A 115,343-nucleotide genomic window follows, 5' to 3' on the forward strand; every position below is an offset into this window, starting at 1 on the left:
GGGGGTTTTTAAACCCCCCGGGGGTTTTAAAGGGGGCCCCCTTTTTGGGGGTTTTTAAACCCCCCAAATTTTTCCCCCCGGGGGGAAATTTTTCCCCCCGGGGGGAAAATTTTTGGGGGGCCCCTGCAAATACTTTGACAATGAAGAAATATGTATACGCATACTGTACTCATCCAGATGGCCGACCGGCTTCCGTTGCCCACGCTGCGACCACGCCCACGCCTATACCATTCGTACTCGCCGACTGCCCCTGTATGAATGCGGATCGTGCCGCCTTCAGACTTCCCTCATTGCCGGTACGATTTTTGAAGGCAGCAGGACACCGCTTAGGCTGTGGTTCCAAGCCATTTTTCTGCACGCCTTGCCTGGCGGAATCTCCGCAATCCGCTTAGCATCGATCATCGGTACGACCTACAAAACCGCGTGGCTTATTTGTCACAAAATTCGTCATGCCATGACTGAAGCGGATAACCATAAGAAGCTCACCGGCTTAGTCCATATCAATTGGGGACAGTACGGCGCAAAAAAGGTGGTGCCCCTGACGGAGCGGGATAGTGGACATAAGGCGCTGAGAGGACAGATATATTGTGTGTGATTGACCGTACATTTTTCCGGCCTGGCTCATATAGTTAATGTAGGGTACAAATGCCCGGTCGACGGGGGAGCGAAGGAGCATGAAAATATCCGATTTCCAGACCAAAGACGTGATCAACATTGTCGACGGAAAGAAGCTGGGCCAGGTTAGCGATTTGGAGCTCGACTTGCGCCAAGGGCGGATCGACTCCATTGTCGTGCCTACGGCGACCCGACTGTTCGGTATGTTCGGCGGAGGAAACGATGTGGTTATTCCTTGGCGCAACATCGTGAAAATCGGCGCAGACGTCGTGCTGGTCCGGCTTGACGACGCCAAAGTTTATAGGCTGGAAGACGGGGAACACACAGCAAGATAGGCAGGGTAACTGCGCGGTTCGGGGTGCCTATGGTACACTGGGGTCGGAGGTGTGAATTCATGGAACCTTTTCTGCTTGAGGCGGATGAAAGAAAAGACGCCCTGCTCATGCTCCAGCCTTGGTGCGATTGGGAGGGTGTAACCGCCGGCTTTACTACCAGACACGCTAAGAACACCGCACTCCATGTGGGAGACGACCCCGACATTGTACTTGAAAACAGAACAAAGATTGCGCAACATTTGGGCTGGGATTTCGCGGCCTGGACATGTGCCGAACAGGTGCATGGCAATGAGGTACACGTTGTTACGCGAGAGGATGCCGGCCGCGGCCGCCTCAATCGCTCAACCGCTTTTGCGGATACAGATGCACTCATCACGAATGAACCCGACATCCTGTTGGTCATGTTTTTTGCGGACTGTGTTCCTCTTTATTTTTACGATCCGGTAACTGGAAGTACGGGGCTTGCGCATGCGGGGTGGAAAGGAACGGTTGCCGAAATCGCGGTAAAAACAGTGGAGAAAATGACGGAAGTTTTCGGTGTGAAACCGGAAAATTTGTACGCTGCAATCGGGCCATCCATCGGTAGCTGCTGTTATGAAGTCGATGATGCGGTGCTGAAACACGTCCGACCATTGTTAAAACAACTGCAAGAGGGTAATCATTCAATAGAGGATGAAATTATAATTCCTTCGGAAGCCGCCGATCGAGCCCGGCTTGACTTGAAACATTTAAACCGACATCTTATGATAAAAGCAGGAATTTTGCCGAGCCGCATCGAAATGTCATCATGGTGCACCGGCTGTCGAACGGACGTACTGTTCTCGCACCGCACAGAGAATGGTCATACGGGACGAATGATGAGCTGGCTCGGTAGAAAAAAGAGGTGAACGTTTCGTGACGTTACAAGACCGGTTACGGGACGTGAAGGACCGGCTGCAGGAAGCTTGCCGTCGAAGCGGCAGACAGTGCAAGGACGTTCAGGTGATCGCCGTGACCAAATACGTTTCGGTAGATACCGCCAGAACCGTAGTAGAAGCAGGAAATATCCATATTGGAGAAAATCGTTGGCCCGATGCCAGAGACAAATGGGAAGCCTTGAAGGGACAAGCCGTTTTTCATTACATAGGTTCTCTTCAGACGAACAAAGTGAAGGATATCGTGGGCAGGTTTGATTTCATTCACTCGCTTGACCGGCTTTCACTGGCGGAGGCCATCCAGAAGCATGCCCAAACTTTGGGCATAACGGTGCCGTGTTTTCTGCAGGTGAACGTGTCGGGAGAGCAGTCCAAGCATGGCCTTGATCCGGAACAATTGGGGCCATTTGTGCGCGGTCTGCAGGCCTTTGACCGAATCGCACCGATCGGGCTAATGACGATGGCACCTTATGAAAGCGAACCGGAAGATACTCGCCCGATTTTTCGCTCTTTACGCAAGCTGAGGGACGAGTTGAATCAATCCGGAACTTTGAAAAAGCCGATGCTGGAGCTGTCGATGGGCATGTCGAATGATTTTGAGATTGCGGTGGAAGAGGGAGCGACCCGGGTGCGTTTGGGAACGGTCTTGGTCGGGAATGAAATAGAGGAGGAGAAACCATGAGCGTCATGAACAAGTTTCTGAATTATTTCGGCTTGCAGGAAGAAGAGTTGGAACGGGAACGTGAGCGGACCAGCTCCGATGAAGAGCAAGAAATTGAAACCCCGGTCTTCGAAGCGCGTAAACAATCGGGAAAGAATAATGTTGTCAGCATACATTCCTCGCAGAAAAACGCTAGAGTGGTGCTGATTGAACCCCACAGCTATGACGAAGCCCAGGAGATTGCGGACCAACTCAAGTCCCGCCGCTCCGTGGTCGTAAATCTGCAGCGTATGAGAAGAGACCAAGCGATCCGGGTCGTTGACTTTTTGAGCGGAACTGTCTATGCGCTGGGGGGTCACATTTCCAAGCTTGGTTCCGACATTTTCCTTTGCACTCCGGACACGGTAGAAGTAATGGGTACGATTACGGAGATGATGTCGGAGGAAGCCGACTACCCAAAAATGAGGTGACTCCAGTTTGAATGAAATTGAAAGATATATAGACCTGCTTTACTCGATTTATTTTTACATGATACTGATTTATGTCCTGATGTCTTGGCTGCCCTCTGTTCGCGAAAGCTTCGTGGGGGAATTTCTCGGCCGGTTGGTTGAACCTTATTTGCGGCCGTTTCGGCGCCTGATCCCTCCGATCGGCGGAATGCTGGATATTTCTCCGATCGTTGCCTTGTTTGCGCTAAAATTTGTTGCCGAAGGGATAAGAGTCGTGATCAAGTTTTTAGTGCAGGGATGGGGATAAGGGGATCTTATGGCTCACCGAGAAATTTACGAACATTTTCACCCGGATGAAAAACCATTCGTGGACCGCGCCTGGGAATGGGTCGAGAGAGCCGCCGAACGTCACGAGACGAAGCGGACGGACTTTCTTGATCCCCGCCAGGCTTATATTTTATTCTCGCTGGCCAACCGGCATCCTGATGCTCAGGTGAGACTGGACGGCGGTAGCGCTGACGCGGAACGCCAAAGAGCAATTATCGCCCCGGATTATCGGAACATAGAAGTTGAAGATATGGGCATCGCGGTGCTGGATATTTCTTCGGATGACCGCCGCATTTCCGAGCTCGATCACGGAGACTATCTCGGTGCCTTGCTCGGACTGGGCATCAAGCGCGACAAAATCGGCGATCTGCATGTCAGGGAAGACGGCTGCCACGCCCTGATCGCGGAAGAGATCGGCGATTTCCTTATCGGGCATATGAAGCAGGCGCATCGTGTCGATGTCATGGTTTCGATGCTGCCGCTGTCCGCGTTACAGGAAGTAAAGATCAAGCTGGACGAGCAGATGTTCTCCGTTGCCTCGCTGCGGTTGGATGGGGTAGCCAGTGATGTGTTTCGTCTTAGCCGCACCAAAATCATGGCGCCTATCCGGGCGGGACGCTGCCGCGTGAATTGGAAATCGGAAGAGGATCCTTCAACGCTTTTGAAAGCCGGCGACGTTGTCTCTATGAAAGGTTTCGGCCGCTTTAAGGTTCTTGATGTCGAGGGTGTATCGAAAAGCGGGAGAATTCGTGTAAGAATCGGTAAATTTGTGTAAAGGGCAGAAGGATTTACGCAGATTTCGTCGAATTGAGACAGTGAATGAAACTGTCGAAATTATGAAGTAGGAGGTGCGCCAATGCCATTAACTCCATTGGACATCCATAACAAAGAATTCGGCCGCCGACTGCGCGGATACGATGAAGATGAAGTGAATGAGTTTCTCGATCAGATCATCAAAGATTACGAGGCTATGATCCGCGAGAACAAAGAACTGCAAAATCAGGTAGCGTCGTCACAAGAGAAGCTCGGACATTTCACCAACATTGAAGAAACACTGAGCAAAACGATTATCGTCGCGCAAGAAGCAGCGGATGAAGTGAGAAACAACGCCAAGAAAGAAGCGCAGCTGATCATCAAAGAAGCTGAGAAGAATGCAGACCGCATTATTAACGATTCTTTATCCAAGTCCCGCAAAGTAGCGCTTGAAGTGGAAGAGCTGAAGAAGCAAGCCGCCATCTATCGCGCACGCTTCCGCGCATTGGTGGAGACGCAGCTGGAAATCCTCATGCAAGACGGCTGGGACTCACTTGAGAGCAGAGAGCCCAAAGGCATTGAAGCGTGATCTAGCTAGGAATAGCGTGACAGGAAGATCCCTCGCCCGGGGGTCTTTTTTTATTTGGGCGTACGTAAATTTGACAAAAGCACCTGCAGAAAGTATAACAGGAATATAGGAATACGTTTTGAATGTCGAAGACGGGAAGCAGTAAGCATGTAAGGAGATCCAGAGAATTGGCGGCCGGTGCGAGCCAATATCCTCGAACATGCCGAATATCATCCCTGAGATGCCGTACTGAACACCGCGGACTGACGCGGACAGTAAGCTCGGCCGGCCGTCCTCCGTTACAGGGAACGCGAACGGACTATCCGCGCTGAGGCGCGAAATCAGCCGTTCGTTGCGAGTTGCCGGTCATTGTCTATGGATAATCAGGTCGGAACAAGGGTGGTAACGCGAGTAGACCTCGTCCCTTTTTGGGGACGGGGTTTTTATATTTTCAGGGCGAAAGGAAGAAAAATGATGCGTCGTGTAGATGTGAAAGAACGGGCGAGAGCCCGGGAACAGCGCGTATTGGAGCTGTGGAACAAAGAGGATACGTTTCGCAAATCGATCACGAACCGGGAGGGCCGCCCGAACTTCGTGTTTTATGAGGGGCCGCCTACCGCGAACGGAAAGCCGCACATCGGGCACGTGCTTGGACGGGTCATCAAAGACTTCGTAAGCCGCTATAAAACAATGTCCGGCTACCGTGTCGTGCGTAAAGCCGGCTGGGACACGCACGGCTTGCCGGTCGAGCTCGGTGTCGAGAAGCAGCTGGGCATTTCCGGCAAACAAGAGATCGAGAACTACGGCGTAGAGCCGTTCATTAAAAAGTGTAAGGAAAGCGTCTTTGAATATGAGCGCCAGTGGCGCGAGCTGACGGAAGCGATCGCGTATTGGACGGATCTGGACGATCCGTACATCACGCTGAAAAATGAGTATATCGAGAGTGTGTGGAACATTCTTGCCACCATTCATGACAAAGGCTTGCTGTACCGTGGACACCGCGTCAGCCCTTATTGCCCGGATTGCCAGACGACCCTGAGCTCGCATGAAGTGGCGCAGGGCTACGAAGACGTGAAAGATTTGACGCTACCGCCAAGTTCAAGGTGAAGGATACAGGAGAGTATATCCTGGCCTGGACGACCACGCCTTGGACGCTTCCCGCCAACGTCGGGCTGGCCGTGAATCCGGACCTTGACTATGTTCGGGTACGCCAAGACGGCGAGGTTTATATCGTTGCGGCAGCTTTGGCCGACAAGGTCATCAAAGGGGAATATGAAACACTGGGATCCGTCAAAGGACGCGAACTCGTCGGCTTGAACTATGAGCCGCCGTTCTCTTACGTTCCGTTGGACAACGCTCACCGGGTCGTGGACGCTGACTTTGTCAGCGATACAAGCGGAACAGGGATCGTGCACATCGCCCCGGCGCATGGCGAAGACGATTACCGCGTTTGCCGCGAGCACGGCCTCCCTATGCTGATGGTCGTGAACAACGCCGGCCGCTATATCGACGCGGTAACGGATCTTGCAGGCCGTTTCGTAAAAGATTGCGATGTCGATATCGTCAAAATGCTGTCCGAACGCGGACTTCTGTACTACAAAGAAAGACACGAGCACAGTTACCCGTTCTGCTGGCGCTGCAAAACACCGCTCCTTTACTACGCAACGGAGAGCTGGTTCATCAAGACGACCGCCGTTAAAGATCAGCTGATCGCCAACAATAAGACAATTAAATGGTATCCGGAGCATCTTCGCGACGGCCGGTTCGGCAAGTTCCTCGAAGACCTGGTCGATTGGAACATCAGCCGCAACCGTTACTGGGGCACACCTCTTAACGTCTGGACTTGCGAATCCTGCGGAAAAGAAAAATCGCCGCACAGCATCGCCGAGCTGCGTTCCCTAGCTGTCGGTTCCGTGCCGGATGACCTTGAGCTTCATAAGCCGTATGTGGATGCCGTTAAACTTAAGTGTACCTGCGGCGGCGAGATGGAGCGGACTCCTGAAGTGATCGACGTGTGGTTCGACAGCGGTTCGATGCCGTTCGCGCAATACCACCACCCGTTCGAGAACCAAGAGAAGTGGGAGCAGCAGTATCCTGCGGATTTCATTTGCGAAGGGATCGACCAGACTCGCGGATGGTTCTTCAGCTTGCTGGCTGTGTCGACGTTGTACAACGGTAAGCCGTCATATAAATCCGTTATCTCCACCGGCCACGTCCTGGATGAAAACGGCCAAAAAATGAGTAAATCCAAAGGAAATGTCATCGATCCGTGGGAAATCATCAACGAGTTCGGTACGGACCCCTTCCGGTGGGCTCTTCTGGCAGACAGCGCGCCGTGGAACAGCAAACGTTTCTCCAAAGGAATCGTGGCGGAAGCCAAGTCCAAAGTGGTGGACACACTCGTTAACACGCATGCTTTTTATGCGTTGTATGCCACCATCGACGGGTACGTGCCTTCGGAGCATAAGAAACTGCGTTCCGGCAACAAGCTGGACCGGTGGATTTTGTCCCGGTTGAATTCACTGGTTGCGGTCGTACGCCGCGGTCTGGACGACAACGATTTCTTGAATCCTGCCAAGGAAATCGAGCAATTCATCGATGAGCTGTCCAACTGGTACGTCCGCCGTTCTCGGGACCGTTTTTGGGGCAGCGGCCTGAGCGAGGACAAAATCAACGCCTACCAGACGCTGGGTGAAGTCCTGCTCACGCTGTCCAAGGTGATTGCGCCGTACGTGCCTTTTGTAGCGGAAGATATCTACGGCAACGTCGGCGGAGAAGGCAGCGTGCACCTCGCGGACTATCCGCAAGCGGATGAATCTGCGATCGACCTGCAACTGGAGCGGGATATGGCTACCGCACGGAACATGGTTGAACTAGCGCGGAATATCCGAAACGAAGCAAACATCAAGACACGTCAACCGTTGTCGGAGCTGCTTGTGTCGTTAAGCGGCGAGTTCGATTTTGCCGGCTACGAAGACATCATCAAGGACGAAATTAACGTCAAGACCATCACACTTGCGGGTGACGACAGCGGCTTTGTCAATTTTAATTTGAAACTGAACCTTAAAGTGGCTGGGAAAAAATACGGCAAAAACGTCGGTCCGATCCAGGCGGCTTTAAAAGGATTGGCTGCAGACGAGGCACAGAATGTCGTGGAAAAGGGTGAGTTCGTATTCGTGTCACCGGAAGGTGAGACGTTGGTAATCACTCTGGATGAGCTGCTTGTGGAGAAGGAAGCCAAATCCGGCTTTGCTTCGGCATCGGGCGGCGGGTTGACGGTTGCGCTCAACACAGAGATCACGCCTGAACTGGAACAGGAAGGCTGGGTGCGGGAGGTTGTCCGGGCTGTACAGGATACCCGCAAAAAGCTCGACCTGCCAATCGAGCAGCGAATCGATCTCGTGCTGGATGTGGATCCCGAGCTGGAAGCCGCACTTCAGGCATTCGACAACGTACTTCGGGAGAACGTATTGGTCAATGAAGTGATGTTCGGGAAGACTGACGATATGGAACAAGTGCAAGCGGGGGAGAAGTTAATCGGGCTTGCTATCGTCCGGGGAGCATAACTTTAGCTTACAAGCTAAACATAATAAGGAACACCAAAAGACGAGTTCTTCCGCCTGCGGCCGTATGGCCGGGGCGAGGGCTCGTTTTTCATTCGGCGGACGTCGAGAGGAGCATAGAAAGATGAGCGACGGTTCCAAGAATGGAAGAACGGATCGGATCAAAATGAAAATCTCCCCGAGCGCGACGAGAGAACTGGCTGAAGAGGCGAAAGAACTGCGCGGACACTGGGTTTTGTAACCGAACGGCTTGAGCGTTTGGCTGCGGAAATGGAGAAAGCGGAGCTCCGTGAATACGTGGATTTGATGAGCAAACCTTGGCAATTAATCTGGCGCAACGTCCTGTCCGGCACATTCCGAGGCGTCGGCATCGCGCTCGGCTTTACGTTCTTTGCCGCCACCATCGTCTGGCTGCTCCAGCTTCTCGGCGCGCTCAACCTCCCAATTGTCGGTGACTACATCGCCAATATCGTTCGAATCGTACAGCGGCAGCTGCAGATTAATCCCTATTGATGTTGGTTTAACACCCTTATGTTCGCTATCCCGGTCGTTCAGGGTGTCGTGGGTCGTGTGTCCCTTATGTGCACTATCCCGTTCGTTCAGGGAGCGGTGCGTCGTCGGATCTCTGATGTGCGCTATCCCGTTCATTCAGAGTGTGGTGCGTCGTCGTCCTTATGTGCACTATCCCGTTCGTTCAGGGTCTGGGTGGTAGTGCGCCTATGTCCGATCATCCCCTTCCATCAGGTGGGCTACGTAGCTCATACGGCACTTGGCGTGCTTATGTCCACTATTCCAGTCGTTCAGGGTGGCAGTGTGCTTATGCCCGCTATCCCCGTCCATCAGGCGGGCGGGATAGTAATATGGCACTTGATAGGCTTATGTCCACTATCCCAGTCGCTCAGGTCGTTGTATGGCACTTGGCATGCTTATGCCCACTATCCCGGTGGTTCAGGCTGGTGCGCATCGGCAGCCGGGGCTGCTCACTTTCAACCTTTCAAAGGAAGTATTGGACATTAGGCTGCTAAACCGTGCTGGTTGGGCCAACCTGATGGAAAGGGATACTGGACATAGGGTCTCGAAACAGTGGTACAATCGACAACCTGACGCAAGGGGATAGTGGACATAAGGGTCAAACACTGCTGGTTCCGCCTCCTGATGGAAAGGGATAGTGGGCGTAAGCCTGCTAAACATAGGTCGTGCGCGCCCCTGATGCAACGGGATAGTTGGGCATAAGCGTGCTAAAGAGCGCGCGCCTGACGCAACAGGATAGTGGACGTAGGGCCGTGAAACAGTGGTGGTTACGCCTATCCTGATGGAAAGGGATAGAGGACATAAGAAGGGTGAGAGTCAAACTGGTGCTTGCGCCCTCCTGATGCAAAGGGATAGTGGACATAAGGGCGGCAACCCCTAATCGCCGCAAATGGTCAGCGGGAAGTGTCCGCCCAGTCGCCGGGGCCGTCGGGCCATTCGGCCATGGCGTCGTCGGACTCGAGGAAATGCTCGCCTTCGCCGCGGTCGAGATAGTTCCAGTACGCTTGGTTGCGGACGACGATCGTGTTGCGGCCGGTGATGTCGGTGGCGAGGAAGCTCTCGATCGGCTCGACGAAGCCTTCGTTTTCGTCGTTCTCGGCATGGACTTCGTCATAGTCCTCGATCTGACGGTCGTAGACGAGGGCAGGGCTGTTTGAGGTTCCGTATGAGGCGACAATCTGCCACGTGTCTTCTCCGTCGAAACCTGTCCACTCATCAGACTGTCGTCACGGCTGGTCCGCCCGTAAGGCGGGTTGCGCACAGCCTCCTCCGCAGGCCGCTCGTTGGAGACACCTTGACGAGGCTCGTGCTCAATGCAGTAAATCGCTGTAGGCAAAGCCTCCAGACGCTCCATCGGAATAAACTTGCCGCACTCAGCGCAGTGCCCGTACTCTCCGGTACCGATCCGTTCAAGCGCATCCTGCACACGTTCCATCCGAAGCACATCGGCACGCAATAGGGCCAAGTCTTTGCCCCGCTCGAACGTCTCCGTGCCGATATCGCCGGGATGGTTATCGTACATAGACAGCTCGTTCGTATATTCAAGTTGGGATGCGGCGAATCCGTAGTGGTCGTTATGCTCGCGCTTTTCCAAGTCGTGCTTTTCCTGCATCAACCTGCGGCGAAAATATTGCAACCGCTCTTTGTCCATCGGAGATTTCATGGCGTCCGCTCCCTTCATTTTTTCACTGCATGTAGTTTTCACCGGAGCGGTTGGTTTTACGAGCGCAGCAGCTCGGACATGACTGGAGCGTCTGTCGATTTTTGCTTGCGGTTCATGGACTCACTGTTCGGCATTGTGATAAAATCAACACGTTGGACAAACGATGAAAGGGCGGTACCCCTCGCATGCAGCAACAACGTGTTTGGCCGGTTTGGTCTTATTATGCAATCGCTGTAATCGTATTTATTATTGATTATGTCAGCAAAAAAATTATCAATTCCACGGTGGCCCTCGATACGGAGCGGATCCCGGTTATCGGAGATTTTTTCGTGATTTCGCACATTCGTAACAGAGGGGCAGCCTTCGGGATGCTTCAGGAGCAGCGTTGGTTTTTTATACTGATAACAGTCGCCGTCGTGGCCGGTATTGTATGGTATGTTCAGCGTTCTTACCGGACAGGCAGCCGTCTGCTGCTAATTGCGCTTGGAATGATTCTCGGCGGAGCGGCGGGAAATTTCCTGGATCGCGCGCTGTATGGAGAAGTCGTCGACTTTTTGCAATTCAATTTTGGCAGCTATACGTTTCCTATTTTTAACTTGGCGGATTCCGCGATTGTCGTGGGAGTGGGCTTGGTGATTGTGGACACGCTTCTGACCATGAAAGAGGAGAATAAACCGCATGACAATGGAGAACAACCCCGAGAACAGTCAACCGTCTGAAGAATGGGAAAATGAAGAGGAAATCGCAGGCCGGCATGAGTGGACGGTAGAGGAAACCCAGGCAGGCGAACGGATAGACAAGTATATTACCGAGCAATTGTCGGAACAGTCGGTGTCGCGTTCACAAGTGCAGGACTGGATCCGCATCGGCGCGATTACGGTCAACGGCGGCACGGTTAAGCCTAACTCCAAAGTCACCGCCGCAGACCGCATTGTCGTTAATATACCGGCACCTGAACCTTTGCAAGCTGTGCCCGAGAACATTCCGATTGAAATCGTGTATGAGGACAGCGATGTCGTCGTCATCAACAAACCTCGGGGCATGGTCGTCCACCCGGCACTCGGGCATCCCAACGGCACGGTCGTCAACGCGCTGCTGTATCACTGCAAGGATCTGTCCGGCATTAACGGTGTCATGCGGCCCGGGATCGTCCACCGCATCGACAAAGATACGTCAGGTCTGCTGATGGCAGCGAAGAACGATATGGCTCACGCCTCGCTGGCCGCACAGCTGAAAGCCCACACTGTGACCAGGCGTTACGTCGCACTTGTGCACGGAGTAATGCAGCATGACAAAGGTACCATTGACGCGCCGATCGGGCGCGACACGCAGGACCGCAAGCTGTACAGGGTCACGGATAAAGGCGCGAAGCACGCGGTGACTCATTTTATGGTGCTGGAGCGTTTTGATGAATATACGTTGCTGGATCTGAAGCTCGAGACCGGAAGGACTCACCAGATCCGCGTTCACATGAAATACATAGGGTTTCCGCTGGTCGGCGACCCTGTCTACGGCGGCAAAAGCGGACGCACGCTCGACATGACCGGACAAGCGCTCCACGCCGCAATACTCGGCTTCGAGCATCCGCGCACAGGCGAATACCTGGAGTTTGCCGCGCCGATCCCTGAAGATATGGAGCACTCGCTGACCATTTTGCGAACCCGGTGAACAAGCTAGGCTGCGATTTCTGCAAATGATCGGTGAAAAAATCCATGGCGATCTGCGCCTGTATGAGGCAGCATAGGATGAGAAACCATTCGGACGAAGGAGTGTCGGCAACGTGAGCGTTGAAAAGTACCAATCGACCTTTATTCAAGAACAGTTCGCAAACCGCATTGGCGGAGCCAATTACGGAAAAGATACGAATATCTACAAATTTGAAAAAATCAAAAGAGCGAAAGCCGCTGCCCGCAAAACCCACCCCAACGTGGAATTGATCGACATGGGAGTGGGCGAGCCGGACGAAATGGCGCATGCCGGCATCGTGGCCAAGCTAGCTGAAGAAGCAGCCAAGCCGGAAAACCGCGGATACGCCGACAATGGCATTCCTGAGTTCAAAGCGGCTGCGGCACAGTATTTGAAAAAAGTTTTTGGCGTCGACGGCATCGATCCCGAAACCGAAGTTCTGCATACGATCGGTGCGAAACCAGCACTCGCTATGCTGCCTACAGTGTTCATCAATCCGGGCGATGTCACCATTATGACGGTCCCTGGATATCCTGTGATGGGCACTCACACCAAGTACCTCGGCGGGGAAGTCTACAATGTGCAGCTGACGAAGGAAAACAACTTCCTTCCGGATCTGGACGCCATCCCCGAGACGATCGCACGCCGCGCGAAGCTGCTGTACCTGAACTATCCTAACAATCCGACGGGCGCTGCGGCGACCGTGGAATTTTTCGAAAAAGTCATCTCTTGGGCGAAAAAGTACAACGTCGTCGTCGTACATGACGCGCCATATGCCGCTTTGACCTATGACGGCGCGAAGCCGTTCAGCTTCTTGTCCGTACCGGGCGCGAAGGATGTCGGTGTCGAGCTGCACTCGCTGTCCAAGTCGTATAACATGACCGGCTGGCGGATCGGTTTTATCGCGGGCAACCCGCTGATCGTGAAAGCGTTCGGCGATGTGAAGGATAACAGCGACTCCGGTCAATTCATCGCCATTCAGAAAGCTGCGGCCTACGGCCTGGCTCATCCGGAAATTACGGAAGAAATCTCTGCCAAATATTCCCGCCGCCATAATATGCTGGTAGCCGCACTGAATGAAATCGGCTTCCATGCAGAGAAACCGAAAGGCTCTTTCTTCCTTTATGTGGAAGCGCCGAAGGGAATTGAAGGCGGACAACGTTTTGAATCCGGCGAAGATTTCTCGCAGTATCTGATCCGCGAAAAGATGATTTCCACCGTGCCATGGGACGATGCGGGTCATTTCGTACGCTTCTCGGTCACATTCATCGCCCAAGGCGAAGAGGAAGAGCGACGCGTTATTGACGAGATCAAGCGTCGCTTGACCGATGTAAAATTCGAATTTTAATTCATATCTTTGCATAAATATCCGCTTGACACTTGTTGTCGAACATGTCATACTGCATTTAAACAACAGTACCTTTAACTCAGTCCCGTGAGACTGGCAAGGTGGCGCATATTCGAACGTATCCAGGGTTGTCCCAATTACAGGCGGTACTCTGCCTGCCAATAGGGCACTTAGGTAGGCCCTGCGACGTTCACAAACCTGCAGCTAACACCTCCTTGCGTCTGACGCAAGGAGGTTTTTTTGTGCCATCAACATCAACTCGAGGAGGTCTCGCTGTGCAGGACACACACGTCCTCATGGATGAATCGGCCATCAGGCGGGCACTTACACGGATTGCTCACGAAATGCTTGAAAAGAACAAAGGAATACACGACTGTGTCCTGATCGGCATCCGCACGCGAGGCGTTTACCTGGCCCACCGGCTCGCGGAACGCATACTGGCCATTGAAGGCCAGCCGATCCCTGTCGGAGAGCTCGACATTACCGGTTATCGCGATGACCGGCCGGACGACAAGCAAGCGGATCACTCCGCACACAACGCCGACCTGCCTTTACTGGTGAAAGACAACAGGATTATCCTGGTCGACGACGTACTGTATACCGGCCGCACCATCCGAGCCGCAATGGATGCCGTCATGGATTACGGCAGGCCGCAATCGATTCAGCTTGCGGTGCTGGTCGACCGGGGCCACCGCGAGCTTCCGATCCGGCCCGACTATGTCGGCAAGAACGTACCGACTTCACGATACGAAGAAATTTCAGTGGCGCTCAGCGAGATCGACGACAACGATTCGGTCACCATCCTTCATCCACGGGAAGCAGAAACAGTCACCAGCAGCAAAGAGCAATAGAGGAGGCACAGCGAGATGGCGACATGGATCATTAACGGACAAACAATCAGTGCGGAAACCGGGATACTCGAAAAGAAACACGTCAAGGTGGAAAACGGCAGCATCGCCGAATGGCTCGACGCAGCTTCTCAGCCGGATACAGCCGGCCACGAGGTAATCGATGCGACAGGCAAGCTGATTTCACCGGGTTTTATCGATATGCACGTTCACTTGCGCGAGCCGGGTTTCGAATACAAAGAAACGATCGCAACCGGCACGCAGTCCGCAGCCAAAGGCGGCTTCACAACGATCGCGCCGATGCCGAACACGCGCCCGGTCATGGATACGCCGGACACCATCCGGTACGTGCTGGATAAAGCGGCCACCGAAGGCGTCGTCAGGGTTCTGCCCTATGCAGCGATTACGAAGAACGAGCTGGGCCGGGAGCTGACGGATTTTGCCGCGCTGAAGGAAGCCGGAGCCATCGGCTTTACCGACGACGGTGTAGGCGTGCAGAGCGCACAAATGATGAAAGACGCCATGGCGTTGGCCGCTTCATTCGATATGCCGGTCATTGCACACTGTGAGGACAACACGCTGGTGGAAGGCGCAGCCGTCACCGAGGGAGCATTTTCACGCAAGCATGGGTTGAAAGGCATCCCGAACGAATCCGAAGCGATTCACGTCGGCCGGGACATCCTGCTGTCGGAAGCAACCGGCGTGCACTACCACGTCTGCCACGTCAGCACGGAGCAGTCGGTACGGCTCATCCGCCTCGGCAAATCGGTCGGTGTGAAAGTCACTTCGGAAGTGTGTCCGCACCATCTCCTGCTCTCCGATGAAGATATTCCGGACAGCATGGACGCAAATTGGAAAATGAACCCGCCGCTCCGCACCCCGAAGGATGTCGAAGCCTGCATCCAAGGGCTCGAGGACGGCACGATCGACATCATCGTCACCGACCATGCGCCGCACAGCGAGGAAGAAAAAGCGCGCGGCATGGAAAGAGCGCCTTTCGGCATCGTCGGTTTTGAAACGGCGTTCCCGCTGCTATATACGAAATTCGTCCGCACCGGACGCTGGACTTTGGACTTCCTGCTAAGACGCATGACAAGCGACCCGGCCCGGCTGTTCGGCCTCCCTTACGGGACGCTGCAGCCCGGCGCGCCGGCTGACCTTACACTTGTTGATCTAGAGAATGAACGGGCAGTAGATCCCGATAACTTCCTGACCAAAGGACGCAACACCCCGTTCGCAGGCTGGAAACTGTACGGCTGGCCGGTGCTCACCATGGTTAACGGCCGAGTCGTCTGGACCGAAAAGAACGGCATCAACCGCTGAGGAGTGATTGGGATGCAAGCGAGATTACTATTGGAAGACGGCACATTGTTCACAGGGCAAGGCTTCGGAGCGGAAGGCGGCTCCGTCGGCGAAGTGGTTTTTAACACCGGCATCACCGGTTATCAAGAGGTATTATCCGATCCTTCTTACTGCGGCCAGATCGTAACGATGACTTTCCCGCTGATCGGGAACTACGGCATCAACCGCGATGACTTCGAAAGCATTCGCCCCTACATTCACGGATTTGTGGTCAGACGCCATGAATCGGTGCCGAGCAACTGGCGGGCGCAATATACAGTGGATCAATTGTTAAAAGAGTACGGAATCGTCGGCATCAGCGACATCGACACGCGCATGCTCACAAGGATTCTTCGCCGGCACGGCACAATGAAAGGCATCCTCACCACCGGCAATGAGAGAGTGGAGGAGCTGCAGGAACGCCTCGGCACAACACAGCTGATGCGCAATCAAGTGGCTTTGACTTCTACGAAAAGCGTGTTCTCGAGCCCGGGTGACAAAGAGCGGATCGTGCTGATCGACTACGGCGCAAAAAGCGGCATTCTCCGCGACCTGACCAAACGCGGCTGCGACGTCGTCGTGGTGCCACAAGATACGACGGCTGAAGAAATCCGCCGCTTGCATCCCGACGGCATCCAGCTTTCCAACGGCCCAGGGGATCCGAAAGACGTGCCCCAGTGTGTGGAAACGCTCCGCGAGCTGCTCGGCGAAATTCCGATTTTCGGTATTTGCCTCGGACATCAGCTTTTCGCACTCGCTTGCGGCGCGGATACGGAAAAGCTGAAATTCGGCCACCGCGGCGGCAATCACCCGGTGAAGGAACTGGAAAGCGGACGCTGCTACATCACTTCCCAGAACCACGGCTACACCGTTAAAGAAGAATCGCTCAACGGCACAGACCTGGAAATCACGCACATCAACAACAACGACAAAACGATTGAAGGACTCAAGCATAAGAAGTACCCGGCATTTTCGGTACAATATCACCCTGAGGCGGCTCCGGGACCTTTTGATAGCAGCTATCTGTTCGATCGTTTCCTGGATATGATCCGGGAGCACAAAGGCGCCAACCCCGAACGGCCGCGCCAGGCGCAATTGTCCGAGACGCTGAAAGGAGAGCTGCAGTATGCCCAAAAGTAACGCACTCAAAAAGATTCTCGTCATCGGCTCCGGTCCCATCGTCATTGGGCAAGCGGCAGAATTCGACTATGCGGGCACACAAGCTTGCCAAGCGTTGAAGGAAGAAGGCCTCGAGGTTGTGCTGATCAACAGCAACCCGGCCACGATCATGACGGATACGAATATCGCCGACAAGGTGTATATCGAACCGATCAACCTGGAATTCGTATCCCAGATTATCCGCCAAGAGCGTCCGGACGGCTTGCTGCCGACGCTGGGCGGCCAGACCGGCCTCAACATGGCGGTCGAATTGGCGCGCGCAGGCGTGCTGGAGCAAGAAGGCGTCAAGCTGCTCGGAACACAGCTGGAAGCGATCGAGCGTGCGGAGGACCGGGATCTTTTCCGGGAATTGATGCGCGAGCTGGAGCAGCCGGTTCCTGAAAGTGAAATTGTCACGACCGTACAAGAAGCTGTAGATTTCGCAAATACGATCGGCTACCCGCTGATCGTTCGTCCTGCCTATACGCTTGGCGGAACTGGCGGCGGTATCGTGGCCAATGAAACCGAGCTGCGCGAGACGGTTGCCAACGGAATCCGTTACAGCCCGATCGGACAGTGCCTGATCGAGAAGTCGATCGCCGGCATGAAAGAAGTAGAGTATGAGGTCATGCGCGACGCCAACGACAACTGCATCGTCGTCTGCAACATGGAGAACTTCGACCCCGTCGGCATTCATACCGGGGACAGCATTGTCGTAGCGCCGAGCCAAACGCTGTCGGACCGCGAGTACCAGATGCTCCGTTCCGCATCGCTGAAGATCATCCGCGCCCTCAACATCGAAGGCGGCTGTAACGTCCAGTTCGCGCTGGACCCGCAATCCTACCAATACTATGTGATTGAAGTGAATCCGCGGGTCAGCCGCTCATCGGCGCTCGCTTCCAAGGCGACAGGCTACCCGATCGCCAAGATGGCAGCCAAAATCGCCATCGGATATACGCTCGACGAAATCGTGAACCCGGTTACCGGGCAGACTTATGCTTGTTTTGAACCGACGCTCGACTATATCGTAACGAAAATCCCACGCTGGCCTTTCGACAAATTCACTGCGGCGAACCGCAAGCTCGGCACGCAGATGAAGGCGACAGGTGAAGTAATGGCGATCGGCCGGACTTTTGAGGAATCGATCCAGAAAGCGGTGCGATCCCTCGAAATCGGCGTACATCGGCTTCTGCTGAAAGGCGCGAACGAGCTCGACGATGAAACGTTGAAGCAACGTCTTGTGAAAGCGGACGACGAGCGTCTGTTCCTCATCGCCGAAGCGTTCCGCCGCGGCTGGATGCTGCAGCAGATTCAGGAACTAACCAATGTCGATTGGTGGTTCCTGGACAAAGTCGAACGCATCGTCCGCTTCGAAGATGTCATCCGCAGAGAGCCTGGCCTCACCCCGGAAACCCTGCTCGAAGCCAAACGCAACGGATTCACCGACCGCGCCATCGCCGAGCTGCGGCGTGAAGGTCATCCAAGCGGCACACTGACGGATGAAGCGGAAGTCCGCACTCATCGTATGAACCAAGGCATCAAGCCGGTCTACAAAATGGTTGACACCTGCGCCGCGGAGTTCGAGGCGACAACGCCTTATTACTACTCCACTTACGAGACGGAGAATGAGGTTCTCCCGAGCAAAAAAGAAAAAATTATCGTCCTCGGCTCCGGTCCGATCCGGATCGGCCAAGGCATCGAATTCGACTACTCGACCGTGCACGCCGTCTGGGCGATTCGCAACGCCGGATACGAGGCGGTCATCATCAATAACAACCCGGAAACCGTGTCGACCGACTTCAGCACCTCGGACCGGCTGTACTTCGAGCCGTTGTTTTTCGAGGATGTCATGAATGTCATTGAACAGGAAAACCCGATCGGCGTCATCGTGCAATTCGGCGGCCAAACGGCGATTAACCTGGCGGCTCCGCTGTCCAAAGCGGGTGTCCGCATTCTCGGAACCTCGCTCGAAAGCATCGATGAAGCGGAGGATCGCAAGAAGTTCGAAGCGCTGCTCCGCAAGCTGAACATTCCGCAGCCAAAAGGAAAAACGGTCACTTCCGTCGACCAAGCTGTCGGCACCGCACAGGAACTGGGTTACCCGGTTCTGGTTCGCCCGTCTTATGTGCTCGGCGGACGTGCAATGGAAATCGTCTACTCCGACGATGAGATGCTTGCCTATATGAAGGAAGCCGTGGAAATCAATCCGCTGCATCCGGTTCTGATCGACAGGTATATGCTCGGAAAAGAAATCGAAGTCGACGCGATCTGCGACGGAGAAACGGTGCTCATTCCCGGCATTATGGAGCATGTTGAGCGTGCGGGCGTTCACTCGGGCGACTCGATCGCGGTTTATCCGCCGCAGTCGCTGTCGAATCATGTGAAACAGCAAGCCATCGACATTACGCTGAAAATCGCCAAAGAGCTGAAAACAATCGGCTTGGTCAACATCCAGTTCGTCGTCTGGCAAGAGAAGGTGTATGTCATCGAGGTCAATCCACGTTCTTCGCGGACGGTTCCTTTCCTGAGCAAAGTAACGCGGATACCGATGGCGAACCTGGCAACTCAAGCGATCCTCGGCAAAAAGCTCACAGAGCTGGGTTACCAAGACGGCTTGTGGCCGGAAGACGAGTTCGTGTCGGTGAAAGTGCCGGTGTTCTCTTTTGCCAAGCTGCATCAGGTCGACCCGACGCTTACTCCGGAGATGAAATCGACCGGCGAAGTGATGGGCCGCGATCGCTCTTTCGCGAAAGCACTGTACAAAGGTCTCATCGGCTCCGGCATGAAAATCCCGACTTCGGGATCCATCATCGCCACAATCGCCGATAAGGATAAAGCGGAAGCGATCGAGATTCTGAAAGGCTTCTACCATCTCGGCTACAAGTTGATCGCCACAGGCGGAACAGCGGATGCACTCGAAGCCGCCGGGTTGAAGGTTCGCACGGTGAACAAGCTTCCCGACGGATCGCCGAACATTGTGGATCTCATCCGAAGCGGCGAAGCGCAGTTCGTGGTCAATACGCTGACCAAAGGCAAAGCGCCGGAGCGTGATGGATTCCGCATCCGCCGCGAGGCGGTAGAGAACGGCGTCGTCTGCTTGACTTCACTGGATACGGTCAACGCGCTGCTGAAGATGCTGCAGTCGCTGCGATTCTCCAGCGAATCGATGCCCGCTTTCCAAGCCTAATATGGCATATCGCCCGGTCTTCCCGCATCAGGCGGGGGGGTCGGGCTTCATTATGAATTTTAAGCCGGAAAGGGGCACACATATGGCATCACTAACGATGAAGGAAGCCGCCGATAAAGTGATGGTGGCGTTGGACAAACCCGACGCGGCATTGGCACTGGCGCTTGCGAGCGAACTGTACGGTACGGGCTGCTGGATGAAGGTCGGCATGGAGCTGTTTTACGCTGTGGGTCCTGCTATTGTGCGGGAATTAAAGGCTCGGGGTTTTCGGGTATTCTTGGATTTGAAAATGCATGATATTCCGAATACGGTTCGCGGAGGCGCGCGCAGCATCACCCGGCTTGGAGTGGACATGTTCAATGTACACGCGGCGGGTGGAGCGGCCATGATGAGCGCGGCCGTCGAAGGAATACAGGAGGCTGCGGCTCATACGACGGCGGCGCCGATTGTCATTGCCGTAACCCAATTGACGAGTACAAGCGAGCAGGTGCTCAACGAGGAAATCGGAATTGCCGGCAGCGTGGAAGACGCCGTTGTGCGCTATGCGCGATTTGCCCGGAAAGCGGGGCTTCACGGCGTGGTCGCCTCCCCTTTGGAGGTGGCTGCAATCAAGAGTGCGTGCGGTTCGGATTTCATCACGGTAACTCCGGGAATTCGTCCGAGCGGCGCAGATGCGGGCGATCAAATCCGGATCACAACGCCAAGCGATGCGGTCAGAGGCGGCACGGATTACCTTGTCATCGGCCGACCGATCACCGGGGCACCGAGACCGGCCGAGGCGCTGGAAAATATTTTGAAGGAGATGACCGAAGCATGAGTAAAGTGACATTGGAGCAATTACCGGCAGCGATCGCAGGAAATCTACTGGATATCGGAGCCGTAAGCTTGCGGCCGAACGAGCCTTTTACATGGACTTCCGGCATTATTTCGCCCATCTATTGCGATAACCGCTTGACGATGAGCTTCCCGGCCATCCGCGATTCGATTGCAGAAGGCTTCGCCGCCTTGATCCGCGCTCACTATCCCGACGCAGAAGTCATCGCCGGAACCGCCACAGCGGGAATCCCGCATGCGGCTTGGGTTGCGCAGAAGCTGAATCTGCCCATGGCATACATCCGCGACAAGGCCAAAGGCCATGGCAAACAGAACCAGATCGAAGGTCTGATCAAGCCCGGCCAGAAAGTCGTTGTCATCGAAGACCTCATTTCCACCGGAGGCAGCTCGCTTAAAGCAGCGTTGGCCGTAAGAGAAGCAGGCGCAGAAGTGCAGAGTGTGCTTGCCATTTTCACCTATCAATTCGCGAAAGCCGAGCAAGCATTCGAAGAAGCAGGCATTCCGCTGCGCACTTTGTCGAACTATACCGCATTGGTAGAAGAAGCCCGCCGCCGCGGCACAATCAGCGATCAAGACGTTACTCTTTTGCAAACCTGGAGAGAAAATCCCCAAGCCTTCGGCAAATAATGATCTGCACAAAGCCTGCAATCTGCGGGCTTCAACACCACGAAGGGCCGTTAGCATCAATGCTGGCGGCCTTTTGTAACGACGAGGAAGTATATTGTGGCAAATCCATAAATATAAGGTAAGCCACCTGTTTATAGGTTAGAATGGAACGATGCAAACAAAGTGGGAGTTGTCATATGGCTAACAATGAAGTGATATTGACTCAAGAGGGTTTTGATAAATTACAGTCGGAGCTCGAGGAGCTTAAAACTACAAAACGAAAAGAAATTGCTGAACGGCTTAAAGTTGCAATCAGCTATGGTGATTTAAAGGAAAATAGTGAATATCATTCGGCAAAGAATGATCAGTCGTTCATGGAAACGAGAATTAAGATCCTGCAGAATATGATCAAAAATGCTCGTGTAGTCAAGTCGCAGAGTTTAGACGTTACAACTGTTCAAGTGGGTTCTACAGTAATTCTCCATGATATAGAATTTGCCGAAAATGTGGAGTATACAGTTGTAGGTCCAGCCGAGGCTGATGTGACGAGTAATAAGATATCGTACGAGAGCCCCTTGGGTAAAGTACTCCTGGGAAAAACAAAAGGCAAAAATATCAGTGTAAACGCGCCTTCCGGAATAATTAAATACGAGCTGCTCGAAATAAAAATGCTGTAACAACGCCATTTTGATTCAAGAAATAGTTATACTTGTCTGAGAAGGATTTGAAATTATATCGCGCCTCCGGTCCAGGCTCTTATCTCCTCATCGGTTGCCAGGACGCTATGAGAATCGGAGATTTTCTGCTGAATGCCCTTGGTATAATCGACTCCGCTGGTTGCGTAATCATACGATATGGGTACCCGCTTCTTTTCTTTGATCGGATTGGCATGAGGGATTGCAGATAAAAGGGACTTGGTATACGGATGGACCGGATGATCGAAAATTTCTTGGGTTGTACCCGTTTCAACCAAATTACCCAGATGGAGAACCCCGATACGGTCGGATATGTACTTGACCATAGACAAATCATGCGCGATAAACAAAAAGGCGGTGTTGGTCTCTTCCTGGATATCCTTCATCAGATTGACCACCTGAGCCTGAATGGACACGTCGAGCGCGCTGATTGCTTCATCGGCAATAATCAGTTTAGGCTCCATAATCAGAGCCCGAGCAATGCCGATGCGCTGGCGCTGCCCTCCCGAGAATTGATGGGGGTAGCGGTTGGCGTGCTCCCGAGAAAGACCGACCTTGTTGAGAATCCGGTCAACCTTTTCCTTTCGTTCCTGCTTTGTTTTATATAACTTATGAATATCCAATCCCTGTGCGATGATGTCGATGACCTTTTTCCGTGGATTCAGGCAGGCCATTGGGTCTTGAAAGATCATTTGCATTTTGGTACGAAGCAGAACCTGCTCCTTTGCCTTGAGTGGACCGGATATGTTCACGCCTTGAAAAGTAACTGTGCCTGAGGTTGGCTGGTACAAGCGAATGATCGATCTGCCGATCGTGGACTTTCCACTCCCGGATTCGCCTACAAGCCCGTAGGTTTCTCCCTCGTGTATTTCAAAGGATACGCCGTCCACAGCTTTTACCGTAAATTTATTGCTCATTTTAAAATGCTGCTTTAAATTCGTAACTTTCAAGAGCGGAGTTGTTTCCATGGGCTCCCCGCCTCCTTTACGACCTTGTCAATCCTTCGCCGCAGCGTTTCGGACATCTCCACCTTTGGCGCGTTTTCATGTAGCAGCCAAGTCGCCGCATAATGAGTGTCCGTGACTTTAAACATGGGCGGCTCCTGTTTGAAGTCAATCTTAAGCGCGTGGACATTCCTCGGTGCAAAAGCGTCTCCCTCAATCTTATGGAGCAGATTGGGCGGACTGCCGGGAATGGTATACAGCTTCTCGTTCTCTGAGTCGATGTCCGGCATGGAGGAAAGCAGCCCCCACGTATAGGGATGCTTAGGATCGTAGAATATCTCGTTGACCGTTCCCCGTTCCACAATTTTACCGGCATACATCACGGCAACATAGTCGGCTACCTTGGCCACTACACCCAAATCATGCGTGATATAGATGACGGAAATATGGGTTTTCGCCTGAATTTCCTTAATTAGCTCCAAAATTTTAGCTTGAATGGTCACATCCAGAGCGGTAGTCGGCTCGTCGCATATCAGCACCTCCGGATCGCACGCCAGCATAATGGCAATGACGACTCGCTGCCGCATCCCGCCGGATAGCTGGTGGGGATAATTCTTCATTCGCTTCTCCGGATCGGTGATACCGACCAGCCTCAGCAGCTCCAGGGCACGCTGATAAGCCTCGGTACGCTTTTTCTTCAGTTGGTGGATGATCATACTTTCCATAATTTGTTTGCCTATGGTCATTGTGGGGTTGAGCGATGTCATCGGATCCTGAAAGACCATGGCAATTCGCCTGCCGTTTATCCGGGAACGCATTTCCTTCTTGGATAACTTCAGCAAATCTTCACTGACTTTTTCGCCATCGCGGTCATAGTTAAAGATAATAGAGCCGGAATTGATTTTTTGATTTCCGCTCAGGATTCTCATAATCGCTTTTACGGTAACCGATTTGCCGCTTCCGGATTCCCCAACGATGGCCAGGGTTTTACCCTTATACAAATCCAGATCCAAGCCTCGAATCGCATTCACCATGCCATTGGAAGTCTTAAAGGATATGGATAAATGTTGAATGGAAAGCACAGTTTCGCTCATCTTGAACGCCCTCCTACATTTCCTTCATTTTCGGGTCCAGCGCATCTCTGAGTCCATCGGCCAAGAGGTTGAAGCTAAGCATCAACAGGGCGAGCACAACAACCGGCGCTGCGATCATATAGGGGTATATGGTCATGGATTTGAAGCCTTCGCTGATTAACGACCCTAGGGAAGCCATGGGCTGAGGAATGCCAAGACCGATAAAAGCGAGGAATGCCTCCGTAAAGATGGCGGTCGGGATCGAGAACATCGACATGATGATGATCTGTCCGAAAATATTAGGTAAGATGTCTTTGAAAATAATCGCGAAGTTGCCGGCGCCCAAGGTTTTGGAAGCCAGGACAAACTCTTGTTCCTTCAATTTAAGCATCTGCGCCCGGGCCACCCTGCTCATACCAATCCAGCCGGTTATCATCAAGGCAATCGTAATCGTCACTAGCCCCGGCTTGAGGATAACAATCAGCAAGGTCACAATGACCAGATTGGGAATACCGCTCAAAATTTCGATAAATCGTTGCATTGCGTTGTCTATCGAGTGGCCGTAATATCCGGAAACCAGGCCGTAAATCATACCGATCAGCATATCGATGGCTACTGCGATGGTAGCGATATAAAGAGAAATGCGCGTGCCCATCCAGGTGCGAGTCCACAAATCCCGGCCAAGCGTATCGGTCCCGAAAATATAGTACACATCGTCAAGTCCCTTTTGCTCATAAGAGTTGATTCTATTGGCGACGCCATTGAAAATAAACGAGTTTTCAAAGCCTTCAATCCGAGGAGCCAGGCTTTTGTGCCTAATATTAACCGATTTATAAGTATGATCGCTCATCATCGGACCGACTATGGCAAATAAGGAAATGATCAAGATCATGATGAGACCGACTACAGCCCCTTTGTTGGATTTAAAACGAATAAACGCGTCCTTCCAATAGGATTGGCTAATATAATTGTGGTCGATTTGAACTCGCTCGCTATTGTCTGCCAATTCAAAGTCGCTGCGATCGAACGTCGGAGTCTTGTTACCCATGCTTGTCCCCCTTAGCCAAACGGATTCTCGGATCAATAACCCCATACAGGACATCGACTATTAGTGTGAGCGCAATAAACAAAATGCTGTAGATGAAGGCCACGGCTATAATGACGTTGTAATCGTTGACCTGGATGGCCATAACGAGAAGGCTGCCGATTCCCGGTATGGAGAAGATCTGCTCAATAACCAGACTTCCTGTCATCAAAGCGACCACCAGCGGCGCAAGCACGGTAATAATAGGAATTAACGTGTTGCGCAGCGCATGGACGAGAATCAATCTTGGCCTCTTTACCCCTTTGCTTTCCGACAACAGCATATAATCCGAGCCAAGCACTTCAATCATTTCGGACCTGGCAAAACGAGCAACCGTGGCCAAGGTAAACATGGAGAGCGCTATGGTCGGCAATATTGTGGAGACAAACGGTTGTGAAGAGGCATATAGAATCGGAAACCACCCTAGCTTTGAGGCGAAATAATAAGACAAAGCCAAAGCAAACACGTAGGATGGAAAGCTGACGCCGATAACGGAAATAAAGGTCGTCAGGCTGTCAACGAAGCTGTTGTGTTTTAAGGCAGCCACAATGCCCAGAATGAGTCCGATCAGCGTACCCAGCAGTATAGCCTGGATGCCTACCTGTATCGTAACCGGAAGACGAGCCTCCAGCATGGTGGATATCGGCATGTTCTTCTGGATGACATAAGAAACCCCGAAATCACCGCTCAGCATGGCCTTGATATAAAGGATAAAGCGGCTTAGAACCGGCTGATCCAATCCGTATTTGGCATCCAGTACCGCTCTTTGCGCCTTGGTTATCTTTTCATCGTTAAAAGGCGATCCTGGCATTAACTCAAGCATAAGAAACAGAATCAGCAAAATAACCAGGATGGTAACAGCCGCAAGTCCCAACCTCCTGAGCACATACTTGTTCAATACATTCACCTCTCAAAATACCGGATTACAGCCGCAGAAAGTCCGCGCACTATAATCCGGCTGCAGTGGTATCCGTATAAGCTGCCGATCAATTAATAAAGAGGCCTGCCTGCATTTTACTTTTTGTCGGCATTCTTGTAGAAGATGTTAACTCCTACGGAATGGAACTCAATACCCGTTACCTCAGGCTTGATGAGTACCGCATTCCCTTGCTGATAGATCGGGAAAATGACCGCTTGGTCCATGACGATTTTTTCTGCCTTTTTCAAGGCTTCCCATCTTTCTTCCGGCTTGCTTGCAAGATCACCTTTGCTGGCGCTATTGACCAAATCGTCATACTCTTTGCTTTCCCATAAGCCATAGTTGTTCGGGCTGCCGATCGTCCACATGTCCAGATAAGTCATCGGGTCGGCATAGTCGGGCCCAACGGGTAAGTCCAACTTGGTAATTACCTTCCTGCATCAGCTCGACGCGGTTCTTCTTGGGCTGTGACTTGAGTTCAAAGCTGACACCCGGCAGGGTGCCTTCGATTTCAGATTGAATAAACTGCGCGACATTGGTTGCGGATTCCGTATCTTCGAACAGGAGTTCAAGCTTGATCGAGTCAATGCCAAGTTCTTTCTTTGCCGTTTCCCAATATTTCAGTGCCGCGGCTTTGTCGGTTGAAGGATAGGTACCGGCAGTTTCCCGATAATCTTTACCGTCCGGACCGGTTGCAAGAAGCGTAGGAACGGCGAAATCGGCTACGATCGCGCCATCCTTCAGAATATCGTCAACGATGGCTTTTTTGTCATAGGCCAACGACAATGCCTTGCGCAGGTTCAGATTCTCTAAGCCGGGAACCTTCTGATTGGGAGACAGATACCAAAGGTAACCGGCCATGATATTCTGATAATCCTGGCTTTGCTGATAGTTGACAATCTGTTCCCCGGAGAGCTTCACATAGTCGAGATCGCCTTTCTCATAAGCCAGAATCGATTGCTGGGTGTCTTTGATAACCTGATAGTTCAGGCCATCCACTTTTATTTTGCCGGCGTCGAAATAATCCGGGTTTTTCTCAAGATAGAAGGTAGTTCCACCAACATCCCAGGTTTTCATTTTGAAAGGACCATTGGCCAGCAGCGCGTCGGCTGTCAGAGCGTATTCGGTGCCTTTTTCCTTATAGAAGGCTTCGTTAATAGGATAGAAAGGGGGGAAGGACATCAACGAGTTGAAGAAAGGAATCGGACGGTCGAGCTCGACAACGAGCGTCTTATCATCAGTTGCTTTGACGCCCAATTCATCGATGGTTTTTTCGCCGGCTACGATCGCATCGGCGTTTGTAACCCCGGCCACGCCCATAATGAAACTGTACTCGCTTGCGGTTTCGGGGTTGACCAGACGCTTCCAGGCAAATTCAAAATCCTTGGCTGATACAGGGGTTCCGTTGGACCACTTGGCATCGCGAATGGTAAAAGTGTACTTTAAGCCATCGGCGCTCATATCAACCTTCTCAGCCATGGCCAATTGAGCCACACCAGCGGCGTCAATCGTATACAACCCTTCCATGGTCGCGGCAATGACCTCGAACGACAAGCCGTCGGTTGCAATGGCGGAGTCCATGGAGGCTAGCTCGACATCCTTGCCAAGGTTGATGACCTTCGCTTTGGCGGGACTGGGACTAGCTGACGGCGAATTGGTCGAAGCAGGCGCGGAAGCGGTTTCACTTGGCTTCGAACTGCTGCAGCCGACAAGCAATAAAATGACCGAGAAGATTGCTAAAGTATTCTTTACACTTCTCAAAACTGTTTCCCCCCAGATAATATATTAAAAAGGTTAAAAATCCCGTACAAAAAAGGTTATTAACCATTTCCCATAATTATACAAAGACGTTATTTTAACGTCAATCATACATATTTTATGGTTTAAATGGAAGTCTTTGTGGTTGGAGCGAATTGACTTCTGTTTTACCGTTTTATTAGCACTGTTATAAAACAAAAAATCCCCCGCTAGGCGATGGCACTTCAACCGGGACAAATGCCGGCAGAAACGGCAGCCTGTTCCGAGTAACATCATGATGACAATACACTCTGGAAGCCACGCAGGACTGCCTATTTTTATAAAGCTAACGGGTACGATAAAGGAAATTGGACGTTGTTCAAGAGCGTTGACTTCACTTTTAGGATAAGCCTTTATTTGGTGGTATAATGGAGTGACTCAGCAGCTTATGAATAAATCTGCTGAGCATAGAAAGGTTGAAGACTTATGCCTGTATTGCCCGTATTTCAAGACTGGAACCAGAAAGTGAAGAAAACCTTTAACGCAACCAGTAATGAATTGGTTTTGACGGTTAAAGAGGCGGGAGACTCATTAGGTCTTTCTAAGGATGAAATGAAAATATTTGTGAATAAAAACAGTTTGACCAAAGTCCCCATCATGAGAAGTACGAATAGGTACTTGTTGTTGAAAACTGAAATAGATGATGTCGTGGCCTATACTTCGCAGGCATGAACAAGACACCAAGAGGTGTCTTTTTTTCTATGAAAAAGCTTATAGTGAGCGCTTCTAGGTTTCACTTTATGAGGAGGGAAGATATACATATGAAGCGTATCATCATCATTTTGTGTGTACTCACGATTATTACTGCCTGTTCTGGAAAAGGCGGATTAATATCTAATGGATCTGAGTCCTCCTCTAGTTATCCAAGTGCGGTTGCTTGGAACAATACGCTCTATGGTCTTTCCATAGCAGAAGTACCCGTCAAAGATGTAGGCAAAGAACTCGGAAGGATTGATCGTGTTCAATCTCCAATGCCGCTCAATAACGGAGAGTCAAATGACAAACCAGTGGGAACAACACTATTTGAAATAATAGGGAAAAGCACTCAAGAAGAGATTGCAATTAAAGTTGGAGACGTTTTTTTTAGTGCATCAAAACTTGGTCCGCTGAAATAACTTGCTTATCGTGTCCCTAAACTAAAGTGGGAACGATAGTGGAATAAGCCGCTGATTCAGCGGCCTTTTTGCTTTTGCAGCTACCGGGCAGTTATGAGTAATAAAGGAAAAGGTAAGAGGATTAGCGAAATTAGGGTTTATTATCATTTGGGGAGGGCGCTAGATGAATCCGGGTTGGAGAGACATAATCATTGCTATTATGGACAGAGGAAATCCAGGCCCCTGCCCAGAGTGTGGTGAGAAGTGTGATGATCGGTTGTAAAATCCTCAATATCATCGATTGAAAATTCCCCACCAAAAGCCGACATTCTCTCCGAGAGGAGAGAGTCGAGATTGGTTAAGAACGGGGAGTTTTTTCGTATGAAAGACATGAGGCAAAGAGCAATGAGCATAAGTCAAATCGCAGAGGAACTGGGGCGAGATCGAAAGACTGTGAGGAAGTGGTTGGAGCAAGACCAGCCAAGTAGCTATTCACAGCGTAAAAGTACTGCCGGAAAGCTAGATGGCTACAAGGATTACATTCGGAACCGCATGACAGAGGGTTGTCTAAACGCTATGGTCATTTTGGACGAGATCCGTGAGAGAGGCTACACCGGGAGCAGCACAATCCTTCGTCTCTTCATGCAGCCGCTTCGCCCAACGATGCAATCGAAAGCAACCGAGCGGTTTGAGACTAAGCCGGGGCAACAAACACAAGTGGACTGGGGACATTTCAAAGTCCAGCAAGAAGACAGATTCAAGCGGTTATATGCATTCGTCGCGGTCCTCGGTTACTCGCGGACTATGTATGTTGAGTTTACTGAAGATGAGCGACTCGAAACACTAATGGGCTGTCATACCCGGGCTTTCGGTTACTTCGGCGGAGTTACGCAAACCTGCTTGTATGACAATATGAAAACTGTCGTTGCCGGTCATGACGAAAACGGCGAGGTTCTCTGGAATGAGCGGTTCGCGCGCTTTGCGGATCATTACGGATTTATACTCCGGCGATGTAAACCGTATCGCGCCAGGACACTGGCTGACCTCATAATACGACGGGTACAATAGTTTAATAAAAATGAGCAGCTGGCCGAAACTCGGTGCTGCTCATTTTTTGTGCAAACAGGGAAGGATTGTTCAATATCATTTAGGCTCAACTTGGTTGCACGAGTTTATAAGTTTTCGGAAAGTGCTCATTTAAAGGTACTTACTTCTGTGACAAGCAGCGAAAAATTGTATCCAATATTATCTAAACATGTGCTACGATGATGAAATATCGATTGCTTTATCATCATAGTTGGGAGGATTATACATGAGCGTACGGTTTATTAAGGCGGCCGTCATTTATTTTTTGATCGGAACGATTCTTGGATTAGTCATGGGAAGCACCCAAGCTTTTGAGTATACTTCGGTCCATGCACACATTAACTTGGTGGGTTGGGCTTCGTTAGCCATCATTGGCCTTATCTATAAGGCGTATCCGGAATTAGGAGACGCGAAACTTGCGAGGATCCAGTTCTGGCTGCACAACGTCGGCCTGCCGATGCTGATCGTGAGCATGGTCATCTTCACGACGGACAGTCATGAGGTTGGAATACCTTTTGCAGTGCTTGGCGGTCTGCTCATCATCGTGTCAGTCATACTGATGACAGTTAACGTGTTTAAGCGGTTGAGGTCATAAGATATAAGGCAGAAGAAGCGTATACACTGCTCTGCCTCAACGGGTACGATAGTGGAATACATGGCTGCATCAGCGGCCTTTTTCATTTGTTCAGCTAACGTGATCATCACTGAACGAGGTACCCATTTTGCAGCAATGGAAGCGCCGGATCTTCTGGTTCCGGACATTCAATTCTTCCGCCGTTACCGCTAAGCTAAGTAATGAAGACCGATAAAACAGGGTGGGGGCTGCAAGTATGAATTCAGTGAAAAAGACCCGAAACAAGGGGCCGGCAAACGGAGAAGAACCTGCCAGCGTACTCAGTTCACGCGACTTAAATGGTGCAGAAAGAGGATACTATAATCGTCAAAAAATATGCCTCTGCCTTCGCAGGAACATCTCTAGCTTCACTTTTAACTGCGAGTACTCCCATCGTACAGAGGCGCTCTTTTATTTTCAAATTCCAAATTATTCGTTCCACAGGAATTCTAACGGGTACGAAATAGTTCAATGACACCAGGCTGCCGACATTCAATCGGCGGCATGTTCAGCTATTGGGCAGATTAATTTAGTAATGGTAAGGTGAACCGTATCACCAGTAACGGCAAATTTACGCGTAGCGCCAAAATGGTATAATATAGAAAATCCTGAAGGATTAAACGTCAGACGAACACAAAGACGAGGAGTTGAAGTTATGAAATTTCTACTCACATCTGGAGGCATCAATAACAAAAGCATACACGACGCGCTGGTTGACATGCTGGGCAAGCCGATCGCCGACTCCAACGCCCTGTGCATCCCCACCGCGATGTACGGACACCCCTGGGTCGGCCCCGGCGTCAAAGCCTGGCAGTTCATCAGCGGGAATTCCGAGGATCGCATGGTCGACCTGGGCTGGAAGTCCGTCGGTGTGCTGGAGCTCACAGCGCTGCCAAGCATCGACGAAGACCGCTGGGTGCCGCTGGTCCGGGAGACGGACGTCCTGCTGGTGGCGGGCGGCGACGCCTCTACCTGTGCCACTGGATGCGGAAATCCGGATTGGCAGACCTTTTGCCGTCGCTGCGCGCAGTCTATGTGGGACTGAGCGCCGGGAGCATGGTGATGGCACCTAACATTGGTGAATTCTTCGTTGGCTGGACTCCACCGGGCGGTGGCGATGAAACGCTGAGACTGGTCGATTTTCAATTTTTCCGCACCTGGATCACGAGATGCTGCCGTATAACACGATGGCTGCAGCAGAGAGATGGGCCGCCGGGATGCAGGGGCCAGCGTATGCAATTGATGATCAAACCGCCATCAAAGTAATCGATGGAGCTGTCGAAATTGTATCCGAAGGGCATTGGAAACTGTTTACGCCATGATCTTACTATGCTGCTAGCTTCTTGGTGCAATCTCGAATGCACCGAGTACTTTAAATCGATTAAACTCCCTCGGTTTGATTCGATTTTCTCACTTAAGCTCGTGTATTCGCAGGATTTCATCTTCCATAGAATCGGATAGCGAAAGAAAGAGAGTTCATTTGGTAAGCTTATTCGTTAGAAGGCATGCGGGAACAGTGGTTGAGGTTGCCTCACCCAATTCGTACCATATGCTGCACGTATTCTCCACGATGCCCTTAGCGATTTTCACTCCCATGTCTCAACGGGTCAAACGCCCTTTCATTCCTTCGTCACATCTATCTAAGGGGTGGAGGTCGGTCTTTCTAACGGAACGGGTCGGAGCCCTTTTGCGTAACACAATGTCGACCCAACGGTGGATTTGATTCACTGCACTTACAAGCCGCTTAACAACCGTTTCTCGGTTTGACATCAGGACTCGCAGCTCTTCGTATTCAGCGGAATGGAAACGGACAGGGGAGTAGTAGCCGTTTTTCACCATGTCAGCAATTACAAGCGCATCCTTTTTGTCACTCTTAGATCGTGTATTGTCGCGGTTTTCTTTGTTCTTCTTGACCAGGTGAGGGTTAACAAGGACTGCTTCAATCTTTTTATCTTTAAGCCAATGAGCAAGGCTGAGCCAATAGTGGCCTGTCGGCTCCATGCCGACGATTATCTTGTTTAGCTTATACAAATCTAGTAAATCGCGTATCCAGCGATCGAACGAGCGGAAGCCTACTTCATCATTACTAAATTCCAAAGGATTACCCAGAGCAATGCCGCGGAAGTTCACAGCCCTAGCAACGTGGATCTCCTGTGCGATATCTACACCGACAACTAGGTGATTAACGGTAATGTTTTCAATGAGTTGATTTTGCTTAACTTGTGACTTAAACTTCATAGTAGAGCGACCTCCTGATGTGGGATTTTAAGGGCTGTAGACCCGTTGCGTACTCCCATCGTACAGAGGCGCTCTTTTATTTTCAAATTCCAAATTATTCGTTCCACAGGAATTCTAACGGAAACAATAGTTCAACTAAAAAAAACTAATTTTTGGGGTGCAACGTGGATAATGACGTGTTTTTGCGGGATATCCAAGCAGATGACCTGCCGATTTTTTTTGAACAACAACTAGACGCAACCGCCAATTTTATGGCAGCATTTACTGCTAAGGAACCAGGAGATAAGGATGCTTTTAAGGCGCATTGGGAGAAGATAATAAACAAAGAAACGATTATTAAGAAGACGATAATATATCATGGCAAAGTGGCAGGACATGTTTCAAGCTTTGAACAGTTCGGCGAACAGGAAGTAAGCTACTGGATCGGACGACAATATTGGGGACAAGGTGTGGCGACTAAAGCACTCTTTCAATTTCTAGATTACATTAATGTTCGTCCCCTTTATGCTCGCGCAGCGAAGGACAATACTGCTTCTATCCGAGTTTTGCAAAAATGTGGATTTAAGATTATAAGTGAGGACAAAGGATTTTCCAACTCACGTTCAGAGGAGGTAGAAGAGTATATTCTAAAGCTATCCTCATTGCAAGCAATCGCGGACTAAACTAACGGGTACCGATAGCGCAATAAACGGTAGGGCTGCTGCGGCAGTCTTTTTTTACGGAGCAGTAGTCATCAGTAAAGCTTGCTGCCGATATATAAAATAATTGGTCTATGATGAACAATATCGCTTTTATGTTGAGGAGGATTTGAGATGGCGGAAATAACGGTCAGCGTTAATTTTACAAACAAAAACTAGCGTGAGCAGATACAAAGGAGGATCACCGATGAACCTTGCCAACAAGATCACATTGACACATCCTGCCATGACATCAATAAGGGAGTATACTGATGATCAAAAAAATGCGGTTCCTAATCTTGTCCGCTATAGTGGCATTGTGCGGGTGCAGCTCAGTTGAGACATCTTCACCTACTCACAACACAGCGGACTGTGTGGCCCAAATCAAAGAATGGCGTTCACTGAATGCGTCGAGCAATTTACCGGAGAAATATGCGAGTTTACACGTGATTGATACTCACAACCATGATGCGAATTCATACGAAGTGTCGCTCCCTCTTTGGGATAAGTTTCATATTGAGCAAGTTACACTATTAGGACATGTATCGAGGGAAACTTCGGTTCTAACTGATGAGTTGGCTTGGAAAGCTTATTCGGAGCATCCTGATAGGATCTTTCCTTATTTTTCAGGAATCAACATTTTTGAACAAGAAGGTATAGATAAAACGCGTGAGAATTTAGAAAAAGGCTTTATGGGAATCGGAGAATTGGCGACTTCCTCTACTTCGCCGATCATTCAGACAGCAGAATGGAAAGCCGATGATGCAATGGACGGAAAGTTGCCCGAAATTTATGAAATGGCAGGAAAGTATAAGGTGCCGGTCCTTGTGCATAATGATTTGAAGGTGGAAAAGCTCGAGGAGGCATTGGACACATTTCCAAAGACAAAATTCATTTTTGGTCACCCGAATGTGACAAACAGTCCGGAGCAAATCGACGAACTCATGAAGAATCATCCCAATTTATTTTTTGATATGTTTGCGGGCTATACAGCGTACAATTCCCGTGACCCTTATGAATTAAAAGACTACGTGGATGTTATCGAGAAATATCCCAATAGGGTATTTCTTAGTACCGACTCGGGCATTGAGTTGAAATATGAAGATGCAATGACGGCGTTGTATGAATTAATTGATCTTTTGTCCCCCGAAACGGCATGTAAAGTATCACATGAGAATTTTTTAAAAATAATGAATGAGCAACCGGTTACTTCGACCCAGCGCGAACGGATTAAGGATCTGGCAGTGAAGCTTGGAATCTCGTATAAAATGCCCGAAACGAAGCACGGTGCTAACAAACTGATCTTCGAACTTACTCAACGCACCAGCGGCAATACGGATACAAATGTACAAAACAGACATGTCCCGGCTGTTGATTCTGTCAATTCAAAGGAAATAGGAAAACTCTCTGAAGCCGATATCGTTGCAATTTCGAGGGATCTGTTAACAAAATTAAATGAACGTTTGTGGAGCAAGGATGCAATGGTGAAAGCAAGGGATGATTGGGATGATTACTACAAAGAACTGTTTTTCCCAGAAGCACTAAGTTCCGCAGCACAAGCAAGCTACCAAAACCTTCCTGAACTCAATAGCTACGAATATAAAAGACCGTCATTTCAAAATGAAGAGGTTAAAAGCAAGGCAGATTTCTTTGTTTACACGGGAGAAATGAATGAGGTTCTGAAAAATTCCCAAGGGGAGTCTCCTTTCCTGACCTTATACAGGGTATGGATCCGCCGTGATAGCGATACCAAATCCTATAAGATCGAAAAGCTTCTGGGAGTAGATATCAAAAGGTGATGCGGATAGCTCGTTCTGCCATAAGTGCACGATGGCGGCTCGACTTTTTCCGTGATCGCTTCGGGTGACGGGGCCGGTCCAGTTGGTGGATGCAGAAGGCAACCCGTTCGAGCACAAAGAATCGTTCTCGCTGTGCCGGTGCGGGGGTTCCGGTAACAAGCCATACTGCGACGGCACGCACAAGTCGATTGGCTTCGAAAGCTCGCCGAGAGCGAAGAAGGAATAGTTCTTGGCAAGCGACAACCCGGTCTCGAGACGAGACCGGGTTGTTTGCAAGAATAATTCCCTAACAAGAACCCTTGATCTGTTTCTTTCGCTCTTCTAAATCAGAGCGTTTTTGTTTCGCCATTTGCTCCCAACGCTCGGAAAGCGAATCGCCGGTTTCAAATCCTTCTAACAAAACTCATAATACGAACGGGTACGATAAAGTCACGGATTAGTACGCAGCGGCGGCCTGATCAATGGACCAATCATTCAGCTAACATGGGAAATAAGATATGTGAATTATTCTCCTCCAATTCTTTTTTTCCTACTATCTGGTCTGAATCAGTTTTGTTGAAAGATAAAAGAACCTGTACTCATTGCACGAGTTCGTATAGAGATACGTCCTGATTGAGTAATGCCAATTCGGGCTATGCCAAATGGTCTTACTGTAATGGACTCAATCCCATTGAGGAGCACAACAAAGGAATTTCGGCTATTGTTAGAAATTGCAAAAGTTCCACTCAGTGTTCTGGGAAGTACAAGTAATGTTTGGGTACTTGAGTTTGGTAAGTTAAACGAACCTGTAAAGGAAAATCGACGCATGTAGTCCCACCCCGCTTCTGAATTCTAATATTTAGACTATTCACAGAAACGGATTATGCTTGGATGCTTATAGCGTCGATATTTATTAGCGCCGCGGTTTTTTTGTATTATGGATATAACGTTCTTACTTTTGTTTAGTGTATACGCCGCGTTGGTTATTTTGCCCTAACCCACATGACCGGCCGTATACCCAGTACAGTATCCACCTTTCGATGATATACCTGATAATCAGAAGAAACTATGCGCGCTTTGTCGGTGCTGCTGTAATAAGGGGTGGAAAGCCAATAATCAATTGGCAAAACAGAAGCGGTCTTAGATATATCAAATAGCAGATCCACATCATCTATAGACGGCAAGGTTAAATAAGCTGAGTATATCTTCCGAAATGCCCGATTACTGTCCTGAGAAACATATTTAATAGGCGAAAACCAGTAATGGGGCCGATCCCCGCCATCAGCTTGTTGCCAGTTTTTTTCGTTACTAAACGCAGGATAATCTGCTTTTTGAATGCGATTCTTCTCGTCATGCGTAAACCATATATCTATTTTGGCATTCAAATTTTTTTGAATGCTGGCTTTTGCATAATCGTTAGATCGTTGATCATACGCACTACGATATAACGCCTCTTTAGCGATAACCTTTACCCAAACGTTGCTTTTCTCCAAAACATACCATTTAATGGGTTTACCATCTATGCGGCCTAGTGTTATGGTTTCCGGATTGCTCGGATATAAGGAAATGACGACTAAAAAAGGCACGGAGCAATGCCAATTCGTCTAAAAGTTCGGCTTCTAAAATCAAGATTGTCCAACACTAAAAGGAAAATCAGGATATCCAAATGCACATTAAATAAAAACATGTGCTTTTGCAAATCCGCGTTTCCGTTGCTCACAATAGGGATTATGAATTGTCCCGCTGCTGCACCCAAAAGCGCCAACCTCAGCAAGATGCTGTATAAGCTAGCCTTTTTCCTAAATAAGGCAATCAAATTTACTAAAGTCAGGGCCAAGACAATGGATAAAAATACAGAGGCAAAGCCAGAAAAACGCTTTCTGATGCTCTCCCAAACATTCATTCTAAAATCAAACAATAAGTCCGCTCGCTCGTTTGACAAATTAATATTGGTTAAATAGGTGGGCCTAAGAGGTAAAGCCGCCTCGGCACTTACATCCAGCTTTTCAGCAAAAAAGGCAGGATGGGTCAAATAATATTTTAAAACTTCGATTTTGCTTATTCGGTCAAAAAACAAAGACTGAAAGTCTGAATCAAAATTGTTATAGGGATTTAAAGGGTGTTCAACGTAGGCGTTTATGGATTCCACCTTGGACAGTTCAGGCGGTAAACCCAGATCTTTGGTGGCCTGTTCCGGCATCGGATTGTTGTATAAAACGCCAAAAAAAACAGCTTGAAACGTGGTAACATTTTTCATCCATTCGGGCGCTTGCTTCACATAATTGTAGGATGCAAAAAGCATAACCACTACTGAAACGCAGATAATGATTTTTTTCCTCATCCCTTCATTTTTGATCGCATAATAAGCGAGGGGGACGGACAACAACAAAGTTGAGGGAAAGTTGGCCGGTTTTGAGCCGGAAAATATAAACAGTGACAGGATCAAACCTAAATAGACAAAATAGCTGTGTTTATCCTTTTCAAGATATAAAAGCAGGACAAAGGATAAAATTAGAAAAAATAAGTGTAGTTGATTCTCCAAAAAAAAGAGTTGAAGTAAACCAAATAGCCACAATCTAAAAAAAATAAAAGCAAAAACAATTTTAACGGCAATATTGGAATACGTATTGTTTTTCCACTTTTCCTTCAGAAACAAAACCAGGGCAAATGCGTAAATGATAATAAATTGAACCGTTTGAAATAACATGTTAAACAAGCTGGGATCGCGTTGTACAAGTTTGTTGGCTAAGGCATTAAAAAATAGGGCTATTTTAATAAAGATAAATTGCGTGGAGTAATATCCTGCAGGATTGTCTGTAACGGGCAGAAACATATTTATAAAATACTGCACAATTGTGGTGGGGTTGGATATCTTATACCCATATTCAGCACTAAAATACTTTAAACCACTGATAGAGGTCAGCCCAAATGCTCTCATCGTCCTGTTAAAGTCGGAATTATCGGCAAGCCCTATGGCCGTGGGCACATAAATCAGTAAGGTAATGGCGATTACAATGAAAATAAAGAGAGCCGATATTCTAATTTTGTTGGATTTAAGCAAAATATCGCTCCTCCTTATGTGAAAGCAGATCAAGTCCTTAAAATTTAAATTGTTATTCAAAAACTGTGCCCAAAAATTAGATGCGACATACTCTTTAAGCCCACAAATGGGCAGGACCGCTTTTATTCGCAATCATGGAATTCAGACTCTCTCTATTTTCAGGACCCTGAACAGCTCTGCTAATCGCGTCGAAAACTTGTTGAACTACCCTTATACGATTAGATAATATAGAAATAAAAGGAAATTTAGGAAGGACTAATGCCGTGATGCAGAGGATTAAATTTATGTATAGACAATTCTTAAGGGAACCTCTGTGGTTTAAACTTCTGATTTCTACAACCTTACTTATTTCGATCATATGTAGCAGTTCATTATTTTCGGATAATGAGTATTATCAAAGCATTGCCAAATTAGCAGCTGCTATCTTTTTTTGTACATATGGCTTTAAAATGCGCAGGAATCTTCAAATTTCCGTTATCTTCTTTGCAATGGCAGTTCTATGTTTTTATCTATCATGGCACAATTTCGAACTCGCACGTCTCTAGACTAACGGATTACGTTAGTGGAAAAACGGCTGCAGAGGTAGCGTTTTCCGTCGGAGTTATGATACTATTAAGATATGACATAATATGGATACATGACGAAAATCAAATTGAAAGGGTGTTGGATGATGGTAGCAAAATTGACGCCTTACATTTCCTCGGAGGATGCTAGAACACAAGCTGAATTTTACAAGGATTCGCTCGGGGGAGAGATCTTGTCTGTTATGACATTCGGACAGGTTCAGGGTACGACGGAAGCGAACAAGGACAAAATCATGCACTTGGTTCTGTCTGTGGCCGGGGGGAATGAGATATTCTTGTCCGATTCATTTGTACCTGTGAGCGGGGAACGCAGCATCGCCATGGCTCTCGCGTACGACACCGAAGACGCAGCACGCGAAGCCTTCACTAATCTTTTAGAAGGCGGTCAAGTTAAATTCCCTTTCGAACAGCAGGCTTGGGGATCCTATTACGGCGAAGCAGTAGACAAGTTCGGCGTCACATGGCAGATCGTGAAGCAAATGTAAGGTGAGTCCGACATCAGGCTGAACTAAACGGGTACGTTAGTGGAGCGGTTGCTGTTGGTTTACACTGTAGATATGGACGGAAACGGTGGTGCACCTAATGGAAAATCAAAGTCATATGTCTGCAACTATCCCGGATGGAGCATCGCTTGCCGTTCCGTTCGTTGGTAAAATCGTCGGACCGAATGGTAGTGTGACGGACGCTAATATCTTGTCATCGTTGCTCAACTTGGTTCGGTCGCTGTCGTGGGCAATTCAGGAGAAATAATGAGCTTAAAGGTGGGGCAACTACAGACTAGTTTGGCAGTCTTCATTCAATAACGTGCGAACGATAGTTCACAATTTGCCGCCTGCTAATAGGGCGGTTTTCTTTTGATCAGAATTCTCATGAACTATATGTCGATTTGTGTCACTTCATTTGTTCAATTTACCTACTCCTTAGAAGCAATCGTGTCGAATATCGTGAATCCATAACTAAAATGCACTATATACGATGTAAAACTGCACATGTTAATATATGGACAAATATCATCTTTTTTTGCAAAATAACAAAGTAAAAAAGGATGTGTGAATTTGAGCGGTTTTGAGTTTGTCACATGTTTAGGCTGCGGAAATGAGAATCGCGTTATTTCTGAAAAGAGGGGTTTGGCAAAGTGTGCGTACTGTCTTCAATCCCTTTCTGAAAGTACACTTTATGAAACACTCCAGATTGGAACTCAAGCAAGTGCAGAACAAATTAAACAAGCCTATCGAAAGTTGGCGATGCAATGGCATCCTGATAAGAACACGAACAATGTTGAGGTAGCAACAGCGACATTTAAACGCATTAGCTACGCTTATCAAGTGTTGTCTCAACCGGAAAAGCGCGCAAGCTATGACAGAATGCTCAAGAACAAAGCGATGGGCAGTACAGCTCCTAATCCTGAACCAGAAATGGATTATGCGCACGCCTCCAATATGTTCATCGAAGAAATGTACCGCGTCGCATTGGAACTTGCTTTCCAAAATAATCGTTGGAACGCGATTGCACCTCAATTAATCGAGAAGGGCTGCCCACCCCAAATTGCTGAAGTGATTTCTCGAGCATGTGTTGCATACAGAGAGAATGCCGTAAGAAAAGCTGCTATGGGACCTTTTATCAAAGGGTTAATCGCTTTTGCTATTGGTGGCGCAATTACATATTTCACTTACGATTCGGTATCTGAAAGCGGCGGTACTTATCTGGTGGCTTATGGGCCAATCCTTTATGGAGCTATTCAGATTATTATCGCACTAAAACATATTATAGTGGGGAAAGTCCCTAATCCTGATAGTTTCGACGCTTGATAAAAAGGCTATCTGTTGGAGGATAATATGGCATTCGTTGACTATTATCAGGTGCTTGGTATTTCAAAAGTGGCAACAACCGATGAAATAAAAAAGGCATTTAAAAAGAAAGCGAAAGAATTACATCCTGATGTCGGTGGATCTGATCGGGACTTTATAAGGATTAAACTGGCTTACGATATTTTGTCCAATCCAAAATCTCGTTACGAGTATGATGAATTAATTAACCTGAACAATCAAGAAGTAAAAAACTCACAGTCTAGTCAGCGACAAACAATGCATCAACAAGACTCAGAATCAGATCAAGTTAAAAGAGCACCTTTTGTAATATTTCATTGGAAAGCATATTTAACCGTTCTGGGTACGGTAATTCTATTACTGTTAGTGGTCAGATTTTTACAGAATCCAACAACAGATGAGTCTTTGGCTTCTGGCAGCACCGACATAAGTTACGCTTCAATCCCGAATATACTAAATACATCTTCTCCGATTGACTCGGTGTCACAGTCTACTATAGAAAACTCGGTTCAAGCTCAACCTGCTGAGATTTCCAAGGAGCAAAAGCCTTCGGAAACAGGCATTACACAGGACATGAAAAATATCATAAACAGCACAGAATCAGCGCACTTCACTTTGGGTTCATCAAAAAAAGAAGTAAAAGCCGCAATGGGCGACCCGGACACCGTTGAAAAATACCAATATGTAGGGGAAGTTTGGAGTTATGGGTCATCTAGCGTCGACTTTAATACAAAAGGCAAAGTCGAAGGTTGGTCATCTATTGATGACGGCAGAGCGTTTATGGGAAATATGAAATCTGAGAGCAGTACATTTACTCTGAATTCTACTGCGAAAGAAGTAGTCAATGCAATGGGCACTCCTGATACGGTAGAGCATTATGAGTACGTTTCAGATGTCTGGCGATATGGGTTATCCAGTGTTACGTTCAATACACAGGGCAAGGTTGAAGGTTGGACATCTATTGATAGCGGAAAGGCGTTCATGGGAAATATGAAATCTGAGAGCAGTACATTTACTCTGAATTCAACTGCGAAAGAAGTAGTAGAGGCAATGGGCACTCCTGATGCGGTGGAGCATTATGAATATGTTTCAGATGTGTGGCGATATGGGTTATCGACTGTTACGTTCAGCACGAAGGGAAAAGTTCAAGGTTGGTCATCTATTAATAGCGGAAAGGCGTTCATAGGGAATCCAAAGACAAACGCTGAAAAGATAACTGAGGGTTCGACGAAAAAGCAAGTGATTGATGCTTTGGGAACTCCGGATACCGTCGAGCATTATGAGTATGTAGGTGACGAATGGAGATACGGATCAACGACTATTGGTTTGACACAGGAGGGTCAGTTAACGGTTGGACAAATCTTAATGGGATTCAATGAGAATTCTCATCGGTTAAAAGTTTATTATGCTAAGTGCGCCATCTGATCGTCGGAGGATTCAACAATAGATGATTGATATCCATACACATATATTGCCTGGGCTCGATGACGGCGCGGATTCGACACAAGACGCTGTGCAAATGGCTAGAGCCGCCTGGGATGAGGGGATTACGACAATTATTGCAACACCCCATCATGCCAACGGTGCTTATATGAATCCAGCGGACAAAGTGATCACACAAGTGGAGCTGCTCAATGAGCGGCTGCTGGCGGAAGGTATTCCGATCAAGGTGCTGCCGGGCCAGGAGATTCGCGTTCACAATGATCTGTTGGATGCGTGGTCCAGACGAGAACTGCTCACGTTGGCATCCACCGATTATATGCTGATCGAGCTGCCGGGCCATTCGATTCCGAAGTCAATAACCTCACTCATTCATGAACTAGCCGTGGTGGGGATTCAGCCGATCATCGCACATCCGGAACGAAATATTGAAATCATTAATAACCCGAATATTTTGGCCGAGTTGATCGAAGCAGGAGCATGGACGCAGGTTACAACGCATAGTTTGCTCGGTGGATTCGGGGCTCGGGTTCAGAAGACGGCATGGTCATTGTGCAAAAAAGGGCTGATCCATCTGGTGTCCTCGGACGCTCATCATGTGAGCCGCAGGGGTTTTCGGTTAAAAGAGGCGTATGAGAGAATTTCGACAGAGATAGGTACTGAGTGGGCTGAATATTTTGAAATGAATGCTTCTCGTCTGATAGATAATAAGAGCTTCAGCAGCCCGCCAAAACAGCCAAACAAATCTAAAATATTGCGAAAGATCACAAGATTTTTCCAGAAGTAACGCCCTTTTATGGGGCGTTCTTTTTGTTTCGACAGTAGTTCTTAGCACTCGACAGTATCTCTCGTTGACAGTTTTACCAACAAATTACTATCATTAGCAACATACAGAAAATACCTTTTTATGTACATAGAGTTGATAAACTAACAAAAATTTCTAATTTAAGAGGTGGGATAGTAGTGGGTTTTAAGAGGAAATTAACTTCTATAGCACTTTCTATCGGATTATTGTTTGGTACTATAAGCTCGGTCAGCGCTGCGACGACACCTTTCCAGGATCAAGATTTCTGGAAGGAAGTGCAGGATCTGCATGGTGAGCTAATGAATGATGAGCCAGAGAAAGTAAGACTTGCACGAGATACGATTAAGAGATTGGATGATACTCATCAGTGGGAGAACATCTGGGGAGATGCGTTAGATAATTTAAAACTTGAAACCACGTTAGAAACAAGACCAAATGGTGAAGTGATTTCAGACCAAGACCTGTTCTTCCAGCTCCTGTCCGAAGTCGGCGGATTGGTATACTCCTCAGACGGTTCAACATTAGAAGCCATTCGAACAGATCGCACATATAACGCGCTTTTACAAGAAATCGCTAATGAAGCTGTCCAGGCTAAGGTAGGCGATTTAAAAGTAGATGATTTTGTAGAATTCGTATTTGCTGTTCAAGCCGCGGTCCGCAACAACGTTACAGATTTGAACAATGTAATCCAGCTTGAAAACGCAGCGAGAGTCGTGCTGGCTGACACGAGTCTCAAATTGGTTCGAGTATTCAATGAGTTATACCCTGATAGAACTCAAAAAGCTGAATTGGCACTAGCAATTTATAAATTCTTGAATTATGAAACAGTGGACGCTCAGGGCAATAAAAAAAACACCGATATTAGATGGCGCAAAGGCCTTATTTAACGCATATAAACGGCTCAACCCTCCAGTAAGTAGCGGCGGAGGCGGAGGCATCACCCCTCCTGTAACAGCCCTTGATCTTACAAACCTAGCCAAACTGCTAGACGAGATCAAAGCCAAGATCGATACGGCAAGCGGTGCTGAATTGCAGAAGCTGATCGATCAAGCGATCAATGAAGTAAGTAGAGCCGTGAACAATCTTAATAACTATGATGCAGCAACCATGAAGACCGTCGTGAATGGCCAGACAACGATTACTGTCGAAGGCACGAAACTACTCACTAACATTGAGAATATCGCAAAGATCAAAAAGCAATTGAAAGAGCTGCTGGATGCTGCTAAAGCCTCAGATCAAATGCCGGTATTGAACCTGCTGGTAGACATCGAATTCGTGCCGGAAACGAAAGTCGCATTTAACCTACCGAAGAACGTCGTAGAAAAGGCAATTGCAGCTGGACTGGATGGCGTTAAACTGGCATTTGGTTATGCGGCTGTAACCATTCCTTTCCAAGGCTCAACTTCCGAAGCGCTAAGTTTCAACATATCGATGAAAAGCGGCAAAGAAGCGAATCTTCAATCGAATCTCAAATTACTCTCACAGGTATTCGATTTCACGCTTAACATTGGGACCGCCCAAGTCACTGAATTCGAAAAGCCGCTTACGCTCGAGTTCCCTCTAAATATAGTCGGCGACACTACTGATAAAGAACTGATCTCCGTAGCCAAGATCATTGACGGCAAATTGCAGTTCCATGGCGGGGTGCTCTCAGGCACCAAAATCGTAGAACCTCGTGACACCTTGTCCTCTTACGTAGTCGTGGAGAACAAAGTCAGCTTCTCCGATATCGACAGCGTCAAGGGATGGGCCGGCCGTCAAATCCAAGTCATTGCAGCCAAAGGCATCGCCGAAGGCAAAGTTGAAGGAAAGTTCTCACCGAACGATGCAGTAACCCCGCGCGGAGTTCGCGAAGATGCTCATCCGTGCGTTGAACCTTGAGGATGCATTTGCAACAAGCAATTTCACCGATGTTAAAACCGATGATTGGTTCGCTCCGTATGCCGGTGCTGCTGTGAAACACGGCATCATTCAAGGCAAATCAAAGAACCTATTCGCACCGAACGCAACCATCACCGCGCGGAGATGGCAACAATGATTGCACGTGCGCTGAAGGCTACGAAGAAGCTGCAAGATGTGTCCAATACTGACTCGATCATCAGTACATTCTCTGATGCAAAAGATATTCACGCTTCACTGAGACTTGGAGTTGCTTTTGCAACCAGCAAAGGCTTGGTTATAGGAAACGCGGGCAAGTTCAACCCGAAATCCAACGCCAGCCGCGCCGAAGCAGCCGTTATCTTATACCGGTTATTCAACTATAAGTAAGATCCATAGGCACAGCCCCCCTGCCGGCAGCAGGGGGGACGATGTGTCATGTTCGACGCAGACAAGAAATTGCAGCAACGGAGGTTAACAATGGAATTCGAACTGAAAGATTATATCCGTATTCTCCGCAAAAGAATATGGCTGATCACGGCTTTCGTCGTTGTCGTTTCTATGTTCACTGCAATGGCCAGCTATTTGTGGCTCACGCCCGTCTATCAGGCATCTACCAAGCTGATCGTTAATAAGACCAACGAAAATGTGGCTGTCGCACAGCTCGACATCAACACGGTAAACATGAACATCCGGCTAATCGACACTTATAAAGAGATCATCAAGACACCGGCCATCATGGACAAAGTGGTCAAGGAACACCCTGAGCTTGGACTTACCTCCGCTCAGCTCACATCTCAAGTCAGCGTCAGCTCCGTGAACAATACTCAGGTGATGACTGTATCCGTACAGGATCCGTCTTACCGGAAAGCAACGGAAATTGTGAATGCCATTTCACTCGTGTTCGTACAAGAAATTCCGCAGATCATGAAAGTCGACAACGTATCGCTACTGGCGCCGGCCGACCCGAATAAAGCAGCTGCGCCAATCAAGCCGAGGCCTGCTCTTAATACTGCAATTGCGTTTATCGTTTCACTCATGATTGCTGTCGGCATCACCTTTCTCCTTGAATATTTGGATGACACCATTCGCAGTGAGGAGGATGTTCAACAACACCTAGGGATTCCGACAATTGCAATGATCCCAAGGCTTAAGGACGAGGAAACGAAATCATACGCAACGAATGTGACAGTCATCCGGGGAGGAGAAAAGAATGTCAAAGCCCATTCTTAGAACCAAAAAACGCCACATCATCGTACATAACAATCCCAAGTCTCCCGTTTCTGAGGCGTACCGCAGCTTGAGGACGAACATACAGTTTTCCTCTGTCGATACCCGTATTCAGACAATCATGGTCACATCCGCCAGTCCGGGAGAAGGCAAGTCCACAACAGCTATCAATCTAGCTGCAACCTATGCACAGGCCGAGCATAAAGTGCTGCTCATCGACGCCGATCTTCGCAAGCCTTCCATTCATCATACTTTTTTATGCTCCAACCGTTTTGGATTAACCAATTGGCTCACAAACTCGCGTCCTGTAAGTGAAGTCGTCGTTAAGACGTTCGTGCCTAATCTCTACTTGCTTCCCTCCGGCGCTATTGCGCCGAACCCTTCCGAGCTGTTGTCATCGAAGAAGATGAGTAAGCTGTTGGAAGAGTTGAAACAAGAGTTCGACATCATCATCCTGGACAGTCCGCCTGTGCTTGCCGTGACGGATGCACAAATCATCGCGTCGATCAGCGATGGAGTCGTGATGGTCGCCGATTCGGGCAAAGTGAAAATAGCAACCGCACAGAAGGCTAAAGAAAAGCTGGAGCATGTGAATGCAAAAATATTGGGAGTTGCCATCAACAACATCAAACGCAGCAGCCACGATGACTATTACTACTATTACGGGGAAACGTAAATATTTTCGAGTGTTGTGGAGGATGAACGAACCAATGGCTGTGAAGAAGAAAATGAGGCTGCTGTTTCTCACAGATCTGATCATCATCTGGTTCAGCATCGTGACCGCTTATTTGTTCCGCTATAACGGGCACATTCCATCAGATGTTTTTGCTCACATGCTTATCTATAGCGTGATCTCCTGTGTCATCTGTGCAGCGAGCATGATTTATTTCCAGATGTACAGCAGGTTGTGGCAGTATGCGAGCATCGGAGAGTTATCCGCTATCTGTAAAGCCGTATTGTTTGGATGGGCTCTATCTTATGTCGTCACTTTCTTATTCGTGGATCAGGAACCGATGTCGGTCGCTTTTAGACAAATTCAAACGATGCTTCTGCTAATGGGCGGGGTACGTTTGGCTTGGCGGGTGCTGCGGATGAAAAAGAGTACCACCGACGATAACCGCTCGAACGTTCTTGTCGTGGGTGCCGGCGATTGCGGGGCTTTGATTGCAAAAGAATTAATGAATCCGACGCTGTCGGATCGTAAGCTAGTCGGTTTTATCGATGACGACCTCGGCAAGCTGGGGCTGCGTGTCATGGGGTTTCCCATCATCGGTAATCGGTGCTCGATACCCACTGCTGTCAAAGCATACGACGTCAAAGAAATCATCATTGCCATGCCTTCTGCTCCTAAGCGAGATTTCGGACATTATCAATCTTTGTATACCGACAGGTGCCAAGGTGAAAATCATCCCGGCGATCAATGACCTGATTAGCGGAAAACTATCATTTAGCGCGATTCGCGACGTTATGGTGGAAGATTTGCTGGGAAGGGATCCCGTCGTCATCGACTCTGATGGAATCTCCAGTAATCTCACCGATAAGACCGTACTTGTCACCGGAGCGGGAGGCTCTATCGGATCAGAGCTTTGCAGACAGATCGCGGGCTTCTGCCCGGAGAAGCTGCTGCTTCTGGGTCATGGCGAGAACAGCATCTATACGATCGAGATGGAGCTGCGCAGAAATTTCCCCGAGCTGAACATCGAGCCGATCATTGCAGACATTCAAGACCGCAGCCGGATTGATGAAGTCTTTGAAATACATAGACCGAATGTTGTTTTTCATGCAGCAGCACATAAGCACGTGCCTTTGATGGAGCGCAACCCATCCGAAGCGGTCAAAAATAACGTCTTCGGCACCAAAACCGTTGCCGATGCCGCGGACTTATATGGAGCAGAGCGTTTTGTGCTCATCTCTTCCGACAAGGCGGTTAACCCGTCCAGTGTAATGGGAACGACGAAACGCATTGCCGAAATGTATATCCAGAGCCTGAATATAAAAAGCAAAACTAAGTTCGCATCGGTACGGTTCGGAAATGTATTGGGAAGCCGGGGCAGCGTTATCCCTCTGTTCAAGGAACAGATCGCTAGGGGAGGCCCTGTGACTGTGACTCATCCGGAGATGGTCAGATATTTCATGACCATTCCTGAAGCGGTGCAACTGGTTATCCAAGCGGGCGCACTGTCTAATGGTGGGGAAACCTTCCTTTTGGATATGGGAGCACCGGTAAGGATCCTAGATTTGGCCGAGGATTTGATCCGACTGTCCGGATTCGAACCGCATGTGGATATTCCGATCGAGTTTACCGGCATCCGCAATGGGGAGAAGTTGTTCGAGGAGCTTTTGCTGAGTGAAGAAGAGGTTGCAGCAACGCAGCACGAACGTATTTTCACGGGGAAGCCGGCTCTATTAAATCATTTCGAGTTGGAATTGCAGTTTGCACGGTTAGAGCGAGTATTGGCTAAAGAACGCAGTGCTGTCAAAGGTGTTCTCGAGGATATGGTTCCATCTGCATATCGGGGACTAGTTATATAAAAGCGAGTGTCCCCTGAGAAATCAGGGGTCAAGTTATAAATGACACATCATAGGAGGCTTACATCAATTATGAAAGTACGCAAAGCAATTATTCCAGCAGCAGGCCTCGGAACAAGATTCCTGCCGGCCACGAAGCTATGCCAAAAGAGATGCTCCCGATTGTTGATAAGCCGACTATTCAATACATCGTTGAGGAAGCAGTAGCCTCCGGGATCGAGGACATTATTATCGTTACAGGCAAAGGAAAAAGAGCAATCGAGGACCATTTCGACAATTCGTTTGAGCTCGAACAAAACCTGTTAGAAAAAGGGAAACTTGAGCTGCTAAATGAAGTGCAAAAGTCCTCCAAAATGGTCGACATCCACTACATTCGCCAGAAAGAAGCGAAAGGATTGGGACATGCGATATGGTGCGCTCGTAAGTTTATAGGAGATGAGCCGTTCGCAGTATTGCTAGGTGATGACATTGTTAAGGCGGATAAGCCTTGCTTGAAGCAGATGATGGACAAATATGAACGGTATAACTCCAGCATAATCGGTGTACAGTGGGTACCGGATAATGAAGTATCAAGGTATGGAATTGTAGACGGTAAGGCAATAGATAACAGCTTTTACAGCGTGAGAAATTTGGTTGAAAAACCAAAAAAAGGAAGACGCACCTTCAAACCTAGCAATCATGAGACGCTACATTTTAAGCTCTGAAATCTTTGATATTCTCGAAAATCAAAATCCTGGTGCCGGTGGAGAAATCCAGCTTACAGATGCAATTGCTAAATTGAATGAGTACGAAGAAGTCTACGCCTATAATTTTGAAGGCACTCGCTATGACGTTGGCGAAAAAATGGGCTTTATCAAAACCACTATTGAGTTTGCGCTGCAGCGTGAGGATTTAAGAAAAGGTTTATTGCAATACCTTTCCAAAGTTGTTGAAGACAATTTAATTATCAAAAAATAAAAGCACCTAGCGGACTTTCAGCGTTAAACCACTTCTTGATTGAGGGGGACGATAATTTTCATGGTTAATCTGGCAAGAGACAAAATCAAGATGGATAAGATATATCTCTCCTCGCCACACATGAGTGATGAAGGATTTGAGATGCAATATGTAAAACGTGCTTTTGAAACAAACTGGATAGCACCGCTTGGAGAAAACGTAAATGAGTTTGAAAAAGAAATTGCCGCAAAGGTTGCTGCAAAAGCAGCTGCGGCATTATCCTCGGGAACCGGTGCTATTCACTTAGCGCTTAAAGCAGCTGGAGTAGGTGAAGGGGACATTGTTTTCTGTTCGACTCTGACGTTCTCGGCAACAGCTAACCCTATCATTTATCAAAATGCTATCCCTGTCTTCATAGATAGTGATTATGAAACGTGGAATATGTGTCCTAAAGCATTAGAACAAGCATTTGGGAAGTATCCTAATGTGAAGGCAGTTATCGTAGTTCATTTATATGGTATGGCTGCAAACTTGGATAGAATAGTTGAGCTTTGTAAGCAGCATAATGTTGTTTTAATAGAAGATGCCGCGGAATCATTAGGCACTTATTACAAAGGTAAGCACACCGGGACGTTCGGAGATTACGGGATCTTCTCTTTTAATGGGAATAAGATCATCACCACATCAGGCGGTGGAATGCTTGTCTCTGATAATGAGGAGAGAGTTGCTAAGGTTAGATTTTGGGCTACACAAAGCCGGGACCAAGCAAGGCATTATCAACATAGCGAATTAGGTTTTAATTATCGCATGAGTAATGTTTTGGCTGGGATTGGTAGGGGGCAGCTGAAGGTTTTAGATCAGAGGGTCAAGAAAAAGAAGTACATTTTTGACTTTTATTACAGAGAGTTAGGTTCACTTCAAGGTGTAGAATTCATGCCTTGCAATGATTGGAATGAGCCGAATTTTTGGTTAAGCTCAATGACCTTGAATGGTAAAGTGAAGCCAAATGATCTAGTGGAAGCTTTAGAAAAAGAAAACATCGAGTCACGGCCGATTTGGAAGCCAATGCATATGCAACCGTTTTTCCAAAAGTTCGATTATATTGGCACGGATGTATCGGAAAAGTTGTTTGAGAATGGTGTTTGCTTACCGTCAGATACGAAGATGACGGATACGGATCTGCATAGAGTTGTAGCGACAATTAAGAAGTTATGGTGAGTTAAATGAAAACTTATAATGTTGGTTTTTATAGTAGATTTATCAAACGACCGATGGATATTATGTTATCTTTGATGGCAATTATTATCTCAAGTCCAGTACTAATAATTGTTGCTTTGTTGACAAGGGCTAAGTTAGGTAGTCCAGTGTTATTCAAACAGAAAAGACCAGGTCTAAATGAGAATCTTTTTACCATGTATAAGTTTCGAACTATGACAAATGAAACGGATGAGAAAGGCAGATTATTGCCGGATCATCTTCGCCTTACAAAGTTTGGGAAGTTCTTACGTTCCACATCACTTGATGAGTTACCGGAGCTTTTTAACATCTTGAAAGGTGATATGTCAATCGTTGGGCCTCGACCTCAGCTAGTAAGGGACATGGTCTTTATGACTTCGGAACAAAGGGAGAGGCATAGTATTTTACCTGGACTCACTGGATGGGCACAAGTCAATGGAAGGAACACTATTACATGGGAAGAAAAGCTATCTCTTGACTTACATTACGTTCATGGCATTACATTCATACGAGATTGGAAAATAATCGTTATGACTGTCGCTAAAGTATTTAAAAGAGATGGAATAAGTGCAACCGGTATGGATACTGCAGAAGACTTTGGTGTTCATTTATTGCGGGAAAAGAAGATAACTGAAGCTCAGTTCTCTGCTGCTATCCAAGAGACTCATAGGTTAGTAAATAGTTAGCCAGCTGTGAAAGTTGATTTATGAGAGGTAAGATTTTGTGGAAAAATACAGTGTCTTAATGTCTCTTTATATAAAAGAAAAACCAGAGTTTCTTAAGCAGAGTATTGATAGTATGTTAAATCAGACAGTGATGCCTGATGAGATCGTTATCGTTAAAGATGGACCATTAACAGATAAATTGAATCAGGTACTTGAAGACTATAATCGTAATTATCCAGAGTTATTTAACATTGTTGTGAGTGAGAAGAATATAGGCTTAGGATTAGCACTAAACCTTGGCTTATACAATTGTAAAAATGAACTTGTGGCTCGAATGGATACAGACGATATTTCGATAGCTGAAAGATGTGAGAAACAGTTAAACGCGTTTGAAGAAAATAAAGAGCTAGTTATAGTTGGCACTATGATAGATGAGTTTTATAACGATCCAACGGAGATCAAATCATCAAGAATTGTTCCTACAGCGCATCATGAAATATATGAGTTTGCTAAGAGAAGAAGCCCATTTAATCATCCAACGGTTATGTATAAAAAGAGTAAGGTACTAGAGTGTGGCGGGTATAGTGACTTAAAACGTAACCAAGATGTGGATTTATTTGGACGAATGTTATTCAACGGCTTTAAGGCTAGCAATTTGAACGAAGTACTGCTCAAATTCCGCTCTAATGATGCGTTGTCTAAACGTCGTCGAAGTTGGGAGAATACCAAAAGTTATATTGGAACAATTCATAAATTCCGAAAAATGGGATATTCTAATTTTTCTGATTATGTAGTAGTTGCCATTGCTCAATTAGCTATGTTTGTTTGTCCGATCACTATACAGACTTGGCTGTATAAGCAGTATTTGCGAAGTTAAGGGGTGTCTTATGAAAGTATCTGTAGTAATCCCTGTTTTTAATGCTGAGCAGTTTCTGAGCAAGTGTTTAGATAGTGTGAAAAATCAAACGTACAATAACTGGGAAGCAATAGCAATTGATGACGGCTCAAGTGACGGGAGTTACACAATATTATCGAAATACGCTTTAGATGATAATCGATTTAAAGTTAGTACACACGCAAATCAAGGCCCGGGTTATACAAGAAATAGAGCAATTTCACAAGTAACAGGGGATTATGTCGTTTTTCTTGATGCTGATGATTACATAGATAGTCATTACTTTGAGAAATTAATTAAATGTATAGAAGAAAACCAGTCTGATGTTGTGTTTATTGATGCATTACAGGAGAAACCTTCTGGAGAACTAATTAGAGTTGAATACATGTCAAAATATAAAGGCTGCTCGAAAGAAGAATTAATAAGAAGTCAAATGACTGGCAAAATGCCATGGGGGGGGGGTGGCGTAAAGCAGTCAAGAGTTCAATTATATTAGACAACGAAATTCAATATACGAATGATGTTGTTGGTGAAGAAGCTCTTTTTCAGCTTTAAAGTATTAAAGATTTCAAATATCATATCTTTTATTGATAAGCCGTTTTACCATTATGTTAATTATCCAAATAGTCAATCGAAAAAGGGAAATGATGATCCATGGGGTGATGTATGTAATAAAATTGAGCATCACTTAACAGAGAACCACCTTTTGGAACAATATAAATCTACACTCAACAGCTTTAGATTCACTGCACTAGTTGTTTCCATATATCGAAAAACACAAAATTATAAATTCATTGAAGCTTTAAATCAAAGCAAAAAAGGATTATCAATCTTTAGAAAAACATATGGTTTTGAGTTAGACAAAGATAGTTTAGAGAATCGGGTCCGGTACCTTATTCCACTTGCAAAGATGAATTTTGTTGTAGCATTTGTTGTAATCGCAAAAATCAAATCAATTTTTAAACAATAGTTTATCTAAGTATTCAACAAGCTAGGGGATGCCATTTGCAAATATGAAAAATATTGTTTTCATAGGTTTTTTACCTGGGTTTGGTGGAGCAGAAAAATCAATGATTATGTTAGCTAATAGTTTAGCTAAATCAGGCAATAAGGTAACCATCATTTCCTTAAAAGATAATAATGTTGTTTACGAGATAGATAAAAGAGTCAATTATATTTTTATCCCAGATCGTGCGGGCAATAAATTATATAAGCAGTTTCACAGGCTTAAACACTTAAAAAATAAACTTGCTGAGATTAGACCCAATATAGTTATTTCATTCTGGCTACAACCAGCTATATTTTCAGTCATACTCTCTAAATTCATAGGATTTAAAAAACGTATATTCGGAACGAGGGGATCCTTCTGATAAACAATATCAAGGATGGCTAGGATGGTTAAGAAGTATCTTTTTTTTCTATGATCGATGGGTTTGTATTTCAGACGCAGGGGGCGCAGCGATATTTTCCACACTCAATACAAAAAAGAAGTGTAGTAATTAACAATCCGGTCTATATGAAGTTTGATGACTATCGTATACCCAACGAAAGAAGAAAAGTTATTGTTAATGTCGGTAGACTACATAAACAAAAAAATCAGAGATTAATCATAAATGCGTTTGCAAAAATCAGTAATGATTTTCCTGAATATACACTTGAGATTTATGGGGAAGGAGAGCTTAAGAGGGAGTTAGAAACGCAAATAAATGATCTGAAACTAAGTGATAGAGTTAGCCTAAAGGGGACAACAAAAAATCTCATGAATGAAATTGTAAATGCATCATTGTTTGTTTTATCTTCAGATTATGAAGGAATGCCTAATGCTTTGATGGAAGCCATGGCTCTTGGCATACCTAGTATCTCAACAGATTGCAAACCGGGTGGTGCAAGAGAGTTAATTAATTCAGGGATAAATGGCTTTCTGTGCAATAGAAATTCAGAAGACGAGTTATCTGAATGTATGAAATACATACTTGAGAACCCTTCAAAAGCAACAGATATGGGTATACAAGCAAAGGCGATTTGTACTACTCATTCAACTAATGAAGTTTTCAATAAATGGGAAAAGTATTTACTTTCAGTTTGTTCAGCGAAACTTTTTTCATAGTTATGTTTTTGACATAGTCAGTAAGTGCAGGGGCGTTTCGCAGCAGAATATGATGAACGAGGTTACTATGAGACAGTTATATCTAAGCCAAAAGCCAGAATACTATTCTGTTGGTAAACTTTATCTTATGCTCCTTTTAGTTTGTTCATCATTGCTTATATCTTTCTATCTAGGTTCTGAGGAAAGAGAAGCTGGCTATGAACAACTATATCTACTGCCATTTGTATATGCGGTCATTATGATAGTTTTTCACAAGTATTTTAAATATAGTTTTAATTCCTTAGGGCTTTCAGTGTTTAACGGAATAGAATTTATTAGGTACGTGTTCACACCTTGGTTTATGGTCTATACGGGCTTTTATGGCTCTACATATTACCCCAACCCTACTTATGATGCCAAGAGTATAGCAGTGTACATCATGTTGTATGAATTGATTGCCGAATACACCTTAGCTTACTTTCTACTTAGAAATGTACTTTCCCGACCCCAAAGACAACATCATGAACACTCAACGACGATTAAGACGTACGAACATAGATGGCTATTATTTCTGGCAGCTGTTATTTTGATTGTATTTTCTACATTGACTAATTTTAGTGGAAATAATTATAGATACCAGATATTTGGTTACTTTAGTCCTGATACTGGATCTAATTATGTATTGGGTGAACTCGCACTGCAGTGTTCAACTGTGTTGATTTTTATGTTCGTTTCATTGCCGGCATTGATGAAATATGTCAAGACCAGAAATGTTTATTATGCTGCACAATTTTTATGTGCATCAATACTATTTGTAGGCATTAATTTTGGCGATGTGAGACTGTTCTTTGTAATTAAAGCATTAATTGTTATTTCGCTAATATTAAAATATTTTCGTAAAATTTCAAGAATTATACTGATCATCTTGATTGTTTTCGTTGCATTTGTGAGCATTCTCGTCATGACATTGGATGATGAAAATGCATCCCATGGGTTATTCTATTTGACAGGTACCGACTCGGAGAGGGACACCTATGCATATACTCTACAGAAATATTTCTCTGGTCCATACAATCAGGCGAAATCAGTTGATTTAAAGAATTCAAATATAGTACCTATCGAATACAATGGGATTGAATTATTGTTAAATGATATTTCAAATAATACTTTCCCACTTACATTACTAAAAATTGACCCTATGAACACCACTAAAATAATGTTCAATTACCTATTATATAGTAATCATGAAAAAGCCACGCAAATAATTCCCTTAGCTGGACAAGGTATGCTGTACTTTGGATACCTGGCTGCTCCTTTTCCAACCTTGTTCTTATATGGATTGTTGTGCATATTAGAAAGACGGAAATCAGACAGTGCAAAGGAGCAAAGTTGTTATCATTACGTGGCTCTGACGTTTTATATTTTGTACCTTGGTTGCATGCATATGTATAATATTTCGATTATCTCGGGGATGGTTATCAATGTGTTGTTTCCCGTTCATTTGATTGTATTGTTACAGGAAAAATTAATTAGAATGAGGAATCGAGATGAAAATTTTGTTTGTGATTTCAAGCCTAACAAGTGGAGGCGCAGAACGGGCGCTAGTCTCCATGTTGAATAAAATCAATTTTGAATATTACGAGGTAGACTTGTTAATTTTATCGGACGATAATTTTTATCTTTCTCAATTAACAACAAATGTAAATATAAAACACTCACCAGTGGAAGTTAAAATGTTGTTTTCACCTTTAAGAAAGGCAGCTTGGATATCTATAAAACAGAAGCAATGGAAATTTATTAAGGCTAAAATTGAAATTGCTTTTAGATCTAAGATCTATAAGCTGTTAAACCAGCATCAAAAGTTATATGAGCTTTGGAATATTCAGAATAAATTAATTCCCACAATCGATGGTGTATACGACGTTGCTGTAGGATATTTACAAGGAGTATCAATTTACTTTGTTGTTGATAAAGTTAAGGCAAGAAAAAAGATCGGGTGGATTCACAATGACTATCGATTGTCCAATATGAATAACACATATGACGAGAAGTTTTTTAACACACTAGATGCTATATATTCTGTATCATTGGCAAGCAAGGAAAGCTTTTTGTCAGTTTTTCCGCAATTAAGTAATAAAATCAAAACAATGTACAATATTGTCACAGAAGATGTTATAAGACAGAGATCGGAAGAAGAAGTAGTATTTGATACTACATATGAAGGCGTTGTAATTGTTACTGTAGGAAGATTACACCCACAAAAAGGATACGATATTGTAGTAAAAGTTTGTGAGAAACTTTGTAAAGATAATGTTGAATTTAAGTGGTATGTAATCGGCAAGGGGCCTTTACAAAAGGAAATTTTGAAAAAAGCAGTTCAATTAGGAGTCTCACATAGACTAATACTACTAGGTGAAAAAGAGAATCCCTACCCGTATGTAAAAGCCTGTGATGTTTATGTGCAGCCTTCTATAGCTGAAGGCTTTGGTATTGCTGTTCAGGAGGCTAAAATTTTAAACCGTCCAATTATTGTAACAGATTGTCCTGCAATGAAAGAGCAAATACAGCATCTACATAATGGATTAGTTGTTAGAAAAAATGCTGAGAGTGTCTATGAAGCACTGAAACTACTGATAGAAAACCCCACGATGCGTAAACAATTCACTGATACTCTCAGCCATAGTCAATATTCTTCAGAGAGGGAGATGCAGACTTTATATCAAGCCCTTGGTGACAGTGATACATTTTCAAAACAAGAAGGAAAACTTGTTACATGAAAAGTAGAAGAACAGCTGCTGTTAAAAATATTATTGTGATCACAATATACCAGTTGTTCACAATAATTCTGGGGTTTATTATTCCGAAATTATTTTTAACCACATATGGTCCGTCTATTCACGGCCTTACGTCATCCATTACAAATATAATGAATTATGTTCTACTACTAAATGCTGGATTAAATATAGCTTCTACACAATCACTCTACGAACCATTAAGCCAGAATAACATAAAACGCATTAACGAAGTTTTAAATGCAATAAAATTGTATTATTACAACACCGGAATAGTGTTATTTATTGTCATAACAATAATTGCGACTATATTACCGGTATTGATAAATGATGTACCAAGAGAAACTGTATTTTGGCTGATGCTTGTTATGGGTTTACAGACTACTTTGGATTGTTTTCTTTTGAGCAAATACCGAGTCTTACTACAAGCTGATCAGAAATTATATATTTCATTTATTTTTAGCATCATTGTATTGGTATTAAGAGGTACTATTCAAATTGTATTAATATCAAATAATTACTCCGTCGTAGCTGTACAGTCTATTCCTGCCTTACTGCAGCTTATTACAATGTTACTACAGAATATGTATGTTCGATATTATTACCCAATGTTAGATGGTAAAGTAAAGCCGGATAAAACGGCATTGGCAAAGCGATGGTCAGCTTTTGTGCACCAAATTTCAGGATTAATTGTGAATAATAAAGATATACTACTGCTGACCACAACTGGAAACATGATTTTAGTCAGTATATATAGTGTTTATCAATTGGTATTTTCACAGCTTTATAATTTAATGACAACTGTATTTTCACAGGGAAGTGTAGCTGGTTTTGGTCACTTACTGGCTTCAGGTAGTAAGGAATCTTTAAGATCAAACTATAGTACTTATGAATACATTTACTTTATATTTATATCTATTGTTTATTCAATAACCGCCATAATGATATTACCTTTTGTCAACTTATTTACTGCGGGAGTAGAGGATGTATACTATGTCGATCCAAAACTTGCTGTATTATTCATAATTATTGGAATGTTAAATAACTTTAGAGTTCCAGGAGTCACGCTTATAAATGCTGGAGGTTATTATAAAGAAACACAGTGGCGAGCGATAACTGAGGCGCTTATTAATTTATCCAGCTCATTAGTATTTATGCAATTCATGGGGGTGTATGGAATATTATTGGGGACGGTTGTCTCATTCATCTATAGGACTATTGATACTTTAATTTTTAGTAACAAGCATATACTCAACCAATCCCCTAATCATTCCATACTGCGTTCATTGCGTGTAATTGCTGTTGTAGTATGCAGTATTATTTTTTTTTCATTTTGTTTTTCCAATTGAAGTACAATCTTGGACTAATTGGTTAATCAAAGGGATTATCGTTGGAATATTTTCTGTTATAATATCTACTATTTTTAATTTTATTTATGAATACCAAGAAGGAAGCAATATATACTTTCTACTCAAGGGAGTCTTAACTACTAAAAAAAAAGATCACATATGGCCAAGAGAGAAGTCCAAAAAAATGAAATTTAATATGATTCTAATTAACACTAAACAGTTACAAAAGTGGATTGGATTATCATACCAGTATTGTTCATCTTCCAAACTAAGGAGAATGATTACCTATGTATAAAATTGCCGTTGCAGGAACAGGGTATGTAGGTTTAGTGGCGGGTGTATGTTTTGCTGAAGTGGGCCATCAAGTGACATGTGTAGACATTGATGAGAAAAAAGTAGCTTTAATGAAGTCTGGAGTTTCTCCTATTTATGAAGCTGGTTTAACAGAATTAATGCTCAAGAATTATGCAAGCGGAAGAATCGATTATACAACAGATTATAAATCAGCTTACAAGGATGCGGATGCGATCTTTATCGGTGTGGGTACTCCTGAACAGCCGGACGGTTCGGCAAATCTGTCACATATCGCGACTGTTGCAAGACAAATTGCCGAAACGATTGAAAAGGACTGTCTTGTAGTTGTAAAATCTACGGTCCCGGTTGGCACAAATGATAAGGTGGAACAGTTTATCCAGGACTTTCTGATCCGCGACGTGAAAGTAGACGTGGCCTCCAATCCTGAGTTCTTGGCACAAGGCTCTGCCGTGGATGATACACTGCATGCGGAAAGAATAATTATTGGTACCGAAAGCAAGTGGGCTGAAGAGCTGCTAACGAAAATCTATAGGCCTTTTCATATACCTATAGTTTCTGTAAATAGAAGATCGGCAGAGATGATCAAATATGCATCGAATGATTTCCTTGCACTTAAAATTTCTTATATGAATGATATCGCCAACCTTTGCGAATTGGTTGGTGCGGACATTCAAGACGTTGCAATAGGGATGAGTTTCGATGAGCGTATCGGAAATAAATTCCTTAATGCGGGCATTGGCTTTGGGGGATCTTGTTTCCCTAAAGATACAAAAGCTTTGGACTATATTGCAAGACAGCATGGTTATGAATTGAAAACCGTTAAGGCTGCTATTGATGTTAATAAACAACAAAAGCGGGTCTTATACGAAAAAGCTAGCAAAAGACTTATTACATTTAATGGGTTGAAGGTAGCGGTTTTAGGTTTAACCTTTAAGCCTGGTACAGACGATCTCAGGGAAGCGGCGTCTCTTGCGAATATTCCTTTATTATTAGAGCAAGGCGCAGATATCTATGCGTATGATCCTGTTGGAGCGGACAACTTTGAAAGACTATATCCAGCAGGTAAGAATGGCACAGGTAGCATTACCTATGTTGCGAAAATTGAACATGCATTAAAAGATGCCAGTGTCTGCTTTATCTTTACCGAATGGGGAGAGATCAAAGCAGTATTGCCAGAAACCTATAAGAGTTTGATGAGAACTCCTTTGGTGTATGACGGGAGAAATATATATCATGTTCAAAAGATGCAGGACGCAGGCGTCGAGTATTACTCCATAGGAAGAAAACCTGCAAGAAAAGACGGGCTAAAGGAGTCGAAGAACTTTGAATTACAAACCTCTGGATCCTAGTAAAACATACCTTATCACAGGGGCGGCAGGGTTCATAGGATATTACTTATCAAGGAAACTACTGGATCAGGGCTGCCAGGTAGTTGGTGTAGATAATTTCAACGACTACTATGATGTTAATCTTAAATTTGCACGTTTGGAATTATTAAAACCTTATGAAAAATTTATGATTATAGAAGCGGATATTTCAGACAAGACAAACATTATGAATATCTTTGAAAACCATAAACCAGATGTAGTGGTGAATTTGGCTGCGCAAGCCGGAGTGCGTTATTCTATCGAGCATCCAGACGTATATATCCAAAGTAATATCATTGGTTTTTACAACATACTTGAAGCATGTCGGCATAGCCCTGTCGAACACCTTCTGTACGCTTCGTCTAGCTCGGTCTATGGTGCGAATAAGAAAGTACCTTTTGAAGAATCTGATTTTGTCGATAACCCCGTATCACTTTACGCATCGACAAAGAAATCAAATGAGTTGATGGCTCATACATATAGTCACCTATATAATATTCCGGCTACAGGACTTCGCTTTTTTACTGTCTATGGTCCAATGGGACGGCCAGATATGGCCTATTTTGGATTCACCGATAAGTATTTTTCCGGTCAGCCCATTAAGATTTTTAACAACGGTGATTTTGAAAACGACTTATATAGAGATTTCACGTACATTGATGACATTGTAGAGGGCATTGAGCGATTGCTTTGCAATCCTTCTGTTGGACATGATAATGTCCCTCACAAAATATTTAATATTGGGAACAAAAAGCCGGAAAAATTGATGGTATTTATTGAAAAGTTGGAGAAGTGTTTGAGTGATGCGCTAGGTAGAGAAGTTTTATTTGAGAAGGTGTTTGAGCCAATTAAGCCTGGTGATGTACCAGCGACTTACGCAAGTACTGATTTGTTGCAGAAAGCAGTAGGATTTCAGCCTAGCACATCGATTGAAGAAGGATTGCACAAGTTCGCACAATGGTATGTCGACTATTATAATGTGCAGTAAGAAATTTTCCTATGTATGGTAGAGAAGGTGACTGAATGCAAAAGAAGAGAAAGTTTATATGGAAAAGTTTAATGCTATGGTCCCTTGTTTTTATTCTAGCTACAGGAGTTTCAGGTCTGTTAGCGGTCAATTATTCTGCGAATAAAGTGATTGACGCTATGGCGAGAAGTATTGAGACGGAAATTACTGTAGAACCATCGTCTTCCAATCAATCTGCTCTACCAACAGTGACAGAGTCAAAAACCACAAGTATGAACCAAGGATCTGACTCTGTTGCCATCCAGCCTGGAGCTAGTCAGCAAAACGGACAGGCATCTTCAGTTAACACTAGTTCAGAGCAACCATCAGGTAAAGTGGACTCAGTTACTAGAGAGTCAGATAAGGTAGGGGTATATTCGTCAGAAGTATCCACAAATAAAGTGAAAGCAATTAAAGAGGAAGTGACAATCGCCGAGAAAGCAAGCGTTACTTCCATTCTAATGAGAAATCTCAACCTATCAGATCTTAAAATGTTACAGGAAATGGCTGGTGGCGGAATGACCGTAGATGAAAAACGTGATGCGCGAAAAGTGCTTTTAGAAAAGCTTAGTCCCGAAGAGTACAACAAGTTAGTGGCTATAGCTAAGAAATACGGTGTGAGTCGGGGGAAAAACTATGACGAAGCCGAGAAGGAAGAGGCCGAAGCTGCAAAATAGATACTTGCTGATGTCAGCTCTGTTAGTTATGGGAGTATTCACTGTTCTTTATATAGATATACGATCAACTTCTGAAATGCTAGTTTCGCAGGATCCCGAAAGTACTTCCACGTCAGAAGTTACACCTCAGAACGTACCTTCTAATAATGCATCAAGTGATCCACCGCAAACTTCGAAATCTCTTGAGCAACACGATCACCCCACGATGGCAACACGTTTTACAGAGTCGCCAACTTCCGACGACACCCCTAACAGTTACAGCAAACAAGAGCCCATATTTACCGAAAATCAAACTTCGGCCAAAAGCGAAATTGACAATCTATACGAATCCGAGATTAACTGGCTAAGAAGTGAATGTCAGTCAAAAAGTAACCAACTGTTACAAAAGATGATAAACGAAGTGAAGAGCAACGAGGAAGTGACGATAAAAACACTGCAGTCTAAGTTTCTTGGACAACTGTTAATAGCGGAAGCGGGCTGCGATGGCAGTTTTCAAACGATACTAAACAAGGCCACCGCTGATTATCAGGAGGCAGGTATTCCGGTAACCGACATGCCGGCTTGGAAGAGTCAATATCAGAAAGAGAAAGCCGCAGTTCGAGCATCGGCAATTGCCCAGCTGGCATCTGCAATCAAATAAGGAGAAGGAGATGTTAGCATGCATTTGAAACGGAAGTCTACAGTAGCAATGGTCGGGTTGGCCGTAGCTATTATATTGTTTTTCCATGTAACCATAGTTTCTGCGGCCTCAGGCACCGTAAAAGTGAAATCACAAGAGCTGCAACTGGTATTCGACGGTAAGACATTGGTGCTGCCTCAAGGTCAATACATATTTGCGGTTAAAGGTACCAATTACGTACCGTTACGCTTCTTCTCTTATGCCCTAAAAAAGAATGTTCAATGGAATGCCGATACGAGCACGGTAATGGTCACTGAGCCCACTAGTTTGGAGCTTCTTTTGCTGAATGAGTATTTGATGAACGCAATTGGTATGGAAGGAAAAGCTGCTGCCAAGGGTGGCGTCAATGTTTCCGTTACACCGATTCAAGCGAAGTTCAACTTTGAAGGCGAGACGAAGCCGATTCCGTCCGGGCAATCAGCGTATAGTTTCAATGGTTCGATATACGTCCCGGTTCGTTTCATGTCGGAATCCGTGGGGATCCAAATCCAATGGGATGGAAAAGCTGGTCGGGTTATCGCGGAATCGCCTGCTTTTGAACCGGCAAATGACGGAGCTCATACCGGACATGATGGTGATCACGGTGCATCAACAGGTGACGGACATACTGGAACCGGCACAGCAGGTGGCGGAGCGGGCAGCGGTGGAAGCGGTGGTGGAGCACTCCCTGGAACAGGTGCTGGCGGAGGCGCAGCGCCAATGACTTATGAAGCAATAACAACAAGCGCGGAATCCCGGTTACAGAGCTTGAAAACTGACTGCCAGAATCAGTTGCTGCCATTGGGTATGGACTTGATCCGTGGTGACAGCGGAAAAACGCAGCAGCAGTTGATCGACGAAATAAACGGCGTCATTAATCAATGCACCACACAGTTTAATCAAATTGTTAACGAAGCGGAGCGGCAGCTGACGGCTAATGGTCATAGTACGGCGATCATCGCAGAGTATCGGCAGGCATTCGAAGACCAGATGAATGAAGGCAAACAAATGCTCAAAGACTTGGCCGGCTAAGTGTGGGACTGAGTAGAACTCTAGCTCAATCTTTTGGTGAGTTTTGCCGATACCTATGTTATCATCGGCTCAATCCAACCGAAAAAGAGGTCGAATCCATGTCCAATGAACTGAATGTTGCGAACTGTCCCCGCTGCAACGCTATCTTCCAAATGAACTCGCGCAACTTATGTTCGAATTGCTCGGCAGAGGATGACCGCCAGCTTCATCTAATTGAGAGTATATTAAAGCGCAATCGGCATTTAACGACAGAGGAGGTAGCGGCCGCTGCATCGGTTCCGGCGGAAAGGATCCGGTCATGGATCCGCATCGGTAGAATCAGACTCTACGATTATCCTAATCTGACCGACACCTGCGATATGTGCGGAGGACCGCTTCGCAAAGGCAAGCTCTGTGCTAGCTGCACCACGAAGCTTGAGAATGACATTGCCCGCATGAATGAGCAGGAACAATTGATGAAAGAACGTTTGCGCGCAGCGAACAATTACATATCGAAAAAGTAAAAGGGCTTCTGCCTCACGGAATTCCTAAAGACAAAAGCCCATGATTACGACAACCTATTAGAGTTTTGGTTCGGTTTTTCTTCTTCATTAACGGCCGGTACTTGTTGTTCCTGAGTGTCGGCTTTTAGTTTTCTGGATCTTCCTCGTAAAAAACTCCATAAACCTGCACCCGCAGCAACGATGACGATTCCGAACTTTTTAGCGAAAACCGCAATGAGAGCGAGGAGGCCAAGCTTTTTGGCTGCCACGACTCCTACTCCACCGAGAATGAGCCCCGTTAATCCATAGCCGGCTTTCTCATCCGTAGATTCATCGAAATCGTCGTAACGCTGTCCTTCTTTTACAACCAAATTGCTCAGCACCAGATCATTTATTGCAGTTGCATGTTCTTGCAAATGGGCCGGATCTGTAACAAGGATGACCGACATATTACCGACTCGGGTCAAGATTCTGACGTTCTGATTAACGATGGGGTTGTTATTGCCATCATGCGCTCTAAGCGTCCAGGACAATGTGCGGCTGGGCTCATCATAACTAGGCGGCAGCTCCCACCCATCGATAAACAGATGATCCGCAGGGTTCTCAAGCTGTTTGTTTTGCTCTTCCGTACCATCTTTATAGCTTTGCAATAGGGCGTCCGCATCGATGCTGTCTTTTTCATCGTCCGTTATGTGTCCGTCCTCTTCATATTGAAAGTAGACGGCCCAATCGTCATCGACCGGGTACACCGAAGCGATGTCTAGTTCGGACGAAACACTGCCATTCTCGTCTAGATAATTACGGGTATTCTCGGCATCCAAATAATCCAAGGCGGGGTCCAACTTCAGTTCGGCAATGGAACCAATCTCAACCTTTTGACCGGTTCCCTCAACCCAATCAATAACTTAGACTTCCGTTTCCATACAGAAAAAGATGCCCCAAAAGAGGCATCTTGAGCTGCGTTGCATCACTTTCCAGGTTCCAGAGATTCGCCCTTTATCAATGGCTTCGTATACACGACTTCGACAATTTGTGAATAATCCTTGTAATCGTCACTTTTTGATAACGTGAGCTTGATCAGTTCCCCGCCTTCTTTTCTTTCTCCGATGAGGCTGGAATCAGTGAATTCAGTTATATTAAACTCTGCCGTCTCCATGTTTTTCGCGTAAGTTTCCAACAGTTCCTTAGGGTCGGTATTTGTAGCATAACGGATTTCGTTCATTTCCAAATCGTCTAGATACGTAGTTTCCATATAGAAGACGGGGTCTTTTTCCCATATTGGGATTGGTATCGGGAACACTTTGATGAACCGGTAAACATCATCGTACAGATAGATGATATTGTTGACCTTAGCTAACGCGATCCCCGTGTTCCCGGCCTCATCCATAAACTCAAACAGGAAGATCGAGTTTTTACGGAATGTGTACTCAAAAGAGCCTCCGTTATTCGTAACCGTCACCGGCTCACTTGGGATCAATGTGGCTGTCACAGGTTTCGTTGTAAGACCAGTATTGCTATATTGAATTGTTGCTGTCGGTGCAATTTTGTCAATGGTGACCATAGCAGTTGCACTGCCTGTGTTCCCTGTAGCATCGACAAATTGAAAGGTAAAACTGCCGCTTTGTGTAAAAGTGTACGTCATGGAACCCCCGTTGTTGGTTACCGTGACCGGCTCACTAGGTTTCAGAGTAGCGACAATATCCTGATTTGCTGTAACCCAAGGGTTGTATTGAATCGTCCCGGTTGGCATGAAATCGTACACATAGACGTCCCAATAGCCATTACGGTCATCGATCCAGGCGATGGTGTTCCCGGAAATGGCCAGGTTTCTGACCTCAGGAACTGAAGTATAATTGGTGATCTGCGTTTCTTGCTGGGTATCCAAATCATACAAGTAAATCTGGCTCCAGTAATTCTGGGTATAGACGATTTTATTACCGTCAATCGCATAAGCATGCACATTGCGAGGAAAAGAAATAAGCGTTTGTTGGTTAGTCTTCAAATCATACATATAAATGGAGCCATAATTCTCCCAGATGACTCTATCTCCGCTAATGGTATGATAAGAGATACTGCTGCTGGTTGAGCTGCTGTAGTTGGTGATCTGTTTCTTCTGATTAGTGCTAAGATCATACACATAAAGGTTATCCGCCTTTATTTGACTTTGCCACGCATATTCTTTCCAAAGGATTTTATCTCCACTGATAACAGGGGTTTTCTTAATCGATGTATCATTCGTGATCCTCGTTTCTTGGTTGGTGCTCAAATCGTACACGTAGATCTGCGTGTAGTAATTACGTTCATCGAGCCACACGATTCTGTTTCCATCTATATCGGGGTCTGATTGGTCAGTGGGATTCGAACCGTACCTGGCATATGCTAACCTTGTCTGCTGATTTGTGCTTAGATCCTCCATGTAAATGTCCCAATCTCCATTTCGATCATCCATCCAAACAACATGGTTGCCGGCTATTGCAGGACTAGATTGATTTGATCCATATTGAGCCGACACTGTCGACTTTTGATTGCTTATTAAATCGTACATGAAGATATCGTTGTCTCCATAATCTCGATCCGTCCAGACGAGTTTGTTCCCATCAAGTGCAAGAGTCCCTAGATGCGTCTCGTTAAATGTGATTTGCCGTTCATTACCTGCAGCAAACCCGGTGGGGATCATGATACAGAAAGAAAACACCACCATCAGCAACACCAATACATATCTAACGAAAACCATGCGATCAGACTTCTTTACGACAGCCGTTCTCTCCATACTCTCCTATTCACTCTCCTCATTAATCAACTCATGTACGACAACGATAGCCCAGCGAAATCCAAATACTGAATCATATTGTATGGCTAGAAACATTTATATGTCACGGGAATGCGTTTATAAGCTAAAGTCTGTATATTCTCTCGGGGGATACAAAACGGAACACTATCACAACATTTGATATTGACATGATACAATAAGTATCATATAGTGGGTATTATATTCTTTGATACAAAATGTATCTAACATGCCGCGTATTTGTTTTCTATGAGAATACTCCAGGCCGGAGGGTGACTATGGAAATTAATCTTGGCCAATACGTGAATATGATCAGGAAGTACCTTTGGCTCTTCGTGTTGTGTTCTCTTCTTTTTACGATACCCACAGCTATCTATAGCTCGCGTAACTATGTGCCGATTTATCAGGCTTCAACCAAGCTGATCGTCAACAAAACATTGCAGCCGGATCTGACTGCAACGGGACCTGACAAGGAGCAGATCGACTTCGGAGCCATCGGGACGAATATACAATTAATCAACACATACAAAGAAATTATCAAGACCCCGGCGATCATGGATAAAGTGGCTCAGCGTTATCCGGATTTAGAGCTGACATCCGAACAGCTCATTTCCAAGATTAACGTATCGGATGTAAACGAAACTCAGGTCATGTCGATTGTGGCCAACGATACTTCCTACGAAAAGGCAGCGAAGATCACGACTTACGTGTCGAGAGTATTCGAGACGGAGCTGCCTAAAATCATGAAGGTGGATAACGTTGCAATACTTAGCGGAGCTAAACTGGACGATTCCCCTATGCCAATCAATCAGCAGTCTAATCGAATGATCATTCTCAGTTTTGCGGCATCTTTAGTGTTATCGACCGGCATTATGTTACTACTGGAATCCTTGGATAATACCATAAAGACAGATGCGCATATTCGTGAGATTCTTGGCACCTCAACGTTGGCTCTGATACCAAAGACCCGGAAAAAGCTTATAAGGTCACCGAAAAAGGTTACAACTCCCAAAAAAGAGAGTGAAGCAGCGGTCTATGCGACAATCAGCGACTAATACGAAGATTATCATTCAAGAAGATCCTCAGTCGCCTATGGCGGAAGCCTATCGTTCCTTAAGATTTAATATCGATTTCTCAGTAATAGATCGGGAAATTAAGACAATGGCGGTGACTTCAGTTAACCGGGGTGAAGGAAAAACCATTACAGCCGTAAACTTGGCTGCAGCCTATGCGCAGGCTGGCAAAAAAAGTGATTCTGATAGATGCGGATCTGCGCAAACCGTCCGTTCACCTTACTTTCCGTGTACATAACGGCAAGGGATTGTCGAATGTTTTGGGGAAGCAGAATGGCGTCACTCAAGTTGTAATGGACACAAACATTGAGAATCTGACGTTCATGCCCGCCGGTCCGATACCTGTTAATCCGTCGGAATTATTGGCGTCGAAGACTATGGAGGCCATGTTGGCGGAACTGACGCAGCGTTATGAAATGATTATTTTCGACTGTACCCCAGTTCTGACCCAGATGGATGCCAAGATTGTTACCGCCATATGTGACGGAACTCTTCTTGTCGTGGAATATGGCAAATCGAAACGGAACATGGCTAAGAAGGTTAAGGAAGAACTGGTGCATGCAAGGGCGAATCTTGTAGGTGTTGTGATGACGAAAATAAAGAAAAAAGACGCGAAGAATTTCTTTTTTCAATAGTTTGTCAACAAATGTCGGTTAAGGAGTGCGTTAATCCGAATGAGGCGAAAAAGGTTGAAACCGAGCTATTGGCGGCGGAATGTTAAAGGCTTTGGAGTCGTTGCGTTAAGTTTTGCGATGTTCACAGGGTGTACACCATCATCGGCCCCGGATCCTGAGCCGGCCGCTTCTACACAGAGCCAGCAGCTGCTTGCTGTCAAAGCGTCGAAAGCGAGCAAACTAAAGATTGCGGATCCGATAGAGCATCATGCCGAAGTCGAATCCTCGGTACAGATAGAGGTTCTGGCCAAAGCTGAAGGGGATGTCGGTCAAATCTTGAAGAAGCGCGGCGATATGGTCAAAGAAGGGGATATCATCTTAAGGATCACATCGGATGATGCCAGAATGGAGAAGGAGCGTGCCGACCTTGCAGTGAGCGCGGCACAGCATGCGTTGACGAAGGCAAGGAGAGATGCGGCCAATTCGATTAACAAAATGGAATTAGCGCTCGCTGAAATGACCAGAAACTATAACAAAGCGAAAAACGATTACGACAGCGGACTGGTGACGAAAGCTGAGCTTGATCAACTGGAGTATCAATATACAAATGCCAAGTTGGACTATCAGCAATTAAAGATAGGATCTGATGTATCGGATCTTACGGATTCTCTTAAAAACGCACAGCTTTCCCAGAAGATAGTCTACCAAACATTGGCTAATCTCGAAGTAAAAGCGCCGGTGAGCGGCATTTTGTCGGAGATGGCTGTTGATAACGGGATGACAGTGTCGATGGGAGCCAAAGTCGGTCTGGTTGAGAAGCTTGATCCGATAAGAATTACGGCTCAATTGACGGATGAGCAAGCCGACTTATTGAGGGGTAAAACGGAAGTCACCTATTACATACCGGGTACGACTGATTACTATAAGGGCAAAATCAGCTTCCTGGCGGAAGTCATAGACCCCGAAAGCAAAACGTACCAATTAGAAGTTGATGTTCCTAATCCGGAAATGAAGTTCAAGCCGGGATTGAAGCTAAGAGTTCAACTGACTGAGGAGCAAGAAGGAATTGTCGTCAGCATTCCTACATACAGTGTGCTTACGGAAGGTGAGGATACTTACGTATTCGTTCTGAATGGCGATATCGTAGAGAAACGTAAGGTTCGGCTCGGACGGCAAAACGAACCATATCAGGAAGTGCTCGCCGGCGTGAATGAAGGCGAACTGGTGGTTATAACCGGGCTGGGTAAATTGAAAGACAAACAGAAAGTTCAGTTAGCTTCAGTGGAATGACAAAACATAAAATGGAGTGAAATGTTTTGACGATGAAGTGGAAGAAATGGTGTATTTGGACGATATCAGTCATCACACTCACCACGCCGTTTCCAGCTGTTGCGCTGCCGCACGCCGACGGCAGCATAAAGTGACAAAAGAGAACGATCGTTTGACAAGTTCGATCAAGGCTGAGGTCAAAAGTGTGCTCAACGAACAGACTGCCGAAGGAACAAGACTCGGTGCCGTGATTCGACTTTATAATGAGAGTATACGCACCGTCCGGGTTCCCGACTATGAGGTCAGATTGAAATCTCATGATGGCATTGAGTTTACGCTGCGTCCGAGTGTATCGAACGCAAGAGCCATTTTGCCGAAACAGAAGGTTGAACTCAGCTACCTCATACAGATGGATCACAAAGAGAATGTCTCGTTGAAACGGATTTCTTGGTTCGACGTCGATGAATATGTTTATCCGAAACGCCAAAAAGAGGTGTTAACCTTTTTGATTTCTTCGTTGGAGTGGAAAGGCGCCAATGCAATCATCACCAACCCTGGGCGGGTGAAGCAATGGGGGCAGTCATTCACGATTCCGACTCTGTCTCCCTCCATACAGGTTCTGCCGATTAACATCATGGTACAGAACACACAGAAGAGCCCTGTCGCTGTCGTGACCTTTCTCGTTGAAAATGTAGGCGATTGGGAGCAATCCGTTCAGGATTTTCGTGTCGACGGCAAGGTAGGAAGGAAGGTGTACAGCGGAAAAAGGGTAGAGCAGGGGACAATGTCACTCGATGCGGGTGAAGCGGTATATCTTCATTACGCGATTCCCTTAGGGCTCCAAACAAAGCTGACCAGCCTAAACATCCTCACTTCGGAAACGTTTAAGCCGGATGCTGAGACGACGATAAATTATGCGATCGGACGCCTGAATGTTGAGGTTCCGGCGGACGGCGGCAGCACACGATTCATGGATCAATTGAGAAGCTATGAGAACAGTACTCCGATCTCGTTTGACAATTTGAACAAGCTGATTGCGCCAGAACTTAAGATCTCGATGGAAGCTCTTCAGATTCACGAAAGCGAAGGGGGAGGCTTCAAAGCTGTCGTTGCTAAATATAAATTGTATAACGATGGCATTCATTCTCGAGTGGTACCCAATTTTCAAGTTGAGATGTTGAACGCTGAGGGCAAAAGTTATATGGGAACTCGGCAGACCGATACCGTGGAAACCTTGGCTCCGAAGGTAGGTTACGTGGTATATTACTCGTTTGTTGTCCCGCCGACGGAAGACGGGCAGCCGCTGGCCATGAATATTCTAGATGGCGAAACCGCAGCCCCTTATTTTGTGCCGATTGCTTCCTACCGGACCCAGGTTGTACCTCAGACATACGACGATATTATGAAATTTTATCCTTTTAATGTGAGCATACAGAAATGGTCGATTGAAAAAAGATCTACGGGTACTGGGGATATTACCTCGCCGCCGACATACACATTTAAACTGAATTTAAATTTAGACATTGAGCTCAAAGACAAGGTTACGGTGGATAACCATTTTCCGAAAATGAAAGTGGAATTGACCGACGAGGATGACAAAGTGATTGGTTCGCAGCTGCTTTCATTCACCGGAGAGAATCGCTTGATTAGCGGGCAAAGGGTAATCAGTGTCAACTCTGAGAATTATATCTCTCGAGTGAAAGCCAACATTTACGAAGTTATTGACACACCTTTCGGAGAGGCGAAGAGGCTGGTTCTGCAGCTGAAGGAATAAGGCGTTGTGCCCCTAAATGGGGCACAACTGCATATCAGTGTTCTTTATTAAGAACTAATATGTGCGTCATTAAATACATTTCGGTGATGTCTCCTTGCCGTTATCTACGGAGACACTCGGCCATGCTGTGGGTTGAAATAAACCTTAGACGCGAGTCGTCAAGGGTGTGGCGTGAGGATGGGTTTAATGCCCTTTTACACCATTAAAGTTCTTAACTATGCGGTTTTTGGTCAAAGACCTCATAGCTAAGAACTTTAGAGGTATCGACTTTTGATATTTATTGAAAGGGTGAACTTTTTGACGTACCGGCAGAGGTTATCCTTTTTCGTCTTTTTGGATTCTTTTATCGTCTTGACGGCTATTTTCTTTAGCCGGTTTCTTGTGAATGCAACTTTGCAAGTCATTACGGTCCCGATTGTGCTTAGCTGCATCATCCTTCTGCTTAGCCATCATCTGCTGTCGTTCCGCTACAACCTTTACAAAAAAGCTTGGCAATATGCGAGTGTCGGCGAACTGATTATGATCTCAAAGACCGTTACGTTTTCCATTCTTATTACGGCTGCATTTCAGCTGATTACTTTGCAGAATACATATTTCCGCTTATTTGCGGTGACCTGGATGCTGCATATGCTTCTAATAGGAGGCTCCCGTTTTTGCTGGAGAATTTTTCGGGACAATTACATCAAACAGGATCAACACAAAAAGCGTACGCTGATTATCGGAGCCGGCTCTGCAGGAACGATGGTTGCACGACAATTGATCCACAATAATGATAAAGAGTTGTTACCTATCGCCTTCATTGACGATAACGTAAAGAAACAGAATCTTCATATTCTCGGCATCCCGGTCGTTGGAGGCATTGAGCGAATCCAGTTTGCCGTCGAGAAGTTACATATCGATAATATTGTAATCGCCATTCCGTCACTCAAAAGGAAGCAGTTGAATGCCATTTTTCAAGAATGTGCGAAAACGAAGGCAAAAACACTAATCCTGCCGATGTTGGAGGATTTGGTCACGGGGAAAGTTTCCGTTAACCAGTTCCGGGATGTTCAGGTAGAGGATTTGCTTGGCCGGGAACCGGTGGAATTGGATATTGCCGCGATCTCGGAAGAAATTACGAATAAGATTGTACTTGTTACCGGGGCAGGCGGTTCCATCGGCTCGGAGATCTGCCGGCAAGTCGCCAAATTTCAACCGGACAAATTGATTCTGCTCGGTCATGGAGAGAACAGCATATATTCGATTCACATGGAACTGATGGATCAATATGCCGGTACGAAAATGCAGCTGATCACTGAAATTGCGGACATACAAGATGCAACCAAGATGATGATCGTGATGAGTAAACATCGTCCGCATGTTGTATATCACGCCGCTGCCCACAAGCATGTGCCCTTAATGGAACATAACCCGGAAGAAGCGGTTAAGAACAATCTCATCGGCACGATGAATGTGGCAAGTGCGGCAAGTAAACATGGTGTGGGCACGTTTGTGATGATCTCTACCGATAAAGCGGTAAATCCTACAAGCGTAATGGGCGCGACCAAAAGATTAGCTGAGACGGTCGTTCAGCATATGGATAAAGTCAGCCATACCAAATTCGTGGCGGTACGATTCGGGAATGTGCTTGGAAGCAGGGGAAGCGTCATTCCTCGATTCAAAAAACAGATCGAAAGCGGAGGCCCGGTTACCGTAACGCATCCTGACATGGTCCGCTATTTCATGACGATTCCGGAGGCTTCAAGACTCGTGATTCAAGCAGGCGCACTTGCTAAGGGCGGCGAGATCTTTGTATTAGATATGGGAGAGCCGGTGAAGATCGTTGAGCTGGCCGTCAATTTAATCAAACTATCGGGGAACTCCGTTGACGAAATCGGCATTGAATTTACCGGAATCAGACCCGGCGAGAAATTGTTTGAAGAGTTGTTAAAGGAAGATGAAGTTCATGAACAGCAAATTTACCCTAAGATCTACGTAGGCAAAACCGCAACTCTATATATCGAAGAAATTGGTGAAATCATCTCGAAGCTGTCAACTCTCGATAAAGAAACACTCAGAGCAACACTGCTGGAACTGGCGAATAGGAAGGAACTAAGCGGTTCGCCGAAATTATTGTCAATCGTATAAATAAAGGAGCTTAGGTATTAATGAAGGTAAGAAAAGCGATTATCCCGGCGGCAGGGCTCGGGACCCGATTTCTTCCGGCAACCAAAGCGATGCCGAAAGAGATGCTTCCTATCGTCGATAAACCGACGATTCAATACATAGTGGAAGAAGCTGTGGAGTCTGGAATTGAAGATATTATCATCGTGACCGGTAAAGGTAAGCGTGCGATTGAAGATCATTTCGACAATTCCTTCGAGCTGGAGCAGAATCTGCTGGAGAAACGTAAATTCGATCTATTAAGCGAAGTCCAGAAGTCTTCCAATTTGGTGGACATTCACTACATCCGACAGAAGGAGCCCAAAGGCTTAGGCCATGCCATTTGGTGTGCCCGTAAATTTATCGGTAATGAGCCTTTCGCCGTATTGCTTGGCGACGATATTGTCAGGGCGGAGAAGCCTTGCTTGCTGCAGATGATGGAACAATATGAGCGTTACAATGCGTCTGTGATCGGGGTGCAGCATGTTCCTGAAGATGAGGTTACCAGGTATGGCATTGTAGACGGGTTTCAGCTTGACGAACGTTTCTACCGTGTCAACCATTTGGTTGAAAAACCCAAGCAGGGGGATGCCCCGTCCACTTTGGCAATTCTGGGGCGCTATATATTGAGTCCGAAGATTTTCGAAGTTCTGAGCAATCAGGTGCCTGGAGCCGGCGGGGAAATACAGCTGACCGACGCGATCGCCGGACTGAACCGGCATGAAGCGGTGTATGCTTATGAGTTTGAAGGCGTCAGGTACGATGTCGGCGATAAGATGGGCTTCATCAAAACGATTATCGAATTTGCGATGCAGCGTGAAGATTTGAAATATTCTTTAACGGACTACCTGTCGGGTATTCTGGACAAAGCGCTGGTTAAATAAGGGTGATCACTCGTGTCTAAGAAGGTTTTGTTTTGCGCCACAATAGGGATTCACTTTAAATCTTTTCATTTACCTTATCTGCAATGGTTTAAAGAACGGGGATGGGAGGTTCATGCGGCCGCAAGCGGAGACATGGACATTCCTTTTATCGATAAAGCCTATGAGCTTCCGATCCAAAGATCACCGTTAAAAATGAAAAACCTTAAGGCGTACAAACAATTGAAAGCAATCATTGAGGAAAATCAATATGAAATCATTCATTGTCATACGCCGATGGGCGGAGTACTGGCAAGATTAGCCGCACGTAAAGCGAGGAAACAAGGGACGAAGGTGCTTTATACAGCTCACGGGTTTCATTTTTGCAAGGGTGCGCCGCTTCTGAATTGGCTTGTTTACTACCCCATTGAAAAAACATTGGCACGAAGAACGGATTGCTTGATCACTATAAATGAAGAAGATTATGCGCTGGCTGTTAACGATCGCTTCAAGGCGGCCCAAATTGCGCGCGTGCATGGCGTCGGAGTTGACACCGAAAGGTTCATGCCGCTGGATACAGCAAGCAAACGTGAAAAAAAGAGCGGCTGCAGGCTATGATCCGGACGACTTCTTGCTGTTCAATGCCGCGGAATTTAACAAGAACAAGAATCAGCAGCTCATGATTCAAGCGCTGGCTCTACTTAAAGACGAAGTGCCGAACGCCAAACTTTTACTTGCCGGTCAAGGCGGACTTCTTGAGCATTGTCGGGAAACAGCCATTCATTTAGGGGTCGGGGATCGGGTGCGATTTCTCGGTCAACGAAACGATATTGATGCGCTACTTCCCATTTGTGATGTTGCAGTTGCATCCAGCTTGCGGGAAGGGCTGCCTGTCAACATTATGGAAGCGATGGCCTGCGGCTTGCCGATCGTGGTCACTCACAATCGCGGGCATTCGGAATTGATCGAAGATCAAGCGAACGGATATGTGATCACAGGGCTGGATACTCATTCATTTGCCGCTCGTTTGTTTGAACTAAGCCAGTCGAAATATCTGTGCAGAAAAATGGGTATGGAAAATCTCAAACGAGTCGTCCCGTACTCCTTACCGGAGGTAGGCGCTGAGCTGTACGGCATTTATTCGCAATACATGTCGGAGGAAACGGATGAAACCGAGAGTCAGTATAGTCGTTCCTATCTATAATGTCGAAAGCTATTTGAGCAGGTCGCTCGACAGCCTGTTGGCACAGACTCTTGCCGATATTGAGATTATAGCCGTTAATGACGGCTCAACAGACGGAAGCGCGGAAGTGCTGAAACAGTATGCGATGAAAGACGGTCGTGTGGTTGTCATAGATAAGAGAAACGGCGGCGTGTCCTCGGCCAGGAACGCCGGCATCCAAGCGGCTCGGGGAGAATTTATCGGATTTGTGGATCCGGACGACTGGGTGAATACCGAAATGTATGCAGAGATGTATGATGCCGCGATTGAGGAAGAAGCCGATATCGTCATGTGCAGCTATATGCGGGAATTCGGTACCCATTCCAAAGAAAAGAAGTTCAATCTTCCTGAGAAGATCTGTTATCGCGGTGAAGAGGTTGCCTCAAAGCTGCTGCGCCGGTTAATAGGACCCGTGAATGAGGAGATTGCAAATCCGGAGTTTCTGGACGCTTGGGGCACGGTATGGTCTAAGTTGTACCGAACGGAATTGATCAAATACAATGAGTTGGAGTTCATCGACCTGGCAGTTGTCGGTACTAACGAGGATTCCCTGTTCAACATCCATTCCGCGTATTATGCCAAAACGTTTGTCTTTCTTAACAGACCTTATTATCACTATTGGCGAGTCAATACGGCTTCGGTGACGAGTGCGTATAAACCTGATTTGCATGATAAATGGTTTAAGCTCTACGGCTTTATGGAAAGCTTCGTTCACGATAAGCAGTTACCTCCGCAGTTTCACACGGCTTTGAATAATCGAATCTGTCTGAATATGTTAGGGTTGGGCTTAAATACGGTAAGTAATGACAGCCGTACGTCCAGTGTCAAAAAGATCAGAAAGCTAAACAGCATCTTGAATGATGCCCGGATTAAACGTTCATTCGAGCAGTTCGAGACAGGTTACTGTCCGATTGTTTGGAGGGCGTTTTATTTGTGTGCCAAAGTCAGATTCGCCACGGGCTTTTATGTGATGCTGCTCGCCATCAACCGACTGAGAAAGATTGTCCGATAGGAGTGGAAGTCGTGGATTGCATTCGTGTGCTGCAGGTTGTGACGATCATGAACCGCGGTGGGCTGGAAACGATGCTGATGAATTATTACCGCCGAATCGACCGCCGCAAAATACAGTTTGATTTCATGGTGCACCGCCAGGAAAAAGGCCATTACGATGATGAGATACTGGCGCTGGGCGGGAACATCTTCCGTATGCCACAAATACGCCCGGGCAATTATCGTCTTTATGATAAGCAGCTCGACCGGTTCTTCGCCTCTCATACTGAATATCGAGTTGTGCATTCCCACATCAACGAGAACAGCAGTTTCGTCCTGCGGGCGGCGAAGCGTACCGGCGTGCCGTGCAGGATTGCGCACAGTCATCTGAGCGGTTTGGGCATAGACATCAAGCTGCCGTTCCGCTTGTATGCGCGACTCGCGATGCAGGATAATCCGAATCAATTTTTTTGCATGCTCGAAGAAAGCCGGAGAATGGCTTTTCGGCAAACGAAAAGCGATGAACGATCAGGTTACCGTCTTAAATAACGCGGTCAACGTTCAAGACTTCCAATATAATGAGGAGCTGCGCTGTCAGGCGAGAGCGGAGTTAGGCGTTGGCGACAAATTGCTGCTGGGCCATATCGGGAGATTTAACAAGCAGAAGAATCACGATTTTGTGATAGACATATTCCAGGAGGTGCATGAGAAGCAGCCGGAGTCTATGCTCGTATTGGTTGGAGACGGTCCGCTTCGCGCTTCGGTTGAGAAAAAAGCGGCACGCCTGGGGCTGTCGGAGCACGTGAAATTTCTCGGTGTGAGAGCTGACATCCCGCGATTGATGCAGGGCATGGATTTGTTTCTGTTTCCATCGCTGTTCGAGGGCTTGCCGGTGGTGTTAGTTGAGGCACAGGCTGCCGGCCTGAAATGCGTCGTGTCGGATGCAATTACACGCGAGACCGATGTGACGGGCAGGGTGGACTTCATCAGTCTAAAGGAGCCGCCGAGCGTATGGGCTGACAACATTATCGCTTCGTCCTTTGAACATGAAGATACCTCAGAGCAGCTGCGGAACAACGGGTTGATACGGCCACCATGGCGGAATGTTGGCGCAATATTACACCCGCAATTCTTTAGCCGCAGATGGGAGTTAAATCAGGTGGAGGATTATTTATGGCTCCTATGTTAACGGTGTTTACACCGACGTATAACCGTGCGTATACGCTGCACTTAAGTTATGAGAGCTTGAAGAGACAAACTTGCGAGGATTTCATTTGGCTGATTATCGATGATGGATCCACTGACAACACGAAAGAGCTGGTAGATGGGTGGATTGCGGAAGGGGAAGTTTCCATCCGCTATCATTATCAGGAAAACCAAGGGATGCATGGCGCGCACAATACAGCTTACGAATTAATCGATACCGAGCTCAATGTCTGTATCGATTCCGACGACTATATGACCGATGACGCGGTTGACAAAATCACGACCTTCTGGAAACAGCATGGGAGTGATGAGTGGGCTGGCATTGTCGGATTGGATGCCACTCCTGACGGGCGGGTCATCGGAACCCGGATGCCTGACAACCTACAGTCATCCACGCTCTCCGGTTTATATGGTAAGCACAATGTGAAAGGCGACAAAAAGCTGGTCTACCGGTCGGAATTGACGCGCCAGGTGCCGCCGTACCCGATTTTTCCCGGCGAAAAGTACTGTCCTCTCAGCTATAAATACATTCTTATCGATCAGAAGTATCCGTTGCTTGTTATTAATGAAATATTATGCTTCGTTGAATATTTGGAAGATGGGTCGAGCAGGAACATCATTAAGCAATACAAGCGTAATCCGAGAGGATTCTTATTTTTTAGAAAGATCGCTATGAAATATGCCCCTTCTTTAAAGAGTAGATTTAGAGAATCCATCCATTTTGTTTCAAGCAGTTTAATGATTAGGAATTTCAAGTTCTTATTTGAGTCCCCGTGCAAGTGGATTACGTTACTTGCGACTCCATTTGGAATCCTCTTGTTTTTGTATATACAAAATACAAGCAAGGCTACTGTATTGAAAAATTAATTAAGGGTGGAAGCATGAATACACCAAAAAAGATTAAAGTGATGCAAGTATTAGGCGGTTTATGGTGCGGAGGCACGGAAACCTTCGTCATGAATATGTATCATTCCGTAGATAAAGAGAAAGTACAATTTGATTTTTTGGTTCATGAGAAGTCTAAAGCGCATTATGATGACGAAGTGTTGTCCTTAGGGGGGCAGATTCATAGAATTTCTGATCGGCATGAAGTAGGAACAATCAGATACGTGATTAATCTCGTTCGCCTATTACGTAAATTAAATCCGGATATTGTTCATTCACATGCCATGTTTAACTCGGGGATCGTGATGTTAGCCGCTTTTTTAGCCGGCATTAAAAAACGCATTTGCCACGCGCATAGCGCTAAAGATGAATCTGGAAATAAGCTGTCGCGAAGAATCTACCGATTGATTATGCGCATGTGTATTAAAGCATTCTCTACAAACCAAATTGCTTGCAGCGATGTCGCAGCCGAATTCTTATTTAGCAACAAACATCGATCCAAAAGAGCCGTACCCATTATTAACGGGATAGATGTAGATAAACATTTGTCTGTAGCTGTTCATGAGGTTGACGTAATACGCAAACAACTTGGCATTTCTGAAGAAAACTATGTGATTGGATTTGTCGGCAGACTTGTAGCAGTGAAGAATCCTTTGTTTCTCATTAAAGTTTTTGAAGAAATTAGAAAAATCAATAACAAAGCGATCATGGTTATAGTGGGCGAAGGCTCCCTTAAGATTCCAATTCAGCAAGAGTTAAAGAAAAGAGATTTAATCGGTCATGTCCGGTTGACAGGCAATCGTACGGACGTACCGGGTATAATGTGCATCTTTGATGTTCTTGTATTACCTTCCTTATTTGAAGGGTTATCCATTGTGACATTGGAAGCCCAGGCTTCCGGTCTTCCATGCATATTATCGGATAACGTTCCCACAACAGCAGATGTCGGTCTTGGATTGATTCGTTATATCTCAATTCGTGATGAAGAGGGATGGGTCAAAGCTGCTGCTTCCAAACAACAAAAGGTCACCGATCACAATAAAATAAGAACTGCATTTAAGTATCATGGTTTCGATACTGCAAGCGCATCAAACAAACTTCTAAAACTTTATGGTTAGAAGGAATTATACGACATGACGGTACTCTGGATAAACCTCGTCGCCGTGTATCTTGTCTCTTTTTTGGCAAGGTATTATGCAAGGCCGACAAATATTGGGCCTGTTTATACCCGGCCGAATGAAATACTGATTTTTGTAGCAGTGGCTAGCTTGGTGATGGTATCCGGACTCCGGAACGGGATCGGCGATACTTCGGCTTATATGTGGTCTTACCAGATGAATAGGTTTACATGGGCGGAAATGTCGTTCAACGGGGATTTTGGATTTAATATTCTCCAGCTTCTACTGCAACAAATTTCCCGCGACCCCCAACTGCTCATATTTGCAACAGCGTTGTTTACAAATGTGCTCATAGTTATAAGCTTATATAAATATTCAAAAATATTTGAGCTCAGTTTATATATCTACATCACAAGCGGCATGTTTTTAGTCACAATGAATGGGATAAGACAAACCCTTGCTGCGGCTATTATTTTTGCGGCTACTAAATTTTTGCTGAATGGGGACTGGAAAAAGTATTCATTAGTTGTTCTATTTGCCTTCACCTTACATAATTCAGCACTCGTGTTAATTCCGATTTATTTTATCGTAAGACGGGAAGCTTGGACCAAAACCACGTTGTTGCTGCTCTCCCTATCGGTGGTTATCGTTCTTGGGTTTAACCAGTTCTCATCCGCTCTGTTTTCCGTACTCGGAGATTCGCGTTATGGACAATATAGCAACGCATCTGGAGAAGGCGCAAATGTCATGCGAGTCGTTGTGAATGCGATACCGCTTATCGTGGCCTTTATGGGCAGGCATAAACTAAAGAGCTTATTTCCCCAAAGCGACTATATTGTCAACATGGCTATAATCGGTTTGGTATTCAAGTTGATCTCGACACAACAGTGGATATTTGCCAGGTTCTCAATCTACTTTGGTTTTTATAACATCATCTTAATTTCCTGGGTAGTCAGCTTGTTTGTCGAGAGAGAGAAAAAGCTTATTTACTACTGCATCTTACTTTTCTACTTCCTATATTTCTATTATGAATCGGTAATCAGTTTGGGTCTTATCTATAGAAGCGATTATTTAACATGGTGATCAACCATCCTGGTTGGAGGGGGAGTGACTAATGCAGTTTGAGGAGTCCGTAGACAAAATTCCCCGCATCATCCACTATTGCTGGTTTGGACGCGGTGAAAAACCGGACATTGTGCGAAAATGCATGGACAGTTGGAAAAGACATTTGCACGGTTATGAATTCGTGGAGTGGAATGAAGATCGGTTTGATATTAACTGCAATGCGTATGTACGGGAGGCTTATCAAGCGGGAAAATATGCTTTCGTCAGCGATTATGCGAGAGTGCATGCATTGTATCACTTCGGCGGAATCTACTTGGATACGGATGTTGAAGTGTTCAAAACCTTTGACGAACTGCTGCAGCACGACTCATTTTGGGGTTTCGAACAAGAAAACTTTATTGCAACAAGTACTTTCGGTGCGGCTAAAGGCAATCGTCTAATCAAGATGTTTCTCGACTCCTATCAAACAAAGAGCTTCGTTAAACAAGATGGAAAGCAGGATCAGTTGACCAATGTGGCAATCGTGACCAAAATGCTCAAGGATGAAGGGTTGATCCAGAATGGACAGCTGCAGGAAATGCCCGGAGTCGGCACCTTTTATCCTCAGACATTCTTTTCCCCTTATGATTACATCAACATAAGAAAACTGATTACGGAAAATACCTACGCCATGCATCATTTTCACAAAAGCTGGCTTCCGATGACAGTCAGGCTGAAATCGAATATGAAGTTGGTTCTGTCAAAAATGATCGGCGGTGACAATATATTGAGGCTGCGCAGACTGTTCGCTGAGTTCGGGAGGAGAAACTAGCTATGACGCTGAGTGTTGTGTATTCGAGTGATAATAATTATGCGCAGCATGTCGGGGTTTCGATGCTGTCGCTGTTCGAAAACAATAAACATTTCGGCATCATCCAGGTGTATTTGATTGAGAATCATATTTCTTCCGACAATAAGCAGCAACTTAACAGCATCTGCCGCAACTACGGCAGGTCAATCAAGTATATCGATTTCGGCGAATTCTCGGATAAGTTAAAGCTGAATATCGGTAATTCCATATCGATCAACTCATACGCCAGATTGTTTCTGTCCAGCGTTCTGCACGTTGATAAAGTCATTTACTTAGACTGCGATTCCATTATTAATGAGAGCTTATCCGAGCTATGGGATACGGACATAAGCAATTATCATGCGGCGGGTGTGTGCGATACCGTCAGCGATGATACGAAGCTCAGAATAAAGCTGGGTGCAAATCACTCTTATATCAACGCCGGCATGCTTCTGATTAACCTGAAAAAGTGGCGTGAGAGCGATATTGAAAATCAATTTCTAGAGTTCATCCGCAGCTATAGCGGGAAGGTGTTTCATCACGATCAGGGGACGATAAACGGTGTGCTGTATGACAAAATATTATTGCTGCATCCCAAGTTCAATGCGATGACGACTATTTTTACGATGACGAGAGAAGAGATGATGCGGTATTACGGCATGAAATCTTACTATAGCGACGCGGAGCTGAAGCAGGCGGCGATCCGTCCGGTATTTGTTCACTTCACCCCGGCGTTCGTGAATAGACCTTGGATCAAAGGCTCCAAGCACCCACTGGTGTCGCTGTATAAACATTATTTGAATATGTCTCCATGGAAGGACGCGGACCTGTGGAACGATTCCAGGGGGCAAGCGGAGAAAATAATCGCTTTCCTGTATAATCATCTGCCCTTTCGAATGGCCGACGGCATCTGCAAGTTGATTTCAAGATAAAGACAGTTTGAAGTTACAGGAGACTCGTTATGAAGAAGAAGGTCCTTATCAGTATGTACTCGCTGCATATCGGTGGAGCGGAGAGAAGCTTGATCGGATTGCTCGAAAGCTTTGATTACGATCAATATGAAGTGGATTTATTTCTGTACCGGCATGAAGGCGAATTTCTGGCACATGTGCCTAAAGAAGTGAACTTATTGCCGCCGATCCGTCCTTACACGACATTTGAGAGACCGATCCTTGAAGTGATTCGCGAAGGCTATCTGTACTTGGGAACCGCAAGAGTTCTAGCGAAATTAAAGACGAGGATGAAACATGGAGCAAGCGAAGGACTGAGTCAGACTTACAGGCAGATGCAGTACACATGGAAGCTCTCTTTGCCCCGCCTGCCTAAAATCGAGAAACAGTATGATACGGCGATCAGTTTTCTCGGTCCTCACTATTTTGTGCTGGATAAGGTACAAGCAAAAGTGAAATTCGGATGGAATCATACGGATTACTTCACTATTGTCAATCCGGATAAGCGGTTGGATGAAAGCATGTGGAGAAGATTAGACTACATAGTCAGCGTATCTGAGGATTGCAGGGCATCGTTCCTCAAGGTATTCCCGCACCTTCATGAGAAAGCGGTTGTCATTGAAAATATCATATCCACCGCATTCGTAAGAGAGCAATCCAAAGTTAATGTCAAAGCGGAAATGCCTGATGATGGAGCAATCAAAATTTGCTCGGTCGGCCGGTTTTCCGATGCGAAAGGATTTGATCTCGCCGTTGTTGCCTGCAAGAAGCTGATCGAAGCCGGCTATAACATCAAGTGGTATATCGTGGGCTACGGCGGAGAAGAAGAGTTGATCAAGCGGCTCATCCAAGAACAAGACATGACAGACAGATTTATTTTGCTCGGCAAAAAGACGAACCCTTACCCATACATCAAAGAATGCGACATTTACTGTCAGCCGTCCCGATATGAAGGGAAAGCCGTCACGGTTCGAGAGGCTCAAATTCTCGGCAAACCGGTTCTCATTACCAATTTCCCAACCGCCAAAAGCCAGGTGCGCGATGGATTGGACGGTCTGATTACTCCATTAGGGATTGACGGAATCGCGCAAGGGTTGAAGAGGCTCATCGATAACCGCAAGCTTAGAGACACCATAGCGGGCAACACGTTGTTAAACGATTACAGCAATATACATGAAATTAATACTTTATGTTCACTGTTTCAGTGTGGCGAGCGAACGGATCTTAAGGAGGTAAATTGAGTTGGAAAATGTTTTACTGCTGGATACATCGGTGGGCTCGGACAATAAAGGCGACGATATCATTATGAAATGTGTGAGGCACCAACTGTCAGACATCACCAAGCATGCTTATGTATACACACTGCCGACCCATGTTTCGCCTTTTCACTGGTACCAAGTGGCCAGAGGCTCGAACCGGGTCAAGACGTTCGACAACGCCAAATATAAGTTTGTCGGCGGATCGAATTTGCTGACGATGGATATGCTGACTCATTTTCCACAATGGAATATCAATATTTTTAACGCCGGTCCTCTAAAGGGAAGTATTCTCGTGGGCGTAGGCGCCGGCAGCGGAAGCAAGGTGAACGGGTACACGAAAGCCCTGTATAGGAAAGTGTTGTCTCACGAATATTTCCACAGTGTTAGAGATGAGAGAACCAAAAGAATATTGGATGATATGGGATTTAAGGCGATCAACACAGGCTGCGCCACATTATGGTCCCTAACCCCTGAACATTGCAGGCAAATTCCGACCCAGAAATCGGATTCCGTTGTTTTTACACTCACGAATGATCCGGCAGGACCGCTCAAGGAAGATCAGCAATTAATCGACATCCTGAATAAGAACTATAAACAGGTGTACTACTGGGTTCAGGGCGACCATGATTTCGAGTATATCAAGAAGTTCCGGAACACTCACAGCATCACAATCATTCCTCCCACCATTGAGGACTACGAGAAAATACTAAACACGGATGTCGACTATATTGGAACGCGATTACACGGCGGCATCTATGCGATGCGGCACAAAAAAACGCTCTATTATCATTGCAATTGATGAAAGAGCCCGGGGCATGAGCGAAACGTATAATCTCAATCTGATCGACCGGAATGATCTTAGCGTTCTCGAAAAGATGATCAACTCGGAAATCATCACGCAAGTTAATGTAAACTTTGACGCAATAAATGAATGGTTGGGCCAGTTCGAATTCTGACATTGGAGGTATGCGCGAACAAAGGAGGCTGATGCTCTTGGGAATAATCATTCTCGATGAAATTGTTGTGAACCGCAACAGAGTGGATTACTTTTTCAGCGCCATTGGAAACATAACAAAGTATTTTAATCCAAACCATCACATGTTTTTGGAATATAACCATGACATTTCGGATGTTCCGATCAGCATTCTGACCATTCCGTTCGTTGCGAACGTCATTCCGCTCGTATGGATGACTGATTCAACGTTGAACGTCGATGAATTGGATAGATCCTTCTATGAATGTCTCAATAAAATAAGGTTAGCCTATCAATGCATGTTTCCTAGCGTAAGGTTTAAAGGCAACCTTGAGGTGGATTACATTGTCGCCAATTCATATACTCCAGAAGTTGAAGCCGCCTCCTTGTTCAGCGGAGGTCTTGACGCGCTCACAACATTTATCAGAATCAAAGATAAGAAGCCAATGCTCATTACCGAATATGGGTGGCATCAAGATGATGTCCAGTTCAGTGAGGTATGGGACGCGGACAAGAAGAATGCGGAAAGCTTTGCGCAGCTGCATGGATTAACGAATATTTTTATTCAATCCAACTATGGAACGTTCATTGCCGATGAGCGGGTTGACCGTGATTTCAGCAAGAGTCTGGGCGTCTCCTGGTGGCAGGGTTTACACCATGGAATGGCCTTTCTATCAGCAGCGATGCCGATCGCATTCAAGTTTAAAGTGAATTGTATTTATATTGCCAGCTCGCTGCATATCGGGCATATTGCCAAATGCTCATCGGATCCGACCGTTGATAATGAAATGAAATTTGCTTCCGGCAGTGTGTTCCACGACGCTTATGAACTGACAAGGCAGCAAAAAGTGAAGGTAGTCGTTGACTATTACTCCGTAACCAAAGAGCCTGTGAGCATAAGGGTCTGTTTCAAAAAGGAGCAAAATTGCTGCAAGTGTGAGAAATGTATTAGAACGATTCTGGGGATCATTGCCGAAGGTAAAAATCCGCAGGATTTCGGTTTTAACACACCGGAAAATCTTTCCCAGCATGTGTACGAATTTCTCGTTGAGAATGTTAAATATTTGCCGCCGGACTTGATTATCATGGTTTGGAACTTAATTAAAAAGCGGATGGCAGAAAATTACGACAACGTCCTATATAAAGATTTCGATTGGTTTTTACATTACGATCTGGCTGCGGAACAAAGAAAATCACTGCTTCATTACCGGGTGACAAAATTCTTCCCCATTCTGAAGCGGAAAATCAGCGATCGAATACACAGCTATTTCGCCCAAAATACTTAATCGGCAGAAGGGTAATCTCCTATGAGGGTTCAAAATTCTGTTAAAAACATGCTATTCGGTATCTCCGGGCAGATCATCAGTATCATCATGGGCTTTACTGTGCGAACCGTATTTATTTATACGCTCGGTGTGGAGTATTTGGGAGTGGAAGGGCTTTTCTCGAGCATTCTTATCCTGCTGTCATTAGCTAATCTAGGGTTCGACACCGCCATGAGCTACAGTTTGTATAAACCGCTGGCTATCCAGGATGTAAACAAAATACAAGCCCTAATCCATCTCTATAAACGAGCCTATCAATGGATCGGACTTGTCGTGTTATTAATCGGTTTGTCATTAATGCCGTTTCTGCCGTACCTGATGAACGGTGAAACGACCGTCCAACATATCCAGATCATTTACTTGCTGTTCTTGCTTCATTCTGTTTCCTCTTACTTTTTTTCTTACAAGCACGCTGTTATTGCCGCAGATCAGCGCAGTTACATCATCTCTAAAATTCATTCTATTTTTACGATAATTTCAAATTCCGCACAGATTATTTTATTGCTAACCACGAAATATTACTTAGCGGTACTCGCAGCCCAGATCGCCTTTAGAATTGTTGAGAATGTATATACGGCCAAGAAAGCGGACCGATTATATCCGTATTTGGCAGCAGACAGCGATGCGAGGTTAACAAAAAGCGAAAGAAAGTCTTTCTTCGAAAATTTGTATGCACAGACGTTATATAAAATCAGCGCGGTGGTGATCATCGGCACCGACAATATCGTAATCTCGATGTTTGTTGGGCTTACCTGGGTTGGGATCTACTCGAACTATTTATTGATCATCGGTATGGTTAGCACACTTGTCAGTTATCTGTTTCATTCGATTACCGCGAGTGTTGGAAATTTAATCGTCAATGAAAGCACCGAAAAGAAACATTTCATATTTCGGGCGCTGCACTTTGCGAACTTTTGGATCTATGGCTTTTGCGCCGTGAGCCTCTGGACTCTGATGAATCCGTTTATCACGATATGGCTGGGCAAGCAGTATCTTTTTGATCTGTTCGTGGTGTTTGCCATTGTGTTGAATTTCTTTACTGCGGGAATGCAAGACGCTCCAACCATTTTTCGAGAGACGACAGGCTTATTCAAGAAAGGCAAGTACCGGCCGATTATCGCCGCGGCAATCAATATCGTGGCTTCTATCCTACTTGCTCGGGAAATAGGCGTTGCGGGCGTGCTGCTGGGAACTGTAATCAGCAGATTATGCACGTATTTCTGGTACGATCCCTATGTGGTATATAAATACGCATTTCACAAAAAAGCGAAATCATATTTTCTTCGATATATATGGCTGGCTTCAGTCGTTTTTGCTGCCGCTTATATCAGCAGTGGGTTAGGCAGCATGGTTCATACAAATCCTCTTAGCGACTTCTTGATAAGAGGTTTTTTGTGTTTGACGGTGCCTAATGTGATCTTCTTTCTCTTGTTCCGTAGAAGCGAAGAGTTCCGGTATTTAAGAGAGATCGTAACACAGCTCGGAAGCAAAATTTTTGTGCGCTCTGGCCGAAGAAAGGTTGCGAAAGCCGAAGCCTAAACTGAATGGCAGGGAGTTAAATAAATGAGTAACTGTATAGCTCTCGACAGGATTGTCGTTGAAAACAACAGAGTGGACTACTACTTCAGCGTCTCCAGTTCCCTACAGAAGTATTTTAGCAAGAACAATCATATGTTTTTGGAATACAACCATGACCTCGCGTATGTTCCTCACAGTATTCTGGCTATTCCATTCGCAGCCAATGTGCTGCCTCTTGTTTGGATTACCGACTCCACGCTCATGTTGAATGAACTCGACCTCTCATTCAGCGAATGCATCGAAGATCTAAGGTTGGCTTATCAGGAGATGTTCCCGAGTGTGGCTTTTAAAGGGACTACGAAGATCAAGAAATGTGTTGAAAATAGTTATGTTTCTGAAACTAAATCCGCATCCTTGTTCAGCGGCGGTCTGGATGCTTTTACAACGTTTATCAGGATCAAACACAATAAACCGATGCTGATTACTGAATATGGGTGGCATCATCACGATATCCAGCACAGTGAGGTTTGGGAAGCAGACAAGAAGCATGTAGTGAGCTTTGCCGAAGCTCATGGTTTGGAAAATATCCTGATACAGTCAAATTACGGAAACTTCATGATCTCCGAGACGATCGACCGCGAATTTCACAAGAAACTGGGATTTTCGTGGTGGGAGGGCCTGCATCACGGGTTGGCGATTATTTCAGCAGCGATTCCGATGGCTTTCAAGTTTAAAGTAGAAAACATCTTTATCGCCAGCTCTTTACATATCGGCCACTCTTCAAAATGCGCCTCGGATCCCTCGGTTGATAATGAAATTAAGTATGCTTCCGGTCATGTTTATCATGACGCGTACGAGCTTACGAGACAGGATAAGGTTAAAGTGGTAGTCGACTATTACGCTAAGACGAATATCCCCGTTCAACTGAGAGTTTGCTTTAAGAACAAAAAGAATTGCTGCAATTGCGAAAAGTGTTTAAGGACGATTCTCGGTATTGTAGCGGAAGGATATGACCCGAACAACTTCGGTTTCGATATTCCTGATCATTTATCTCAGCATTTAAGCGACTATTTTAAAGAGCACGTCAAATTTCTATCCGCAGATGTAATTAATTTATATTGGATTGCGATTCAACAACGAATGGACGAGAACAAAGCCAATGTTCTATACCCGGATCTGTTGGAGTGGTTTCTGGACTATGATTTTGCCGCCAATCAAAAGCGAGCGCTTCTTCACTATCGAATAACGAAATTCTTTCCCATCCTGAAAAGGAAAATTAGCGATCGATTAAATAATGTGTTTGCACAAAAGGTCTGAAGGGAGAGGGAGAGAGGTTTATGTCCATTTTGGTGACCGGCGGCGCCGGATATATTGGAACGCATACATGCGTGGAGTTGTTAAATTCCGGCTATGAGATCGTGGTCGTCGACAATTTGTCGAACAGCAAACAGGAGGCCATTCGGCGAGTGGGAGAGCTCACAGGCACAGCATTCAGGTTCTATCAGGCGGACTTACTCAATAAGGAAGCACTCGATATGATTTTCTCGGAGAATCGGATAGACGCTGTCATTCATTTAGCCGGTCTCAAGGCTGTAGGCGAATCGGTTGATTTACCGCTCCGGTATTATCATAACAATATTGCAGGAACGCTTACTCTGTGTGAAGTAATGAAAAAATACGGCGTGAAGAAAATGGTGTTCAGCTCTTCAGCTACGGTGTACGGAATGCCGGAAAGTGTACCGATTCTCGAACAATTTCCTCTTGGGGCAACGAATCCGTATGGACGTACAAAACAGATGATTGAGGAAATTTTTAACTGATCTCTATCTATCCGACCATGATTGGAGGATTGCCCTTTTTACGTTATTTCAACCCGATCGGGGCTCATAAGAGCGGGCGAATCGGTGAAGATCCGAACGGTATTCCAAACAATCTGCTTCCTTATATTGCACAAGTGGCTGTTGGGAAATTAAGTGCTTTAAAGGTCTTCGGCCATGACTATCCCACAGCGGATGGGACCGGAGTCCGAGACTATATTCATGTTGTAGATTTGGCTATCGGACATTTGAAAGCTTTAAAGAAGCTCGAGGATTCAAACGGAATCAGTGCTTATAATCTTGGAACTGGGCGAGGCTACAGCGTATTGGAAATGATCAATGTTTTCGAAAGAGTGTCAGGGCGTCGGATCCCATATGAAATGGCCGGGCGCCGGCCTGGTGATATTGCAATCTGCTTTGCAGATGTATCTAAGGCGAGATTAGATCTGCGATGGTGGTCTCAGCGTGACATTCAGGAGATGTGTGAAGATGCTTGGCGCTGGCAAACCAACAACCCGAATGGTTATGGAGCACAAACGCCAGTCTTTACCGATGTCGGGTAATACGGAATGAATAGGATGAATATATTGGGTCAACTGACACCGGATCAGGTCCAGCAGGTATTAATTAACATTTATAATGATAGGGACCACTTAAGCGAAACTGAGGTTAAGGACTTAGTTTCTTACATTAAAGAAAAAATCTTAGCGGTGGCTGCCAAACAAACGGGCGGGTGAGAAAATTGAAAAGAATATTTGACGGAATATTTGCGGCCTTTGGGCTTATTTTTTTTGGTCTCATTATATTCGCAACAGCGTTATTGGTTCGTTTAAAACTCGGCAACCCGGTGTTCTTTAAACAACTACGTCCTGGACTCCACGGTCGCCCGTTCATGCTTTATAAATTCCGAACGATGACGGACTTAAAGGATGATCATGGGGAGCTGCTGCCGGATGGGTTGAGATTAACATCCTTCGGAAGATGGCTTCGCAAGCTGAGCTTGGATGAATTGCCGCAGCTGTACAACGTACTAAAGGGAGATATGAGTTTTGTGGGGCCCCGACCGCTGCTTATGGAGTATTTACCTTTGTATAGCGAGGAACAGGCTAAACGGCATAAGGTCCGACCGGGGATTACGGGACTGGCGCAAGTAAGAGGAAGAAATGCAATCAGCTGGCAGGAAAAGCTCGATTTGGACATATGGTACATCGAAAATAGAACCTTTTTTCTGGACATGAAGATCCTGCTGCTAACAGTGATCAAAGTGTTCAGATCTGAAGGGATCAGCCAAGCCGGTCATGAAACGATGGAGAGGTTTACGGGTTTACATACTTAAGGATAAGAGGGCGTTTATCGTGCTTAGTGTGACCAAAAGGACAGTGAATCTGGCGATTTGGGCAATAAAAGTATTTGAGTCTCCGATGATTCTAACTGAAGAGCCGGATGCCAAAGTCCTTGCTAGCCCAAGCCTGCAAGCCTCCGATGTAACGGACGTTGAAGCGGAGTTTGTTGCCGATCCGTTTATGATGTTTCATAAGTCTAAATATTATCTTTTTTTCGAGGTTCTTGATCGATCGACCGGCAAGGGAGTAATCGGGCTGGCGATTAGTAATGACGGCAAAGAATGGCATTATGACAGAATCGTACTGAGAGAAAGCTACCATCTATCTTATCCCTATATAGTCGAAACCGAAGGCGATATTTTTATGTTACCCGAATCTACGGAAGCGGGACGAGTATTGTTATACAAAGCGACAAACTTCCCATACGATTGGGTAGTTTCGCATGAACTGATCGAGGGAAGTTACTTAGACGCCAGTGTATTTGAATATGACCGAACGTGGTGGATGCTGGCAGGGACAGCCGGAGGCAATTTACACTTATTTTTCTCGGATTCAATTAACGGACGGTGGACAGAGCACCCCAGCAGCCCAATGATCGTCAGCAATTTCCATATTACCAGACCGGCGGGCAGAGTGATCGCAGGCAGTCATGGGGTGTACCGATATGCCCAAGACAGCTTACCTTATTATGGAACACAAGTAAGAGTATTCGAAATAACAAGGCTTTCCAGAACTGAATATGAGGAGCGAGAATTGAACACCATCATTCGAGGCTCGGAGATTGATGCCGATTGGAGAAAAGACGGAATGCACCACATCGACCAGCTCAAAATTAAAGATCATTGCTGGTGTGTAGCCGTTGATGGACACTACTTCCGCAGCGAAAACTATTTGAAATGGCGGTTCAAACGATTCATCAAAAGCCCGATTTCCGACCTGCGAAAAGTTTACGAGCAATTGAAGAAGCAGAATGTGGGGGTGTAACCCTGTCGAAGCTCTATTCATTAACTTCATTACGATTTTTCGCAGCTCTAATGGTCTATCTCTCTCACAGTGTGACCGTGTTTCATGATTATCAATTCGGCTATGTCGGGGTTTCCTTCTTCTTTGTACTATCCGGGTTTATTTTGTTCTATAATTACCATTCACAATTCACGGCATTTAAGATGCCAAGCATCAAAAGGTTCTACATCGCTAGAATAGCCAAGATTTATCCCGTGCATTTGTTGACATTGGTGTTAGCCATTCCGTATTTCGTGCGAGCTGATTATCTTGGCGATATTTTTCATATCGCTGCTCCTGTCGCCTTTGGTTGCACAAGCCCTTCGCTTTAGCGTGTACTATATACCGATCTGGTGCTGTTTAATCTTAATATTTGCGTTTCAAGGCGGAATGATATCCCGGTTACTGTCCAACAGCAGGTTTGTATTTTTGGGAGAGATCAATTTCTCCTTCTACATGGTTCATTACTTGGTGGTCAATTATGTGGGGTTGCTCGGCTTTGGCAGTATGGTACAGCACCTAGTCACTCTGACGGGCTCCATTCTGTTGAGCTCTGTCATTTATCTTATGTATGAAGAACCGATGCGAAAGAAAATTCGTTTTGGCGATTTTAATCCAAAGAGGCCGATCGAGCAGCAATATAACACAGTATCCCCTTAAGGCACTCGCAACAAGGAGAGAAAAGGATGAGTGAACCAATTGTAGTGTCGCGTCGTACATTTTTGAAGAAATCACTGGCTTTATTCGGGGCGGGCATGCTGGTTGGTGCCTATCCTGTATTTGCGGAACGATTCTGGTATCAGATTAACGAGGTTAACCTTACACTGCGTAATCTGCCAATCTCATTTAACGGTTGGAAAATTGTTCAATTCAGTGATGTTCACTATGGTTTTCATTTTGGAATTAAGGAATTGGGTCGTCTTGTTAAGATTATCAATGAATTAGAGCCTGACATTCTTTTTTTTTACCGGGGACTTGGTGCAGAGAGGGTATGAACAAACCGAGCGAATGATCCCTTTGCTTCGGCAGATGAATGCGCGAGGCGGTAAATGGGCCGTTACCGGTAACCATGATAACGTTACCAAGCACAAGGTCGTTAGCGCCTTACGAAATTCCGATTTCACGGTATTAGAAAATGAGCATGGTATTGTTCCATCTAATGACCAATACCTCGTGGTTGCCGGGGTTGATGATCTTCTATTTGGAACTCCTGACATTCAAAAGTCAGTTGCCGGGTTGTCCGATGACGATTGTGTTTTGTTGCTGGTACACGAGCCCGATGCCGCAGATTTCTACACGAAACACCCGATTGCAGCTCAATTTTCCGGACATTCTCATGGGGGGCAGATTCGCATTCCATTCGTTGGACCGATCATGACACCGGAGCTGGCTCGAAAGTATGTGGATGGATTGTACTATGTCGGCGAAAGACAGATGCCCGTGTATGTTAACAGAGGTATCGGTACAAGCAATGCGCCTGTGCGCTTGTTTTGCAGACCGGAAATCACCGTGTTTCATTTAACTGGAGGAGCGTAATGCCCGTGTCAAACTCTACGCATCGTATCTATCTCTCTCCGCCCCACCTGAGCGGCAATGAATTCAAATATGTGAAACAAGCTTTTGATTCCAATTGGATCGCTCCGTTAGGCCCCAATGTCGACCGATTCGAAAAGGAAATTGCGGCTTATGCGGGAGTGCGCGGCGCCGTTGCGGTCAGCTCGGGCACTGCCGCCATTCACTTGGCTTTACGCCTGCTTAGTGTTGGATCTGGGGACACAGTTTTCTGTTCGACACTTACTTTTGTGGCCAGTGCGAACCCCATTATATATCAAGGCGCAAGCCCGGTTTTCATCGATTCCGAGCCGGAAACGTGGAACATGTCGCCGGCTGCTTTGAAGAAGGCCTTAGAGCATGCATACAAAGAAGGAGATCTCCCGAAGGCGGTTCTTGTTGTTCACCTGTATGGGCAGAGCACAAAGATGGATGAAATTATGGCTTTATGCAATGAATATTCCGTGCCTGTGATAGAGGATGCGGCAGAATCTTTAGGTTCGAGCTACAAAGGCAAGGCCAGCGGTACAATGGGCAAATTCGGAGTGTATTCATTTAACGGCAACAAAATTATTACAACTTCCGGCGGGGGCATGCTGATCTCCGATGATGAGGAAGCGTTGGCGCACGCACGGTTTCTGGCAGCGCAAGCACGCGATCCCGCGCCTCATTATCAACATAGCGTGATCGGCTATAACTACCGCTTAAGCAATGTGCTCGCCGGCATCGGCTTGGGACAGTTAGAAGTGCTGAATGACCGGATAAATGAAAGAAGAGCCGTGTTTGAACGATATTGGCAGCAACTTTCCGGTCTGCCTGGGATTCAATTTATGCCGGAATTGAAAGAGACCCGATCCAATCGCTGGCTCACAACCTTGACTGTTGAAGAAACCGCAGCGGGAATCTCATCGAAAAATCTGCTGCAAGCGATGATTGCGGCAAATATCGAAGCCCGGCCGGTTTGGAAGCCGCTTCATCTGCAGCCTTTATTCGAAGGTGTCCGGTATTATGCCCACGAGGCAAACAGGAGCGTATCCGAGGAGTTATTTACATCGGGGCTATGTTTACCGTCCGGTTCAAGTCTGACTGAATCTCAGCAAGATAGAGTTATCCGGACGATCAAAAACTCGTTTAGAGTTCCATCCGAACTGGAGGAGTCACTTTGATCGATAGCAGCGGCAGAAACCTCGTTTTTATGCTCTGCGTTCCACGAAGCGGAAGCTCACTTGCCGCTACGCTGCTGCAAAAACATAGCAAGGTTTACGCCGCGCAGGAGATGTGGTTTCTGATGAGCTTGTATGACCTGCGTAAGGTACAGCCTCGCGCCTATGGCGGTGCCATCATTCTGGACCGGTTTTATAACGGCATGCTAACGGACGATATGTACGAACGGGCCTGCAGAGCGTTTGCTGTGCAGACCTACAATGAATTGCTTCAAACGGCCGGCGCGCAGATCGCGTTGGATAAATCGCCGCGGTACTATTATTTGCTGGAGTTTTTAGACAAACTTTTTCCTCAGTCGCAGAGAATATGGCTGCTTCGCAATCCCTTGTCCATCATTGCCTCCTACAAAAAAGCCAATAGCCACAACCATACCCGATTTCATATCGGTGAAGATTTATGTGACTCCAAGTTCAACATTAACATGACAGATGTTACGGCAGGGTTACTGCGTTACTATCATTATTTTTCCGGAGACAACCCTAATACCTATCGGCTGTACTATGAGGGGCTAGCTGCCCGGCCGCAGCAAGAAATGGAGAAGCTATGCGGCTTCTTAGGGATCGATTATGAAGACGGTTTGGATCATTATGGGGACATTCTGGAGACACCGAAGGGGAGCATGTATACCAGCATGGGTGTAGGTGATCCGTTTCTATTCGCTGACTCCAAACCTCACGAACGATCGATAAACAATTGGAAAGACATACTGGATAAGCGGGAAGTCGAAATGTATTGCCGTGTAATCGGAGCTGATCTATTTCATAAACTGGGTTACAGCGAGCAAATACAGGAAGCGGAAAACTGGACGGGAGCGCGATTCGATGCCGAACCGAATTACGAGTTCATACAGTCGCGTGAGAAACAGTTGCAGGAATTGACGGGGTGTCGATGGGAGCCTGGCTATCAGATGAGAACGGATGTTCAACACACCCCTGGGTTCTCTATTGAGAACTTTCATGCAAATACAAATTCCGAACTTATGCAAATGCAAATCACGTTACAGGCCCTTGAGAGAAGACTTGAAAAGAGCTACATCGATCAAAATCGGTTAAAGAGCCAGCTGTCCCAAATGAGAAGCAAAATCGATCGGGTTAAATCGATGATTCCTTTCGGTACCCGACTCACCCAGTGGGCTTCCAAGCACTTGTTGAACAGCGGGAGGGGCAGATGAGTGCAATTGCCGGTTTTTATCAGCTGAATGACGAACCTGTCGATCTCCTGTACGGCAGCTGTTTAATGGATGCATTACGTCATTATCCGGCCGATGATATTCGTACGTGGAGAGGGGACGGCATCTTCCTCGGCTGTCATTCGCAATGGATTTCACCCGAGTCGGATGGCGAGCTCCTGCCCCGTTACGATAACGAAAGCCGGCTGGCCATAACAGCCGATGCCATCCTTGATAATCGTGAAGATTTATTTGAAAGATTACAGGTGCAGCACCCCGAACGAAAGCGGATGACGGATAGCGAGTTGATTTTGCTTGCTTATCGTAAGTGGGGGAGAGAGGCTCCGCAATATTTGATCGGTGATTTCGCCTTTATGATTTGGGATGAAAGAAACAGGCTGCTGTTTGGGGCAAGAGATTTTTCGGGCGCGCGAACGCTGTATTTTCATCATAATCAAACCCGATTTGCCTTTTGCACCCTTATTCAACCGCTTTTTACATTGCCGTCTGTCAAGAAGCGGTTGAATGAGGAATGGCTCGCCGAATTTCTGGCCATCCCAGGCATGGTTGAAGCCGTCGATACGGCTTCAACTGTCTATGACAGCATCGGGCAGCTTCCTCCGTCACACTCGATCACTGTTACGGGCGGTAAAGTGACGCTTTCCAGGTACTGCAGATTGGCAGCAGGGGAGCCTCTGAAGTTAAAATCCGACGAAGAATATGAGGAAGCGTTCCGGGAAGTATTCGAAACCGCCGTGAGCGCTAGGCTGCGCACGAATCGGAATGTTGGCGCTCACCTTAGCGGAGGATTGGATTCGGGTTCTGTAGTAAGCTTTGCGGCGCCGGCATTGCGAGAGCAAAATAAACTTTTGTATACGTACAGTTATGTTCCGGAGAATGATTTCGAAGATTGGACATCGCGTTCCTTGCTGCCGGATGAAAGGCCCTACATCCAATCTACAGTCCGGCATGTCGGCAATATTTCGGATCATTATCTGGATTTTGAGCGAACGAACCCTCTCGATGAAGTTAATGATTTTCTTGAGATCATGGAGATGCCGTACAAGTTTTTTGAGAATTCATTTTGGATGAGAGGCATTTATCAAAGAGCTAATCAGCATGGAGTAGGGCTGCTGTTAAACGGAGCTAGAGGGAACTTTACCATTTCATGGGGTTCCGCATGGGAGTACTATGCCAATCTATTGAAACGGCTGAAATGGATTCGTCTTTATCAAGAATTGAGTCTATTCAGTAGTCATTTGGGCGCTCGCAAAAGCAAGGTGCTGACCGTTGTAGCCAAAAAGGCCGCAGTCGGCCGTTCTCTTCTGTTCCCGGCCGCTGCTCGCAATGAGTTCCCGGCGTTCATTAATCCCGCATTTGCAGCAGCAACGAACGTCTATTCCAAACTGCAAGATCATCGTATGGATGCCGGCGGGACAACAGTTGAGAGCGCGTACGAGGTCAGGAAAAATCAATTTGAACAGTTATATTTCTGGAACAAAAACGGGACATTGGGGACAAAATTATCGCTGCGTTATGCTTTATGGGATCGCGATCCAACGAATGATTTGCGTGTCATTCGCTTCTGTTTGGCGGTACCGGAGGAACAGTATGTACAGAACGGCTATGACCGGGCGCTCGTACGACGGGCAACACGAAACCTGCTCCCTGACAAAGTAAGGCTGAATCAGCATATACGCGGTGTGCAGGGCGCCGATGTCATTCATCGTATGGCCCGTTCTTGGCCGGCATTTATAGATGAACTTGATCGGCTGGCAGCCGATCCGTTAATTGCAGAATTCATACATATACCGGCAGTCACAGCAGCGATGGGGAAACTCGGGAAAGAACCACGTCCGGAGTATGCCTTCCTCCCCGAATTTAAATTGCTCACGCGCAGCTTAATCGTGTACCGATTCGTCAAAAACTTGGAGAGGAGGTGATCACATGAAAAAAATATGGCAAAAACCGTTATTGGAAATTCTGGATGTCTCTATGACAATGGCAGGTCCCGGGAGAGTAATTGCGGATACGATGACGGTTCACGACCCGGATGAAGGAATTGACGTAGTTATAACGATTCCGGGACACCATAGCTGAGTGCTTGTCCTGCCTTGATTGCGGCCCTTATACATGAGTATCTGTATAAGGGCTATATCTGCTAGCTAAACTTTCTCTCATTTGGGGTGAATCGGATGCTGAAAACAGCAAGTAAAGTGATTTACAAGGCTTTCGGAATGAACATATTGAGCGAAATTCCTTTACCGGAATTGCCCCAAATGAGTGTTCCGGATAATCAAGCCGACATTATGATAGAACACGCTGATTTGACCACGATTTGGTCCATTTTTGCCGTGAAAACAGGCAATTTCATCATCAAAAAAAAATTCATTCTCTTTAAAATTGAAAATACGGCTATCTTCTCGGTACATGAAGGCAAAAAAATTATTGTTTCGCCCATGAAGGGCGCAGATCCGGATCAGGTCCGGCTGTATGTGCTGGGCACATGCTTAGGCGCCATTCTCATACAAAGAAGAATATTGCCGCTGCATGGCAGTGCAGTAGCTATTGACGGGAAGGCCTATGCTTTCATCGGTGAATCCGGCGCAGGGAAATCAACTCTAGCTTCCGCTTTTTTGAATAGAGGCTATCAACTTCTGACCGACGATGTGGTCGCCGTGCCTTTTTCTCAGGATGAGAACATACCTTATGTTACACCAGCCTATCCTCAGCAGAAGCTATGGCAGGAAAGCTTAGAGCTCTTTGGCATGACCGCAGGCCACTATCGCCCGATATTCCAACGGGAAACCAAATTTACGGTGCCTGTCGCGTCTAAATTCCAGCCGGAACCCATGCCGCTAGCCGGGATTTTTGTACTAGTAAAAACAAACAACAACGGGATCGAGGTAAGCGCAATCGAGGGTCTGGCAAAGCTGCAAACCTTATTCCTTCATACATACTGCAATTTTCTAATACCGCATTACGGACTGATGGATTGGCACTTTCGGGTCACTTCGAATTTGGCCGATCAAGTCCAGGTTCTTCAAATATGCCGGCCAACTGCGGGATTTACGGCAAGCCGCATGGCAGACTCCATTTTGTTCAAGTTAAAGGGAGATAATAATTATGAAATTTCAAGGTATAGCAACGAATGATCGGCTGGTACAAGCAAAGGGCCACATTGTAAGCAATATGGGTGATGAGAAAGTGATGCTTAGCGTACGTAACGGTAAATATTATAATTTGGGTATGGTCGGCGGCCGGGTATGGGAGCTTATGGAAACGCCTATAACAAAAAAAAGAATTAATCGAAGCGTTGCTCGGCGAATATGAAGTGGATGCCGGGATTTGCGAAGAACAAATTACGGATTTTTTAGAGCTATTGTTACAAGAACGGCTCATTCAGGCAGGGACACAAAGTGATTAAGGTGAAAAAGTTTCTGTCTCTGGAGCGGGCGACGATGCTTCTATTTGTGGAGGCATTTTTTTTTTTGGGATGGGCGCGACTGCTGCTGGTCGTTATGCCATTCTCTAAAGTGGCTGCAACACTCGGAGCTTCCACACAGGAAACGCCGCATACCATTCCAAATACAATTCAGCCGGCTTTGATCCAAGTGCATAACGCGATCGGGATCGTCAGCAATCACACGATGTGGGAAAGCAAGTGTCTGGTAAAAGCGATTGCCGCTTTAAAGATGCTCGAGAGGCGCCGCATTGAAAGCACTCTTTATTTGGGAGCCGCCAGAGATGAACAAGGACGTATGATCGCGCATGCCTGGCTTCGAAGCGGCTCTTTTTGTGTCACAGGAATGGAAGGAATGCATCGGTTCACGGTTGTCGGCAAATTTGCCAAACGAATTACATAGAAAGATAAAAGGTGAAGACAATGCAGAAGCCGGTCGCATTAGATTGTCTTCAGCTCCCTAAGGAGCTGCGTTTGATGCTTGCATGCCTGAACAGGCACGATGATGAAGGAGTTCCGGCGCATGATAAAAAATGGATAGCGGACATGAATTGGGATCGGTTTCTGCAATTGGCCAGGCACCATCGGGTATATCCGGTCCTCTACAGCAGACTCATGAGAATAGAGCAGCATGGGATTCCGCCGCAAGTCATTCGCGCCCTGAAGCAAGAGTATTGGCATAATACGTTTCGGATGCTGCAATTGAGCGCGGAAATGGACCGCGTTAACTCTGAATTATCCGAACAGAACATCCCGACACTTCATATGAAGGGCCCTGTCCTCGCGGTGGAGCTCTATGGCGATGTTTCCCTGCGTACGTCCGGAGATTTAGATGTGTTAGTTCCGATTCATCGGTTGGTAGCGGCAGAGGGGACGCTTCGAAAGCTCGGTTATGTGAAAGACGAATACATCCAATCGGTAATGAACGACTGGAAATGGCGGCATCATCACACCACTTTTTATCACCCTGACAAGGAGATAAAGGTTGAGCTGCACTGGAGATTAAGTCCGGGTCCGGGCAAAGAACCGACCTTCCACGAGCTGTGGGAGAGAAGCCGGATAAGCCATCATACCGGAAATCCTATTCATTATTTGGGAACGGAAGATTTGTTATTATTCCTCGCCGCACATGGGGCGCGCCACGGCTGGTCACGCCTTCATTGGCTCGGGGATATCGATCGGATTGCTAGGCAAAGTCTCGATTGGAACAGGTTAAGCTTATTGCTCAGCAAGTATCGCTGCGCTCATCTCCTCGGGCAAGCGTTCGTACTGGCTTCGGACTTACTGAGCACTCCATTGAACCCACAGATGAAAAGATTAACTTTTGGATGCCGTCCCGCGAAGCTCGCGCAGGACGCTTTGTTTTATTTACGGCAGATGGTAAACCTCCATACTAAGCTGCTGCCCGCCGACGTCGCATTATACCATAAGCGTCACTTGTTCTCCTTGATGTCGGCTCAGCAAAAAATGTTATTCATTATCAGCTTCTTACACCCTTACCCTAAAGATATTGAGATTTTATATTTACCCAAAATGCTTCATTTTTTATATTTTCCACTACGGCCTTTCTTGTGGGCTTGGAGAAAAATGAGCAAATACGCTTAGCCTGGGGGTACCACGCGATTGAAACCTATTCTATATTTCGTCAAAAGGTTGTATTCCTTTGCGGGCAAAGTGTTATACCTGAACCTTATGGGGACGGTGTTGATCAGTTTGCTGGAAGGCGCAGGCGTTCTCATGCTTATCCCTATTTTGTCTATGAGCGGCATTATGAGTGAAGGCGTTACGTCCGTCATCCCCTGGTTGGATCAATGGCTGAACATGCTCTCAGGTTCGATGGGCGTGGCGCTTATCATCTGCGTATATGTTGTGTTAATCATCGGACAAAATCTTCTGCAAAACTATTTGATCGTCCAAAATGTGAAAATACAGCAAGGATTTTTCAGAGTCATAAGAACGGACACATATAGAGCTTTGTTGCAAGCCAAATGGGATTTCTTTCTGACTAGGCGGCGATCCGATTTTGTCCACTTGTTGACCTCGGAATTAGCGCGTATCGCTGCCGGCATCAACACGTTCTTACAGCTTCTATCCTCGTTTATTTTTACTTTGATTCAAATTGCCATTGCGCTTTGGCTATCTTTAAAGATGACCATTTTCGTGTTGCTGTGCGGATTGATCCTTACTATTTTTGCCAGAAGATTTATCAAGAAGGCTAAAAGACTTGGAAGTCAGACATCCGAGTTGGGAAAGCAATATTTAGCCGGAATCACCGATCAATTAAACGGAATTAAAGACATTAAAAGCAACATGATGGAGCGTTCCAGCCTGAGTTGGTTCAGTGTTCTCACGCATCGTCTCGTGATCGAACAGACCGAATATGCAAAACTAAAAACCGCCTCCCAGTTTTACTACAAGATTAGTTCCGTTCTGCTCATTGCGGGATATATTTTTTTTGTCGCTGCAATTATTTAAAGCTGAACTGCCTCAATTACTATTGATCACGATCATTTTTTCCAGATTGTGGCCAAGGATAACCGGTATCGAGTCGAGTATGGAGCAACTCTCTTCTACGATTCCGGCATTCGAGTCATACATGCAAATAATGAACGAAGCTAACAACGCCAAAGAATTACATGAGGCAGATAACAGCAGTGACAATGAAGAGCGTTTACGGATGCGTGAAGGGTTGGAATGCCGCGACGTCTATTTTCGGTATACCCGCAGTGAATCGGCTTTCACATTGGAACAAATCAATTTATATATACCCGCGAACCGTCTGACCGCAATCGTAGGCCGCTCGGGGGTGGGTAAAAGCACATTAATCGATATTTTGATGGGACTTATGCAACCGGAAAAAGGACATATACTGATTGACGGAAAGCCGCTTACAACCGAAAATCTGCTGTCGCTTAGAAGTTCGATCGGCTATGTGCCGCAAGATCCGTTCCTGTTCAACGCGAGCATAAGAGAGAACATGCTTATGTTTGAACCGGATGCAAGTGAGATGCGGATATGGGATGCACTGTCTTTAGCCTCCGCATCGGAGTTTGTTAACCGTCTGCCTCAGGGGCTGGATACATTGATTGGGGACCGTGGAGTAAGACTTTCCGGCGGGGAACGGCAGCGTTTGGTGCTTGCTAGAGCGATTCTGCGAAGACCCTCGATTCTGGTATTGGATGAAGCGACCAGCGCGCTAGATACGGAGAACGAATCCGTTATTCAAGAAACATTAGCCAAGTTGAAACAGACGATGACGATTATCGTCATTGCTCACCGTGTATCTACCATAAGAGACGCTGATCAGGTTGTGGTGCTGGACCAAGGGAAGATCGTGCAAACCGGCGGCTTCTATCAATTGGCTCAGGAAAAAAGAGGACTGTTCAGCAGTCTGATTGGCAGCCAGATGGAACTGAGTCTGCCGTCTGACACAGTATCATGAAATTGTACTTGAAAGGAGGGGACCCATGACCATTACTCGAACGGATTGGGAGAAAAGAAACGGACACCGGGCCGGCGTCGTCTGGTTTACGGGACTTTCGGGTTCAGGCAAAACCACATTGGCGGTCGAGTTGGAGGAAATGCTCTTTGAGCGAAATGTTCGATGCCGCATTCTGGATGGTGACAGATTGAGAAGCGGTTTGAATCAAGATCTGGGATTCAGCGAGCAAGACCGTTTGGAAAATATCCGGCGTACTTCCGAAGCGGCATCGCTGTTTGTGGAAGCCGGCTTTGTCGTATTGGCGCCGCTTATATCACCATATGAAGCGGGCCGGCAGCTCGCCAGGCAGCGCTTCGAATCGGAAGACTTCATCGAGTTATACGTCAGATGTTCTTTGTTCGAATGTGAACGGCGCGATCCGAAAGGAATGTATCAACTGGCAAGAGCGGGCAGGATTCCGGAATTTACAGGCATATCGGCGCCTTATGAGGTGCCGGCAAACCCGGAGCTGACTGTAGATACGGAGCGGTACCAGGTACGACAATGTGCGCATAGTGTTATTGAATATTTGGAGACAGAGAACTGGATCGAGCCAATGCGAACTCACACCGAGGCAGAGGTGAAAAGATGAGCAAGGAAAGCACGATTACGTCCAATCGCGAATTCATTTTTGATTTTTTCAGAAGCGTTCTGATGATCACCGTTTTCATTTTTCACTTCTACAAATCCTTCCCCGGTAATTTCGATTATGCGGTCTATTCGAATCCCCTCGCAGAATTGTTCGTCGGATTAGCCGGATTTATGGTGGGGATGATCTATCTGCATAGAAACAAAGATAGTTCTCTGTTGAAGAGAGGTTTAAAAATTTTATTGGCTTTTTATATAATCGCCCTGCCTGAAGCAGCCCTGAAGGCGTATGCTATAGACCCTTCAATCAGCCATGTGCTGGATACGCTGTTAAATGTTCTTATTATGAACGAGGATCCTACTGCTATCAACATTTTGCGTTTTTACGGATTAATGTTTATATTACTGCCCATTATTCTTTATTTATATCGCAGATTCAGGGTTCCGACACTGGTCGCTTCGACGGTCCTTTTTTTTGGCAGCACCCTCGTATATACGCTGTCCGAAGCTCCCATCGTACACAGTTTTTTTGTGACGCAGACCGTTTTGCTCCTGTTGCAATGGCAATTGTTTTTCGTTACAGGTCTAGTTTTGGGGCATTTGTATAAAGTGAAAAAGTTACATATCAGCAGAATTAAAAAGCTTCCGTTAGTGATAACCGGCGCGTTGGCGCTATTTGTGCAGCTCATTTGGTTCAGACACGATATCACCAAATTTCCGTACACTTTCGGCAAGCTTCTCGGCATGGTCTATTTGGCGCCAATCGGTATCTACCTCATTTATTTCACTTATTCCAAAATCAAAGGACGTTCTCTGGATGCTTTCGTAAGAGTTGTTGGCAGAAACTCGCTTGTTGCATTCGTACTCTCTGAACTGCTCAGGATAACGCTGATCAAGATCCCTGTCGAGATGTTGCCTATCCCTTACTCGGAGTTAAGCAGTTTCGTATATGCAGTATTTTTAGCTTTTGTGTTGATCTGGATCATGTGGGGTTATGAAACGGTTAAAACTGCCAAAAAAGCCGCAAAAACAAATATGTCAATGTCCCAACAAGCTTCATATATATCAAACTGAATAGCCAAAATTTCTTTACAAAGAACTTAAATACATTATAATGTTCTATATAAAGAACAAAAATAGGGTAGACAGGTGATACAGATGAAAGCGAGATTCGACAATATCAGTATCAAAGGGATTGCGGCAGGCATTCCTCGGGAGAGTTTGGACCTTGATTCACTCGGCGAACTTTTCGGAGAGGAAGAAGTCAAGCGCATTATCGCCAGCACGGGAATTGCCAAAGTTCGGGTTGCCGGGACAGATCAGTGCACATCGGATTTATGTGCAGCTGCCGCAAAGCGTTTGCTCACCGAATTGGATGTCGGACCCTGGACAATCGACGGCATTGTTTTCGTTTCGCAGACTCCGGATTACATCCTGCCTTCCACCAGTTCATTACTTCAGCATCGACTAGGGCTGCCCATCACTGCAGTCGCGTTTGATATGCATCATGGCTGTTCCGGTTACGTCTACGGTTTATACCAGGCAGCATGATGATCGCTTCAGGGGGCTGCAGCCGGGTGCTGCTTTGTGCCGGTGACGTTTCAACCAGACTCGTACACAGTGGCGACCGCTCCGTGCGGATGGTTTTCGGCGATGGAGGCAGCGCTACGCTTGTTGAGCGAGGAGCGGGAACGGCGCATTTCAATATTAGAACGGACGGATCCGGCGCAGAGCATCTCATGATCCCTGCCGGCGGTTCACGCAAGGCTCGTAGTCTGGAGACATCGGCTCCATATGAAGCTGAGGACGGGAATATCCGCAGCGAAGAGACGCTTCGCATGAATGGGATGGAGGTCATGTCCTTCGCTTTGCGAGAGGTTCCTCCGATGATTGACGAGCTGCTGGAAAGCGCCGGCTGGAACAAGGAAGAGGTCGGTAGTTTTGCATTGCATCAGGCAAATCGATTCATGCTCGACTACTTACGGAAGAAGATGAAGCTGAACAAAAGCGCAGTGCCGATTGCAGTCGAGTCGGTCGGGAATACAGGACCAGCCTCGATCCCGTTAATGCTTTCCATTAAGCACTCCATTCTAGCGGAGGAAGAGCGTCTGGATAAAGTGGTGATGTGCGGATTCGGTGTCGGATTATCCTGGGCGTCTTGCGCCTTTGAACTCTCTTCAACTGTCATTTTAGATCCAGTTGAAGTTTAATACGGAGATGAAACTTAAAGAAAAAAAGTTGAGGTGTACGGACATGCGAGAGAAGGTTTCAGCTATTGTGCTGAATGCGATCAATGATTTTAATGAAACGTACGGAAAACAAATTCCTCTGGAGCTGGCGGAGGATATTCCTTTGTTCGGAAAACAGGGAGTGCTGGATTCGCTGGGTTTGGTTTCTCTGGTGGTATCTATTGAGCAGACGCTGGAAGACGAATTGGGAGTTTCCCTCATACTGGCAGATGAGAAGGCAGTGTCGCAAAGAACGAGCCCCTTCCGTACAGCCGGCACTGTCATTGATTACATATGCAAACTCATGCAGGAGGAGACACAGGTGTGCGAGAGCCCGTCACATTAATTACAGGAACGCGCAAAGGGATCGGCAAATATCTGGCGGAGCATTACATTGATAAGGGACATCTAGTCATCGGATGCAGCCGCACGGAGCCGGATTGGCGTGTTGAGGGGTATGAGCACTTTCAAGCTGACGTGGCGGATGAGAGCGCAGTTAAGGCGATGTTTTCATCCATCAAGAAAAAGTACGGGAGACTCGATCATCTAATCAACAATGCAGGAATTGCTTCAATGAATCATTTCCTGCTGACTCCCCTATCAACCGTCCAAAATGTCCTGAACACGAACGTAATCGGCACTTTTCTCTTTTGCCGGGAGGCCGCCAAATTGATGCAAAAAAGCGGCTATGGCCGGATTGTTAATTTCTCTACCGTCGCAGCTCCATTAAAGCTTGAAGGTGAGGCCATTTATGCGGCGTCCAAAGCAGCGGTCATTACTTTTACAGAAGTTATTGCCCGTGAGTTGGCTCCTTTCGGCATAACCGTAAATACGATCGGGCCGACGCCCATTGAGACGGATTTGATTCGATCCGTTCCCGAACAAAAGCTGCAGGAGCTGATCAAGAGACAGGCTATTCCAAGATACGGCAACGTGGAGGATGTCGCCAATGTCATAGACTTTTTCCTCAAACAAGAAAGCTCGTTTATTACCGGTCAAACCTTATTTCTCGGAGGGGTATAATGTTTATCGATTTTATGATGGATCATTTCGTCAGACATTCGGAGCAAGAAGCTCTAATATGGCAAGGCAAATCCTACTCTTATAGGAAAATGAACGAGCTGGTGGAAAGCTGGCAAACGACACTAAGCCAGCTGCAGCTGCCTCCAGGCAGCGTTGTCGCTTTAGAAGCGGACTTCTCCCCGTCATCTGTGGCGCTGCTGTTGGCTTTGATTGAACGCAATTGCGTGATCGCCATGCTAAGTTCCGCTGTTATGGACAAAAAGGAAGAGTTCTGTGACATCGCGGAAGCCGAATATATCATCTCCTTAGATTCGGAAGATAAGGTCATATTCGTTAGTCAGGCTCGAAAGGCGGATCACCGGCTTTTGACTTATCTTAAAGCAAAGGGCCATCCGGGAATAATCCTCTTTTCCTCCGGCTCGACAGGAAAGAGCAAGGCAGCGGTACATGATTTGGTTCCTCTATTGGAAAAGTTTAAAGTTGCACGGCATGCTAAGCGGATGATGGCGTTTCTGCTATTTGATCATATAGGCGGACTGAATACACTGCTCTATGCTTTGTCCAATGGCGGAACACTTATTACCGTGCAAGATAGATCGCCGGATGCCGTATGTGCAGCCATTGAGAAATTCAGAGTTCAAACTTTGCCGACATCGCCGACATTTATCAATCTCATCATGCTCAGTGAAGCTTACAAGAGGTATGACCTAAGCAGCTTGGAGTTGGTTACGTATGGCACTGAAGTCATGCCTGAAGCGACTCTGCAGAAATTCTACAGCTTATTTCCGGATATTCGCCTCCTGCAAACTTATGGTCTGTCGGAAGTCGGAATCTTGCGCTCTAAGTCGAAATCTTCCGATTCGCTTTGGGTGAAGATTGGTGGTGAAGGCTTCCAAACAAGGGTTAGAAACGGATTGCTCGAAATTAAAGCGGAGTCGGCCATGCTCGGCTATTTGAATGCCGCGTCGCCATACACAGAAGATGGCTGGTTCATGACTCACGACGAAGTGGAAGTCGACGGGGAATATTTGAGGATTCTGGGAAGGGCCTCGGAGATGATCAATGTCGGCGGGGAAAAGGTATACCCAGCAGAAGTCGAGAGTGTGCTGCAGCAGATGGAGGGTGTCCAGGAAGTCGCCGTGAGCAGTGAGCCGAATCCGATTACCGGTCAGATGGTTAAAGCGTCGGTTAAACTTTCAACGGATGAAAGTCTCAGCGATTTCCGTAAACGTATGCTTCAATTTTGCAGAGACAAGATGCCCGCGTACAAAATTCCGCAGAAATTGGTGCTGGTTGACGATTGGATGCATAACGGCAGATTCAAAAAAATGAGAAGAGGATGATTAGACATGCGAGAGCACGATTTTATTGCAGAATTAACAGATTTATTGGAGGTTGAACCTTCAGAATTTAATGATACATACGTGCTGGAGGAAAATGAAAATTGGGATTCCTTGGCTCATGTTTCCGTCGTTGCCATGATCGATGAGCATTTCGGCCTTTCTCTGGAGTATAGAGATCTTCGTCACTGCAAGACCTTGGGAGAATTGCTGAAATTGATTGAAGCAAAGACAGCCAGCCACGCTGGAGTATCTACCACTCCATGACAGAAGAGACACTTTTCACGAAGCGATTAATTATTGTGGGCGCTGGCGGGTTGGCACGAATGATATACAGCTGGCTTCCCGATTTTAGCGGATACCAAGAAGCATGGGAGCCGGCGGGATTTCTTAGTGACAGATTGGATGATCTGCAAGGTTACGATTACGAACTCCCTATTCTAGGAACTATTGGGGATTACCAGCCAGAGCCGAATGATCAGCTTGTCATGGCCATAGCGGAACCGAGAAGTAAACTATCCATCGGCGAATCACTTGAAAGGCGGGGAGCCAAGTTTACTAGTCTTATTCATCCGACGGCGATAATCGGAAAAAATGTGAAATTCGGCCGTGGATGCGTGATTTGTCCCAGAGCAGTTTTAACCTGTGATATCCGGATGGGCAGCTTCGTACTGGTAAACCTGGCCGTTACGATTGGACATGATGTACGGATCGGAGATGGGTGCACGATTAACGCCCATGCGGATGTTACCGGGTTTACCGAGCTTGGAATAGGCGTTTTTCTCGGAAGCCATGCGGTGGTGACGCCAAGTGTGAAGGCGAAGGATTATACCAAGATCGGCGCCGGCAGCGTCGCCATAAGAACCGTACCGCCAGGTATCTCGATATTCGGAGTCCCTGGCAAAAGAATTAATTGACCCGAGGGAGCCGTAACAGCGGCTCCTTTATTTATTTTCAATTTTACGGATGTTTCTCTCGTGAGACATTATCTTCTGAAATAACTGTTCTCTCATTTTCCTGTCAACGCAATCATTATACAGAATGTAGTTATACCGGCGCAGAACCTTAAGATAATAAAGCTTAGCTTTTCTAGCGCCAATGGTCACAAATATGTACATCTCTTGATGACCTCCTAAGTAAGACCTCGGTATGACAAGAGCCTAGAGGGGGAGTAGGGAGGTTGAGTGGACTAAGCAATCTTGCCAATCGTGTTTCGGCGGGGTGAGGTGAGGTGGGATAAATTATGATTGGCCATAATATATATAGAATCCGAAAAGAAAGGGGACTGACACTATCGGATCTTTCAGAGCGAACCGGTATTTCCAAGTCCTACCTAAGCAATATTGAAAGAAATCTGAAACAGAATCCCTCTATTCAAGTTATGGAGAAGATTGCTTTCGTATTAAAGGTGGATCTCAAGACTTTACTTAAAGTCACGACAGATAATGAGATCAAACTGCCGTTTGATAAAGAATGGTTTGATTTTATGGCTGCACTGATCGAGACAGGCATCGATAAACAACAGATCCATCAATATAAGATATTAGTTGAATTTCTCAAATGGTACAACGAAACAAAGCTTATTAAGAAATAAGCTCCTCCATGGTGGGTTCTGGTTTTTTTTTACTAGCAGGAGGACGAGCGGCGGCCGTTCGAAGTAGAGGATCTGCCGCCTGAGATGGGCAAAACAGGGGGTGGAGCGGGTGAACGTGCGTAAGGTGTCAGCGATCATTCTTACCATTATAATAGCCAGTACGGTTTGGAATTTCGGTATCATGCCAACCTTTGAATCTCCAACTGCGGTACGGCCAACGGAGTCCGCCGACACTCCGAATAGCGATCCGCAAATAGCAGATGTTATCCAAAACAATCCGGAATTTGCAGAGCAATTGAAAAACAACCCCCAGTTGGCGGAAATCGCCAAAAACCGTCCGGATTTGGTAGAACGCGCGAGGAATAATCCAAGTCTACTAGAATATGCGAGAAAGCACCCCGAGCTTGCGAAACGCTATTTGAGTATGTTCGGTCAATAGGAATGATCGAAATCTCCCCGTCGGATACCTGCAACTTTCTTTTGCAGAAGCATCATAGGCTATAACCGATGGGGATCCCCAAACACTCCGCGCATTGTCCCTCTCCTGCTCTCGCACATTCCTCAATTAATACAGTTTCCTGACGATAGAAGTACAGATCTTTAAAATAGCGCACACAGTAAGAAACAGAGTCACGAAAATACATGCGACCAGTATCAGTGACAACACGATGCCCAGATATTTGATTTCCATCCACCCCAATGCAATAAATACATACGGCCGAATGAATAGGAAAATTTCCATCAGTATCTCCCGCAAAGAAGTTCCTCCCGCAACCTTACATAACGAATGCCCCCTCGTACATACGTAGAGGCGGCATTCGGGTACAAGGTCAATTATTCGCCATAAGTTGCGTAAATCTTGTTTTGGATGTAATTGTTAATATACTGCTCGATTTTCAATTCGACATTTACTTTCCCGAAGAAGCCGTATTTCCGCAGCAATTCACAGATCCGTACTGCTTCATCTCTTAATCTTTCTCTAAGCTGTACCAAATCAATTGCAGGCACTTTTACGGTTGTGCTTACGTCTGAGGTGTTTCCTGCCGCATCAGTGAGCGAATATGTAATCGTATATACACGGCCTTGCCCTTTGATTGAGCTTTCTGCGCGTAAATTGAATGCCGTATCGTTCGTGCCGAATTGTGCTTCTTGAATGTCATTAGGCTGATCGAAAAATCCTAACCCACGATCGGGTTCGTTGCTGTTAATTGATTTTAATTGCACCGCAACTTCTTTACCCGAGTCATCGGACGCGTTGATCGTTACATGAATGGGTACCATGCGATGATTCGGCGTGGTGAGCACCGGTTGATCAACGGAAATCACCGCCTGTGGAGGCGTTGTGTCAGCCGTTGGAAACCGCTTCACATATTCAAAATATCCCTCCCAGTTTGACCCGGTAAGCGGAACCCCTCTGCCCCAAGCATTCACCAACTCACCGTTTGCATTTTGAATCACGGCATGTACGGTGAGCACGGTCAAATTGGGATCTAAATTCTCGTAACTTAACTGATCTGTTGTTTCCAAGGTATTCGATGTGAAGTACTTGCTGACTGCAAGTTGTCCGTTTTGCGGAGTGTCCCCCGGATGGATTGGAAAACGGGATACATCATTCCCCACTGCAAGGTGATACTCCACCATTTTGGTTAAATTGGACCAGAGATAAGTTCTTATAATAAGATTTGAGTCGTCATTACTCACTCTGACAGCTCCAATTTGTGTGTTGCCGGCGACTAACTCAATCAAGGAATGATCATAAAATTCGGCACCTCTTGCCTGCGTCGCAGCAGATGCTGAAACAGTGAATACACCCATAATGAGCGTGATAGCTAATAATAATGCAAAACCTTTCTTCAACCTTATCACCTCGTAGATAATGATTTGAACCATTACATCAATGTCGCGGTATGTATAAGCTCGGTTGCTATCAAGCCTCCTATATAGAACAAATTACAAATAAATGTTCTTAATAAAGAACAACAATTCGATTATATTATAAGCTAACCATAGCCGACACACAATAGCATATTACATTGGAACAGCATTTTTCATAGATTGTTTCTCCGCCCCCAGACCGATTCCAAAAGCATGCCGCAGACCGTAGTGCCCTCTTGACAGACTCAGTTACAATGTAAATGTTCAAAGAACTGGAAAAAGAAGGAGAGAACAAGATGTCCCTCTTGGAAGTCAAAGGCTTGCGCAAGACGTTCGGATCCGTAACGGCCGTCGAAGACATCAGCTTCGCTGTGGAAGCGGGCGAGGTGTTCACGATTATCGGCCCGAACGGCGCCGGCAAAACAACGACATTAGAAATGATCGAAGGCTTGCAGAAGCCGGATTCCGGTACGATTACGATCGATGGATTGGTGTGGGCGAAGAATACGGAAGAAATCAAATACAAAATCGGCGTCCAGCCTCAGTCCGGCGCGATGTTTGACTTGCTTACAGTTGAGGAAAATCTCGATTTGTTCGCATCATTCTATCCGAAGCCGAAGCCGGCGGCCGAGATACTCGAGATGATCAACCTGACTGACCACCGCGGCAAAAGAGTCAAATCCCTCTCGGGCGGTCAAAAGCAGCGGCTCGCGATCGGGCTGGCGATGATCAGCGATCCGGAGGTCATTTTTCTGGATGAGCCGACGACGGGACTAGATCCGCAAGCCCGCCGCAACATATGGGATATTATCCTTAAGCTGAAAGAGCTCGGCAAAACGACGATTCTGACCACGCATTACATGGAAGAAGCCGAGAAATTGAGCGATCGCGTGTGTATCGTCGACCAAGGCCGAATCATCACGCTGGATACGCCTGCGGCGTTGATCGACCGGCTGACGAAGGAGCGGGAAGTGAGACTTTCCTTCCTCGACGGCGAACAGGCGGCGAAAGATACGGAGTGGGTTGTGCAGAACCAGCCGACCGTCGTACGGACCGAGCGTGATGGAGCGACGTTGAAGCTGTGGTCGATCCAACCGGAGGAAACGTTATATGGCTTGTTCGGCTTTACCAAAGAGCGGGGATATCGAGTGGAACAGGTGTCCATCCGCGAGTTGAGCCTGGAAGACGTGTTCATCGCCTTCACGGGCAAGGAATGGAGGGACTGACGTGAGCAACAGCAAACAATTCGCAAAATTATTCGGAGCCAGCATCAAAATGATGTTCCGCGAGAAACAAGTATGGTTCTGGAATATCTTTTTCCCGGTCATCTTAATGGTATTATTCATGATTATTTTCGGCGGCGGAGGCAGCGACAACTTTAAAGCTTCCATCGCAGTCGTCGAGACGCAGCAGAATGCAACTTCCAACATGCTGGAGGACCAGCTTCGCCAAGTGCCGGTGTTCGAATGGAAGTCGGAACAGCCGGTAAGCGCGGAGCAAGCGGATACTTGGATCAAAGACAAAGACGTTGACGCAGTATCGTGCTGCCGGAAACGGAAGATGCGAAATCTGTGAAGCTGATCGTCAATACGGAGAATGAACGCAACACGACTACGCTGGCGGTGTCCGGCATTCTTGACAAGCTGGCAGTGGCCGGGGCGCAGCCTGCTTTCCAGATGGAGATGAGATCCGTATCCGACGGTGCCGAAGATTTGAGTTACGTGGATTTCCTTCTGACCGGGATGATTGCCTTATCTCTTGCGCAAGGCGGCCTGTTCGGCCTGGTTGATCTGGTGGAAATGCGTCGTAAAGGGCTGCTGAAAAGACTGCAGATGACTCCTGTGAAAATGGGACTGTTCGGATTGGGCAGCATGATGGTGCGGTTCGTGCTTGGTTTGGTCCAGATTGTGATCCTTACACTAGTCGGCGTGTTCGGATTCGGCGCGAATCTGCATCTCAGCCTTCCGACTCTGCTCGTCGCCTTTTTCGTCGGGTCGCTTGCCTTTAACGCGATCGGCTACTTGTTCTCTTCATTCAGCAAGTCGATGGAAGCTTACATGGGGCTTGCCAATATCGCGAGCTTCCTCATGATGTTCCTAAGCGGCGTGTTCTTCGCGACCAACACTTTGCCGGAGTGGCTGCAGCCTGTTACGCAAGCGATGCCTCTCACCTATTTCGTCAACGTGATGCGGGATGGAATGGTTTACGGCAGCGGGATAGCCTCATTAGAATTCTGGCTGGCTATCGGAGTGCTCGCCGTGTGGGGTGCGGTAGCATTCGCCATCGGCGCAACGATCTACAAGAAAGCAAAGGTAGAGGTACGTTAAGTGGATAACAAACCGGCAGATTCGAATGAAGTGATAATAAAAAGCGAATGGAAGAAGAAAATAATTGCACTTGTAGTCGTTCTCTTAGCAGTCTCTGTATCGACTAGGTATTATTCTGTTCACTTATCCGCTAAAAGCGTCATTCCACACTCAACTCAAATAGAAAGAATCTATTTTAGTTACCTCGATGGAGGTGAAACGAATTTTTACTTGATCGAATTCAACGACAAAAATACAGAGCTTCACCAAATGATGAGTATATTTGAGTCCGTTTCGTATACGAGATCATTTGGAAGCAGAAACATAAGAAATGATGGTAAAGCGTTTATGATGATGATTTTCTATCGCGACCGTGACGGTGAACTACACGATTATGATTTAGATATTAACGAAAAGAGCTTTATTGTAAGCGATAAGAAGAAATACAAAATGGTAGATGGGGAGAAGGAAGCTTTTGAGCGGCTATCTACATGGCTTTTAGAAAAAGGCATCAAACAGCCAATAGGAACAGTGAACAATGACAATTAGAACTCGTTAGTAACCGACAGTTCAGTTAGACTCGTCTTCTATATCACTGTAACCAGGTCAATTCCGATCCCTATGTAAATGATGTGATTTTGCGACGCTGGGTTAATAAATTGAACAATTCCAGAAGCGACACGAAAGTTTATCCATCGCGTTGCTGAACTGCTTCATTAGAAGCGGTTTCTGTTTGTCATGCGACCAATAGATAACAATTACGTTTTTCTTCTGTCGCATGTGGGGAAATGAACCTTCAAATTTTGGCAAGGAGTTTCCATCAGATTTATCAAACTGTTCTCTCGCCTCGGTTGAATCGAATGTTTGCACAAAAACATACTCAGGGTTTTCCATAGAAGCTGTGGGGAGACCAATCTTGAACACTGACGGGTTGTCTCCGTTGACGTCAATCGGAGCCGGTGTGCCCACGGTTATCTGCGTCACTTCCAAGCCCTCCTTCTCAAGGACTGCACGCACATCGCGAGCCGTAATTGTGCTGTCTGAACAAGCAGCTAATAAAAGAACAAGCACAAAAAATGTGACATAGAGTAATGTATACTTCTTCATTGCTGGCCTCCTCTAAGAAGTAATGGTAGGTCAAATAATAGCCCTCTCTAGTAGGGACGTGTTGTCAATCTGCTTTGTTTCCTTAAACTTCCAGTTACTTCAATAACAGATCAACAACAAAGTTTAACAGTGCCTTCAA

The 115,343-nt window shown here is 46.3% G+C and carries 118 protein-coding genes, 9 pseudogenes and 1 other annotated feature; of the genes and pseudogenes, 112 read left to right on the forward strand and 15 right to left on the reverse strand.

Annotated elements, in window-relative coordinates:
* Nucleotides 1-112: 112 nt before the first annotated feature.
* The 10 genes and pseudogenes from SD71_RS13515 to SD71_RS13560 all read left to right on the forward strand — a co-directional run.
* Nucleotides 113-499 (forward strand): annotated as a pseudogene (locus SD71_RS13515) (transposase); the annotation flags it as partial.
* Nucleotides 500-674: 175 nt separating this feature from the next.
* Complete coding sequence (locus tag SD71_RS13520) at nucleotides 675-950, forward strand: YlmC/YmxH family sporulation protein (protein WP_041064085.1); 276 nt, start codon at nucleotides 675-677, stop codon at nucleotides 948-950.
* 59 nt (nucleotides 951-1,009) lie between these two features.
* The gene (gene pgeF / locus SD71_RS13525; RefSeq protein WP_041064087.1) at nucleotides 1,010-1,837 is read left to right on the forward strand and encodes a peptidoglycan editing factor PgeF; all 828 of its coding nucleotides are present in this window, start codon (nucleotides 1,010-1,012) and stop codon (nucleotides 1,835-1,837) included.
* 7 nt (nucleotides 1,838-1,844) lie between these two features.
* Nucleotides 1,845-2,546 carry a YggS family pyridoxal phosphate-dependent enzyme gene (locus SD71_RS13530; RefSeq protein WP_041064089.1) on the forward strand — a complete coding sequence of 234 codons (702 nt, stop codon included), beginning with the start codon at nucleotides 1,845-1,847 and terminating at the stop codon, nucleotides 2,544-2,546.
* Entirely contained in the window at nucleotides 2,543-2,995 is a 453-nt protein-coding gene (locus tag SD71_RS13535; RefSeq protein WP_041064091.1) for a cell division protein SepF, read from the forward strand. Before SD71_RS13530 ends, SD71_RS13535 begins: the two co-directional genes overlap by 4 nt.
* 7 nt (nucleotides 2,996-3,002) lie before the next feature.
* Nucleotides 3,003-3,281 (forward strand): YggT family protein, encoded by a 279-nt coding sequence (locus tag SD71_RS13540; RefSeq protein ID WP_041064094.1) that lies wholly within the window; start codon nucleotides 3,003-3,005, stop codon nucleotides 3,279-3,281.
* 9 nt (nucleotides 3,282-3,290) lie between these two features.
* On the forward strand, nucleotides 3,291-4,076 hold the full coding sequence (locus SD71_RS13545) for a YlmH family RNA-binding protein (protein WP_041064097.1): 786 nt from the start codon (nucleotides 3,291-3,293) through the stop codon (nucleotides 4,074-4,076).
* Nucleotides 4,077-4,157: 81 nt separating this feature from the next.
* Nucleotides 4,158-4,643: a DivIVA domain-containing protein gene (locus tag SD71_RS13550; protein ID WP_041064100.1), complete on the forward strand. Its 486-nt coding sequence runs from the start codon at nucleotides 4,158-4,160 to the stop codon at nucleotides 4,641-4,643.
* Nucleotides 4,644-4,762: 119 nt separating this feature from the next.
* Nucleotides 4,763-5,051: a binding site (T-box leader), on the forward strand.
* A 45-nt stretch (nucleotides 5,052-5,096) separates the two neighbouring features.
* A pseudogene (gene ileS / locus SD71_RS13555) lies at nucleotides 5,097-8,188 on the forward strand (isoleucine--tRNA ligase).
* 225 nt (nucleotides 8,189-8,413) lie between these two features.
* Complete coding sequence (locus tag SD71_RS13560) at nucleotides 8,414-8,698, forward strand: DUF5665 domain-containing protein (RefSeq protein ID WP_235427123.1); 285 nt, start codon at nucleotides 8,414-8,416, stop codon at nucleotides 8,696-8,698.
* Nucleotides 8,699-9,368: 670 nt separating this feature from the next.
* On the opposite strand, the gene SD71_RS23120 is transcribed toward SD71_RS13560, so the two are convergent.
* Entirely contained in the window at nucleotides 9,369-10,379 is a 1,011-nt protein-coding gene (locus tag SD71_RS23120; RefSeq protein WP_326998751.1) for a TraR/DksA C4-type zinc finger protein, read from the reverse strand.
* A 185-nt stretch (nucleotides 10,380-10,564) separates the two neighbouring features.
* On the opposite strand from SD71_RS23120, the gene lspA reads away from it, so the two are divergent.
* The 10 genes from lspA (at nucleotide 10,565) to greA (ending at nucleotide 22,064) form a co-directional block, all read left to right on the forward strand.
* The gene (lspA, locus tag SD71_RS13575) at nucleotides 10,565-11,098 is read left to right on the forward strand and encodes a signal peptidase II (RefSeq protein ID WP_041064109.1); all 534 of its coding nucleotides are present in this window, start codon (nucleotides 10,565-10,567) and stop codon (nucleotides 11,096-11,098) included.
* Entirely contained in the window at nucleotides 11,058-12,047 is a 990-nt protein-coding gene (locus SD71_RS13580) for an RluA family pseudouridine synthase (RefSeq protein WP_082034239.1), read from the forward strand. The genes lspA and SD71_RS13580 overlap by 41 nt, the downstream gene beginning before the upstream one ends.
* A gap of 112 nt (nucleotides 12,048-12,159) precedes the next feature.
* Complete coding sequence (locus SD71_RS13585; RefSeq protein WP_041064112.1) at nucleotides 12,160-13,413, forward strand: LL-diaminopimelate aminotransferase; 1,254 nt, start codon at nucleotides 12,160-12,162, stop codon at nucleotides 13,411-13,413.
* Between the two features lie 296 nt (nucleotides 13,414-13,709).
* Nucleotides 13,710-14,264 (forward strand): bifunctional pyr operon transcriptional regulator/uracil phosphoribosyltransferase PyrR, encoded by a 555-nt coding sequence (gene pyrR, locus SD71_RS13590; RefSeq protein WP_041064363.1) that lies wholly within the window; start codon nucleotides 13,710-13,712, stop codon nucleotides 14,262-14,264.
* 15 nt (nucleotides 14,265-14,279) lie between these two features.
* Entirely contained in the window at nucleotides 14,280-15,584 is a 1,305-nt protein-coding gene (locus SD71_RS13595; RefSeq protein ID WP_041064115.1) for a dihydroorotase, read from the forward strand.
* Between the two features lie 12 nt (nucleotides 15,585-15,596).
* Nucleotides 15,597-16,742: a glutamine-hydrolyzing carbamoyl-phosphate synthase small subunit gene (gene carA / locus SD71_RS13600; RefSeq protein ID WP_041064118.1), complete on the forward strand. Its 1,146-nt coding sequence runs from the start codon at nucleotides 15,597-15,599 to the stop codon at nucleotides 16,740-16,742.
* On the forward strand, nucleotides 16,729-19,947 hold the full coding sequence (gene carB, locus SD71_RS13605; RefSeq protein WP_041064121.1) for a carbamoyl-phosphate synthase large subunit: 3,219 nt from the start codon (nucleotides 16,729-16,731) through the stop codon (nucleotides 19,945-19,947). Before carA ends, carB begins: the two co-directional genes overlap by 14 nt.
* A gap of 82 nt (nucleotides 19,948-20,029) precedes the next feature.
* Entirely contained in the window at nucleotides 20,030-20,764 is a 735-nt protein-coding gene (gene pyrF, locus SD71_RS13610) for an orotidine-5'-phosphate decarboxylase (RefSeq protein ID WP_235427116.1), read from the forward strand.
* A complete protein-coding gene (gene pyrE / locus SD71_RS13615) occupies nucleotides 20,761-21,408 on the forward strand; it encodes an orotate phosphoribosyltransferase (RefSeq protein ID WP_041064124.1) in 648 nt (215 codons plus the stop codon). Before pyrF ends, pyrE begins: the two co-directional genes overlap by 4 nt.
* A 176-nt stretch (nucleotides 21,409-21,584) precedes the next feature.
* Nucleotides 21,585-22,064 carry a transcription elongation factor GreA gene (greA, locus tag SD71_RS13620; protein WP_041064127.1) on the forward strand — a complete coding sequence of 160 codons (480 nt, stop codon included), beginning with the start codon at nucleotides 21,585-21,587 and terminating at the stop codon, nucleotides 22,062-22,064.
* Nucleotides 22,065-22,117: 53 nt separating this feature from the next.
* Here the strand turns inward: greA and SD71_RS13625 are convergent, their stop codons facing one another.
* The 6 genes from SD71_RS13625 to SD71_RS13645 form a co-directional block, all read right to left on the reverse strand.
* Nucleotides 22,118-23,050 (reverse strand): ABC transporter ATP-binding protein, encoded by a 933-nt coding sequence (locus tag SD71_RS13625; RefSeq protein WP_041064129.1) that lies wholly within the window; start codon nucleotides 23,048-23,050, stop codon nucleotides 22,118-22,120.
* Nucleotides 23,029-24,120, reverse strand: a complete 1,092-nt coding sequence (locus tag SD71_RS13630) for an ABC transporter ATP-binding protein (protein WP_041064132.1) — start codon at nucleotides 24,118-24,120, stop codon at nucleotides 23,029-23,031. The genes SD71_RS13625 and SD71_RS13630 overlap by 22 nt, the downstream gene beginning before the upstream one ends.
* Before the next feature lie 13 nt (nucleotides 24,121-24,133).
* The gene (gene opp3C / locus SD71_RS13635) at nucleotides 24,134-25,147 is read right to left on the reverse strand and encodes an oligopeptide ABC transporter permease (RefSeq protein WP_041064135.1); all 1,014 of its coding nucleotides are present in this window, start codon (nucleotides 25,145-25,147) and stop codon (nucleotides 24,134-24,136) included.
* Nucleotides 25,140-26,081 (reverse strand): ABC transporter permease, encoded by a 942-nt coding sequence (locus SD71_RS13640; protein ID WP_041064138.1) that lies wholly within the window; start codon nucleotides 26,079-26,081, stop codon nucleotides 25,140-25,142. The genes opp3C and SD71_RS13640 overlap by 8 nt, the downstream gene beginning before the upstream one ends.
* 116 nt (nucleotides 26,082-26,197) lie before the next feature.
* Nucleotides 26,198-26,410, reverse strand: coding sequence for a hypothetical protein (locus SD71_RS23660; protein ID WP_161793393.1), 213 nt, complete (start codon nucleotides 26,408-26,410; stop codon nucleotides 26,198-26,200).
* Between the two features lie 4 nt (nucleotides 26,411-26,414).
* The gene (locus tag SD71_RS13645) at nucleotides 26,415-27,863 is read right to left on the reverse strand and encodes a peptide ABC transporter substrate-binding protein (RefSeq protein WP_152619461.1); all 1,449 of its coding nucleotides are present in this window, start codon (nucleotides 27,861-27,863) and stop codon (nucleotides 26,415-26,417) included.
* Between the two features lie 471 nt (nucleotides 27,864-28,334).
* Here SD71_RS13645 and SD71_RS13650 point away from each other — a divergent pair, with 471 nt between their 5' ends.
* From SD71_RS13650 to SD71_RS13670, 6 genes and pseudogenes are all read left to right on the forward strand, one after another.
* Nucleotides 28,335-28,571, forward strand: coding sequence for a DNA-binding protein (locus SD71_RS13650; protein ID WP_152619473.1), 237 nt, complete (start codon nucleotides 28,335-28,337; stop codon nucleotides 28,569-28,571).
* Nucleotides 28,572-28,660: 89 nt separating this feature from the next.
* The gene (locus tag SD71_RS13655; RefSeq protein ID WP_152619462.1) at nucleotides 28,661-29,014 is read left to right on the forward strand and encodes a hypothetical protein; all 354 of its coding nucleotides are present in this window, start codon (nucleotides 28,661-28,663) and stop codon (nucleotides 29,012-29,014) included.
* A gap of 369 nt (nucleotides 29,015-29,383) precedes the next feature.
* Nucleotides 29,384-30,061: an IS21 family transposase gene (gene istA / locus SD71_RS13660; protein WP_268747748.1), complete on the forward strand. Its 678-nt coding sequence runs from the start codon at nucleotides 29,384-29,386 to the stop codon at nucleotides 30,059-30,061.
* A 244-nt stretch (nucleotides 30,062-30,305) separates the two neighbouring features.
* Entirely contained in the window at nucleotides 30,306-30,674 is a 369-nt protein-coding gene (locus tag SD71_RS13665; protein WP_041064147.1) for a heme-copper oxidase family protein, read from the forward strand.
* A 60-nt stretch (nucleotides 30,675-30,734) separates the two neighbouring features.
* On the forward strand, nucleotides 30,735-30,866 hold the full coding sequence (locus SD71_RS25615; RefSeq protein WP_268747745.1) for a hypothetical protein: 132 nt from the start codon (nucleotides 30,735-30,737) through the stop codon (nucleotides 30,864-30,866).
* Between the two features lie 481 nt (nucleotides 30,867-31,347).
* A pseudogene (locus tag SD71_RS13670) lies at nucleotides 31,348-32,014 on the forward strand (Type 1 glutamine amidotransferase-like domain-containing protein).
* 373 nt (nucleotides 32,015-32,387) lie between these two features.
* Here the strand turns inward: SD71_RS13670 and SD71_RS13675 are convergent.
* Nucleotides 32,388-32,930, reverse strand: a pseudogene (locus SD71_RS13675) (IS110 family transposase); the annotation flags it as partial.
* 164 nt (nucleotides 32,931-33,094) lie between these two features.
* Here SD71_RS13675 and SD71_RS13680 point away from each other — a divergent pair.
* The 4 genes from SD71_RS13680 (at nucleotide 33,095) to SD71_RS23125 (ending at nucleotide 35,632) form a co-directional block, all read left to right on the forward strand.
* A complete protein-coding gene (locus tag SD71_RS13680) occupies nucleotides 33,095-33,592 on the forward strand; it encodes a GNAT family N-acetyltransferase (protein WP_082034241.1) in 498 nt (165 codons plus the stop codon).
* A 223-nt stretch (nucleotides 33,593-33,815) separates the two neighbouring features.
* Entirely contained in the window at nucleotides 33,816-33,947 is a 132-nt protein-coding gene (locus tag SD71_RS25620; RefSeq protein ID WP_268747746.1) for a hypothetical protein, read from the forward strand.
* Between the two features lie 34 nt (nucleotides 33,948-33,981).
* Nucleotides 33,982-35,406, forward strand: coding sequence for an amidohydrolase family protein (locus tag SD71_RS13685; protein WP_052476250.1), 1,425 nt, complete (start codon nucleotides 33,982-33,984; stop codon nucleotides 35,404-35,406).
* A 64-nt stretch (nucleotides 35,407-35,470) separates the two neighbouring features.
* A complete protein-coding gene (locus tag SD71_RS23125; protein WP_082034243.1) occupies nucleotides 35,471-35,632 on the forward strand; it encodes a CDGSH iron-sulfur domain-containing protein in 162 nt (53 codons plus the stop codon).
* A 736-nt stretch (nucleotides 35,633-36,368) separates the two neighbouring features.
* On the opposite strand, the gene SD71_RS13690 is transcribed toward SD71_RS23125, so the two are convergent.
* A complete protein-coding gene (locus SD71_RS13690; protein WP_152619464.1) occupies nucleotides 36,369-36,878 on the reverse strand; it encodes a DUF6273 domain-containing protein in 510 nt (169 codons plus the stop codon).
* Between the two features lie 80 nt (nucleotides 36,879-36,958).
* Nucleotides 36,959-38,446 (reverse strand): glycan biosynthesis hexose transferase WsfD, encoded by a 1,488-nt coding sequence (gene wsfD, locus SD71_RS13695; RefSeq protein ID WP_041064156.1) that lies wholly within the window; start codon nucleotides 38,444-38,446, stop codon nucleotides 36,959-36,961.
* A 667-nt stretch (nucleotides 38,447-39,113) separates the two neighbouring features.
* Between wsfD and SD71_RS13700 the strand changes: the two genes are divergently transcribed.
* The 30 genes and pseudogenes from SD71_RS13700 (at nucleotide 39,114) to SD71_RS13835 (ending at nucleotide 64,255) form a co-directional block, all read left to right on the forward strand.
* Nucleotides 39,114-39,515, forward strand: a complete 402-nt coding sequence (locus SD71_RS13700; RefSeq protein ID WP_326998752.1) for a VOC family protein — start codon at nucleotides 39,114-39,116, stop codon at nucleotides 39,513-39,515.
* A 115-nt stretch (nucleotides 39,516-39,630) separates the two neighbouring features.
* The gene (locus tag SD71_RS23135) at nucleotides 39,631-39,780 is read left to right on the forward strand and encodes a hypothetical protein (protein WP_200889604.1); all 150 of its coding nucleotides are present in this window, start codon (nucleotides 39,631-39,633) and stop codon (nucleotides 39,778-39,780) included.
* Between the two features lie 305 nt (nucleotides 39,781-40,085).
* Nucleotides 40,086-40,838: a J domain-containing protein gene (locus SD71_RS25920; protein WP_052476251.1), complete on the forward strand. Its 753-nt coding sequence runs from the start codon at nucleotides 40,086-40,088 to the stop codon at nucleotides 40,836-40,838.
* A 27-nt stretch (nucleotides 40,839-40,865) separates the two neighbouring features.
* Nucleotides 40,866-42,281, forward strand: coding sequence for a DnaJ domain-containing protein (locus SD71_RS22330; RefSeq protein WP_052476252.1), 1,416 nt, complete (start codon nucleotides 40,866-40,868; stop codon nucleotides 42,279-42,281).
* 22 nt (nucleotides 42,282-42,303) lie between these two features.
* Nucleotides 42,304-43,083 carry a tyrosine-protein phosphatase gene (locus tag SD71_RS13715; protein WP_041064158.1) on the forward strand — a complete coding sequence of 260 codons (780 nt, stop codon included), beginning with the start codon at nucleotides 42,304-42,306 and terminating at the stop codon, nucleotides 43,081-43,083.
* A 176-nt stretch (nucleotides 43,084-43,259) separates the two neighbouring features.
* Nucleotides 43,260-43,988 carry a hypothetical protein gene (locus SD71_RS13720; RefSeq protein ID WP_041064162.1) on the forward strand — a complete coding sequence of 243 codons (729 nt, stop codon included), beginning with the start codon at nucleotides 43,260-43,262 and terminating at the stop codon, nucleotides 43,986-43,988.
* A 142-nt stretch (nucleotides 43,989-44,130) separates the two neighbouring features.
* Nucleotides 44,131-44,982, forward strand: a complete 852-nt coding sequence (locus tag SD71_RS13725; protein ID WP_041064165.1) for an S-layer homology domain-containing protein — start codon at nucleotides 44,131-44,133, stop codon at nucleotides 44,980-44,982.
* Nucleotides 44,957-45,139: an S-layer homology domain-containing protein gene (locus SD71_RS13730; RefSeq protein WP_041064168.1), complete on the forward strand. Its 183-nt coding sequence runs from the start codon at nucleotides 44,957-44,959 to the stop codon at nucleotides 45,137-45,139. The genes SD71_RS13725 and SD71_RS13730 overlap by 26 nt, the downstream gene beginning before the upstream one ends.
* The gene (locus SD71_RS13735; protein ID WP_041064171.1) at nucleotides 45,136-45,369 is read left to right on the forward strand and encodes an S-layer homology domain-containing protein; all 234 of its coding nucleotides are present in this window, start codon (nucleotides 45,136-45,138) and stop codon (nucleotides 45,367-45,369) included. Before SD71_RS13730 ends, SD71_RS13735 begins: the two co-directional genes overlap by 4 nt.
* Nucleotides 45,370-45,459: 90 nt before the next feature.
* Nucleotides 45,460-46,212, forward strand: a complete 753-nt coding sequence (locus tag SD71_RS13740; protein ID WP_041064389.1) for a YveK family protein — start codon at nucleotides 45,460-45,462, stop codon at nucleotides 46,210-46,212.
* Entirely contained in the window at nucleotides 46,193-46,885 is a 693-nt protein-coding gene (locus SD71_RS13745) for a CpsD/CapB family tyrosine-protein kinase (protein ID WP_041064174.1), read from the forward strand. Before SD71_RS13740 ends, SD71_RS13745 begins: the two co-directional genes overlap by 20 nt.
* A gap of 34 nt (nucleotides 46,886-46,919) precedes the next feature.
* Complete coding sequence (locus tag SD71_RS25925; protein ID WP_326998753.1) at nucleotides 46,920-47,633, forward strand: nucleoside-diphosphate sugar epimerase/dehydratase; 714 nt, start codon at nucleotides 46,920-46,922, stop codon at nucleotides 47,631-47,633.
* A complete protein-coding gene (locus SD71_RS25930) occupies nucleotides 47,608-48,741 on the forward strand; it encodes a UDP-N-acetylglucosamine 4,6-dehydratase family protein (protein WP_326998754.1) in 1,134 nt (377 codons plus the stop codon). Before SD71_RS25925 ends, SD71_RS25930 begins: the two co-directional genes overlap by 26 nt.
* 69 nt (nucleotides 48,742-48,810) lie before the next feature.
* Nucleotides 48,811-49,695 (forward strand): annotated as a pseudogene (gene galU, locus SD71_RS13755) (UTP--glucose-1-phosphate uridylyltransferase GalU).
* A 60-nt stretch (nucleotides 49,696-49,755) separates the two neighbouring features.
* Nucleotides 49,756-50,892, forward strand: a complete 1,137-nt coding sequence (locus SD71_RS13760) for a DegT/DnrJ/EryC1/StrS family aminotransferase (protein ID WP_326998755.1) — start codon at nucleotides 49,756-49,758, stop codon at nucleotides 50,890-50,892.
* A gap of 5 nt (nucleotides 50,893-50,897) precedes the next feature.
* Entirely contained in the window at nucleotides 50,898-51,596 is a 699-nt protein-coding gene (locus SD71_RS13765; protein ID WP_041064177.1) for a sugar transferase, read from the forward strand.
* A 37-nt stretch (nucleotides 51,597-51,633) separates the two neighbouring features.
* Nucleotides 51,634-52,452 (forward strand): glycosyltransferase, encoded by an 819-nt coding sequence (locus SD71_RS13770; protein ID WP_052476254.1) that lies wholly within the window; start codon nucleotides 51,634-51,636, stop codon nucleotides 52,450-52,452.
* Nucleotides 52,453-52,462: 10 nt separating this feature from the next.
* Entirely contained in the window at nucleotides 52,463-52,966 is a 504-nt protein-coding gene (locus SD71_RS13775) for a glycosyltransferase family 2 protein (protein ID WP_052476255.1), read from the forward strand.
* 33 nt (nucleotides 52,967-52,999) lie between these two features.
* Nucleotides 53,000-53,440 carry a hypothetical protein gene (locus tag SD71_RS13780; RefSeq protein WP_152619465.1) on the forward strand — a complete coding sequence of 147 codons (441 nt, stop codon included), beginning with the start codon at nucleotides 53,000-53,002 and terminating at the stop codon, nucleotides 53,438-53,440.
* A 43-nt stretch (nucleotides 53,441-53,483) separates the two neighbouring features.
* Entirely contained in the window at nucleotides 53,484-53,840 is a 357-nt protein-coding gene (locus SD71_RS13785) for a glycosyltransferase (RefSeq protein ID WP_041064183.1), read from the forward strand.
* A gap of 50 nt (nucleotides 53,841-53,890) precedes the next feature.
* Entirely contained in the window at nucleotides 53,891-54,577 is a 687-nt protein-coding gene (locus SD71_RS13790) for a glycosyltransferase (protein WP_052476256.1), read from the forward strand.
* Between the two features lie 67 nt (nucleotides 54,578-54,644).
* The gene (locus tag SD71_RS13795) at nucleotides 54,645-56,177 is read left to right on the forward strand and encodes a hypothetical protein (protein ID WP_152619466.1); all 1,533 of its coding nucleotides are present in this window, start codon (nucleotides 54,645-54,647) and stop codon (nucleotides 56,175-56,177) included.
* Nucleotides 56,104-57,333: a glycosyltransferase gene (locus SD71_RS13800; protein WP_082034248.1), complete on the forward strand. Its 1,230-nt coding sequence runs from the start codon at nucleotides 56,104-56,106 to the stop codon at nucleotides 57,331-57,333. The genes SD71_RS13795 and SD71_RS13800 overlap by 74 nt, the downstream gene beginning before the upstream one ends.
* Nucleotides 57,330-58,697: a lipopolysaccharide biosynthesis protein gene (locus SD71_RS13805; RefSeq protein ID WP_041064191.1), complete on the forward strand. Its 1,368-nt coding sequence runs from the start codon at nucleotides 57,330-57,332 to the stop codon at nucleotides 58,695-58,697. Before SD71_RS13800 ends, SD71_RS13805 begins: the two co-directional genes overlap by 4 nt.
* Before the next feature lie 287 nt (nucleotides 58,698-58,984).
* Nucleotides 58,985-60,361 (forward strand): UDP-glucose dehydrogenase family protein, encoded by a 1,377-nt coding sequence (locus SD71_RS13810; protein WP_041064194.1) that lies wholly within the window; start codon nucleotides 58,985-58,987, stop codon nucleotides 60,359-60,361.
* Nucleotides 60,336-61,367, forward strand: coding sequence for an NAD-dependent epimerase/dehydratase family protein (locus tag SD71_RS13815; RefSeq protein ID WP_041064198.1), 1,032 nt, complete (start codon nucleotides 60,336-60,338; stop codon nucleotides 61,365-61,367). Before SD71_RS13810 ends, SD71_RS13815 begins: the two co-directional genes overlap by 26 nt.
* Nucleotides 61,368-61,402: 35 nt before the next feature.
* Entirely contained in the window at nucleotides 61,403-62,062 is a 660-nt protein-coding gene (locus tag SD71_RS13820) for a hypothetical protein (RefSeq protein WP_041064201.1), read from the forward strand.
* On the forward strand, nucleotides 62,022-62,702 hold the full coding sequence (locus tag SD71_RS13825) for a hypothetical protein (RefSeq protein ID WP_041064204.1): 681 nt from the start codon (nucleotides 62,022-62,024) through the stop codon (nucleotides 62,700-62,702). The genes SD71_RS13820 and SD71_RS13825 overlap by 41 nt, the downstream gene beginning before the upstream one ends.
* An 18-nt stretch (nucleotides 62,703-62,720) precedes the next feature.
* Entirely contained in the window at nucleotides 62,721-63,752 is a 1,032-nt protein-coding gene (locus SD71_RS13830; RefSeq protein ID WP_041064207.1) for a stalk domain-containing protein, read from the forward strand.
* A gap of 98 nt (nucleotides 63,753-63,850) precedes the next feature.
* Nucleotides 63,851-64,255, forward strand: coding sequence for a hypothetical protein (locus tag SD71_RS13835; protein ID WP_041064210.1), 405 nt, complete (start codon nucleotides 63,851-63,853; stop codon nucleotides 64,253-64,255).
* A 44-nt stretch (nucleotides 64,256-64,299) separates the two neighbouring features.
* Here SD71_RS13835 and SD71_RS13840 read toward each other — a convergent pair whose 3' ends face one another.
* A complete protein-coding gene (locus SD71_RS13840) occupies nucleotides 64,300-65,136 on the reverse strand; it encodes a DUF2167 domain-containing protein (protein WP_082034249.1) in 837 nt (278 codons plus the stop codon).
* A 65-nt stretch (nucleotides 65,137-65,201) separates the two neighbouring features.
* Nucleotides 65,202-67,004 carry a TolB family protein gene (locus SD71_RS13845; protein WP_041064213.1) on the reverse strand — a complete coding sequence of 601 codons (1,803 nt, stop codon included), beginning with the start codon at nucleotides 67,002-67,004 and terminating at the stop codon, nucleotides 65,202-65,204.
* A gap of 296 nt (nucleotides 67,005-67,300) precedes the next feature.
* Between SD71_RS13845 and SD71_RS13850 the strand changes: the two genes are divergently transcribed.
* The 48 genes and pseudogenes from SD71_RS13850 to SD71_RS14065 all read left to right on the forward strand — a co-directional run bounded on the left by SD71_RS13850 (nucleotide 67,301) and on the right by SD71_RS14065 (nucleotide 110,355).
* Nucleotides 67,301-68,077 (forward strand): YveK family protein, encoded by a 777-nt coding sequence (locus SD71_RS13850; protein ID WP_052476258.1) that lies wholly within the window; start codon nucleotides 67,301-67,303, stop codon nucleotides 68,075-68,077.
* 173 nt (nucleotides 68,078-68,250) lie between these two features.
* Entirely contained in the window at nucleotides 68,251-68,730 is a 480-nt protein-coding gene (locus SD71_RS13855) for a CpsD/CapB family tyrosine-protein kinase (protein WP_082034251.1), read from the forward strand.
* A gap of 54 nt (nucleotides 68,731-68,784) precedes the next feature.
* Nucleotides 68,785-69,999, forward strand: a complete 1,215-nt coding sequence (locus SD71_RS13860; protein ID WP_052476259.1) for an efflux RND transporter periplasmic adaptor subunit — start codon at nucleotides 68,785-68,787, stop codon at nucleotides 69,997-69,999.
* 16 nt (nucleotides 70,000-70,015) lie between these two features.
* On the forward strand, nucleotides 70,016-71,752 hold the full coding sequence (locus SD71_RS13865; protein WP_152619467.1) for a hypothetical protein: 1,737 nt from the start codon (nucleotides 70,016-70,018) through the stop codon (nucleotides 71,750-71,752).
* Nucleotides 71,753-72,049: 297 nt separating this feature from the next.
* The gene (locus tag SD71_RS13870; protein ID WP_041064407.1) at nucleotides 72,050-73,879 is read left to right on the forward strand and encodes a polysaccharide biosynthesis protein; all 1,830 of its coding nucleotides are present in this window, start codon (nucleotides 72,050-72,052) and stop codon (nucleotides 73,877-73,879) included.
* Nucleotides 73,880-73,899: 20 nt separating this feature from the next.
* Complete coding sequence (galU, locus tag SD71_RS13875; RefSeq protein ID WP_041064223.1) at nucleotides 73,900-74,778, forward strand: UTP--glucose-1-phosphate uridylyltransferase GalU; 879 nt, start codon at nucleotides 73,900-73,902, stop codon at nucleotides 74,776-74,778.
* A 12-nt stretch (nucleotides 74,779-74,790) separates the two neighbouring features.
* Nucleotides 74,791-75,958 (forward strand): annotated as a pseudogene (locus SD71_RS13880) (glycosyltransferase family 4 protein).
* Nucleotides 75,921-76,988, forward strand: coding sequence for a glycosyltransferase family 2 protein (locus SD71_RS13885; protein WP_041064226.1), 1,068 nt, complete (start codon nucleotides 75,921-75,923; stop codon nucleotides 76,986-76,988). Before SD71_RS13880 ends, SD71_RS13885 begins: the two are co-directional and overlap by 38 nt.
* 11 nt (nucleotides 76,989-76,999) lie before the next feature.
* Complete coding sequence (locus SD71_RS25010; RefSeq protein ID WP_235427117.1) at nucleotides 77,000-77,515, forward strand: glycosyltransferase; 516 nt, start codon at nucleotides 77,000-77,002, stop codon at nucleotides 77,513-77,515.
* Entirely contained in the window at nucleotides 77,487-78,155 is a 669-nt protein-coding gene (locus tag SD71_RS25015; protein WP_235427118.1) for a glycosyltransferase, read from the forward strand. Before SD71_RS25010 ends, SD71_RS25015 begins: the two co-directional genes overlap by 29 nt.
* The gene (locus SD71_RS13900; protein WP_041064232.1) at nucleotides 78,140-79,039 is read left to right on the forward strand and encodes a glycosyltransferase family 2 protein; all 900 of its coding nucleotides are present in this window, start codon (nucleotides 78,140-78,142) and stop codon (nucleotides 79,037-79,039) included. The genes SD71_RS25015 and SD71_RS13900 overlap by 16 nt, the downstream gene beginning before the upstream one ends.
* Nucleotides 79,040-79,053: 14 nt before the next feature.
* Nucleotides 79,054-80,175, forward strand: a complete 1,122-nt coding sequence (locus SD71_RS13905) for a glycosyltransferase (protein ID WP_041064235.1) — start codon at nucleotides 79,054-79,056, stop codon at nucleotides 80,173-80,175.
* A gap of 15 nt (nucleotides 80,176-80,190) precedes the next feature.
* Entirely contained in the window at nucleotides 80,191-81,258 is a 1,068-nt protein-coding gene (locus tag SD71_RS13910) for an EpsG family protein (protein WP_041064236.1), read from the forward strand.
* Between the two features lie 31 nt (nucleotides 81,259-81,289).
* Nucleotides 81,290-82,051 carry a glycosyltransferase family 32 protein gene (locus SD71_RS13915; RefSeq protein ID WP_041064239.1) on the forward strand — a complete coding sequence of 254 codons (762 nt, stop codon included), beginning with the start codon at nucleotides 81,290-81,292 and terminating at the stop codon, nucleotides 82,049-82,051.
* 2 nt (nucleotides 82,052-82,053) lie between these two features.
* The gene (locus SD71_RS13920) at nucleotides 82,054-83,001 is read left to right on the forward strand and encodes a glycosyltransferase family 8 protein (RefSeq protein WP_041064241.1); all 948 of its coding nucleotides are present in this window, start codon (nucleotides 82,054-82,056) and stop codon (nucleotides 82,999-83,001) included.
* Nucleotides 83,002-83,030: 29 nt separating this feature from the next.
* Nucleotides 83,031-84,260: a glycosyltransferase gene (locus SD71_RS13925; RefSeq protein ID WP_052476260.1), complete on the forward strand. Its 1,230-nt coding sequence runs from the start codon at nucleotides 83,031-83,033 to the stop codon at nucleotides 84,258-84,260.
* Nucleotide 84,261: 1 nt separating this feature from the next.
* Nucleotides 84,262-85,234, forward strand: a pseudogene (locus SD71_RS13930) (polysaccharide pyruvyl transferase family protein).
* A gap of 37 nt (nucleotides 85,235-85,271) precedes the next feature.
* Nucleotides 85,272-86,537, forward strand: coding sequence for a peptidase (locus SD71_RS13935; RefSeq protein WP_152619468.1), 1,266 nt, complete (start codon nucleotides 85,272-85,274; stop codon nucleotides 86,535-86,537).
* 21 nt (nucleotides 86,538-86,558) lie between these two features.
* A complete protein-coding gene (locus tag SD71_RS13940; RefSeq protein WP_041064247.1) occupies nucleotides 86,559-88,115 on the forward strand; it encodes a lipopolysaccharide biosynthesis protein in 1,557 nt (518 codons plus the stop codon).
* A gap of 24 nt (nucleotides 88,116-88,139) precedes the next feature.
* Complete coding sequence (locus SD71_RS13945; RefSeq protein WP_041064250.1) at nucleotides 88,140-89,411, forward strand: hypothetical protein; 1,272 nt, start codon at nucleotides 88,140-88,142, stop codon at nucleotides 89,409-89,411.
* Nucleotides 89,412-89,431: 20 nt separating this feature from the next.
* Nucleotides 89,432-90,474 (forward strand): annotated as a pseudogene (gene galE / locus SD71_RS13950) (UDP-glucose 4-epimerase GalE).
* 179 nt (nucleotides 90,475-90,653) lie between these two features.
* Entirely contained in the window at nucleotides 90,654-91,247 is a 594-nt protein-coding gene (locus tag SD71_RS13955; protein ID WP_041064253.1) for a sugar transferase, read from the forward strand.
* Nucleotides 91,210-92,238, forward strand: a complete 1,029-nt coding sequence (locus tag SD71_RS13960; RefSeq protein WP_152619469.1) for a glucosamine inositolphosphorylceramide transferase family protein — start codon at nucleotides 91,210-91,212, stop codon at nucleotides 92,236-92,238. Before SD71_RS13955 ends, SD71_RS13960 begins: the two co-directional genes overlap by 38 nt.
* Nucleotides 92,239-92,288: 50 nt before the next feature.
* Nucleotides 92,289-92,588, forward strand: a complete 300-nt coding sequence (locus SD71_RS25020) for an acyltransferase family protein (protein ID WP_041064256.1) — start codon at nucleotides 92,289-92,291, stop codon at nucleotides 92,586-92,588.
* A gap of 97 nt (nucleotides 92,589-92,685) precedes the next feature.
* Nucleotides 92,686-92,916 (forward strand): hypothetical protein, encoded by a 231-nt coding sequence (locus SD71_RS25025; protein WP_041064259.1) that lies wholly within the window; start codon nucleotides 92,686-92,688, stop codon nucleotides 92,914-92,916.
* A 26-nt stretch (nucleotides 92,917-92,942) separates the two neighbouring features.
* A complete protein-coding gene (locus SD71_RS22340) occupies nucleotides 92,943-93,251 on the forward strand; it encodes a twin-arginine translocation signal domain-containing protein (protein WP_052476262.1) in 309 nt (102 codons plus the stop codon).
* Nucleotides 93,235-93,792 (forward strand): metallophosphoesterase, encoded by a 558-nt coding sequence (locus SD71_RS22345; RefSeq protein WP_161793397.1) that lies wholly within the window; start codon nucleotides 93,235-93,237, stop codon nucleotides 93,790-93,792. The genes SD71_RS22340 and SD71_RS22345 overlap by 17 nt, the downstream gene beginning before the upstream one ends.
* Nucleotides 93,792-94,973, forward strand: coding sequence for a DegT/DnrJ/EryC1/StrS family aminotransferase (locus tag SD71_RS13980; RefSeq protein ID WP_041064262.1), 1,182 nt, complete (start codon nucleotides 93,792-93,794; stop codon nucleotides 94,971-94,973). The genes SD71_RS22345 and SD71_RS13980 overlap by 1 nt, the downstream gene beginning before the upstream one ends.
* Entirely contained in the window at nucleotides 94,970-96,202 is a 1,233-nt protein-coding gene (locus SD71_RS13985; RefSeq protein ID WP_052476264.1) for a sulfotransferase family protein, read from the forward strand. Before SD71_RS13980 ends, SD71_RS13985 begins: the two co-directional genes overlap by 4 nt.
* Entirely contained in the window at nucleotides 96,199-98,142 is a 1,944-nt protein-coding gene (locus SD71_RS13990; RefSeq protein ID WP_041064265.1) for an asparagine synthase-related protein, read from the forward strand. The genes SD71_RS13985 and SD71_RS13990 overlap by 4 nt, the downstream gene beginning before the upstream one ends.
* 4 nt (nucleotides 98,143-98,146) lie before the next feature.
* Entirely contained in the window at nucleotides 98,147-98,299 is a 153-nt protein-coding gene (locus SD71_RS23665) for a paeninodin family lasso peptide (RefSeq protein ID WP_152619470.1), read from the forward strand.
* A 95-nt stretch (nucleotides 98,300-98,394) separates the two neighbouring features.
* Nucleotides 98,395-99,354, forward strand: coding sequence for a phosphoenolpyruvate carboxykinase (ATP) (locus SD71_RS13995; RefSeq protein WP_041064268.1), 960 nt, complete (start codon nucleotides 98,395-98,397; stop codon nucleotides 99,352-99,354).
* Nucleotides 99,326-99,532 (forward strand): lasso peptide biosynthesis PqqD family chaperone, encoded by a 207-nt coding sequence (locus SD71_RS14000; protein ID WP_407637550.1) that lies wholly within the window; start codon nucleotides 99,326-99,328, stop codon nucleotides 99,530-99,532. The genes SD71_RS13995 and SD71_RS14000 overlap by 29 nt, the downstream gene beginning before the upstream one ends.
* Before the next feature lies 1 nt (nucleotide 99,533).
* Nucleotides 99,534-99,626, forward strand: coding sequence for a hypothetical protein (locus SD71_RS26260; protein ID WP_407637551.1), 93 nt, complete (start codon nucleotides 99,534-99,536; stop codon nucleotides 99,624-99,626).
* Nucleotides 99,619-100,065 carry a lasso peptide biosynthesis B2 protein gene (locus SD71_RS14005; protein ID WP_041064271.1) on the forward strand — a complete coding sequence of 149 codons (447 nt, stop codon included), beginning with the start codon at nucleotides 99,619-99,621 and terminating at the stop codon, nucleotides 100,063-100,065. The genes SD71_RS26260 and SD71_RS14005 overlap by 8 nt, the downstream gene beginning before the upstream one ends.
* A gap of 20 nt (nucleotides 100,066-100,085) precedes the next feature.
* Nucleotides 100,086-101,267 carry a nucleotidyltransferase domain-containing protein gene (locus SD71_RS14010; protein ID WP_041064274.1) on the forward strand — a complete coding sequence of 394 codons (1,182 nt, stop codon included), beginning with the start codon at nucleotides 100,086-100,088 and terminating at the stop codon, nucleotides 101,265-101,267.
* An 18-nt stretch (nucleotides 101,268-101,285) separates the two neighbouring features.
* Nucleotides 101,286-103,104: pseudogene (locus tag SD71_RS14015) on the forward strand (ABC transporter ATP-binding protein).
* A 25-nt stretch (nucleotides 103,105-103,129) separates the two neighbouring features.
* Nucleotides 103,130-103,735, forward strand: coding sequence for an adenylyl-sulfate kinase (gene cysC / locus SD71_RS14020; RefSeq protein WP_052476265.1), 606 nt, complete (start codon nucleotides 103,130-103,132; stop codon nucleotides 103,733-103,735).
* The gene (gene opgC / locus SD71_RS14025) at nucleotides 103,732-104,805 is read left to right on the forward strand and encodes an OpgC domain-containing protein (RefSeq protein WP_041064277.1); all 1,074 of its coding nucleotides are present in this window, start codon (nucleotides 103,732-103,734) and stop codon (nucleotides 104,803-104,805) included. Before cysC ends, opgC begins: the two co-directional genes overlap by 4 nt.
* A gap of 84 nt (nucleotides 104,806-104,889) precedes the next feature.
* Nucleotides 104,890-105,282 (forward strand): beta-ketoacyl-[acyl-carrier-protein] synthase family protein, encoded by a 393-nt coding sequence (locus tag SD71_RS22350; RefSeq protein WP_052476266.1) that lies wholly within the window; start codon nucleotides 104,890-104,892, stop codon nucleotides 105,280-105,282.
* Complete coding sequence (locus tag SD71_RS22355) at nucleotides 105,279-105,941, forward strand: 3-oxoacyl-ACP synthase III family protein (RefSeq protein ID WP_082034253.1); 663 nt, start codon at nucleotides 105,279-105,281, stop codon at nucleotides 105,939-105,941. Before SD71_RS22350 ends, SD71_RS22355 begins: the two co-directional genes overlap by 4 nt.
* A 43-nt stretch (nucleotides 105,942-105,984) precedes the next feature.
* Entirely contained in the window at nucleotides 105,985-106,305 is a 321-nt protein-coding gene (locus SD71_RS14035) for a hypothetical protein (RefSeq protein WP_041064280.1), read from the forward strand.
* Nucleotides 106,284-106,982: an SDR family NAD(P)-dependent oxidoreductase gene (locus SD71_RS14040; RefSeq protein ID WP_041064283.1), complete on the forward strand. Its 699-nt coding sequence runs from the start codon at nucleotides 106,284-106,286 to the stop codon at nucleotides 106,980-106,982. The genes SD71_RS14035 and SD71_RS14040 overlap by 22 nt, the downstream gene beginning before the upstream one ends.
* Nucleotides 106,982-108,325, forward strand: coding sequence for a class I adenylate-forming enzyme family protein (locus SD71_RS14045; protein WP_041064286.1), 1,344 nt, complete (start codon nucleotides 106,982-106,984; stop codon nucleotides 108,323-108,325). The genes SD71_RS14040 and SD71_RS14045 overlap by 1 nt, the downstream gene beginning before the upstream one ends.
* Before the next feature lie 6 nt (nucleotides 108,326-108,331).
* Nucleotides 108,332-108,589: an acyl carrier protein gene (locus tag SD71_RS14050; protein WP_041064288.1), complete on the forward strand. Its 258-nt coding sequence runs from the start codon at nucleotides 108,332-108,334 to the stop codon at nucleotides 108,587-108,589.
* A complete protein-coding gene (locus SD71_RS14055; protein ID WP_041064290.1) occupies nucleotides 108,586-109,239 on the forward strand; it encodes an acetyltransferase in 654 nt (217 codons plus the stop codon). Before SD71_RS14050 ends, SD71_RS14055 begins: the two co-directional genes overlap by 4 nt.
* A 326-nt stretch (nucleotides 109,240-109,565) precedes the next feature.
* Nucleotides 109,566-109,916 (forward strand): helix-turn-helix domain-containing protein, encoded by a 351-nt coding sequence (locus tag SD71_RS14060; protein ID WP_041064294.1) that lies wholly within the window; start codon nucleotides 109,566-109,568, stop codon nucleotides 109,914-109,916.
* Between the two features lie 109 nt (nucleotides 109,917-110,025).
* Nucleotides 110,026-110,355, forward strand: coding sequence for a hypothetical protein (locus SD71_RS14065; protein ID WP_041064297.1), 330 nt, complete (start codon nucleotides 110,026-110,028; stop codon nucleotides 110,353-110,355).
* Between the two features lie 126 nt (nucleotides 110,356-110,481).
* Here SD71_RS14065 and SD71_RS14070 read toward each other — a convergent pair whose 3' ends face one another.
* Complete coding sequence (locus SD71_RS14070) at nucleotides 110,482-110,673, reverse strand: hypothetical protein (RefSeq protein ID WP_041064299.1); 192 nt, start codon at nucleotides 110,671-110,673, stop codon at nucleotides 110,482-110,484.
* 77 nt (nucleotides 110,674-110,750) lie between these two features.
* Nucleotides 110,751-111,773, reverse strand: coding sequence for a DUF5011/hyalin repeat domain-containing protein (locus tag SD71_RS14075; RefSeq protein ID WP_041064303.1), 1,023 nt, complete (start codon nucleotides 111,771-111,773; stop codon nucleotides 110,751-110,753).
* A gap of 314 nt (nucleotides 111,774-112,087) precedes the next feature.
* Here SD71_RS14075 and SD71_RS14080 point away from each other — a divergent pair, with 314 nt between their 5' ends.
* Genes SD71_RS14080 through SD71_RS14090 form a run of 4 tightly spaced genes read left to right on the forward strand, consistent with a single transcriptional unit; the run spans nucleotide 112,088 to nucleotide 114,646 of the window.
* The gene (locus SD71_RS14080; RefSeq protein WP_041064305.1) at nucleotides 112,088-113,017 is read left to right on the forward strand and encodes an ABC transporter ATP-binding protein; all 930 of its coding nucleotides are present in this window, start codon (nucleotides 112,088-112,090) and stop codon (nucleotides 113,015-113,017) included.
* Nucleotide 113,018: 1 nt separating this feature from the next.
* A complete protein-coding gene (locus SD71_RS25030) occupies nucleotides 113,019-113,366 on the forward strand; it encodes an ABC transporter permease (RefSeq protein WP_235427119.1) in 348 nt (115 codons plus the stop codon).
* Nucleotides 113,333-114,118 carry an ABC transporter permease gene (locus SD71_RS14085; protein ID WP_235427120.1) on the forward strand — a complete coding sequence of 262 codons (786 nt, stop codon included), beginning with the start codon at nucleotides 113,333-113,335 and terminating at the stop codon, nucleotides 114,116-114,118. The genes SD71_RS25030 and SD71_RS14085 overlap by 34 nt, the downstream gene beginning before the upstream one ends.
* Nucleotides 114,119-114,646 carry a hypothetical protein gene (locus SD71_RS14090; protein ID WP_041064308.1) on the forward strand — a complete coding sequence of 176 codons (528 nt, stop codon included), beginning with the start codon at nucleotides 114,119-114,121 and terminating at the stop codon, nucleotides 114,644-114,646. It begins immediately after the preceding gene.
* 102 nt (nucleotides 114,647-114,748) lie between these two features.
* On the opposite strand, the gene SD71_RS14095 is transcribed toward SD71_RS14090, so the two are convergent.
* On the reverse strand, nucleotides 114,749-115,204 hold the full coding sequence (locus SD71_RS14095) for a hypothetical protein (protein ID WP_041064311.1): 456 nt from the start codon (nucleotides 115,202-115,204) through the stop codon (nucleotides 114,749-114,751).
* Nucleotides 115,205-115,343: the final 139 nt, after the last annotated feature.

The organism is Cohnella kolymensis (assembly GCF_000829465.1).
Taxonomy (GTDB): Bacteria; Bacillota; Bacilli; order Paenibacillales; family Paenibacillaceae; genus Cohnella; species Cohnella kolymensis.

What these genes read in the sequence shown, in the direction of transcription:
- SD71_RS13745 (WP_041064174.1), top strand. Translation starts at nt 46,193, where the DNA reads ATGTCAAAGCCCATTCTTAGAACCAAAAAACGCCACATCATCGTACAT.
- SD71_RS13655 (WP_152619462.1), top strand. Translation starts at nt 28,661, where the DNA reads ATGAAGCGTATCATCATCATTTTGTGTGTACTCACGATTATTACTGCC.
- SD71_RS13910 (WP_041064236.1), top strand. Translation starts at nt 80,191, where the DNA reads ATGACGGTACTCTGGATAAACCTCGTCGCCGTGTATCTTGTCTCTTTT.
- opp3C (WP_041064135.1), bottom strand. Translation starts at nt 25,147, where the DNA reads ATGGGTAACAAGACTCCGACGTTCGATCGCAGCGACTTTGAATTGGCA.
- SD71_RS13700 (WP_326998752.1), top strand. Translation starts at nt 39,114, where the DNA reads ATGATGGTAGCAAAATTGACGCCTTACATTTCCTCGGAGGATGCTAGA.
- SD71_RS13735 (WP_041064171.1), top strand. Translation starts at nt 45,136, where the DNA reads ATGATTGCACGTGCGCTGAAGGCTACGAAGAAGCTGCAAGATGTGTCC.
- SD71_RS13925 (WP_052476260.1), top strand. Translation starts at nt 83,031, where the DNA reads ATGAAGAAGAAGGTCCTTATCAGTATGTACTCGCTGCATATCGGTGGA.
- SD71_RS13630 (WP_041064132.1), bottom strand. Translation starts at nt 24,120, where the DNA reads ATGAGCGAAACTGTGCTTTCCATTCAACATTTATCCATATCCTTTAAG.
- SD71_RS13790 (WP_052476256.1), top strand. Translation starts at nt 53,891, where the DNA reads ATGATCGATGGGTTTGTATTTCAGACGCAGGGGGCGCAGCGATATTTT.
- SD71_RS14045 (WP_041064286.1), top strand. Translation starts at nt 106,982, where the DNA reads ATGTTTATCGATTTTATGATGGATCATTTCGTCAGACATTCGGAGCAA.
- SD71_RS25925 (WP_326998753.1), top strand. Translation starts at nt 46,920, where the DNA reads ATGGCTGTGAAGAAGAAAATGAGGCTGCTGTTTCTCACAGATCTGATC.
- SD71_RS13545 (WP_041064097.1), top strand. Translation starts at nt 3,291, where the DNA reads ATGGCTCACCGAGAAATTTACGAACATTTTCACCCGGATGAAAAACCA.
- SD71_RS14095 (WP_041064311.1), bottom strand. Translation starts at nt 115,204, where the DNA reads ATGAAGAAGTATACATTACTCTATGTCACATTTTTTGTGCTTGTTCTT.
- SD71_RS22330 (WP_052476252.1), top strand. Translation starts at nt 40,866, where the DNA reads ATGGCATTCGTTGACTATTATCAGGTGCTTGGTATTTCAAAAGTGGCA.
- SD71_RS22355 (WP_082034253.1), top strand. Translation starts at nt 105,279, where the DNA reads ATGATGATCGCTTCAGGGGGCTGCAGCCGGGTGCTGCTTTGTGCCGGT.
- SD71_RS13580 (WP_082034239.1), top strand. Translation starts at nt 11,058, where the DNA reads ATGACAATGGAGAACAACCCCGAGAACAGTCAACCGTCTGAAGAATGG.
- SD71_RS25620 (WP_268747746.1), top strand. Translation starts at nt 33,816, where the DNA reads ATGAACCTTGCCAACAAGATCACATTGACACATCCTGCCATGACATCA.
- SD71_RS13760 (WP_326998755.1), top strand. Translation starts at nt 49,756, where the DNA reads ATGGTTAATCTGGCAAGAGACAAAATCAAGATGGATAAGATATATCTC.
- pyrR (WP_041064363.1), top strand. Translation starts at nt 13,710, where the DNA reads ATGGATGAATCGGCCATCAGGCGGGCACTTACACGGATTGCTCACGAA.
- SD71_RS14055 (WP_041064290.1), top strand. Translation starts at nt 108,586, where the DNA reads ATGACAGAAGAGACACTTTTCACGAAGCGATTAATTATTGTGGGCGCT.
- SD71_RS13625 (WP_041064129.1), bottom strand. Translation starts at nt 23,050, where the DNA reads ATGGAAACAACTCCGCTCTTGAAAGTTACGAATTTAAAGCAGCATTTT.
- SD71_RS13810 (WP_041064194.1), top strand. Translation starts at nt 58,985, where the DNA reads ATGTATAAAATTGCCGTTGCAGGAACAGGGTATGTAGGTTTAGTGGCG.
- SD71_RS25020 (WP_041064256.1), top strand. Translation starts at nt 92,289, where the DNA reads ATGGTCTATCTCTCTCACAGTGTGACCGTGTTTCATGATTATCAATTC.
- SD71_RS22350 (WP_052476266.1), top strand. Translation starts at nt 104,890, where the DNA reads ATGAAAGCGAGATTCGACAATATCAGTATCAAAGGGATTGCGGCAGGC.
- SD71_RS23135 (WP_200889604.1), top strand. Translation starts at nt 39,631, where the DNA reads ATGTCTGCAACTATCCCGGATGGAGCATCGCTTGCCGTTCCGTTCGTT.
- SD71_RS13915 (WP_041064239.1), top strand. Translation starts at nt 81,290, where the DNA reads ATGCAGTTTGAGGAGTCCGTAGACAAAATTCCCCGCATCATCCACTAT.
- SD71_RS13765 (WP_041064177.1), top strand. Translation starts at nt 50,898, where the DNA reads ATGAAAACTTATAATGTTGGTTTTTATAGTAGATTTATCAAACGACCG.
- SD71_RS13820 (WP_041064201.1), top strand. Translation starts at nt 61,403, where the DNA reads ATGCAAAAGAAGAGAAAGTTTATATGGAAAAGTTTAATGCTATGGTCC.
- SD71_RS25015 (WP_235427118.1), top strand. Translation starts at nt 77,487, where the DNA reads ATGAACGATCAGGTTACCGTCTTAAATAACGCGGTCAACGTTCAAGAC.
- SD71_RS13535 (WP_041064091.1), top strand. Translation starts at nt 2,543, where the DNA reads ATGAGCGTCATGAACAAGTTTCTGAATTATTTCGGCTTGCAGGAAGAA.
- pyrE (WP_041064124.1), top strand. Translation starts at nt 20,761, where the DNA reads ATGAGTAAAGTGACATTGGAGCAATTACCGGCAGCGATCGCAGGAAAT.
- SD71_RS13940 (WP_041064247.1), top strand. Translation starts at nt 86,559, where the DNA reads ATGAGGGTTCAAAATTCTGTTAAAAACATGCTATTCGGTATCTCCGGG.
- SD71_RS13845 (WP_041064213.1), bottom strand. Translation starts at nt 67,004, where the DNA reads ATGGAGAGAACGGCTGTCGTAAAGAAGTCTGATCGCATGGTTTTCGTT.
- lspA (WP_041064109.1), top strand. Translation starts at nt 10,565, where the DNA reads ATGCAGCAACAACGTGTTTGGCCGGTTTGGTCTTATTATGCAATCGCT.
- pyrF (WP_235427116.1), top strand. Translation starts at nt 20,030, where the DNA reads ATGGCATCACTAACGATGAAGGAAGCCGCCGATAAAGTGATGGTGGCG.
- SD71_RS13995 (WP_041064268.1), top strand. Translation starts at nt 98,395, where the DNA reads ATGCTGAAAACAGCAAGTAAAGTGATTTACAAGGCTTTCGGAATGAAC.
- SD71_RS13715 (WP_041064158.1), top strand. Translation starts at nt 42,304, where the DNA reads ATGATTGATATCCATACACATATATTGCCTGGGCTCGATGACGGCGCG.
- SD71_RS13805 (WP_041064191.1), top strand. Translation starts at nt 57,330, where the DNA reads ATGAAAAGTAGAAGAACAGCTGCTGTTAAAAATATTATTGTGATCACA.
- SD71_RS13775 (WP_052476255.1), top strand. Translation starts at nt 52,463, where the DNA reads ATGAAAGTATCTGTAGTAATCCCTGTTTTTAATGCTGAGCAGTTTCTG.
- SD71_RS13730 (WP_041064168.1), top strand. Translation starts at nt 44,957, where the DNA reads ATGCTCATCCGTGCGTTGAACCTTGAGGATGCATTTGCAACAAGCAAT.
- SD71_RS13885 (WP_041064226.1), top strand. Translation starts at nt 75,921, where the DNA reads ATGAAACCGAGAGTCAGTATAGTCGTTCCTATCTATAATGTCGAAAGC.
- SD71_RS23665 (WP_152619470.1), top strand. Translation starts at nt 98,147, where the DNA reads ATGAAAAAAATATGGCAAAAACCGTTATTGGAAATTCTGGATGTCTCT.
- SD71_RS13595 (WP_041064115.1), top strand. Translation starts at nt 14,280, where the DNA reads ATGGCGACATGGATCATTAACGGACAAACAATCAGTGCGGAAACCGGG.
- SD71_RS13740 (WP_041064389.1), top strand. Translation starts at nt 45,460, where the DNA reads ATGGAATTCGAACTGAAAGATTATATCCGTATTCTCCGCAAAAGAATA.
- SD71_RS13830 (WP_041064207.1), top strand. Translation starts at nt 62,721, where the DNA reads ATGCATTTGAAACGGAAGTCTACAGTAGCAATGGTCGGGTTGGCCGTA.
- SD71_RS13825 (WP_041064204.1), top strand. Translation starts at nt 62,022, where the DNA reads ATGACGAAGCCGAGAAGGAAGAGGCCGAAGCTGCAAAATAGATACTTG.
- SD71_RS14010 (WP_041064274.1), top strand. Translation starts at nt 100,086, where the DNA reads ATGCAGAAGCCGGTCGCATTAGATTGTCTTCAGCTCCCTAAGGAGCTG.
- galU (WP_041064223.1), top strand. Translation starts at nt 73,900, where the DNA reads ATGAAGGTAAGAAAAGCGATTATCCCGGCGGCAGGGCTCGGGACCCGA.
- SD71_RS13980 (WP_041064262.1), top strand. Translation starts at nt 93,792, where the DNA reads ATGCCCGTGTCAAACTCTACGCATCGTATCTATCTCTCTCCGCCCCAC.
- SD71_RS13905 (WP_041064235.1), top strand. Translation starts at nt 79,054, where the DNA reads ATGAATACACCAAAAAAGATTAAAGTGATGCAAGTATTAGGCGGTTTA.
- SD71_RS13785 (WP_041064183.1), top strand. Translation starts at nt 53,484, where the DNA reads ATGAAAAATATTGTTTTCATAGGTTTTTTACCTGGGTTTGGTGGAGCA.
- istA (WP_268747748.1), top strand. Translation starts at nt 29,384, where the DNA reads ATGAGGCAAAGAGCAATGAGCATAAGTCAAATCGCAGAGGAACTGGGG.
- SD71_RS22340 (WP_052476262.1), top strand. Translation starts at nt 92,943, where the DNA reads ATGAGTGAACCAATTGTAGTGTCGCGTCGTACATTTTTGAAGAAATCA.
- SD71_RS13900 (WP_041064232.1), top strand. Translation starts at nt 78,140, where the DNA reads ATGGCTCCTATGTTAACGGTGTTTACACCGACGTATAACCGTGCGTAT.
- SD71_RS13960 (WP_152619469.1), top strand. Translation starts at nt 91,210, where the DNA reads ATGAAACGATGGAGAGGTTTACGGGTTTACATACTTAAGGATAAGAGG.
- pgeF (WP_041064087.1), top strand. Translation starts at nt 1,010, where the DNA reads ATGGAACCTTTTCTGCTTGAGGCGGATGAAAGAAAAGACGCCCTGCTC.
- SD71_RS14060 (WP_041064294.1), top strand. Translation starts at nt 109,566, where the DNA reads ATGATTGGCCATAATATATATAGAATCCGAAAAGAAAGGGGACTGACA.
- carB (WP_041064121.1), top strand. Translation starts at nt 16,729, where the DNA reads ATGCCCAAAAGTAACGCACTCAAAAAGATTCTCGTCATCGGCTCCGGT.
- SD71_RS13550 (WP_041064100.1), top strand. Translation starts at nt 4,158, where the DNA reads ATGCCATTAACTCCATTGGACATCCATAACAAAGAATTCGGCCGCCGA.
- SD71_RS14000 (WP_407637550.1), top strand. Translation starts at nt 99,326, where the DNA reads ATGAAATTTCAAGGTATAGCAACGAATGATCGGCTGGTACAAGCAAAG.
- greA (WP_041064127.1), top strand. Translation starts at nt 21,585, where the DNA reads ATGGCTAACAATGAAGTGATATTGACTCAAGAGGGTTTTGATAAATTA.
- SD71_RS23120 (WP_326998751.1), bottom strand. Translation starts at nt 10,379, where the DNA reads ATGAAATCTCCGATGGACAAAGAGCGGTTGCAATATTTTCGCCGCAGG.
- SD71_RS13920 (WP_041064241.1), top strand. Translation starts at nt 82,054, where the DNA reads ATGACGCTGAGTGTTGTGTATTCGAGTGATAATAATTATGCGCAGCAT.
- SD71_RS13855 (WP_082034251.1), top strand. Translation starts at nt 68,251, where the DNA reads ATGCGCAGGCTGGCAAAAAAAGTGATTCTGATAGATGCGGATCTGCGC.
- SD71_RS13835 (WP_041064210.1), top strand. Translation starts at nt 63,851, where the DNA reads ATGTCCAATGAACTGAATGTTGCGAACTGTCCCCGCTGCAACGCTATC.
- cysC (WP_052476265.1), top strand. Translation starts at nt 103,130, where the DNA reads ATGACCATTACTCGAACGGATTGGGAGAAAAGAAACGGACACCGGGCC.
- SD71_RS13795 (WP_152619466.1), top strand. Translation starts at nt 54,645, where the DNA reads ATGAGACAGTTATATCTAAGCCAAAAGCCAGAATACTATTCTGTTGGT.
- SD71_RS14080 (WP_041064305.1), top strand. Translation starts at nt 112,088, where the DNA reads ATGTCCCTCTTGGAAGTCAAAGGCTTGCGCAAGACGTTCGGATCCGTA.
- SD71_RS14035 (WP_041064280.1), top strand. Translation starts at nt 105,985, where the DNA reads ATGCGAGAGAAGGTTTCAGCTATTGTGCTGAATGCGATCAATGATTTT.
- SD71_RS14050 (WP_041064288.1), top strand. Translation starts at nt 108,332, where the DNA reads ATGCGAGAGCACGATTTTATTGCAGAATTAACAGATTTATTGGAGGTT.
- SD71_RS13800 (WP_082034248.1), top strand. Translation starts at nt 56,104, where the DNA reads ATGAAAATTTTGTTTGTGATTTCAAGCCTAACAAGTGGAGGCGCAGAA.
- SD71_RS25615 (WP_268747745.1), top strand. Translation starts at nt 30,735, where the DNA reads ATGGCTGCATCAGCGGCCTTTTTCATTTGTTCAGCTAACGTGATCATC.
- SD71_RS13520 (WP_041064085.1), top strand. Translation starts at nt 675, where the DNA reads ATGAAAATATCCGATTTCCAGACCAAAGACGTGATCAACATTGTCGAC.
- opgC (WP_041064277.1), top strand. Translation starts at nt 103,732, where the DNA reads ATGAGCAAGGAAAGCACGATTACGTCCAATCGCGAATTCATTTTTGAT.
- SD71_RS13665 (WP_041064147.1), top strand. Translation starts at nt 30,306, where the DNA reads ATGAGCGTACGGTTTATTAAGGCGGCCGTCATTTATTTTTTGATCGGA.
- carA (WP_041064118.1), top strand. Translation starts at nt 15,597, where the DNA reads ATGCAAGCGAGATTACTATTGGAAGACGGCACATTGTTCACAGGGCAA.
- SD71_RS13850 (WP_052476258.1), top strand. Translation starts at nt 67,301, where the DNA reads ATGGAAATTAATCTTGGCCAATACGTGAATATGATCAGGAAGTACCTT.
- SD71_RS13945 (WP_041064250.1), top strand. Translation starts at nt 88,140, where the DNA reads ATGAGTAACTGTATAGCTCTCGACAGGATTGTCGTTGAAAACAACAGA.
- SD71_RS13990 (WP_041064265.1), top strand. Translation starts at nt 96,199, where the DNA reads ATGAGTGCAATTGCCGGTTTTTATCAGCTGAATGACGAACCTGTCGAT.